Source organism: Streptomyces sp. NPDC001914, assembly GCF_042891215.1.
Lineage (GTDB): Bacteria > Actinomycetota > Actinomycetes > Streptomycetales > Streptomycetaceae > Streptomyces.
This window is the reverse complement of the sequence record NZ_JBIASW010000001.1, coordinates 28,694-142,074: the sequence shown is the minus strand read 5'-3', so window position 1 is coordinate 142,074 and position 113,381 is coordinate 28,694. Positions and strand designations below refer to the sequence as shown.

The 113,381-nt window shown below is 68.5% G+C and carries 103 protein-coding genes and 5 pseudogenes (1 of these 108 cut by a window edge); 40 read left to right on the top strand and 68 right to left on the bottom strand.

The annotated features are described in order from the left end of the window. Positions 1-222, bottom strand: partial view of a hypothetical protein gene (locus tag ACFYYF_RS00700; RefSeq protein ID WP_388769818.1) — the start only. 291 nt of this gene lie to the left of the window's left edge; 222 of the gene's 513 nt are visible here — the first part of the coding sequence; its start codon is at positions 220-222; its stop codon lies off the left edge, out of view. Between the two features lie 170 nt (positions 223-392). Between ACFYYF_RS00700 and ACFYYF_RS00695 the strand changes: the two genes are divergently transcribed. Together ACFYYF_RS00695 and ACFYYF_RS00690 are read left to right on the top strand one after the other, a co-directional pair. Then, the gene (locus ACFYYF_RS00695; RefSeq protein ID WP_388769816.1) at positions 393-896 is read left to right on the top strand and encodes an NUDIX domain-containing protein; all 504 of its coding nucleotides are present in this window, start codon (positions 393-395) and stop codon (positions 894-896) included. A gap of 126 nt (positions 897-1,022) precedes the next feature. Beyond that, a complete protein-coding gene (locus ACFYYF_RS00690; RefSeq protein WP_388769814.1) occupies positions 1,023-1,976 on the top strand; it encodes a DUF3626 domain-containing protein in 954 nt (317 codons plus the stop codon). Between the two features lie 93 nt (positions 1,977-2,069). Here the strand turns inward: ACFYYF_RS00690 and ACFYYF_RS00685 are convergent, their stop codons facing one another. The 4 genes from ACFYYF_RS00685 to ACFYYF_RS00670 all read right to left on the bottom strand — a co-directional run bounded on the left by ACFYYF_RS00685 (position 2,070) and on the right by ACFYYF_RS00670 (position 4,636). Beyond that, positions 2,070-2,504 carry a VOC family protein gene (locus ACFYYF_RS00685; protein ID WP_388769812.1) on the bottom strand — a complete coding sequence of 145 codons (435 nt, stop codon included), beginning with the start codon at positions 2,502-2,504 and terminating at the stop codon, positions 2,070-2,072. Between the two features lie 78 nt (positions 2,505-2,582). Further along, positions 2,583-3,095, bottom strand: coding sequence for a hypothetical protein (locus ACFYYF_RS00680; protein WP_388769810.1), 513 nt, complete (start codon positions 3,093-3,095; stop codon positions 2,583-2,585). After that, the gene (locus ACFYYF_RS00675; protein ID WP_388769808.1) at positions 3,092-4,027 is read right to left on the bottom strand and encodes a class I SAM-dependent methyltransferase; all 936 of its coding nucleotides are present in this window, start codon (positions 4,025-4,027) and stop codon (positions 3,092-3,094) included. Before ACFYYF_RS00675 ends, ACFYYF_RS00680 begins: the two co-directional genes overlap by 4 nt. Positions 4,028-4,204: 177 nt before the next feature. Beyond that, complete coding sequence (locus tag ACFYYF_RS00670) at positions 4,205-4,636, bottom strand: hypothetical protein (RefSeq protein WP_388769806.1); 432 nt, start codon at positions 4,634-4,636, stop codon at positions 4,205-4,207. Positions 4,637-4,976: 340 nt separating this feature from the next. On the opposite strand from ACFYYF_RS00670, the gene ACFYYF_RS00665 reads away from it, so the two are divergent. Next, entirely contained in the window at positions 4,977-5,573 is a 597-nt protein-coding gene (locus ACFYYF_RS00665; protein ID WP_388769804.1) for a GNAT family N-acetyltransferase, read from the top strand. Positions 5,574-5,635: 62 nt separating this feature from the next. Here ACFYYF_RS00665 and ACFYYF_RS00660 read toward each other — a convergent pair whose 3' ends face one another. The 4 genes from ACFYYF_RS00660 to ACFYYF_RS00645 all read right to left on the bottom strand — a co-directional run bounded on the left by ACFYYF_RS00660 (position 5,636) and on the right by ACFYYF_RS00645 (position 9,344). Continuing rightward, positions 5,636-6,202 (bottom strand): O-methyltransferase, encoded by a 567-nt coding sequence (locus ACFYYF_RS00660; RefSeq protein ID WP_388769802.1) that lies wholly within the window; start codon positions 6,200-6,202, stop codon positions 5,636-5,638. 82 nt (positions 6,203-6,284) lie between these two features. Then, on the bottom strand, positions 6,285-6,701 hold the full coding sequence (locus ACFYYF_RS00655; RefSeq protein ID WP_388769800.1) for a hypothetical protein: 417 nt from the start codon (positions 6,699-6,701) through the stop codon (positions 6,285-6,287). A 46-nt stretch (positions 6,702-6,747) separates the two neighbouring features. Next, positions 6,748-8,400, bottom strand: coding sequence for a M48 family metalloprotease (locus tag ACFYYF_RS00650; protein WP_388769798.1), 1,653 nt, complete (start codon positions 8,398-8,400; stop codon positions 6,748-6,750). Positions 8,401-8,678: 278 nt separating this feature from the next. After that, the gene (locus ACFYYF_RS00645) at positions 8,679-9,344 is read right to left on the bottom strand and encodes a TetR/AcrR family transcriptional regulator (RefSeq protein ID WP_388769796.1); all 666 of its coding nucleotides are present in this window, start codon (positions 9,342-9,344) and stop codon (positions 8,679-8,681) included. A gap of 145 nt (positions 9,345-9,489) precedes the next feature. Here ACFYYF_RS00645 and ACFYYF_RS00640 point away from each other — a divergent pair, with 145 nt between their 5' ends. Further along, positions 9,490-10,512: an NAD(P)-dependent alcohol dehydrogenase gene (locus ACFYYF_RS00640; RefSeq protein ID WP_388769794.1), complete on the top strand. Its 1,023-nt coding sequence runs from the start codon at positions 9,490-9,492 to the stop codon at positions 10,510-10,512. Positions 10,513-10,686: 174 nt separating this feature from the next. On the opposite strand, the gene ACFYYF_RS00635 is transcribed toward ACFYYF_RS00640, so the two are convergent. From ACFYYF_RS00635 to ACFYYF_RS00620, 4 genes are all read right to left on the bottom strand, one after another. Further along, positions 10,687-11,328 carry a uridine kinase gene (locus tag ACFYYF_RS00635; protein WP_388769792.1) on the bottom strand — a complete coding sequence of 214 codons (642 nt, stop codon included), beginning with the start codon at positions 11,326-11,328 and terminating at the stop codon, positions 10,687-10,689. Positions 11,329-11,701: 373 nt separating this feature from the next. Next, positions 11,702-12,283 carry a dihydrofolate reductase family protein gene (locus tag ACFYYF_RS00630; protein WP_388769790.1) on the bottom strand — a complete coding sequence of 194 codons (582 nt, stop codon included), beginning with the start codon at positions 12,281-12,283 and terminating at the stop codon, positions 11,702-11,704. A gap of 252 nt (positions 12,284-12,535) precedes the next feature. Next, the gene (locus ACFYYF_RS00625; RefSeq protein WP_361691073.1) at positions 12,536-13,654 is read right to left on the bottom strand and encodes an acyl-CoA desaturase; all 1,119 of its coding nucleotides are present in this window, start codon (positions 13,652-13,654) and stop codon (positions 12,536-12,538) included. A 7-nt stretch (positions 13,655-13,661) separates the two neighbouring features. Then, entirely contained in the window at positions 13,662-14,717 is a 1,056-nt protein-coding gene (locus ACFYYF_RS00620; RefSeq protein ID WP_388769788.1) for a ferredoxin reductase, read from the bottom strand. Between the two features lie 87 nt (positions 14,718-14,804). On the opposite strand from ACFYYF_RS00620, the gene ACFYYF_RS00615 reads away from it, so the two are divergent. Then, positions 14,805-15,944 (top strand): PucR family transcriptional regulator, encoded by a 1,140-nt coding sequence (locus tag ACFYYF_RS00615; protein WP_388769786.1) that lies wholly within the window; start codon positions 14,805-14,807, stop codon positions 15,942-15,944. Positions 15,945-16,128: 184 nt separating this feature from the next. On the opposite strand, the gene ACFYYF_RS00610 is transcribed toward ACFYYF_RS00615, so the two are convergent. Beyond that, entirely contained in the window at positions 16,129-16,521 is a 393-nt protein-coding gene (locus tag ACFYYF_RS00610) for a DUF3883 domain-containing protein (RefSeq protein ID WP_388769784.1), read from the bottom strand. 217 nt (positions 16,522-16,738) lie between these two features. On the opposite strand from ACFYYF_RS00610, the gene ACFYYF_RS00605 reads away from it, so the two are divergent. The 3 genes from ACFYYF_RS00605 to ACFYYF_RS00595 all read left to right on the top strand — a co-directional run bounded on the left by ACFYYF_RS00605 (position 16,739) and on the right by ACFYYF_RS00595 (position 19,739). Beyond that, positions 16,739-17,365, top strand: coding sequence for a hypothetical protein (locus tag ACFYYF_RS00605; RefSeq protein WP_388769782.1), 627 nt, complete (start codon positions 16,739-16,741; stop codon positions 17,363-17,365). 1,104 nt (positions 17,366-18,469) lie between these two features. Beyond that, a complete protein-coding gene (locus ACFYYF_RS00600; RefSeq protein WP_388769780.1) occupies positions 18,470-18,772 on the top strand; it encodes a hypothetical protein in 303 nt (100 codons plus the stop codon). Between the two features lie 139 nt (positions 18,773-18,911). Next, entirely contained in the window at positions 18,912-19,739 is an 828-nt protein-coding gene (locus tag ACFYYF_RS00595; RefSeq protein ID WP_388769778.1) for a tetratricopeptide repeat protein, read from the top strand. 705 nt (positions 19,740-20,444) lie between these two features. Here the strand turns inward: ACFYYF_RS00595 and ACFYYF_RS00590 are convergent. After that, positions 20,445-20,873, bottom strand: coding sequence for a hypothetical protein (locus ACFYYF_RS00590; RefSeq protein WP_388769776.1), 429 nt, complete (start codon positions 20,871-20,873; stop codon positions 20,445-20,447). A gap of 578 nt (positions 20,874-21,451) precedes the next feature. On the opposite strand from ACFYYF_RS00590, the gene ACFYYF_RS00585 reads away from it, so the two are divergent. Then, positions 21,452-22,327, top strand: a complete 876-nt coding sequence (locus tag ACFYYF_RS00585; protein ID WP_388769775.1) for a hypothetical protein — start codon at positions 21,452-21,454, stop codon at positions 22,325-22,327. Positions 22,328-22,925: 598 nt separating this feature from the next. Next, a complete protein-coding gene (locus tag ACFYYF_RS00580; protein WP_388769773.1) occupies positions 22,926-23,843 on the top strand; it encodes an NADP-dependent oxidoreductase in 918 nt (305 codons plus the stop codon). Positions 23,844-23,935: 92 nt separating this feature from the next. Here the strand turns inward: ACFYYF_RS00580 and ACFYYF_RS00575 are convergent, their stop codons facing one another. Next, positions 23,936-25,663, bottom strand: coding sequence for a thiamine pyrophosphate-dependent enzyme (locus ACFYYF_RS00575; protein ID WP_388769771.1), 1,728 nt, complete (start codon positions 25,661-25,663; stop codon positions 23,936-23,938). Positions 25,664-25,708: 45 nt separating this feature from the next. Beyond that, a complete protein-coding gene (locus tag ACFYYF_RS00570) occupies positions 25,709-27,178 on the bottom strand; it encodes an FMN-binding glutamate synthase family protein (RefSeq protein WP_388771496.1) in 1,470 nt (489 codons plus the stop codon). Between the two features lie 312 nt (positions 27,179-27,490). On the opposite strand from ACFYYF_RS00570, the gene ACFYYF_RS00565 reads away from it, so the two are divergent. Further along, on the top strand, positions 27,491-27,925 hold the full coding sequence (locus ACFYYF_RS00565; protein ID WP_388769770.1) for a hypothetical protein: 435 nt from the start codon (positions 27,491-27,493) through the stop codon (positions 27,923-27,925). A gap of 69 nt (positions 27,926-27,994) precedes the next feature. On the opposite strand, the gene ACFYYF_RS00560 is transcribed toward ACFYYF_RS00565, so the two are convergent. From ACFYYF_RS00560 to ACFYYF_RS00545, 4 genes are all read right to left on the bottom strand, one after another. After that, entirely contained in the window at positions 27,995-28,204 is a 210-nt protein-coding gene (locus tag ACFYYF_RS00560; RefSeq protein WP_388769768.1) for a CDGSH iron-sulfur domain-containing protein, read from the bottom strand. 138 nt (positions 28,205-28,342) lie between these two features. Further along, a complete protein-coding gene (locus ACFYYF_RS00555; RefSeq protein ID WP_388769766.1) occupies positions 28,343-29,425 on the bottom strand; it encodes an iron-containing redox enzyme family protein in 1,083 nt (360 codons plus the stop codon). After that, the gene (locus ACFYYF_RS00550) at positions 29,422-30,192 is read right to left on the bottom strand and encodes a HemK2/MTQ2 family protein methyltransferase (RefSeq protein ID WP_388769764.1); all 771 of its coding nucleotides are present in this window, start codon (positions 30,190-30,192) and stop codon (positions 29,422-29,424) included. Before ACFYYF_RS00550 ends, ACFYYF_RS00555 begins: the two co-directional genes overlap by 4 nt. Positions 30,193-30,211: 19 nt before the next feature. Next, positions 30,212-30,535, bottom strand: coding sequence for a plasmid stabilization protein (locus ACFYYF_RS00545; protein ID WP_365491129.1), 324 nt, complete (start codon positions 30,533-30,535; stop codon positions 30,212-30,214). Between the two features lie 87 nt (positions 30,536-30,622). On the opposite strand from ACFYYF_RS00545, the gene ACFYYF_RS00540 reads away from it, so the two are divergent. The 3 genes from ACFYYF_RS00540 (at position 30,623) to ACFYYF_RS00530 (ending at position 32,448) form a co-directional block, all read left to right on the top strand. Further along, positions 30,623-31,309, top strand: coding sequence for a CYTH domain-containing protein (locus ACFYYF_RS00540; protein ID WP_388769762.1), 687 nt, complete (start codon positions 30,623-30,625; stop codon positions 31,307-31,309). Beyond that, positions 31,221-31,742 (top strand): CHAD domain-containing protein, encoded by a 522-nt coding sequence (locus ACFYYF_RS00535; protein ID WP_388771494.1) that lies wholly within the window; start codon positions 31,221-31,223, stop codon positions 31,740-31,742. The genes ACFYYF_RS00540 and ACFYYF_RS00535 overlap by 89 nt, the downstream gene beginning before the upstream one ends. A gap of 352 nt (positions 31,743-32,094) precedes the next feature. Next, positions 32,095-32,448, top strand: coding sequence for a PRC-barrel domain containing protein (locus ACFYYF_RS00530; protein ID WP_365491126.1), 354 nt, complete (start codon positions 32,095-32,097; stop codon positions 32,446-32,448). A gap of 373 nt (positions 32,449-32,821) precedes the next feature. Here the strand turns inward: ACFYYF_RS00530 and ACFYYF_RS00525 are convergent, their stop codons facing one another. After that, on the bottom strand, positions 32,822-33,190 hold the full coding sequence (locus tag ACFYYF_RS00525) for a low affinity iron permease family protein (RefSeq protein ID WP_388769760.1): 369 nt from the start codon (positions 33,188-33,190) through the stop codon (positions 32,822-32,824). Between the two features lie 2 nt (positions 33,191-33,192). Further along, complete coding sequence (locus tag ACFYYF_RS00520; RefSeq protein WP_388769758.1) at positions 33,193-33,372, bottom strand: CsbD family protein; 180 nt, start codon at positions 33,370-33,372, stop codon at positions 33,193-33,195. A gap of 316 nt (positions 33,373-33,688) precedes the next feature. Between ACFYYF_RS00520 and ACFYYF_RS00515 the strand changes: the two genes are divergently transcribed. From ACFYYF_RS00515 to ACFYYF_RS00505, 3 genes are all read left to right on the top strand, one after another. Further along, positions 33,689-33,916 carry a DUF5133 domain-containing protein gene (locus ACFYYF_RS00515; protein ID WP_388769756.1) on the top strand — a complete coding sequence of 76 codons (228 nt, stop codon included), beginning with the start codon at positions 33,689-33,691 and terminating at the stop codon, positions 33,914-33,916. A 179-nt stretch (positions 33,917-34,095) separates the two neighbouring features. After that, complete coding sequence (locus ACFYYF_RS00510; RefSeq protein WP_388769754.1) at positions 34,096-34,776, top strand: GAF and ANTAR domain-containing protein; 681 nt, start codon at positions 34,096-34,098, stop codon at positions 34,774-34,776. 634 nt (positions 34,777-35,410) lie between these two features. Further along, positions 35,411-35,944: a hypothetical protein gene (locus tag ACFYYF_RS00505; protein WP_388769753.1), complete on the top strand. Its 534-nt coding sequence runs from the start codon at positions 35,411-35,413 to the stop codon at positions 35,942-35,944. A 153-nt stretch (positions 35,945-36,097) separates the two neighbouring features. On the opposite strand, the gene ACFYYF_RS00500 is transcribed toward ACFYYF_RS00505, so the two are convergent. From ACFYYF_RS00500 to ACFYYF_RS00465, 8 genes are all read right to left on the bottom strand, one after another. Then, positions 36,098-36,661, bottom strand: coding sequence for a hemerythrin domain-containing protein (locus ACFYYF_RS00500; RefSeq protein WP_388769751.1), 564 nt, complete (start codon positions 36,659-36,661; stop codon positions 36,098-36,100). Between the two features lie 320 nt (positions 36,662-36,981). Further along, the gene (locus tag ACFYYF_RS00495; protein ID WP_388769749.1) at positions 36,982-38,166 is read right to left on the bottom strand and encodes an alcohol dehydrogenase catalytic domain-containing protein; all 1,185 of its coding nucleotides are present in this window, start codon (positions 38,164-38,166) and stop codon (positions 36,982-36,984) included. 39 nt (positions 38,167-38,205) lie between these two features. Then, positions 38,206-39,231 carry an SDR family NAD(P)-dependent oxidoreductase gene (locus ACFYYF_RS00490; protein ID WP_388769747.1) on the bottom strand — a complete coding sequence of 342 codons (1,026 nt, stop codon included), beginning with the start codon at positions 39,229-39,231 and terminating at the stop codon, positions 38,206-38,208. Between the two features lie 100 nt (positions 39,232-39,331). Then, positions 39,332-39,694 carry a DUF6479 family protein gene (locus tag ACFYYF_RS00485; RefSeq protein WP_388769745.1) on the bottom strand — a complete coding sequence of 121 codons (363 nt, stop codon included), beginning with the start codon at positions 39,692-39,694 and terminating at the stop codon, positions 39,332-39,334. A gap of 200 nt (positions 39,695-39,894) precedes the next feature. Then, positions 39,895-40,566, bottom strand: a complete 672-nt coding sequence (locus ACFYYF_RS00480; RefSeq protein WP_388769743.1) for an HAD family hydrolase — start codon at positions 40,564-40,566, stop codon at positions 39,895-39,897. Positions 40,567-40,583: 17 nt separating this feature from the next. Further along, positions 40,584-41,549 (bottom strand): LLM class F420-dependent oxidoreductase, encoded by a 966-nt coding sequence (locus ACFYYF_RS00475; protein WP_388769741.1) that lies wholly within the window; start codon positions 41,547-41,549, stop codon positions 40,584-40,586. Positions 41,550-41,821: 272 nt separating this feature from the next. Beyond that, positions 41,822-42,133 carry a hypothetical protein gene (locus ACFYYF_RS00470; protein WP_388769739.1) on the bottom strand — a complete coding sequence of 104 codons (312 nt, stop codon included), beginning with the start codon at positions 42,131-42,133 and terminating at the stop codon, positions 41,822-41,824. Positions 42,134-42,349: 216 nt separating this feature from the next. Then, the gene (locus ACFYYF_RS00465) at positions 42,350-42,799 is read right to left on the bottom strand and encodes an ATP-binding protein (protein ID WP_388769737.1); all 450 of its coding nucleotides are present in this window, start codon (positions 42,797-42,799) and stop codon (positions 42,350-42,352) included. 168 nt (positions 42,800-42,967) lie between these two features. Here ACFYYF_RS00465 and ACFYYF_RS00460 point away from each other — a divergent pair, with 168 nt between their 5' ends. Further along, positions 42,968-43,333, top strand: coding sequence for an STAS domain-containing protein (locus ACFYYF_RS00460; protein ID WP_388769735.1), 366 nt, complete (start codon positions 42,968-42,970; stop codon positions 43,331-43,333). Positions 43,334-43,432: 99 nt separating this feature from the next. Here the strand turns inward: ACFYYF_RS00460 and ACFYYF_RS00455 are convergent, their stop codons facing one another. Then, positions 43,433-45,142, bottom strand: a complete 1,710-nt coding sequence (locus tag ACFYYF_RS00455; RefSeq protein WP_388769733.1) for a SpoIIE family protein phosphatase — start codon at positions 45,140-45,142, stop codon at positions 43,433-43,435. Positions 45,143-45,798: 656 nt separating this feature from the next. Here ACFYYF_RS00455 and ACFYYF_RS00450 point away from each other — a divergent pair. Then, positions 45,799-47,373: an MFS transporter gene (locus tag ACFYYF_RS00450; RefSeq protein WP_388769731.1), complete on the top strand. Its 1,575-nt coding sequence runs from the start codon at positions 45,799-45,801 to the stop codon at positions 47,371-47,373. A 290-nt stretch (positions 47,374-47,663) separates the two neighbouring features. Here ACFYYF_RS00450 and ACFYYF_RS00445 read toward each other — a convergent pair whose 3' ends face one another. Then, positions 47,664-50,321, bottom strand: a complete 2,658-nt coding sequence (locus tag ACFYYF_RS00445; RefSeq protein ID WP_388769729.1) for a LuxR C-terminal-related transcriptional regulator — start codon at positions 50,319-50,321, stop codon at positions 47,664-47,666. Between the two features lie 524 nt (positions 50,322-50,845). On the opposite strand from ACFYYF_RS00445, the gene ACFYYF_RS00440 reads away from it, so the two are divergent. Then, complete coding sequence (locus tag ACFYYF_RS00440; RefSeq protein WP_388769727.1) at positions 50,846-51,691, top strand: restriction endonuclease; 846 nt, start codon at positions 50,846-50,848, stop codon at positions 51,689-51,691. Between the two features lie 552 nt (positions 51,692-52,243). Here the strand turns inward: ACFYYF_RS00440 and ACFYYF_RS00435 are convergent. The 10 genes and pseudogenes from ACFYYF_RS00435 to ACFYYF_RS00390 all read right to left on the bottom strand — a co-directional run bounded on the left by ACFYYF_RS00435 (position 52,244) and on the right by ACFYYF_RS00390 (position 70,526). Then, positions 52,244-53,305, bottom strand: a complete 1,062-nt coding sequence (locus ACFYYF_RS00435) for a hypothetical protein (protein ID WP_388769726.1) — start codon at positions 53,303-53,305, stop codon at positions 52,244-52,246. Positions 53,306-53,579: 274 nt separating this feature from the next. Continuing rightward, positions 53,580-55,238 (bottom strand): hypothetical protein, encoded by a 1,659-nt coding sequence (locus tag ACFYYF_RS00430; RefSeq protein WP_388769724.1) that lies wholly within the window; start codon positions 55,236-55,238, stop codon positions 53,580-53,582. Positions 55,239-55,313: 75 nt separating this feature from the next. Then, positions 55,314-55,625: pseudogene (locus ACFYYF_RS00425) on the bottom strand (LamG-like jellyroll fold domain-containing protein); the annotation flags it as partial. 586 nt (positions 55,626-56,211) lie between these two features. Beyond that, entirely contained in the window at positions 56,212-57,546 is a 1,335-nt protein-coding gene (locus ACFYYF_RS00420; RefSeq protein WP_388769723.1) for a hypothetical protein, read from the bottom strand. A gap of 122 nt (positions 57,547-57,668) precedes the next feature. Continuing rightward, on the bottom strand, positions 57,669-62,663 hold the full coding sequence (locus tag ACFYYF_RS00415; RefSeq protein ID WP_388769721.1) for a ricin-type beta-trefoil lectin domain protein: 4,995 nt from the start codon (positions 62,661-62,663) through the stop codon (positions 57,669-57,671). A 1,231-nt stretch (positions 62,664-63,894) separates the two neighbouring features. Further along, positions 63,895-64,464 (bottom strand): TetR/AcrR family transcriptional regulator, encoded by a 570-nt coding sequence (locus tag ACFYYF_RS00410; protein ID WP_388769719.1) that lies wholly within the window; start codon positions 64,462-64,464, stop codon positions 63,895-63,897. Next, the gene (locus tag ACFYYF_RS00405) at positions 64,464-65,402 is read right to left on the bottom strand and encodes an oxidoreductase (protein ID WP_388769717.1); all 939 of its coding nucleotides are present in this window, start codon (positions 65,400-65,402) and stop codon (positions 64,464-64,466) included. The genes ACFYYF_RS00410 and ACFYYF_RS00405 overlap by 1 nt, the downstream gene beginning before the upstream one ends. A gap of 291 nt (positions 65,403-65,693) precedes the next feature. Beyond that, on the bottom strand, positions 65,694-66,167 hold the full coding sequence (locus ACFYYF_RS00400) for a TspO/MBR family protein (RefSeq protein WP_388769715.1): 474 nt from the start codon (positions 66,165-66,167) through the stop codon (positions 65,694-65,696). A 435-nt stretch (positions 66,168-66,602) separates the two neighbouring features. Beyond that, a complete protein-coding gene (locus ACFYYF_RS00395; RefSeq protein ID WP_388769713.1) occupies positions 66,603-67,469 on the bottom strand; it encodes a GNAT family N-acetyltransferase in 867 nt (288 codons plus the stop codon). Positions 67,470-67,697: 228 nt separating this feature from the next. Beyond that, on the bottom strand, positions 67,698-70,526 hold the full coding sequence (locus ACFYYF_RS00390) for a sigma-70 family RNA polymerase sigma factor (protein ID WP_388769711.1): 2,829 nt from the start codon (positions 70,524-70,526) through the stop codon (positions 67,698-67,700). A gap of 711 nt (positions 70,527-71,237) precedes the next feature. On the opposite strand from ACFYYF_RS00390, the gene ACFYYF_RS00385 reads away from it, so the two are divergent. Genes ACFYYF_RS00385 through ACFYYF_RS00370 form a run of 4 tightly spaced genes read left to right on the top strand, consistent with a single transcriptional unit; the run spans position 71,238 to position 72,469 of the window. Then, the gene (locus ACFYYF_RS00385; RefSeq protein ID WP_388769709.1) at positions 71,238-71,489 is read left to right on the top strand and encodes a hypothetical protein; all 252 of its coding nucleotides are present in this window, start codon (positions 71,238-71,240) and stop codon (positions 71,487-71,489) included. Beyond that, the gene (locus ACFYYF_RS00380; protein WP_388771491.1) at positions 71,399-71,629 is read left to right on the top strand and encodes a nuclear transport factor 2 family protein; all 231 of its coding nucleotides are present in this window, start codon (positions 71,399-71,401) and stop codon (positions 71,627-71,629) included. Before ACFYYF_RS00385 ends, ACFYYF_RS00380 begins: the two co-directional genes overlap by 91 nt. Next, complete coding sequence (locus ACFYYF_RS00375; RefSeq protein ID WP_388769707.1) at positions 71,629-72,027, top strand: nuclear transport factor 2 family protein; 399 nt, start codon at positions 71,629-71,631, stop codon at positions 72,025-72,027. The genes ACFYYF_RS00380 and ACFYYF_RS00375 overlap by 1 nt, the downstream gene beginning before the upstream one ends. Positions 72,028-72,055: 28 nt before the next feature. Then, a complete protein-coding gene (locus tag ACFYYF_RS00370; RefSeq protein WP_388769705.1) occupies positions 72,056-72,469 on the top strand; it encodes a VOC family protein in 414 nt (137 codons plus the stop codon). A 37-nt stretch (positions 72,470-72,506) separates the two neighbouring features. On the opposite strand, the gene ACFYYF_RS00365 is transcribed toward ACFYYF_RS00370, so the two are convergent. Then, a complete protein-coding gene (locus ACFYYF_RS00365) occupies positions 72,507-72,689 on the bottom strand; it encodes a DUF6480 family protein (protein ID WP_388769703.1) in 183 nt (60 codons plus the stop codon). Between the two features lie 515 nt (positions 72,690-73,204). Between ACFYYF_RS00365 and ACFYYF_RS00360 the strand changes: the two genes are divergently transcribed. The 3 genes from ACFYYF_RS00360 to ACFYYF_RS00350 all read left to right on the top strand — a co-directional run bounded on the left by ACFYYF_RS00360 (position 73,205) and on the right by ACFYYF_RS00350 (position 76,719). Beyond that, positions 73,205-75,163: a hypothetical protein gene (locus ACFYYF_RS00360; protein ID WP_388769701.1), complete on the top strand. Its 1,959-nt coding sequence runs from the start codon at positions 73,205-73,207 to the stop codon at positions 75,161-75,163. A 129-nt stretch (positions 75,164-75,292) separates the two neighbouring features. Further along, on the top strand, positions 75,293-75,688 hold the full coding sequence (locus tag ACFYYF_RS00355) for a peptidoglycan-binding protein (protein WP_388769699.1): 396 nt from the start codon (positions 75,293-75,295) through the stop codon (positions 75,686-75,688). Positions 75,689-76,287: 599 nt separating this feature from the next. Further along, positions 76,288-76,719 carry a hypothetical protein gene (locus tag ACFYYF_RS00350; RefSeq protein ID WP_388769697.1) on the top strand — a complete coding sequence of 144 codons (432 nt, stop codon included), beginning with the start codon at positions 76,288-76,290 and terminating at the stop codon, positions 76,717-76,719. A gap of 177 nt (positions 76,720-76,896) precedes the next feature. Here the strand turns inward: ACFYYF_RS00350 and ACFYYF_RS00345 are convergent, their stop codons facing one another. After that, positions 76,897-77,613, bottom strand: coding sequence for a hypothetical protein (locus ACFYYF_RS00345; RefSeq protein WP_388769695.1), 717 nt, complete (start codon positions 77,611-77,613; stop codon positions 76,897-76,899). Positions 77,614-78,689: 1,076 nt separating this feature from the next. Next, positions 78,690-80,696: a WD40 repeat domain-containing protein gene (locus ACFYYF_RS00340; protein ID WP_388769693.1), complete on the bottom strand. Its 2,007-nt coding sequence runs from the start codon at positions 80,694-80,696 to the stop codon at positions 78,690-78,692. 311 nt (positions 80,697-81,007) lie between these two features. Between ACFYYF_RS00340 and ACFYYF_RS00335 the strand changes: the two genes are divergently transcribed. Continuing rightward, on the top strand, positions 81,008-83,065 hold the full coding sequence (locus ACFYYF_RS00335; RefSeq protein ID WP_388769691.1) for a WD40 repeat domain-containing protein: 2,058 nt from the start codon (positions 81,008-81,010) through the stop codon (positions 83,063-83,065). Then, positions 83,062-85,107 carry a PQQ-binding-like beta-propeller repeat protein gene (locus ACFYYF_RS00330; RefSeq protein WP_388769689.1) on the top strand — a complete coding sequence of 682 codons (2,046 nt, stop codon included), beginning with the start codon at positions 83,062-83,064 and terminating at the stop codon, positions 85,105-85,107. The genes ACFYYF_RS00335 and ACFYYF_RS00330 overlap by 4 nt, the downstream gene beginning before the upstream one ends. A 171-nt stretch (positions 85,108-85,278) precedes the next feature. On the opposite strand, the gene ACFYYF_RS00325 is transcribed toward ACFYYF_RS00330, so the two are convergent. Together ACFYYF_RS00325 and ACFYYF_RS00320 are read right to left on the bottom strand one after the other, a co-directional pair. After that, positions 85,279-86,331 (bottom strand): YbhN family protein, encoded by a 1,053-nt coding sequence (locus ACFYYF_RS00325; RefSeq protein WP_388769687.1) that lies wholly within the window; start codon positions 86,329-86,331, stop codon positions 85,279-85,281. A 340-nt stretch (positions 86,332-86,671) separates the two neighbouring features. Then, positions 86,672-88,159 carry an MFS transporter gene (locus ACFYYF_RS00320; protein ID WP_388769685.1) on the bottom strand — a complete coding sequence of 496 codons (1,488 nt, stop codon included), beginning with the start codon at positions 88,157-88,159 and terminating at the stop codon, positions 86,672-86,674. A gap of 156 nt (positions 88,160-88,315) precedes the next feature. Between ACFYYF_RS00320 and ACFYYF_RS00315 the strand changes: the two genes are divergently transcribed. Then, on the top strand, positions 88,316-88,921 hold the full coding sequence (locus ACFYYF_RS00315; RefSeq protein ID WP_388769683.1) for a TetR family transcriptional regulator: 606 nt from the start codon (positions 88,316-88,318) through the stop codon (positions 88,919-88,921). Between the two features lie 152 nt (positions 88,922-89,073). Here the strand turns inward: ACFYYF_RS00315 and ACFYYF_RS00310 are convergent, their stop codons facing one another. The 6 genes from ACFYYF_RS00310 to ACFYYF_RS00285 form a co-directional block, all read right to left on the bottom strand. Continuing rightward, the gene (locus ACFYYF_RS00310; RefSeq protein WP_388769681.1) at positions 89,074-89,739 is read right to left on the bottom strand and encodes a response regulator; all 666 of its coding nucleotides are present in this window, start codon (positions 89,737-89,739) and stop codon (positions 89,074-89,076) included. Continuing rightward, positions 89,736-90,959, bottom strand: coding sequence for a sensor histidine kinase (locus ACFYYF_RS00305; protein WP_388769679.1), 1,224 nt, complete (start codon positions 90,957-90,959; stop codon positions 89,736-89,738). The genes ACFYYF_RS00310 and ACFYYF_RS00305 overlap by 4 nt, the downstream gene beginning before the upstream one ends. 244 nt (positions 90,960-91,203) lie before the next feature. Further along, positions 91,204-91,839 (bottom strand): cytochrome b/b6 domain-containing protein, encoded by a 636-nt coding sequence (locus ACFYYF_RS00300; RefSeq protein WP_388769677.1) that lies wholly within the window; start codon positions 91,837-91,839, stop codon positions 91,204-91,206. Beyond that, on the bottom strand, positions 91,823-92,566 hold the full coding sequence (locus ACFYYF_RS00295; RefSeq protein WP_388769675.1) for a molybdopterin-dependent oxidoreductase: 744 nt from the start codon (positions 92,564-92,566) through the stop codon (positions 91,823-91,825). The genes ACFYYF_RS00300 and ACFYYF_RS00295 overlap by 17 nt, the downstream gene beginning before the upstream one ends. Further along, a complete protein-coding gene (locus ACFYYF_RS00290) occupies positions 92,563-92,766 on the bottom strand; it encodes a hypothetical protein (protein WP_388769673.1) in 204 nt (67 codons plus the stop codon). The genes ACFYYF_RS00295 and ACFYYF_RS00290 overlap by 4 nt, the downstream gene beginning before the upstream one ends. A 230-nt stretch (positions 92,767-92,996) precedes the next feature. Further along, on the bottom strand, positions 92,997-94,538 hold the full coding sequence (locus ACFYYF_RS00285; protein ID WP_388769671.1) for a hypothetical protein: 1,542 nt from the start codon (positions 94,536-94,538) through the stop codon (positions 92,997-92,999). Between the two features lie 417 nt (positions 94,539-94,955). Here ACFYYF_RS00285 and ACFYYF_RS00280 point away from each other — a divergent pair, with 417 nt between their 5' ends. Beyond that, on the top strand, positions 94,956-95,447 hold the full coding sequence (locus tag ACFYYF_RS00280; RefSeq protein ID WP_388769669.1) for a hypothetical protein: 492 nt from the start codon (positions 94,956-94,958) through the stop codon (positions 95,445-95,447). A gap of 377 nt (positions 95,448-95,824) precedes the next feature. On the opposite strand, the gene ACFYYF_RS00275 is transcribed toward ACFYYF_RS00280, so the two are convergent. Together ACFYYF_RS00275 and ACFYYF_RS00270 are read right to left on the bottom strand one after the other, a co-directional pair. Continuing rightward, the gene (locus ACFYYF_RS00275) at positions 95,825-96,571 is read right to left on the bottom strand and encodes a hypothetical protein (RefSeq protein WP_388769667.1); all 747 of its coding nucleotides are present in this window, start codon (positions 96,569-96,571) and stop codon (positions 95,825-95,827) included. Positions 96,572-96,764: 193 nt separating this feature from the next. Then, on the bottom strand, positions 96,765-97,193 hold the full coding sequence (locus tag ACFYYF_RS00270) for a hypothetical protein (RefSeq protein ID WP_388769665.1): 429 nt from the start codon (positions 97,191-97,193) through the stop codon (positions 96,765-96,767). 1,276 nt (positions 97,194-98,469) lie between these two features. On the opposite strand from ACFYYF_RS00270, the gene ACFYYF_RS00265 reads away from it, so the two are divergent. After that, on the top strand, positions 98,470-98,697 hold the full coding sequence (locus tag ACFYYF_RS00265; RefSeq protein WP_388769663.1) for a hypothetical protein: 228 nt from the start codon (positions 98,470-98,472) through the stop codon (positions 98,695-98,697). A gap of 387 nt (positions 98,698-99,084) precedes the next feature. Here ACFYYF_RS00265 and ACFYYF_RS00260 read toward each other — a convergent pair whose 3' ends face one another. After that, positions 99,085-99,285: a DUF2191 domain-containing protein gene (locus ACFYYF_RS00260; protein ID WP_388769661.1), complete on the bottom strand. Its 201-nt coding sequence runs from the start codon at positions 99,283-99,285 to the stop codon at positions 99,085-99,087. Positions 99,286-99,389: 104 nt separating this feature from the next. On the opposite strand from ACFYYF_RS00260, the pseudogene ACFYYF_RS00255 reads away from it, so the two are divergent. From ACFYYF_RS00255 to ACFYYF_RS00235, 5 genes and pseudogenes are all read left to right on the top strand, one after another. Then, a pseudogene (locus ACFYYF_RS00255) lies at positions 99,390-99,605 on the top strand (IS5/IS1182 family transposase); the annotation flags it as partial. Positions 99,606-100,392: 787 nt separating this feature from the next. Then, positions 100,393-100,692: a hypothetical protein gene (locus ACFYYF_RS00250; protein ID WP_388769659.1), complete on the top strand. Its 300-nt coding sequence runs from the start codon at positions 100,393-100,395 to the stop codon at positions 100,690-100,692. A gap of 211 nt (positions 100,693-100,903) precedes the next feature. Next, complete coding sequence (locus ACFYYF_RS00245; RefSeq protein ID WP_388769657.1) at positions 100,904-101,221, top strand: hypothetical protein; 318 nt, start codon at positions 100,904-100,906, stop codon at positions 101,219-101,221. A gap of 48 nt (positions 101,222-101,269) precedes the next feature. Then, positions 101,270-101,608: a hypothetical protein gene (locus ACFYYF_RS00240; RefSeq protein WP_388769655.1), complete on the top strand. Its 339-nt coding sequence runs from the start codon at positions 101,270-101,272 to the stop codon at positions 101,606-101,608. 463 nt (positions 101,609-102,071) lie between these two features. Beyond that, complete coding sequence (locus ACFYYF_RS00235) at positions 102,072-103,316, top strand: PQQ-binding-like beta-propeller repeat protein (protein ID WP_388769653.1); 1,245 nt, start codon at positions 102,072-102,074, stop codon at positions 103,314-103,316. Positions 103,317-103,472: 156 nt separating this feature from the next. On the opposite strand, the gene ACFYYF_RS00230 is transcribed toward ACFYYF_RS00235, so the two are convergent. Then, positions 103,473-104,060, bottom strand: a complete 588-nt coding sequence (locus ACFYYF_RS00230; RefSeq protein ID WP_388769651.1) for a hypothetical protein — start codon at positions 104,058-104,060, stop codon at positions 103,473-103,475. A gap of 86 nt (positions 104,061-104,146) precedes the next feature. Here ACFYYF_RS00230 and ACFYYF_RS00225 point away from each other — a divergent pair, with 86 nt between their 5' ends. Further along, positions 104,147-104,710, top strand: a complete 564-nt coding sequence (locus tag ACFYYF_RS00225; protein ID WP_388769649.1) for a hypothetical protein — start codon at positions 104,147-104,149, stop codon at positions 104,708-104,710. A 34-nt stretch (positions 104,711-104,744) separates the two neighbouring features. On the opposite strand, the pseudogene ACFYYF_RS00220 reads toward ACFYYF_RS00225, so the two are convergent. The 4 genes and pseudogenes from ACFYYF_RS00220 to ACFYYF_RS00205 all read right to left on the bottom strand — a co-directional run. Next, a pseudogene (locus ACFYYF_RS00220) lies at positions 104,745-105,276 on the bottom strand (transposase); the annotation flags it as partial. Positions 105,277-105,286: 10 nt separating this feature from the next. Next, entirely contained in the window at positions 105,287-105,754 is a 468-nt protein-coding gene (locus ACFYYF_RS00215; RefSeq protein WP_388769647.1) for a hypothetical protein, read from the bottom strand. A 91-nt stretch (positions 105,755-105,845) separates the two neighbouring features. Continuing rightward, a pseudogene (locus ACFYYF_RS00210) lies at positions 105,846-106,001 on the bottom strand (VOC family protein); the annotation flags it as partial. A 296-nt stretch (positions 106,002-106,297) separates the two neighbouring features. Next, positions 106,298-107,665 (bottom strand): FG-GAP and VCBS repeat-containing protein, encoded by a 1,368-nt coding sequence (locus ACFYYF_RS00205; protein WP_388769645.1) that lies wholly within the window; start codon positions 107,663-107,665, stop codon positions 106,298-106,300. A 488-nt stretch (positions 107,666-108,153) separates the two neighbouring features. On the opposite strand from ACFYYF_RS00205, the gene ACFYYF_RS00200 reads away from it, so the two are divergent. Next, positions 108,154-108,387, top strand: coding sequence for a hypothetical protein (locus ACFYYF_RS00200; protein ID WP_388769643.1), 234 nt, complete (start codon positions 108,154-108,156; stop codon positions 108,385-108,387). Positions 108,388-109,135: 748 nt separating this feature from the next. After that, positions 109,136-109,306: a hypothetical protein gene (locus ACFYYF_RS00195; protein WP_388769641.1), complete on the top strand. Its 171-nt coding sequence runs from the start codon at positions 109,136-109,138 to the stop codon at positions 109,304-109,306. 133 nt (positions 109,307-109,439) lie between these two features. On the opposite strand, the gene ACFYYF_RS00190 is transcribed toward ACFYYF_RS00195, so the two are convergent. The 6 genes and pseudogenes from ACFYYF_RS00190 to ACFYYF_RS00165 all read right to left on the bottom strand — a co-directional run. Beyond that, on the bottom strand, positions 109,440-110,141 hold the full coding sequence (locus tag ACFYYF_RS00190; RefSeq protein ID WP_388769639.1) for a hypothetical protein: 702 nt from the start codon (positions 110,139-110,141) through the stop codon (positions 109,440-109,442). A gap of 131 nt (positions 110,142-110,272) precedes the next feature. Beyond that, positions 110,273-110,452 (bottom strand): hypothetical protein, encoded by a 180-nt coding sequence (locus tag ACFYYF_RS00185; RefSeq protein ID WP_388769637.1) that lies wholly within the window; start codon positions 110,450-110,452, stop codon positions 110,273-110,275. A gap of 497 nt (positions 110,453-110,949) precedes the next feature. Then, positions 110,950-111,426: a DUF6924 domain-containing protein gene (locus ACFYYF_RS00180; protein WP_388769635.1), complete on the bottom strand. Its 477-nt coding sequence runs from the start codon at positions 111,424-111,426 to the stop codon at positions 110,950-110,952. A gap of 89 nt (positions 111,427-111,515) precedes the next feature. Further along, the gene (locus ACFYYF_RS00175) at positions 111,516-112,007 is read right to left on the bottom strand and encodes a hypothetical protein (RefSeq protein ID WP_388769633.1); all 492 of its coding nucleotides are present in this window, start codon (positions 112,005-112,007) and stop codon (positions 111,516-111,518) included. A 225-nt stretch (positions 112,008-112,232) separates the two neighbouring features. Further along, the gene (locus ACFYYF_RS00170) at positions 112,233-112,742 is read right to left on the bottom strand and encodes a hypothetical protein (protein WP_388769631.1); all 510 of its coding nucleotides are present in this window, start codon (positions 112,740-112,742) and stop codon (positions 112,233-112,235) included. 86 nt (positions 112,743-112,828) lie between these two features. Next, positions 112,829-112,993, bottom strand: a pseudogene (locus tag ACFYYF_RS00165) (ISL3 family transposase); the annotation flags it as partial. Between the last annotated feature and the right edge of the window lie 388 nt (positions 112,994-113,381).

Sequence of the window (113,381 nt, the reverse complement as noted above, 5' to 3'; positions counted from 1 at the left end):
GGACGTCGACGTTCCCGCGTTGGCCACCGTGTTGTCGTACGTCCGGCAGTCGGCTTCGGTCACGGTCCCGGGCTCGCCCCACAGCGCGGCCTGCAGCTCTCCGGTGAAGTTCGTCAGCACGAGGTAGCCAAGAAGCCCCCCGACCAGACAGGCCAGCGCCAGCCAGGGCGCGGGTCCGACCTGCTTCGGCCGCCCCTCCAGAACGTCCCCGACCTCACTCAATTCGCACCCCCGGATCGCTGACGGACCTTCATGGTGACCGGTACGAAGCACCCTCGGAAGCCCTTGGGCGCATGACGGCCGGCTCAGTCGGTCGGGCGGGTGCTCTCGGAACACCCTCCTTGAGCCGTCGTGAAGCGGTGTTGTCAGTGGGCTCTGCCAGGGTGTGCGTCGTGGACGAACTGGTGGAGCGTGTCGACGATCAGGACCGTGTGCTGGGGGTGGTGGTCAGCCGCCGACAGGCGATCCAGGAGGGTTGGCTGCACCGGGTCGCCGTGACGGTGTGTCGTGATGAGCGCGGGCGGATCCTCGTCCACCGGCGGGCGGAGCGGCTGTCGCGCTTCCCCGGGTTCTACGAGGTCGTGGTCGGTGGCGCCGTGGACGTCGGTGAGTCCTATGAACAGGCTGCCGCACGCGAGCTGGCCGAAGAGCTGGGCACTCGGGTGCTGCCGCGCTTGCTGTTCACGTTCCTCAACCGCAGCGGTCTGAGTCCTCACTGGCTCGGCGTGCACGAAACTGTCGTACCGGGTGCCGTCGTCCCCGATCCCGATGAGGTCGCCTGGCACGACTGGCTGACGGAACCGGAGCTGCGGTCGGCCCTGGGGGAGTGGCGCTTCACCCCCGACAGCCACGAAGCCTTCAGCCGGTATCTCGCGTTCCGGACCGCGCAGTCCTGACCTTGGACGCCTTTGCCTGCCACGAAGAGTGCGTCACTCTCGGCGATCATGCTCTGTGCGGCCCGGACGAGCCGACGACAGACAATTCGCGTGTGCCGGTTGATCAGCTTGGGGAACACTGCGCGGATGAGCTCCGCACCCTCTCCGAGACCGCAGGAACGGGCCCTTCAGTACGTCGCCGAACTCGCGTCGGGCCCTCCGATGGACCCAACACTGCGGGTGACCCTCAACTTCCACCCGGACCGTCTGCTGCACGGCAGACCAATCCTGGACGCCATGGCTGAGGACGGTGTCTACCGCTCGCAGTTCGTCACCGGGACCAGCAACGGGGGACTGACCGCGCATCCCGGCGGCGACCGGTGGCGCTGGGAGAGCCGGATCTTCAACGGGGCATACGACGAAGCACCTGCTCGTGAGCGACCCGTCTACGGAGCAGTGAACTACCGGCGCAGGCCGGCCGGCGCGGCGCCGCGGTTCGGCTCCGCCCACTTCCGGCTGACCGCCGACACGCTGGCACGGACCACGTTCTGCTACCCGGACAGCTCCGCCGACCCCACGGACTTCGGCGTCGCGGACCGCATGGCGCTCATCGAGCTTGCCCTCGCCGACCGCCCAGACGACCTCGACGACCACATCGAGGCGCAGATACACGGGCCGGTCCGGCCGGACTGCCATGCGGAGTCGCTGGTCCTGGACCCCTGCTACCAAGGCACGGCTGTCGAGTCGGCGGCCCTGCGTCTTGGCTGCCCCGTGGAGTGGCACTCCGGTTTCCGGCTCGGAGTCGAGGAACTCCGCCGTCATCCCGGCTACCGCGGCCAGGAGTACGTCGACTTGGGCGTGCGGATCGCGGTCGACGGCGTACTCGATCCTCGCAACGTCGGAGACGCCGTACGCGCTGGCCACCATGACCCCCAGGCGGTCAAGAAGGTGTGGCACTACCTCGCGCGTTTCGGAGCGCTCTGGAAGAACGCCGACGACTCGGCCGGTTCGACACCGCTGGAGCGGGCTGACCTCGACGGCCTTCACCGAGGGCCCGGTGCCGGAGGAACCGCGCCCCTGCCTGCGAGTCGAAGCAGCTGAAGAGCATCGCCCGGGCAGGTCGGGAGGGGGTTCTTCGTCCTGGCTCATGGGGAGCAGAACGAAGACACGTTCGTGGAAGAAGTGGGAGACCCCTCAGTCGATGCAGAACTCGTTGCCCTCGATGTCCCGCATCGGGATCGTCGACTCGTTGATGCCATCGGCGAGCAGCGTCTGCACGTGTACCGCGCCGAGCGCGACCAGCCGATCGCATTCGGCCTGCAGTGCGGCCAGGCGCTCCTCACCCACGAGTCCGGTACCGACCCGCACATCGAGGTGCACCCGGTTCTTGGCGGCCTTCCCCTCCGGGACGCGCTGGAAGTACAGACGCGGGCCGACACCTGAGGGATCTACGCACGCGAACCATGAATCCCGCTGCTCAGGTGGCTGCGAGCGCCTGAAATCGTCCCACGTGCCAAACACCTCCGGTGGCGGCGGTACGACGTACCCCAGCACCTCGCACCAGAAACGAGCGAGACGTTCGGGTTCCGCGCAGTCGAAGGTGACTTGGAACTTCTTGACCGATGACATCGGACCACCGTAGTGGCGCGTGCTGGTCACTGAGATCCCGGGGGTGCTGTGGCAACCGCACCTCGTCACCCAGGTCTTCTACTGCACCCCGTGGTACCAGCGTCGGTGGACCGCAGGTTCGACGCACAGCACGGCGGCGCCCGCGATCGTGCCGACCAGGAGGGACTGGGCTCCGCCACCGTTGATGAGGGCGCCGAGGCAGGCGGTGGCGACGGCGAGCGGGCGCAGCAGGGTCAGCGGGCCGAGGCCGATGACCACCGCGAGGGTGCTGGCCCGGAAGGGCAGGGCGAAGTACGCCGCGAGTGAGACCAGTACGACGGTGGCGTAGAGGGCGAGCGGGAGCAGGTAGCCGAGGCCTCCGGCGGCCAGCGTGTCGAAGGTCGCGGCCCGGTCGGACGCGGTCAACAGGACGATGGCGGCGGTCAGCGCGGGGGCGAGCAGCAGGACGGCCCCGACGGCCAGCCCGCGCAGGGCCGCTCGTGCCGTGGCCCGGTGCTTGCGGATACGGGCGTCACGGCCGGCGTAGGCACGGAATCCGCTGAACGACGCGTCGATCAGGCCGAGTAGTACGAGCAGTATGGCGGCGGTCATGCGCTGACCTCGGCCAGGTGCTCCGGGCCGACCAGCCGGCGCGCGGCCCGCCCCAGGGCCAGGCGGAGCGGCGCCTCCAGGTGCGGGCGTACCCCGATGACCGGCCGCAACGTGGTGCAGAACGGGTTCACCGAACCGCGCGGCTCGTACAGCAGCGGCTGGACGCCGGGTGCGGCGGCGGCGCGCAGCAGTGTCTCGTCGCTGTGCGCGCGCCGCGCGGAGACGACACCGTCGTGGCGGCCGAGGGGGTGACGCATCCGGGCGCGGTGGAACACCCAGGCGCCGACGGGGGCCAGGCGGGTCGCGGCGATGTCGAAGTGGCAGAAGGCAAGCGCCGGTGAAGCGGCCTGGGCCTGGAAGAACTCGGCCAGGGCCGGACCACGGAAGTGGTGCAGCACACCGGTGGAGACGTAGACGGTCGCCGCCTCCGGCATGTCGAAGGCGTTTCCGTGGGCGAAGCGGCAGTCGAGCCCTTCGGCGCGGGCCAGCCGTTCGGCTTCGCCGACCAGCGCGGCGTCGAGGTCGACCCCGACCAGCTCGACGTCCGCTCCGAGGGCGTTGGTGGCCGCCAGCCGGCGGACCAGGTAGCCCAAGCCGCACCCGATGTCGACGAGTCGGTACGGCCCGGGGTGCGCGCCCGTCGACCGGATGGCGGTGAAGAGCGGACCGAGCAGGTGGACCAGGCGTTCACCGACCCGTAGCTCCTCGCTCAGACGCTGGAGTTCGGTGTGCACGCTGATGAGCAGGCGGTCCACGGCATGCGGGTCGAGTACGCCGTCCTGGTCCGCGGGCAGCTGGGCAACGATCCGGGCCGCGCGCTCGTCTCCGCTCTCACGGAGCTGCTGGATCACCTGGGCGCGCCGGACCGGGAGCCGGCGGCCGCTGCGCGGCTCCACCGCCGTGATCAGGTCGGAAATCTCAAGCTGGTGCACGAGGCAGAACCCTACGGCCTCGCTTTCCAAGGCTTGCGGCATCCCCTGCCAAGCCTTACGGCATCGCCCGCCAAGCCCTACGGCATCCCCTGCCAAGGCCGGGCGGCCCGGCTGCCCATCCGCGGCGTGCCCACCGCCTCCCCCCGGCGTTCTGGTCGGCTCCGGTGCTGTCGAGACTCATGCAGCGGCGTCGGCAGCCGGGTGTTCGTTGCCGCAGCCCAGGAGTCTGGCTACGACGGCATGGAAAAGACGGTCTTCCCCCGCGGGGAGCAAGATCTCAAGCTGCCGCCCGTCCGCGTCGCACACCAGCATCGAGCGCTCGGCGACGACCTCGACACCGGTGAGTGGAGACCTGAACAGCAGCTTCGCAACTGTTCCGTCTGAAGTGGAAAGGGAAACGTCGTCGGCTTGAACCGTCAGGCGCGCGCGGTGTCGACCGCCGCCCGAGTTGCGGAACCGTGCGGCACAGCGGATGTGGGCGGTGTCCCCGCGGCTCAGTGCGGCGACCGTCTGCCGGACGCGTACTTTGCGCCACCGCCTCCGTATTCGGCGAAGCAGCGACTCTGCCATGATCGCCAGAATCATGGTGACGAGGAACTTCTCCCACACAGACATCTCCCGAAGCCCAGCATTTTCATGATCGCGTGCTCTGCGCGGTCATGGCGGCCCGCGGTCGGATCTTCATGAGCGGAACCGTACAACCCGCTTGACCGTATGCACAGAGAGGTATGGCTCCAGCGTGCGCCTCCAGGCACCTCGTCCCGTGCAGGGCGTCGACGCCCAGGCTCATGGGCACCAGCGGAGACGGGTTATATTCGGCCATCGCGCGGTGCTGGAACAGCACGTCGGCGGGTTTCTCACTGGGGGCATGATGTGGCAAAAACTGTTCCGCCGGCCCGCGGGACCGTTTCATCCACCTCTGCGCGGTCGGTGCGGTGAGGGCAGACACGTGCTGCGCAGCGAGCGTCTGCTGCTCTACACGCCACTCATCGCCCTGGACGTCTGGGTTCCTGCGGCGGCTCGTTCTGACGCAGAGGCGCAGCGCTGGCTGGGGTTGAGGACTGACGAGGTCGTGCAGGACGCAGAAGTTCGAGAACTGTTTTTGTCCATACGCGCCGATAACGACTTGTCAGGGTTCGCGCCCCGCGATCGCTTCAAGATGATGAGGAAGGTCGAGAAGGGGTCCGGGGACTTCGTCGAGCTGACCGCCGTGCACGTGGCCGACGGCAGATACGCGGGCGCGACGAGCGTGAGCCTGCAGTCCGGTGAGATCGGTGGCTGGCTGGCTCCGGACTTCCGCGGGCAGGGACTGGGAGGCGAGCTGTTCCGCTCGGCCGTCCAGCTCGGTCACCGGCATCTCGGCCTCAAGGTCGTACGAGCGGGTGCGGAGCCGACGAACAAGGCATCTCGAGGAGCACTCACGACAGCGGGCTTCACTCCTGCCTCGGGACCGGCACGGTTCACCCTGGGCGACGGACGTGAGATCGACACGTGCTGGTACGAGCACGGACAGGAAGCAACTGCACGCTGTCGTGGGGCGAGCTGAGTCGCCTGCGCGGCGTACGGGCGTTCCAACACAAGGAACGGCTCCGGTACACGGCTTCCAGGCTAGAGCCGGCGTGCTGCAACAACCGCAGAACTGGACGGTGTTGTGAGTACTTCAGTGGCGTCCAGGGCTGGATGCATGAGGTAGGACAGGCGCAACTCGTCCACCTCGCCGCCGAAGCGAGGCGGCCAATGGGGCGATGGCGTGAAGTCGTCCAGGATGAGCAGGCCACCGGGAGCAAGCAGCTCGACAACGCCCTCGGGATCGTCCCGCTTGCCTCCTCCGTCGCAGAAGAAGACATCGAACGGGGCATGGTGCTCAAGCAACCGCCAGTCCCCGGTGAGCACGCTGACGCGATCGTCGTCCGCGAACAGACGAGCCGCTCGACGGGCCAGCTCCCCGTCATGCTCCACGGTGATCAGACGGGCACCGGCGCCCAGCCCGCTGTGCAGCCAGGCGGTCCCCACGCCCGAGCCGGTGCCACTCTCCGCGATGACCCCGTGAGGCTTCGCGGCAGCGGCCAGCCTGAGCAACCTGCCCACCTCAGGGACGCAACTCCCCCTGAAACCCGCCTCCGAGGCGACACGTTCCGCGGCGACCACGCGAGGCGGAATCTCACGCGCCGTCATGATCGCGAATCCCCCTTCATCGTGAACGTGACGCTATCCGCCCGCAGATGAGTCCGCAGACGGCCGGCTCGCCAGCGCCGCATCAGGCAACGTTCGCCCTGGTGAGGAACCGGGCCAACACAGCCACGCCGATGGGCAACGCGACAAGGTAGCCGACGAGGCTACCGACGTCCGGATCAGCCAGTGAGGGAAAGGCCCAGTTCACTGCCGGAGTCACGACCAGTCTCACCGTTGCCAGCGCAAGGAGAGCGGCGACAACAGCAAGCCGACGCGGCGGGCCTGCCGCGCGGTACACCTCAGTCGCAGGCCCGATCGCGATCAGACCCGTCACGAGGCCGACGAGACTGGGATCGGGCAGCCACCCGAACGGCCACCCCACCAGAGCGATCAACCCGGAGACAGCAAGGCCGCCCAGTTCCAGCGCGAGGGTGGCCACTACCGGGTGTTCCCACGAGGGGCTTGGGACCGAGCCGTTCCCACTTTCCTTTTCATCGGCCACGTCGTCAGAGTAGCCACCGGCATGGCGAACGGTGCCTGCTGCGGCACTAGTTCCCGAGCGACAACCGCGCGGAGGCGCTGTCGCTACCCGCCAGGAGCGATCGCAGCGCGGTGGTGTCGGGTGTGTCGGCCACGGCCGCGTCCAGGGCTTCGTCCAGCCCCTTCTCCCACTGCTCCGGAAGCGCCAGTCCGGGCTGCCCCGACCAGCCCGTGTCGGGAACCGCATGTCCCTCTCGGACGAGATGCAGATGGACCATTCCGGCGAGTCCGTCGAAGATCTTGGGCCGGATGAAGTTCCGGGCCGACGGTCCGGTCAGCCGGGACGCCTGCGGAGGCTTGGGCATCCGGTCGGCTATCTCCATCCACAGCAACCCGCGGTCGAACGCGTCCAGCACCTCGTCGAGGTCCGGCAGGGCGGTTTCGTTCGGCCGAGCGGCCGGGCCGCCCTGGCGGACGAGCGCCTCTCCGTCCTCCACCTGGGCAGGAGTACGTGACACCGTCGGCTCCCCGGAGGAGCGCAGCGCCCTGCCGACGGCGACGCGCAGCGGCTGGGACCAGCCCTCCGCGTCGACGACGGCGCGCGCCATGACCAGGTCTTCCCAGCTCATACGGGGCAACTGGACGACCTCTGCAGGCAGCAGGCGCGCTTCCAGCGCCGCGAACACCAGCTCCGCATCGCGCAGCAGGGTGAGGGCGGACGGACCGTCCGAGCCGTCGGTCCGACCGTCGGGGGCCAACTCCTCTATGCGGGCGATCCGTTCGGCGCCCGGAGGGTGCGAGTCGTACCGGTGCGGCCGTGGAGGACGCGTCCCCGCGGCGAGTACGGCGAGCCGGTCGCCGGGCCGGGCGGCGACGAGCCGACGGAATCCGCCGTACACCTCACCCACCGGAGGGAGGGCGCCCATCGGCGCCCCCATTCCGGCGTACGTCTGCACATAGTGGGCGTGGGCGGCGGCAATCACCGGCAAGGCTCTCAGGGCCGCGACTGTCGCGTCACGGCCGGCGGTTTCGGCGGCCGTCTGGTCGGCGGCGAACTCCTGGTCGCGGGCGACGGACTGCGAGGTGCGCAGGAACATGTGGGCGTAGCCGACGTACAAACCGCCGATCGCCTGGTGGATCGAGGTGCTGCCGTCCTGGAACATCTCGACCGTGTGGAGCACCGCTTGCCGGCCGCGCATGGTGAGAGCGCCGAGCCGGCCGTCGCGATGACCGTAGTGCCCGAACTCGTGGGCGAGGACGGCACGCAGCCGGGGCACGGTCAGACCCGCGAGCAGCGGTAGGCCCAGGACCATGCGGCGCCGTCCGGGCAACAAGCCCAGCAGGCGGCTCTGTTCGGCGACCCCCGCGTTCACCTCGTCCACGAGGTACAGCTCGTCCGGCGGTCGTTCCCCCGCCACGTCGGCGGCGGCCCGGACCTGCGCCCACAGCTCGGGCTGGTCATCGGGGCCGACGGCGACGGCGTGGTCCATCCGTCCGAGGCGCCCGGCGCGCAGGAAGGTGAACATGCCCCTGAGGATCACCAGCGCCAGGAGCACGGTGACGGCGATGATCGCACCCTCGAACCGGGCCGCTCGCGCGGTGAGCATTTGTGTGACCAGGAGCCAGTCCAGTACCGCCATGGCCGCCAGCAGCCCGATTCCCATCAGAAAGAATCCGGCCAACAGCAGAACGGCGCGCAGCGCACGCAGACGGAACGTCATCGGAGTCCCCCCACAGAACTCGGAAGCCCGGACAGGCGGACTTGGTTCGCGGAGCTTACCTGTTGGGAGGCCGTAAGCGCGGTGCACCTATCTGCCTCTTGGACGGGATCTCGCGGAGGTCCGCGGCGAGTCCGAGAAAGGCCAAGCAGGTGCGGTGGTCGTGTCTTATTTAGTGCCCCTCGGCCATGCGTTTGGGGCCTTCGCTGCCGTTCTGCCCTCACCATCCGGTACGACAGCGCACCGGATGGTGCGGCGAGGCCGCCCCCACCCCTGGGTCGTCAGCCCGCCGCTCGCTGGAGGCCGTCGAGGATGAGGTCCAATCCGAATTCGAACTCGTCGCCATAGGCGTACCCAGGACGCATGACGTGAGCGGTCGCGATCTCGGTCAGGTACGGGTACTGGCCGTCGCCGAAGCTGCTCATGATGGAATCCGCCAGTTCCGCGGTCTCCTGCGGGGAGTCGAAGGGCAAGGTCTTCTCCTGCAGGGCGAACCCGTAGATGTAGCTGTCGAGAAGCGAGACGGCGTGGGCGGTCAGAGCGAGGGAGAACCCGCTCTGGCGCAGACAGCCGAGCACGGCATCGTGGTGGCGCAGAGTGGCCGGGCCCGGAGTGGACCGTGACTCCATCAGCCCGATGGCCCAGCGGTGGCGGGACAGTACGTGGCGCATGGAGATGGCCCGCTGCCGCATGGCCTGCCGCCAGTCGTCACCCGGCGTGGGCAGTTCGACCTCGCCGAAGACCAGATCGATCATGCCGTCGAGCAGGTCCTCTTTGTTGGCCACGTGGTTGTACAGGGACATGGCCTCGACACCCACAGCCTCGCCGAGCTTGCGCATGCTGAGCGTCTCCAGGCCGCCGGCGTTGGCGAGTTCGACGGCGGCGTGCAGCACCCGCTGCCGGGTGAGCGTCTCGCGGGTCGGCTGCGGGGTGGTCCGTCGGGTCACGGTCGACGGTCACTTCCTCTCGTGGTCTTCCGGTCGTGGTCTCCCGGCGTTGACCAGCTTACGTCGTAAGTGTTGTACTTATGGTGTAAGTACTTACGCCGTAAGTACGAGGGAGCCGGAAGCGGGAGCACTGACGATGCGGAACATGAGCGAGCCGATCGCGACCACTGGTGGGACCGAGACGATGGCGGCCGTCGTGCAGGAGCGCTACGGCACCGAGCCGGAAGCGGTGCTGCGCCCGGCGCGGCTCACCCGGCCCGGCATCGGGCCGGGCGAGGTGTTGGTGCGGGTGCGCGCCTCCAGCGTCGACCGGGGCACCTGGCACATGATGGCCGGCCTGCCCTACGCGGTGCGGCCCGTGAGCGGGCTCCGCAGGCCCAAGCTCCCCAACCCCGGCCGCAACATCGCCGGTGTCGTCGAGGCGGTGGGCCCCGACGTGACCGGGTTCGCGCCCGGCGACGAGGTCTACGGAACGGCGGTCGCCGCGTTCGCCGAATACGCCGCCACCCGCCCCGACAGGATCGCCCCCAAGCCGGCCGGACTCACCTTCGAGGAGGCGGCGACGGTCCCCGTCAGCGCGCTCACCGCACTCCAGGCGGTCCGCGACAAGGGCAAGGTCCAGGAGGGCCAGCAGGTCCTGATCACGGGTGCCGCCGGCGGCGTGGGCACCTTCGCCGTCCAGCTCGCCCACGCCTTCGGCGCCCGGGTCACGGCCGTCGCGAGCACCCCCAAGCTCGACGCCGTACGAGCGCTGGGCGCCGACCACGTGATCGACTACACCCGCGAGGACTTCCTCGCCGGCCCACGCCGGTACGACGCCGTCATCGACATCGCGGGCAACCGCGGCCTGCGGGATCTGCGCCGGGCCCTCACGCCCCGCGGCCGGCTCGTCATCACCGGAGGCGAGGCGAAAGGCCTCTGGCTCGGCGGCGCCGACCGGCAGGTCCGAGCGCAGATGCTGTCCCCTTTCACCGGCCAGCACCTCGGCACCTTCATTGCCTCCGAGCACGCCGACGGGCTCCGCGACCTGACCGATCTCATCGACGCAGGCACGCTCAGCCCTGTGGTCGACAGTGTGTACCCGCTCGCCGAGACCGCCGCAGCCGTCCGACACCTTCTCGACGGCCGCGCCACGGGCAAGCTGGCGCTCACGCTGCCCACGGAATGACGCCGTAGGCCGGCGCCCGCACCATGCCGTCCACCAGCATTTCTCCAGTTCACCTGTAGCAAGGCGAACTGGAGATCTGTCGTGATTCGCCTGAGAGCCCGCGGGAGCTACGGCTGTGTTGCCGGAAGGGTGATCAAGCGGTGTTCCTCGCCGGGGCTGGTGTCCCGGCGCACGTCACAGTGCGAACGCCGGGATCCCGGGGGTACGGCTCACACCGGACACCCCGCTTGCCCGGGAGGCCACCGCGGGCTCCGGCGTGAGGGCCGCCCCGATCAGCGGCATGACGGCGGCCATCATCTCGGCCTCGCTCGCGGTTCCGTCCACGACCAGATCGGCCGCTGCCCGGGAGGGCGCGACGTGGGCCGTGTGGCGGTCCCTGCCGGTCTGCAGATAGTTGCGCAGGGACAGTCCGGGGTCCTGCCGCTGCACCTCGATCTTCCGGAGGATCTTGCGGGCCAGGCGTATGTCGTCGGGGGTGTCGACGAACACCCGCCACGCGGCCCGCCGGACCACGGACGGCAGCGACAGCGCGAACAGGCCCTCGACCACCACCAACAGCACGCCGGGGCGCAGCAGCGCCGCGTCGATGGCGTGGGTCACCGCTGTCTCGTCGATCGACCCCGGATGATTCCAGTCGAGGACGGCGTGCCCGTCGGCGCTGGCCGTCCACACGCCCATCAAGGGGTCGTGCGCGGGCACGTAGTAGTCGTCCAGATGGACCAGTGCGATGCTCTCGGGACACTGCAGCGACAGGGCTTCGGCAAGGGTGGACTTGCCGGATGCGGTGCCGCCTGCGACCGCCAGTACACCCGTCATACCGGGCGCTCCTCATGTGCTCAAAGGGGATAGATAAGCGGCCGGACAAGCCGGGTGGAGGGAATGTACGGCGCCGTGATCGCCTATGGCAAGCACGGGAACGCAGCCCGGTTCAGCGGAGGCCGGGGCCGCTACTTTGGGTCGACCTGCGCACCGGTTTCGGCGATGTCGCGGACCTTCAGTGTGGCGTCATGGCCACTGGGCGCGGGCGTGACGCCGGCGTGCGGGAGCCGGAATTACGGAAACGGACTCCGAGGGGCTGTTGTCCACGGTCTCTGCGCTGATGTAGGCACTCCGCCCGCAGCCGAGGGGTCCCCGGCGGTCCAAAGGCAGGGGGTGATCAGGTGGCTCGGACGTCTGCGGCTCGGATCGGTCAACGGTGCACTTGATAGCGAAGGTGAAGCACCCGGTTGCCCTGAATCACCACGTCGGGATCCTCCAGCAGGTGTTGCACCTGGACCGAGCCGAAGTAGCGCTTGCCGGACCCGAACACGACGGGTACGACGTCCATGCGCACCTCGTCGATCAGACCCGCGGCAAGCACCTGGCCGCCGACGTCCCCGGCGGCGACCTCGACGATGCGGTCACCCGCGAGTTCCTGTGCCTTGGCCACGGCTGCCTCGACGCCGTCGACGAAGTGGAACGGCGCCGCGGGGTCCCAGCCCTCGGGTTCCGGCCGGTGTGTCACGACGACCACGTGGTCGACACCGCTCGGAGGTGTCCCGTCCCAGCCGTCCGTCATGTCGAAGACGTGGCGGCCGACGACGGTCGCCCCGATCTGGTCCCAGTACGGCCGGATGTAGTCGTAGGACGTCTGTGACACCTTCACCACGCCGCTCTCGTCCAATGGCACGTCACCGCTGGACAACCAGTCGAACAGCGGTCCGGGCTGGTCGTTCCCGTCCGCGATGAAGCCGTCCACCGATACGGAGCTGTACATGACGACCTTGCTCACGGGGCTCTCCTCTGCGTCGAGGCGCCCCAAATTAGCGTGTTGTGAGCTGTCGCTCTTGCAAGGCGTGCGGAGCTCCTGGCGCACAAGGCGTGCTGGGCTCCTGGCGCACGTCGTCCAGGCAGCGCAGGCGGGAACCCGGCTGCCTGGATCTCGTGTCGTACGGTCAGAGGTCACGGTCGCCCGCCGCCGGCAACGGATCTCACGAAACCCGGAGACCGCCGCTGCTACGGACGAAGGAACCGATACCGCGCATCAGGCCGCGACGAGCTCTCGCTCGCGGTCCGGCGTCTTGACCTTGGGCTTCTTGTTCGGCAGCGAGAGCCGGACGACCTTGCGCCACGCGGAGAACACCTGCTTGGGCAGCGGCCCGGTGACGTACTCCAGCTCGTACTTCTCGAACAACGCGCGCACCTTCACCGCGACCTCGGCGTACCGGTTGCTCGGCAGGTCCGGGAACAGGTGGTGCTCGATCTGGTGCGAGAGGTTGCCGGTCATGAAGTGCATGGCCTTGCTGCCGCTGATGTTCGCCGAGCCCATCATCTGGCGCAGGTACCACTGGCCGCGCGTCTCGCCCTTGATCGACCGGCGCTCGAAGACCTGCACACCCTCGGGGAAGTGCCCGCACATGATCACCGAGTGGGACCAGATGTTGCGGACCAGGTTGGCGGTGAACGTGGCGGCGAGCGTGGTGAGGAACGACGGGCCCGACAGCAGCGGGTGGATCACGTAGTCCTTGAGCACCTGCTTGCGGATCTTGCGGCCCACGGCCCTGGCCTGGGCGCGGAACTCCGGGTTGTTGCGGCGCCGCTTGTGCAGGTTCTTGCCGAGCTCCAGGTCGTACGCCGCGATGCCGTACTCGAAGAAGCAGGCGTTGATGAAGTTCCACAGCGGCTGGCCGAGGTGGAACGGGTGCCACTTCTGGTCCTCGTCGACGCGCATGATGCCGTAGCCGAGGTCGTTGTCCTTGCCGATCACGTTGGTGTACGTGTGGTGCAGCTCGTTGTGCGAGTGCTTCCACTGATCGGCCGGAGAGACGTGGTCCCACTCCCAGGTGGTGGAGTGGATCTTCGGGTCCCGCATCCAGTCCCACTGGCCGTGCAGGATGTTGTGGCCGATCTCCATGTTGTCCATGATCTTCGCCACGGACAGACCTGCGGTGCCGAGCAGCCACGCCGGCGGGAAGAACGAGAACAGCAGCACGCCCCTGCTGGCCAGCTCGAGCTTGCGCTGCGCCGAGATGACCTTGCGGATGTAGGCGGCGTCCTTCTCGCCCCGGCTGGCGATCACCTCGTCGCGGATCGCGTCCAGCTCGCGGCCGAGCTCCTCGATCTGCTCCGCGGTCAGGTGGGCGGTGGGGTCGATGGCGGTCAAGGTGCTCCTACCGTTCGATGTCGCAGGGGCCCGCGGCGGCGGACACGCAGGTCTGGATGAGGACGCCCGGCTCGGCCTCGGTGATCTCGCCGGTGCGCAGGTCACGTACGGCGCCCGCCTTGAGCGGCGTGATGCAGCCGAAGCAGATGCCCATGCGGCACCCGGAGGGCATGAGCACACCGGCTTCCTCGCCGACGTCCAGCAACGGCGTGGCGCCGTCCGCGTCGACGGTCTTCCCGGTCGCGCTGAACGTGACCTCGCCGCCGTCGCCGGCGACGACGATGCTGGGGCGGAAGCGTTCGGTGTGCAGGCGCTCCGGTACGCCGTGCTCGCTCCAGCGCTGTTCGGCGGCGTCGAGCAGGCCCGCGGGCCCGCAGGCCCAGGTCTCGCGCTCGGCCCAGTCGGGCACGAGTTCGTCGAGACGGGCGATGTCGAGCATGCCGTCCGTGTCGGTGTGCACCTCGGTGAGCCGCAGCTTCTTGTCCGCGACCAGGTCGTGCAGTTCGTCGCGGAAGATCACGTCCTGCGGCTGTGGCGCGCTGTGGACCATGACGACGTCGTCGAACCCGGTGTCGCGGAGCATGCCCATCACGGGCGTGATGCCGCTGCCGGCCGTCAGGAAGAGCACCTTGGCGGGCTTGGCCTGCGGGAGCACGAAGTCACCGGTCGGCTGGTCGAGCTGGACCAGCGTGCCCGGTGTCGTCCTGCGGACCAGGTGGTTGCTGACCTTGCCGTCCGGGATCGCCTTCACGGTGATCGTGACGCGGCCGTCCCGGCGGTCTGTCGGCGAGGTGAGGGAGTAGGCACGCCACAGGCGCACCCCGTCGACGTCGACCCCTATCCGCACGTACTGACCGGCCGTGTGGCCCCGCCAGCCCCGTCCCGGCCGGATAACGATGGTCGCGGCGTCTGCCGTCTCGCGATGCACTGCCTCGATGCGCCCCCGCAGGTCGGCGCCCGCACGCAGCGGGCTGACCAGGTCGAGGTAGTCCGACGGCAGCAGCGGCGTCGTGACCATCTCCAGCAGTTTCCACGCCCTGGTGCGGACGGCTGTACTCGTCATGGCCCCAGCTTGCTGCGTCCCAGGGCGTAAAGTCCTGACCGCAGGACGTGAATCTGATCGGCGGAATTGTTCGCAGGGAATAACAACGTGAGCCATGTAACACAGAGGGCCAGCGAACTGGCACTGGACGAGACGACGGTCACCGCGCTTCGGGCCGCGCTGAAGACCACCGCCGACGAGGTCGTCCAGGCGATCATCGACGAGGTCCCTTCCTACGCCAACGCCCTTTCGGGCCGTATGGGCGGCACCATCCGCCGCGCCGTCCGCACCGCGCTGGGGCACTACCTGGACCTCGCGAGCGGCAACGCCACAGGCGGCGACGGCGGTGACGCGGCCTACGAGCTGGGCCGCGGCGAGGTGCGCGACGGCCGTTCGATGGACGCCCTGCTCAGCGCCTACCGCGTCGGCGCCCGCGTGGCCTGGCGATGCCTGGCGGCGGGTGCCGTACCCGCAGGTCTGCCCGCAGCCGAGGTCGCCAAGTTCGCCGAGCTGACCTTCGCCTACATCGACGAGCTCTCCGCCGCGAGCGCCGCGGGCCACGCCGACGAACTGGCCGCCCAGGGCAGGGCCCACGAGCGCCACCTGGAACACCTCGCCCGCGACCTCCTCGCCGGCGCGAGCCCGGACGTGCTGCTGGCCTCCGTTCAACGGGCCGGGTGGCAGCCCCCGGTCTCACTGACCGCGGTCCTGCTGCCCGCCGACCAGGCCCGGCCCGCCTACCGCGCGCTCGACCCGAGCACCCTCGTCCTCGACGATCTGCCGGACGCCACCGGTGTGCTGCTCGTCCCCGACGCCGACCGATCGCATCTCCTGCGGCAGCTGACGGACCGCGCCGCCGTGGTCGGCCCGGCCCGGCCATGGACTCGCGCGTCCGCCTCGTACGCACGAGCAGTACGAGCACGCTCCCTCTCCGCCGAAATCCGCGACACCGAGGACCACCTGCCCGAGCTGGTACTGAGCGCCGACGCGGACGCGTTCGCGGACCTGCGGGCCCGGGCCCTCGCACCGTTGCGGGCCCTGCCTGTCGCGACAGCACGACGGCTGGAGGAGACGCTGCGGGCGTGGCTGCTGCACCAGGGCAGGCGGGACGAGGTGGCGGCGGAGTTGTTCGTCCACCCTCAGACGGTCCGCTACCGGATGACGCAGCTCCGAGAGCTGTTCCCGGACCTCGCATCACCGAACAGGGTCCTTGAATTGACCCTGGCGGTCGGCCCTCGGGTCGGCTGACGCGCGTCGTACTCGGCGCGGAACGCATACGAACTGCTTCCGCGGCGAACGAGTGGCCTCTGAGCATCGTGCATCGCGCTCGACACCTGGCGACGAGCTCCGGGCTGCTTCGTCTACGGATCGTGGAGATCGCAGCTTTCGCTGCCGTACTTCACTGCCGTACTTCATTGCCGTACGGCAGCGCTTACAGCAGCTGCTCCGCTTGGTCGTACTCCGCTGCCCGGAAGGTGGGCCAGAAGGTGATCTGGGGCTGGGATCGGTCGATCATCGCCCGCAACACCTTCCCGTGCAGGATGCGCACGCCGACCTCCGCCCCCTCGGGGCCGGCAAGGTTGTCGATCACATAGACGTAGTAGTGCTCGGGGTTCGCCCTGGCCGCCTCCACCTGCCGGTGTTCCAACGGCAGCGCTTCACTGCGCGCCGAGCGGCTGAAGGCCTTCACTTCGATAATGCGAGGCAAACTCTCGACGTCGTACGGCAGCCCCGAGGTGCGAACGTCCTTGGGATCGCGTCCCGCGGCTCGCTCCAAGGCCATCACGTGCGCGATCGCGGCCTGCTCCGTCTCCTTGTTCCCCACAACGCCCCCTACGGTCAGCGGACCCATGGTGCCGTGAAGACCCCCAGCTCGGGAAGCTCAGGTGATGTAGCGGCAGCAGTGGAGCCGACCTGCGCTACAGCGGCGCAGACATGTGCTGTCCGCGGAGTTGAGATTCCTGTTCCCCCGCAGCTCCCCGCACGATCTGGCACGCGACCGGCACGTTCAAGTCACCCCTGGGCCACGTTAGTCTCCGATCATGGCCTTGCGACCTGATGAGTTCTACGACCACGCACGCTCGGCCGCGGACGGCGAGTTTCGGCTGCCGTTGGCGCGGATGACCAGCTGGGAGATAAGCCCGTTCGAACCTGAAGGGCTTCGCGTCGCGCCGCTGCGTCCGCCCGCCCTGCCCGAACCGGAACGGCACGGCGAGGATCCTGAGAACTGCGACCCTTGCCGCGCCCGAGACGAAGGCATCTGGTTCAACGAGCGCTGGCGACTGGCGCGGATCACGGGCGTCGGCGTGCCTTTGGTACTGATGCTGTTCTCCCGGGACCACTACGACATCGCGGATCTGCCCGATGAAATGGCCGCCGAACTCGGGGTGCTCACCACGCACATCGTCCGGCACGTGCAGGCACTGCCGCACGTCTCCCGAGCCCACGTCTACCGGATCGGGGACGGAGCTGCGCACCTGCACATCTGGTTCTTCGCTCGACCCGAGGGCCAGGCCCAGCTGTTCGGGTCATGGATGCCCGTCTGGGACGACCTCCTGCCGGAGTATCCGGCGGACGTAGCCGACGCGGACGCGATGGCTGTCGCCGACGCACTGGTCACCTCGTACGGAGGCCGTCGCCAAGCCGCCGACGAGCAGATGGACGCCTGAGCTTTCCGCGCGATCTCACTGGCCGGTGCACTGATCGCCGGCTTAGCTGACCAGCGACACCGAAGTAGCCCACAGCTAGGACCAGTTCAGATGCTGTGGGCTTCTGTCATCGCGGGTCAGCCTCGGCTGACTTCGCGGCCCGGAGACAGCCCCGAGTGTGCCCTCAAGCTGAGGCTCGCTGGAGCCCTGCCCAGTGTTTCCCGCCCAGCCGGGCACAGGCACCATCTCGTCCGTACCCAGATGCCTTGTCAGCCACCACATCTTGTTGGACTGGTTGAGCGCGTTGGTGACCTTCCTTGTCAGGTCGATCGCAGGGGTGTGGCGAAGTCGGCCAAGGGCCCTTGGCTCTTGAGTGATCGTTCACTGAGGTGCGGCGCTGGCCGTTGTGGTTCGGACTGGTTGGTGTCAGCCGCTGATGTCAGAAGTCGTCCCAGCTTGTCGGCCCTGCGACGCATTTCCCGCTTTCGTCCACGATGTAGATGACGTCACGGGTGCCCACTGCGCCCTCCGCCTTGCCGGGAGCGGGGTCGATGAATGGGCAAACCGACTTCACGCCTCGGACAACCACCTTGTAGGTCACAGGCCACGCACGTTTCTCGGTCCAGCCGAGGTATTCACCGCCGCCGCCCGGCGCTCGGTGGGGATTCCCGCCGAGCGGAGTGCCGTGCTCTGCACACGGTGGACAACCGACTATGCGGGCATCCCAGGCTGACTCGTTGACCAACCGCACCGGTAGTCCCGCATTGTCGGAACTGCTGCACCCTGCAACGGAGATGGCAGTAATCCCTAGCGCGACCAGCAACGAGATCCGCGGTCGCTTCGAGCTCCGGTGGGACGCACTGTTGGGACTGCCTCGTCTCGAAGATTGCATGCTGGACTCTCCCGTGATCATGATCCGGGCTGAATCATCGCAGGTCACGGCAGGTATGGACAATGATCGAAGGCCGTCGTGTGCATCTCTCGATGCGAACTATGGGCACGACGGTCGCTGAGGTCTGATCGGCCGGCCAGACGGTCGCGCGCGACTGCTGGCGGTTGGCTCCGGTCGCGACGGTTGCCGTACCTCGCTGCAGTGCGGCAGAAAGGTTCTGCTTTGATCAGTCCATGATTTCTGTCGGCACTCCGGACGAGACACGCGAGAAAGCAGAGCTCGCGGTCTGGTTCGGCGGGGCCTCCTTGGCGTGCTGGTTCTGCTGTCCGTTCTGGATACTGGTCAGCTTCGTCTCGCTGCCCATGGCACTCGTCGGCCTCGTGCGGGCCTGTGTGGAGTACCACGCATCAAAGTCGGGACGAGCGAACAGGATGCGAGCTGTGGTGGGGGCCGGGTTGTCCCTCCTGGGGGCAGCAGCGGCGATGACCTACATGATCTTTCTGGCCAGCCATCCTGATCTTCCTGTCCAGGACTAGCGGCCGAACAGCCACCGCCTTGGGAGAGATGTTGGGTGGGGCCGACCTCCGCATCTGGTAGGCGAGTGGCACGGCCGAGTGGTCTGCCAGGCGCACCCTGCTGACGAAGGCCGCCCAACTTCACGTAATCTCGCGCCTCGTGGAGTTCCTCGCGCGGCCCTGGTGGGCCTACGGCCGTATGTCTCGCTCGGATGCAGTGGCCCTCAACCGCCTCGGGGACCTGGTCAAGGCAGGGGACTACGAGCAGGCCGAAGCCGGAGCGAGAGCACTGGCGGCCGAGCCACGACGCTTTCGCAGACTCAACCCCCTAACGGTGTGGCATGCCAGGGCTTTGGCCACGACGGCGGCCGTGGCTCACGGGCGTGGAGCGGAGGCGCTGACCGAGCTGGAGGCGTTGATCGGGGAGTTGGAGTCGGCAGTGGGCGTCGATCCGGGACTCCTGCTGGCGGTTCGGGGGAACCGTGTGGTGGTCCTCATTCGCCAGAGGCGCTATGCGGAGGCTGAGGCCGAGGCGAATGCCATTCTGCGAGCCGTGACCCGCATAGCGCATCTCACTGAGGTGTGGAGACTCGAACTGTCCACTTTGGACGACCTGGCAGATGCGATGTGCGGGCAGGGCCGCTACGCGGAGGCCGAGGCCATTGCGCGGGGGAATCTGCCACGTGCGGTCGGAGGCACAGCTGCCGCTTTGCAGTGTCAGCTGGTGCGGAGCCTGACCGGGCAGGGCCGACACGAGGAAGCCTTGACGGAGGCGCGTCGACATAGGCCAATTTGGGTTCGGGAGCAAAGCGGGGTCCTGGACATGGCCATAGCCACAGCCCTACACGGTTTGGGTCGCCGCGGCGAGGCAGAGTCTGCAGCGCGACGGGCGTTGACCGACTGCGAGAGGTTTCTGCATCCGGCCCACCCTCGCATCCACGAGGCACGTGAGCTGGCGGCCCGGATTGCCGGCGAGCATCTGGCCTGATGGTTGCACGGACCCTCAGCTGGAAGCTGAGGCTGGTTCGAGCGCCGACCTGGGTGAACACCTGGGGTGCCTTCTAGTTCAGCTCAGCCGCATTCACCGTGGTTCCCAGCTGTTCCCCGTTCGATCCGGTGCGCTTGTGGTGCGGGCCGCAGCGGCGGTCGTGCTCGCGCGGCGTGTTGTCAGTGCTCATCGCTAGGGTCGCTGACGCGCGGCCAGCTTCCGAGGTGTCCAGCTCTACAGAGCAGCTGCATCCCCGACGTTGTCTGGGGCGGTCCGGGTACAACCCGGACCTAACCGACGGTCGGGCTTCGTCGATGGCCAAGGAGAGACCTGCCAGCGCTGGCCGCGCTCAGCACGCATCTGCTGCGGGAGCAGATGCACGCGTTCCAACTGTGTTGGTGCGGTGGCGGGCCGTGGCCAGTGGTGTCCACGTGCGTTTATGGGCGGTTGGGCGCCGAGACGATTCCGGAGTTCGGTCCTTCCTGAGCGGCCCTGAACGGGGCTGAATGAGAAGGGAAATGAGACGGCGGGCACGAGACGGGGCCAGCCGTCCGTCAGGCTGATCGGAGTCCTGAGGTGTGCTCGGTGGTGTCGAGCTGCCTGTCGAACTCATGGTGAGGCGCAGCGGTCGCCACGTGCCAATCCGTGCAGGTGATCCAAGGCGTCCAGTGCAGACCCGTCCCGCTCGTCACCGCCCGCGGTCTCTCACCAAGAGAACCAACCGGGAGTGGCCGAGTAGACCTGCGGCGTGTAGTCGCAGGTGTTCTCCTTGAAGGGCTCGGCCGCCGTCTTGGATGCCCGCTGCTCGCCGCCGGCATCCACCCTGTCGGCTGCCACCACTAGGGCCAGGGCGGCCAACATGCAAGCGATGAGGAATGGAGGGCGCGAAGGCCTGCTCATCACGATCGCTGTCCCCGCGCCGACCACGGCCGTCAGGAAGACTCCTGCGATCAGTGAGAGAGCGATGAGCGTGATGTGGTTCAGAACTGGTGACTGGTGGCACAGCACGTATTGGCGGCCCGAGCGATAGCCCTGCACCCGTTCGTAGAGCGCGGCCATCCCCAGCGCCGAGCCGAACACGAAGACGTGCCACGGTCGCACATCCATATGCTGATGAGCCTTCATGCTGCTCACGGCTCCTCCAATCGCTACCCCGCCCCAGTCTGTGCCGCACCCTACAGAGCGGTCAGCGCGGCGATTTCGGCCAGGAGCCTCTTACTTCTGAAACGTCAGAAGCCCCGGATCTCTCCAGGGACTCCGGTCTGTGTGCACCAGGTGGGATTCAGACCCGCAGTCTTCTGATTCGTAGCTCTATAGAGACCGGGCACCGCCGGCCAGAGGGGTCACCGCGAGGTTCCTCCGAGGTACTGCCGGTCGCGGTTGGTTGCTGTACGTCGCTGCTGTACGCAGAATCAGTGCTGGGTGTGCACCTGTTGCAGGCCGCCTTGGGGCACGTCAACACCCTGTTGCTGCAGGAGGTGCCGGCGGAGGCGAACTGGGCTGACAAACTCACGGACGCCGACCGGCGGGCGCGGTCCCCGCCCTTCTGGACCCACGTGAAGCCCAACGGAAGGGTTCGAGCTGGACATGGACCGTCACCTGGTCCTCGGCCCGCTCGTGCCGCAGCAGTGCACCCCGCAGGACGACTCCACGCCAACCTGGGACGCGACGGGACCTTGATCTTTTCGGTTCCGTGCCTGTTCAATCGGCAGATGGCTGAGACCGATGTCGATCTTGGGACCGTCACCGCGCCCTCCGGAATGCTCGTGCTGGGGATGGCGGGCTGGATCGACTACTGGACGCAGGTGGGTCGGCCGCTGTCTGATCGGGCTCGGACAGTAATAGCAACCGGCGGCGGCCACCTGTATGGCCCCGAGGACAGCGAGCCGTCCGCTTGGATGTGTGAGGCGATCGCAGTAGCAGCCGCCGCGGACCGGCCCCTGCGGATTCGAGCCCGGACATCGGCCTCACCCTTCGACGGGGAACCGACGATCGCCGTCCTGGAGGTCGACCTCGGCCTGCCGTGGCCCGGTCTTGATGACGGCGAACCCGTGCAGCTCGGCGATCTGCCGGTGGATCGATGTGGCATGGTCCTCGGCGACGCTCAGGCCCTGGACGGCTTCACCGGCCTGGACGGACAGTCCACCGACGGCCTGGCGGACGTCACCTACTGGGGCAAGTACGAAGACACTGTCCATACGCAGTTCGGCGGTGACCGCATCCCACAGCACCCCAGCGGACACGGGCCTCATGGATGGCTCGACCTCCCCCTGGCCGAGGCCGAAGCGGTCGCCGAACGGCTCCGGACCTGGACCCGAGAAGGGCCAGGCCATGGCCTGATGGTCTCCGTCGACGCCCACACCGACTTCCACCGATTCAACCGAGCCGGATGGAGCCACCCCCTGCTGGCGGGTGTCGTCGACGTCGGCGGCTGCCCAGTGCTCGGTCTCGGCTGGGATCCCGGGGACCACTCCATGCGCCACCGCGGAGAGCGAGCCTACGGACAGGTCTACCCCGCCACCCTCGAAGCCCGCGCCGGCAGCGCGGTACTGCGCTGGACTATTCCGCCCTACGCTCCCACCCTGTGAGTCGCGCTCAGCTGATCGCTTCAAAGGGCCGCCTCGATGCCAGTGGATCAGGCCGTTCTGCAGCGGCCGCCTCTTGTGTCCGTAAGTGGAACCCCGACGAACAATGCTGATCTTGACCAATGAGGGGGGTCGACCTGCGCTGACGGCGTCTCCTTCTTGTACGCGAGGACTTGCGTGACCTGACCACCCGGCTTCATGCGTGTCTTCAGCTCCAGCCTCCGTCGGCCACGTCCGCGGCCGAAGCCCTCCAAAATGTGCTCGAGCCCTCCGACAGTGCGACCCTGCGCCGCTGCGTGTGGGCCCCATCGCGGCCTTCTTCGTCATGCTTACCGAGGTGGGCTGCCCGAGGGTGATCAGGCGAGGCACCGCGGTCCGTGCGGCGTTACGGTCGAACTCCGAAGTGGCTCAAGATTTCGCCACAAGAATGGCCCACACTCCTGAGCCACTCTGCTCCTAGAGTCGGAGGCATGGCAGCGGGTGAATAGCGGTCTGGCCAGCGCTTTCCAGAGCCGTCGGCGGCGTCCGATGGGACGCCGAACCGGCCTTCCCGCCCGCAACCTTTCCACCCAAGCGACAAACAGCCGAGGAGGCAATTCCCATGAAAGCGATCGTGGTGAGCGACCAGGCCGCGGGAACGGCCGGGATGACGCTGACGGAGCGGCCTGAGCCGATCGCGTCGATCAACGACGTCATCGTTCAGATCCATGCGTCGGGCTTCGTCCCGACCGAGATGGAGTGGCCATCGACCTGGACCGACCGGGCCGGCCGTGACAAGACGCCGTCGATCCCCGGCCACGAACTGGCCGGAGTGGTCACCGCCCTCGGATACGGCACGACGGGGCTGTCGGTCGGGCAGCGGGTGTTCGGCCTCGCCGACTGGCACCGTGACGGCACCCTGGCGGAGTACGTGGCGATCGAAGCACGCAACCTCGCTCCGCTGCCCGGCGATGTCGACTTCACGGTAGGCGCGTCCCTGCCGATCTCAGGTCTGACCGCGTGGCAGGGGTTGTTCCAGCACGGCCGTCTTCAGTCTGGCCAGACGGTCCTCGCCCACGGCGCGGCCGGGGCAGTCGGGACGATGGTGACCCAGCTTGCACGTGAGGCCGGCGCTTACGTCATCGGCACCGGACGCGCCGCCGACCGTGAGAAGGCACTCGACTTCGGCGCGCACGAGTTCGTCGACCTTGCGAAGGACGCGCTGGAAGACGTCGGCGACGTCGATCTCGTCTTCGATGTCATCGGCGGCGACGTTCAGAAGCGGTCCGCCGCCCTGATCAAGGCTGGAGGAACACTGGTGTCCATCGTCGGCCCGGCCGAGGCGCGACCCGCTGAGGGCCTGGCCGTGGACTTCGTTGTCGAGGCCGATCGAGCTGAGCTGGTTGAGATCGTGCAGCGGGTGCGGGACGGACGGCTGCGTACGAACATCGGTGACGTCGCGACGCTCGACCATGCCGTCGCCGCCCTCAACCCGACCGAACGACGTAACGGGAAGACCATCATCCGCGTTCGTCCATGAGGGCTCGTAGGGCTCGTAGGACTCGGAGACAGCGACCAGGCCAGCCCTCTCCTTGGTGGCCCGCAGCATCGACCCGAGGCCGGCAGCCCCCTTCAGCTCTCGCGGCTGGAGAGCACCTCCTTGACCTTGGCGATGGCGAAGCCCCATCCCTGCGTCACGGTCGGTTTTCCCGGCACGGCGATTTCCTCGGGATTGGTCAGCACGTCCAGCACGACCGGTCCCGGCGTGCCGAACGCCCGGCGTACGCTCTCGTGCAGTTCTGCGGGGTCGGTGACACGAATTCCCGTCAGTCCAAGGGCTGTAGCGACCGCGGCGAAGTCGGGGTTGTCGAGTTGCGTGCCGAACTCGGGCAGCCCCGCTTGCTCCTGCTCCAGCTTGACCATGCCGAGGCGGCGGTTGTCGAAGACGACCAGTTTCACCGGCAGGTTGTACGTCTTGATCGTCATGAGGTCGCCCAGCAGCATGCTGAGCCCGCCGTCGCCGCAGAAGGCGATGATCTGGCGGTCCGGTGCCCAGAGTTGCGCCCCGAGCGCCTGCGGCATGGCGTTGGCCATGGAGCCGAGGTTGTAGGAGCCGATCAGGCGCCGGGTGCCGCTCATGGTCACGAAGCGGGAGAGCCACACGGTGGCCATGCCCGTGTCCGACGTGAAGACGGCGTCGCGGTCCGCGTACGTGTTCACCGCGGCCGCCAGCGCTTCGGGGCGGATCTCGTGGTCGCGGTTGTCCAGCACCGCCCGCAGTTTTCCGGTCCAGTGGTGTTCGTGGCCGGGATCGGCCAGCCGTTGCTGCCCTTCCTGCCAGCGGGCGAAGCGATCACGGCAGTCGTCCAGGTGCGTACGGTCGGGCGCCGCCTTCAACAGCGGAAGCAGAGCGCGCAGGGTGGCTCCGACGTCGCCGGTGAGGCCCGCGTCGAGGGGAATCCGGCGACCCAGGTGTTCCTCGCGGGCGTCGATCTGTACCACGCGGCAGTCCTTCGGGTACCAGTCGCGGTAGGGGAAGTCGGTGCCCAGCATGAGGAGCACGTCACCGGTGTCGAGGGCGTGGGAAGCTGCGGGGTTGCCGATGAGGCCGGTCTGGCCGACCTGGAAGGTGTTGTCCTCCTCGAAGCCTTCCTTGGCCTTGAGGGTGAGCACCATCGGTGCGGCGAGAAGCTCGGCGGTGCGCAGCACTTCGGTGCGGGCCTCCCGCGCCCCGCGGCCGACGAGCAGGGTGATGCGAGAAGCGTCGTTCAGAAGTTCGGCGGCCTTGACGAGCGCGGGGTCGTCGGGCCGGGTGACGGCGCGGTCGAGCGCGAAGCGCGCGGGACGGTCGTCGCTCAGCTCTTGGTCGCCCAGGTCACCGGGCACGGTCAGGACGGCCACGCCGCCCTGGCTGACGGCGGCGCGTACGGCGGATTCGAGCATGCGCGGCATCTGGTCGGCAGAGGTGACGGTGGCACGGAAGACCGCCACATCACGGAACAGCAGGTCGTTGTCGACTTCCTGGAAGTAGTCGCTGCCGATCTCTGCGAGGGGGACCTGACCACAGATCGCGAGCACCGGTGTCCGGCTCTTGGCCGCGTCGTAGAGGCCGTTGAGGAGGTGGACGGAGCCCGGTCCCACGGTTCCCATGCACACCCCGAGCTTTCCGGAGAGCTGGGACTGGGCGCCCGCCGCGAATGCCGCTGCCTCCTCGTGCCGGCAGCCGACCCAGTTGACGTCGTCCGTGGTGCGGATGGCTTCGGTCAGGGGATTCAAGGCATCTCCGACGACTCCGAAGACGTGTCTGACGCCCAGCTCCTTGAGCGCGTCGACGATGACGTGGGCGACAGTACGTGTCACAGGAATACCTTTCGATCGGACGGGTCTCTCGGTGCGAAGCCCGGATCAGCGGGTGAAGCGATCCGGGTCGGCTGCCTGCCAGTCGGTTGCCCAGCTCGTGGGGGCTGATGCGAGCAGTTGTCCGGGCTCGAGCCATTCATGGAGTTCGGCGTAGGAGCGGACCGTGTGCGGGTCCACCCGCTGGAGCAGCATGTGGGGGTGAAGGCCGCGTGGATCGTCGACGCCCATCGCGGCCATGATCTGCAGAGCGCTCTTCACCGTCGCCCGCTGGTAGCGGTCGACGCGCTGGGACTTGTCACCGACGTCGACCGCCCGGCCCCGGCGTTCGTCCTGTGTGGCCACGCCTACGGGGCAGGTGTTGGTGTGGCAGCGCTGCGCCTGAATGCATCCGATCGCGAACATCATGGCGCGGGCGGCATTGGTGTAGTCGGCACCTTGGAGCAGGCGTTTGACCAGGTCGCTGCCGGTTGCGATCTTGCCGCTGGCGCCGATGCGGATCCGGTCGCGCAGGCCCGCGCCGATCAGGGCGTTGTGCACGGTCATCAGCCCTTCGCCGAGGGGCAGCCCGACATGGTCGGCAAACTCCAGAGGTGCCGCACCCGTGCCGCCCTCCGCTCCATCGACGACGATGAAGTCCGGCGTGGTGTCTTCCGCCAGCATGGCCTTGCACACGGCGAGGAACTCGCGCCGCGAGCCGACGCACAGCTTGAACCCGACGGGCTTTCCGCCGGCCAGTTCCCGCATCCGGGCGAGGAAGCGCACCAGTTCGCGCGGGCTGGTGTAGACACGGTGGAAGGGTGGTGAGACGACGGTCTGTCCTTGCGTCACGCCGCGGACCTGCGCGATCTCCGCGTTCACCTTGACACCTGGCAGCACTCCGCCGATGCCGGGCTTGGCACCCTGGCTGATCTTCAGTGACACGCACTTGACGTGCTCGTGCGCCGCCTTCTCGGCGAAAATCTGTTCGTCGAAGCCTCCGTCTTCGGTACGGCAGCCGAAGTAGCCGGTGCCGATCTCCCACACGAGATCCCCGCCGGGCCGCAGGTGGTAGTCGGAGAGACCGCCCTCACCGGTGTCCTGGGCGAAGCCACCGAGGCGGGCACCGGTGTTGAGGGCGAGTACGGCATTCGCCGACAGTGAACCGAAACTCATCGCGGAGACATTGAGCAGGGCCATGTCGTAGGGCCGTGTGCAGTCGGGCCCGCCTATCCGAACCCGGGGCGGTTCGGCGGGGACAGCGCGGGGAGACATGGATGGGGTGAGATATTCGCTGCCTGTCCGGTAGAGATCGAGTTCGGTGCCGAACGGCTCCTCCGCAGCCGTGCCCTTGGCCCGTTCGTAGACGATGCTGCGGGTGTCACGGTCGAAGGGGCGGCCGTCGAAGTTGCGCTCGATGAAATACTGCTGGAGCTCGGGTCGCAGCGACTCAAGAGCGAAGCGCAGATGTCCGAGCAGCGGGTAGTTCCGCAGGATCGAATGCCGCCGTTGAGCGATGTCGTGGACAGCCACCACCATGACCAGGAGCAACGGGACAGCCCCGAGCCAGTACCAGGGCGAGACCAGGACCGAGGCGACAACGGCGCCCACCGTCAGCAAGCCGTGCAGGGTGACCAGAAGGAATGTGAGCACCCGGTCCGTGTGTCCCCGTCTCCGGTCGTCAATCTCCCCTCGCCCGCACTCTGGGATTCTCGATTCCGGGAGCAACCGGCCCGGAACGTCGGGAGTGGGTGCCCGCCGCGGCGACACCGGACTGCGTCACCGCGACGGCCTTCGCTCGATCGGACGCAGGCGGGTGCGGACCTTGCCGATCAGGACACTCATAGACCTATGAGTGATCACGACGAACGGCTCGATGAAACGCACCAGCGCCCCGCTGGTGTCACGGACGCCACCGTGGAAGCCCTGGGGGCGTTGTCGAAGGCGTTGGAGACGACCGAACGGGCTCGCGGTCACCTTTATGACTTCCATCAGCTGACGGGGAGCGCCGACTTCGAATTGGACCGTGCGGTGAAGCTGCTCCGCGATGCCGGTCACACTGCATCCGCCGACCGTGTCGAGCGGGAGATCCTGGGGCGCAACGTCATCCCCGGGCACTGGACGTTCCAGATCATCGAGGCGTACAACGTGACCTACTACGAGCCGTTCAAGAGCGTCGAGGATGAGATCCGAGGTGAGCTGGCCGACGGCGCCGACCACCTGTTCGAGGCCGAACTGAAGGAGAAGCGCCGCACCGGCGGCCATCGGGACCACACGGCTACCTGACACATCTCGATCCGCGCTCTATTGCGCCCGGTCCGGAGCGGGCGACCGGGTCGCCTGCCGATCTGCCCCTCAGCGGTCCCGGCTCTTCTCCGACCCGCGGCTCGTCGACGGTGCGGCCTCTCGGGAGCCCCGCGCATTCGTCACGCGGGAGCGGTGACTGGTGTCGCACCAGGGGTAGTTGCGGCTGCGTCCGCAGGTGCACACGGCTACGACCATGCGCTCGGAGGTGGCGGTCGAGCCGTCGTCGAGGACGACCTCCACCGGCCCGTCGATGAGCATCGGCCCTCCGGAGCGATTCGTTCTCACGCGCCGCGCGGGTGCCACACGGGACGTACCGGGCGGGATGCGGTCCACGGGGGCTCACCTGCTCTCATCGGCTCGGAGGAAATAGGTCGCAAGGACAGGGCAGTTCTCTGCCTACGCGTCAACACGGGCCTCCTGTGCTCGGATCGTTTCCCGTGCTTGGGACGCCTCCGCGGCGAGCGGAGTCGTCAGCGCTGATGTGCCGCGCTGCCAAGCGGCGAGAAGGGTGTGAGCGAGTCGTTCCTCGAGCAGGGTGGTGGCATCCGCTCCGAAGGCGACATCGTCTTCGAGGTATGGCTCGTCCTTCAGCAGGCCCGATATGACCTCGCGGCGGACGAGTTGCTCGTGGACCGCGTCCGCCTCGACGTGTTCGGTGTAGAAGTGCTCGGCGGCTGTACCGGCGTTCAGTCGGCGCATGGCAGCGGCCAGGCGGCGCGAGCCCGGCGAGGAGGTCACCTCGACGCAGCCGAAGTGACCTACCAGCGCTCCGCGCAGAGCGCGGTGCAGGCCGAACAGCGACATGAGGTTGACCGTGGTCAGGGCCTGGGCCGGGGCCGTCTCGAGGTAGCGGTTGTATGTGGTGTCCAGGTCCAGATCCGCCATGAGATCGGCGAAGAGCCGTGAGTGCATCCGCTCGGGACGCCCGCCACCGAATTCGTCGTACTCGATCGCCGTCATGGCCGCTTTGGCCCTGCCCCGCAGGCGCGGGATGACCCAGAGGTGAGGATCCGCTTCCTTGAGGTGGTACAGCGAGCGCACGGCAGCGTACTCCCGCATCTGCCACAGCTCGCCATGGTGTTCGAGGTGGCCGGAGACCGTGCCCGTGTGATCGACCGGCTCGACGAGCAGTTCACCGAAGACCTCCTCGACGGTGCGGCCGGCGGCGGTGTCCGCGTGCAGTGCGGCCAGGAAGGGCTGTTCCATGGCGCTGCGCAGCCTCAGGAGCTCGGGGTCCCATTCGAGGTCCTCCGGAACGTCCTCGAATCCTTGGTAGTGCAGTTCGTAGAGCACGTAGAGAGCCAGGTGGAGGTCATCGCCGTAGGGGTCCGCCCGCGCCGCTGCGGATCGGTCGGGCAACAGGCCGTCCCGATGTTGGCGCAGCGCGGCGATCACCCCCGCGGACAGCTCACCTCGCGCCCCGGGCAAGGGCGCCGTTCGGTGTGCGGAGAGCGCGGGAGAGCTGCGTGTCCTGGTCATGGTGACGACTCTCCTTCCCGGGCGGCTGTGAGGGATCCTGCCGAAGGGCTCCGTTGCTCTGCCCTGATGACGACCAGTTCCTCACTCTGCTGTCCGGCGCGCACCAAGCCTTGCCGGATCAGCCAGGACAGACGGGAACGCACGACCGGACCGTAGGGGATGCGCGCCCGTTCCACGACCTCGCCCCACAGCCCCGTCTCCGCCAGACCCGCCAAGGTGGCATCGACTCCGGACAGGGCGGAGTGGACCATCAGCAGGGCACCGTGGGCTTTCAGGAGAACGGGGGCCGCAGCGCAGATCTGGTCGATGACCGCTCTTCCGTTCCGCCCCGCGTCCCAGGAGCGGGCCGCGCCGTGGCGTGGCAGGCAGGCACGCGGTGCGGGAACGTAGGGCGGATTGCTGATCACGAGGTCGAAGCGCCGGCCGCGTACGGCTTGCGGAGCGGTTCCCCGCCGCACTTCGACCGGTAGACGCAGGTGCCGCGCGTTCACTCGCGTGGTGAGTGCTGCCCGCCAGGAGACGTCCACCGCCGTGACCTGGGCGCCGCTTCCCGCCGCGCACAGTGCCAGTGCCCCACTGCCGGTGCCGATGTCCAGGACGTCCATCCCCGGGGTGACCTCTGCTCGCACGGTTCGCGCGAGCAGAAGGGTGTCCTCCTGCGGGGGATACACACCGGGCAGCCGCCACAGCGGACCGAATCCGTGGCGGGTGTCCAGTGGATCCAGGAGGGCCGCCGTCACGGGGCGTGCTTGGTGCGTTCGTTGCATGGCTGAGCACCGTCGTCGGTCAGTGGCCGAGCTTCTGCTTGAGTTCCGCCTTGTCCATGGACGAGCGGCCGTGGAGGTTGCGGCGCTTGGCCTCCGCGTACAGCTGGTCGTACGTGGGCCCCTGGGAGCCGCTGTGAGAGCGTTGACCGCCACGCTTGGAGGACGACATGTCCTGGGTGGAGGACTTGCTGGCGGTCTTCGACTCGCCGGCCCTGGCACGCTCCTTGTTCACGGTACGCGCCGCGATCTCCTTCGCCCTCTTCTCGCTTTCGCCCCTGTCCTCGACGCTTTCCTTGATGTGCTCGTACTGACGCTCACGCTTGGGACTGGACCCCTGCGGCATGGCGGCCTCCTTCGCTCGAAACGGTGCACCCGCCGTGTCGACGTTCGGGTCAGGCGGCGCGCGGAACACGCGAGTACCCGCTTTGCCATGGTTTATCGACTCTTCTCACTGTCATGGATCTCCGGTCGGCCTTCTGTGGGGCCACTGCCGAGATCGGTGGATGGACGGATGTTTGAGCTGGGCCGTGGCGTCTACGCGTCTGCTATGACCCGATGGAAGCGAGAGGCAGAGCGTACGTACGAGACCCCCGCAGCCCACGACGCGTCGTGGCTGGCCGCGCTCTTGGACGTGGAGGGCATCGCGTCGGTCGCGGAGCGCGGTACCGAGAAGCTGGACGCTGTGTACTACGACACGGACGACCTGCGCCTGGTCGGTACGTCGGCGACGCTGCGGCGAAGGACCGGGGGCGCGGATGCGGGTTGGCGCCTCGAGCTGCCGATGTCCGGGGCCGACCGGGAGGAGGTGTCGGCTCCGCCGTCCAAGGCGGTTCCGAACACTCTGCGTGACCTCGTTGTCTCCCGTGTCCGCGAGGCGGAACTGAGGCCGGTCGTCCGCATCCGGTCCACCCGAAGGGTCCGGCACTTGCTCGATTCAGCGGGGACGGTACGAACTGCTCCCCGGGCGCGTCGACGCCCGGTTGCAGGAGTGGAACGTCACCCGTACCACCGACGCCCGTCGGCGGACCCTGGACGCCCTGCGCTCACCCCGCTACCTGGAGCTGTTGAACTCCTTGACCGCGCCGGCGGAGCAGCCCCCGCTGGCCCGGAAGGCTGAGCGCGGTCCGGAGAAGGTGATGGTCAAGGCCATCCTCAAGGAGTACGAGCGGCTGGCCGACCGGGTGGCACACGCACTGGAACTGAGCCCTGGAACAGAACGAGATGAGGCTCTCCACCAGGCGCGCAAGGCGGCCAAGAAGACGCGGTACGCGACCGAACCGGCGCGTGCCTCGCTGGGGAAGCCCGCGAAGCGGCTCGGCCGGCGCGTCAAGGGCGTACAGAAGGTTCTGGGAGACCATCAGGACAGCGTCGTCGCACGGCAGGCCCTGCGGAACCTTGCGCTGGAGGCCCATGCGGCGCACGAACCCAGTTTCGCCTGGGGCCTGTTGTACGGCCAGGAGCAAGCCGAGGCGGACACGTGCGAACGGAACGTGCCGACTGTGTGGGCCCGAGCGTCGAAACCACGGCTGCGTAAGGCACTTGCCGGTTGAGCCGGGTTCCGTGCGGAGGGCAATGGCCAGGTCGCGGTCAATTCATGCTCCGTAGAACACTCCGAACGGTTGAATCTCCATTGCATCGGCATCGGCATTCAGGCATTTACGGCGCAAAGATATGCGCTGCCAGGAGTAGGGGCTGAGCGTTGCGGGTCGTGTGACCCGTGACGCGATGCGGCGCCGGTCAACAGCGATAGGGGCGTCCATATTCGGCCTTGTCGAGGGATGGTGTCCGCCGTGGGTGTGGGACTCGGACCTCTGGGCACTCGCACTTTTGAAGGTCGAGAAAACGCCGGCCTGCAATGCAAGTTGAAAGCCGGCGCCATCGTCGAAATGTGAAGGGATTTTCATGTCTGAGGATGTGTGGGGTTACCGCGAGACCACCGGCCGTCTGCAGGGCGTCGACCTTACGGGTTACAAGGTCGAGGCCACCGACGGCTCCATCGGCAAGGTCGACAAGCACTCCGACGAGGTCGGTTCTTCCTACATCGTGGTCGACACCGGACCGTGGATCTTCGGCAAGGAAGTACTCCTGCCGGCCGGCACCGTCACCCGCATCGACGCGGACGAGCAGAAGATCTATGTCGGCCGGACGAAGGAGCAAATCAAGAACGCTCCTGAGTTCGACAAGGACAAGCACCTCGGCGACGATGACTACCACCGCCAGGTGGGGGGCTACTACGCCGGGCCGCAGGGATTCTGACACGTCGGTAGCGTGAGGTCTGGGGGCGGCAACTCTGATGGTTGTCGCCCCCGTTTCCGTTTCTTTTGCGGTTTCCTGCAGAGATCTCAGAAAGAGCCCGGAGAGAGTCCGTCCGCGGCGGAGAATACCTTGCTGCCTGTTGGCTTCGGCCTGGTGACTTTGCGCTTCGCGCGAGTCAGGACGCGTGGCGTCCCCCTTCTGGCCGGTGGTGCGGGGTGGCCAGGAGCGCGGGCCGCCGAGGCTGCATCGAGCGTGGGAAAGCCGACGCGTAGATGGTCGCGCAGACCGCCCGAGCGCCGTCGCCTCGTGTGACGGCGCTGGTGAGGAGGAGGACGGAAGGCGGCCTGGGGCCAGAGCTGCCGGCCCCTCGGGCTCACGTCTCGTCCTCCATACGGATCACCCGCTTGAGATCCTCGTGCGCCTCGCCGGGCGCGTGCTCCTGCAGTTCCAGCAGCGCCGCCGCGATGGCGTCCAGTTTGCGCTGGATCGCACGCTCGGACCGCAGTTCGGAGTTCTTCAGCAGGGCGAGAAGCAGCAGAGTCACCGCGGTCATCGTGTCACCGGCGAGCAGGAGCCACTCACTGGCGAGACCGGCGACATGCGCGGCGACGGTGAGCGACACCAGCACGACACAGAACGCGAAGAACAACGGCGAACTCGTGAACCTGGAGCCGGTCTCGGCGAAGCGCTCGAACCTGCCGCGTTCATCGCCACCACGGTCGGCGGGGTGCTGAATGGTCATGATCAGTGCTTGGCCCACCGGCGCACGTGCGCCGTGGCCGTCTCCGTCATCTCCTGGGCCTTGCCGCGCAGTTGTTCACGTCGCCCCGACCTCTGGACCGCTCGGTCGCCCATCGCCTTTCCGAGGGACTCCTTCACCTTGCCCCTGATCTGTTTCGCCTTGGCGTTGTACTTGAACTTCATCGTCGCCGCCTCTCGGGAAGCACTCCGCGCCGCGACACGGCGGGGCCGCGGTCCTCTGTCTCACCGTGTGGCCCTTCGGACGGCACCGCAAACGGGGTTCGTCATCGTCGGCAGTCCTTCAGAGGCGGGAGGCTGGACCGCCCGGGTGATCCCTCCGTCGGCGTGCCGGGCCGGGGAGTGCCGTGGTGGCATCGGTGAGGCTTTCGCCGCGCTTCTCGATCCATACCGCTTTCCAGGAAACACGCGGGAATGGCAGGCGGAACCGGGGGCACCGGTGCAGGGGACTTGGTGACAAGGAAGATCAGGGAGACTTGCGATGCTCATGGCACACCCCGCGGTGTTGGCGCGCTTGATCGAGCAGTACGAGACGCTGCAGATCCTGCATGCTGAAAAGGGCAGCCCCGAGATGCGTCGGCGTATGGACGACCTGGCCTACACACTGTGCGTGTCGACAGGCACCCGTGACATCGACACGGCCCTCATCGCCGCCCGCCACCAGCTGCCTGGCGCGCGCCCGCAGGACGACTCCCTCATCACGCTCTGATCGTTCTTCGGGTTCGGCCCGCCGACCTCATGCGCTCGAGAGCTCCCCACGGCGGCCGATCACCGCCGGGCGCTGTTGCCGGTTCGGTCGATTCCTTCTGCTTTCCGGCGGTCCTTCCCTCAGAACCGGTAAGTGTTCGCCCGGGTGCCGGCAGAGCAGCGGCTTGGAGAGGAGACGGTATGGACTGGCGTGGGTTCGCGCGGCAGATGGCGACGATGGCCCGTGATCTTCTGGCACAGCCGTCGGTCGACGCGACGCTGGAGCGGATCACCGAGTCGGCCACAGAACTGGTGGACGGCTGCGACGCCGCCGGAGTGCTGATTCTGCGCGGGCGGCGCGTCGAGACGTTTGCCCCCACCGCGCAAGTGGTCGTCGACAGTGACCAACTGCAGGAACGTGTCCAGGAAGGCCCGTGCTTCGATGCCGCCCGGGAGAGCGAGAGGGTCTTTCGTATCGCGGATTTCGCCACGCATCAGCGCTGGCCCGCATACGTCCCCCCGGCGCGTGAGCTGGGGCTGGGCAGCATGATGGGCTTCCTCCTCTACACGGAGGACGAGGAACTAGGAGCCCTGAACCTCTACTCCTACCGTCCGAACGCCTTCACCGAGGACAGCGAGACCGTCGGATGGCTGCTGGCATCGCACGCCGCGGTGGCCCTGTCCAGTGCGCGCAACCAGGACCAGATGGAGCAGGCGCTGGCCACACGCCACACCATCGGCGAAGCCATGGGCATCCTCATGGGCCGTCACCACCTCACCGAACACGAGGCCTTCGACGTGTTGCGCCGATACTCGCAGGAGAAGAACGTCAAACTGCGCGAGGTGGCCCGCCAAGTGTGCGGGACGGGCAGCCTGCCCTGACACGCCAGGTGCCGTATGGAGCAGGGCGCGGCCTGTGGGTGCGCGTAGACGGCGCGGACAGTGCGGATCGTCGCAACGGTGAGAGCACGGCGGCGACCGCCGACCGCGCTTGCCGCCGCCCCTCCCTCAGCGCACGCGGTCCGTCGTGCTTCGGCTCACGTGGAGTTCAACCGCGAGACGCATCGGGCGGCTCCGGGGCGTCGTCATCGTCGGCCACGTCGCCCGGTTCCGGCGGGCCGGTCGTCTTGGCGACGTGGGGCGTCGGACTGGTGATCCTCTGAGCCTTCTCGGAACCTGGGCGCGTGCTCGGTTGGGAGCCGCGCGCATGGGACGTTCCAGTCTTGTCGTCTTCATCAGAATTCGTCATGAGGCAGGGGTTCCCACACCAGTCGTCTCGTAACGCCGGTCATTCCTCGTTGTCACCGGTTCCGGGCTTTGCGGATGCTTGCCGAGCGGCTCGTAGACCCCCTGCCCGGTCAGTTGTGCGTGCCGCAACAGGGGTGGCTCCCGGATGACCGGACTGTGTCCGATCCCACCTCGTCGCCGAGGGCTGGGCCACATCGTGCCGCCGTCGGATGGAGCTACCGTTCGGCGAAGGTGACTCGTCTTTTCGGCAGCTCCCGGAGGGCCGGCAGTGCTCGCAGATCTCTCTCCGCTCATCGCGGCCGCCACGCAATGGCTGACGCGGGCCTACCCGGCCTGCGGCGGCCCGCTCGCGTCCGCGCTCTGCGAGGCCCAGGCCCGTCAGGCCGTGACCGTCGCGGCATGGCTGCGGTATCCGACGCCGATGGACGCCGCGCTGGTCGTGATGGCGGGCCCGGGAGGCGCCGGAAAGCTCGACATCGTCGTCGGCTCGGACGTGGCCGGCCCGGACGACAGCACGGCGGACGACGACGCCTGGCGTACGTGGGTGGACGAGGCCGTCGTGAGCTGGGCCGCGTCCCTCCTCGTCGACGCCCGGCTCGCCGATTTGGCCGTTGCCGCGCTCGCCGACGGGGAGCACGTCAAGGTCGCGCCCGTGAAATTCGGGCGTCTGACGTCGCCGGATGACGGCGACAGGCGAGCCGCGGCCCTCCTGCGCCACCCCGACCTGCTCGCACCGGTGGCCGCGCTCCATCACGAGGAGCTCGTCGGCCGCCTGGGCCAGGGGCGGGCACTCGTCGCCTGACGGCCGGGAGAAGGAGTGCCCGGGGTGGGCGCCCCGTTGCCCGGGGGACAGCTCACTGCAGCCCGACCGCCCGCGCGACCGCTTCGTGTTGAGCGGACGGCCGCATCGCCAGGCGTCACGGGTGTGTGGCGCCGGGCTTTTGGGGAAGTGCTCTCAGCCGAGCTTGCCCCGGCCGCTCAGTGCGTCGCGCAGCCGGTCGACCATGCCCACACCCGGCGCGAGCAGCTTGTTGGCGGGCGGGGTGTCGGGCGCCGACGGGTGCGGGCGGGTGGGCGCCACCTTCTTGGCCTGGCGCACCTTGTCGCCGAGATCGTCCAGTGCCTCCGGAGGGCACGCCGCGCGCAGCATCGGGAAGAGGTTCTGCTCCTCGTCGGCCATGTGGGCGCGGATTTCGAGCATCAGGGTCGCCAGGAGCCGGTCGAACTCCGGGTCGTCCGCCTCGTAACTCTCCAGGTCCTTCATGATCTGCTCGGCCTTGGAGTGGTCGTCGATCTCCCGATCGGCCATCGCGTCGCCGTTCGGCACGTGCCGGCGCACGGCCGGGTACAGGTAGGCCTCCTCGGCCACCGAGTGACGTACGAGTTCCATCGTCACCTGGTCCGCGTAGACCTTCCGGTCCTTGTCGCCGGGCGTGCACCGGCCGATGCGCCCGAAGATCTCTTCGACCTCCCGATGGTCGGTCGTCAGCTCGTCGATGACGTTTCCGCCGTGCCCCATGTCCTCCACCTCTCAGACGCGGTGACGGCTCCTGGATGGTCCGTCCGGTGCCTCCGGGTGCCCATCGCTCGCCCGTTGACACGACTTCCGCCCGATCCGAGGCCGGCGGTTCCCGATACTGGACACATCCCGGGACGCTTGTGTTCACACAGTGATGTCCCGGTCCGGGACGGCATGGCCGGCCTGCTCCCACACGCCATGCACACACCCACCCGGTGCTCGTCAGGGGACTGCCGTTCCTGCATCACTCAACTCCAGGTCACGCATGTGGTCAGGTAGGCAGCAACAGGGGAGTCCGGGGCGAGCCGCGGATTGCGGGGTCAGGGGTGAAGAAGTGTCTTGACCATGGCGTCCTCCTTGGCCTGGAACATCGCGTACGCCTTGGGGGCGTCCTCCAGTGGCATGTCGTGGGTCTTGAAGGAGTCCACGCCGAGCGGATCGGCGTCGGTCAGCAGCGGCAGGATGTCCTCGACCCAGCGCCACACGTTCGCCTGGCCCATCCGTAGCTGGATCTGCTTGTCGAACATGGTCAGCAGTGGCATGGGGCTGGCCGCCCCGCCGTACACGCCCGAGACGGAGACCGTGCCCCCGCGCCGTACCAGCTCCATGGCGGCGTGCAGTGCGGTCAGACGGTCGACACCGGCCCGTTCCATGAGCGGCTGGGCGACGCTGTCCGGCAGCAGGGTGGTGACCCACTGGGCGGCCTTGGCGAACGGCGCCCCGTGTGCCTCCATCCCGACGGCGTCGATGACCGCGTCGGTGCCTCGCCCCTCGGTCAGCTCCCGCACGGCCTCGGTCAGGTCGGCGCCCCCTCGCCGGGAGTCGAAGCACGTGACACCGTGCGCCGAGACGCGGGCGAGCCTGTCGGCGACGGGATCGACCCCGATGACCAGCCCGGCGCCGCGGTGCTGCGCGATCCGGGTCGCCATGTCACCGATCGGGCCGAGACCGAGGACGGTCACCGTGCCGCCCTCGGGTATGCCGGCGTACTCGACCGCCTGCCAGGCCGTCGGCAGGACGTCGGACAGATAGACGTAGCGGTCGTCCGGCGGCCCGTCCGGGACCTTGATCGGCAGCCTGTTGCCGAAGGGAACCCGGAGCAGCTCGGCCTGGCCGCCCGGAACCTGGCCGTAGAGCTTGGTGTACCCGAAGAGCGAGGCGCCGGTGCCGTGTTCACGCACCTGTGTGGTCTCGCACTGCGAGTGCAGACCGCGGTCGCACATGTGGCAGTCACGGCACGAGACGTTGAAGGGGATCACGACGCGGTCGCCCGGTTTGAGGGCGTGCACCTCGGACCCCACATACTCGACCACGCCCATGGGCTCATGTCCCAGGATGTCCCCGGCGTCCAGGTAGGGGCCGAACAGTTCGTACAGATGAAGGTCGGATCCGCAGATGCCGCTCGATGTGATCCGTACGATCACGTCGTCGGGCTTCTCCATCCGTGGATCCGGAACGGTCTCCACACGGACGTCCCGCTTGCCGTGCCAGGTCAGTGCGCGCATGAGAACTCCTTCTGCGGCGGGGTTCGACCCCGGCCAGGGTCAGGCGCTGGTCGGTGGGCCCGGGATCTGCTGGTTGTAGCGGCGGGCGGCCCGGTCGTTGAGGCCGCTGCCCAGCCTGCGTACCTTCTCCGTCCAGGTGGACGCGGTCCGGTCGATGCCGTGACCTTGCTTGACGTCGACTCCGGGCGCCTCGGTGTCGCCCTGCGCGGACGGGGGAGCTGGCAGGAGCCGGGCGGCGAGGCCGCTGAGCCGGGTGACCGTGGCCGGCGCCACGCCGTGCGCCACCGACGCGGCACGCGCGGCGGGAGTCAGTACCAGACGGGTCCTGCGCCGCTCCAGCGCCCGCACGATACGCTCCGCCGCACGGTCGGCATCCATCGAGACCACAGGTGTCCCCGAGAGCGCGGAGAACCAGGCGAACTCCCGTGAGGAGCGTCCGCCGAACTCGGCTTGAAGATGCGAGCCGGTGCGCATCAGTCCGGGATGGACGGTCGTGACGCTGAGGCTGTCTCCGGCCGTCTCGGCCCGCAGTCCCTCGCCCAGCGCTCCGACGGCGGCCTTGGCGCACGAGTAGGGCAGCAGATGCGGGACGGCGAGCAGCCCGCCCACCGAGCCGATGAGACACAGCCGGCCTCCTGCGTCGCTCGCGCGCAGGGTGGGGAGCGTTGCCATGGCCGTGTTCACCGTGCCTCCGAACATGGTGTCCATGGCGTCCTCGAAGGCTCCGCTGTCGAGAGAGGCCACCGGGGCCACCTGGATGACACCGGCGTTGGCGACGACGACGTCCAGCCCGCCGTGCCGGGCCTCCGTCCGCCGGACCAGCGACTCCACGGCGTGCCGGTCACGGACGTCACACACCGCGGTGGAGAACTTCTTGCCGGTCCTTTCCTCGGCCCAGTCGGCGCCGCGCCGCAGTTCCTCCTCGTCGCGGGCCGCCATCGTGACCAGGCAGCCGCGCTGGGCCAGCCGCGCGGACAGCAGCAGCCCCAGGCCCCTGGAACCACCCGTGACCAGTGCGGAGAGGCCGGCGAGTTCCGACCTGTGTGGAATCGATGCCACGTTCATCACCTCGCTGGGGGAAGGAGCGCCCGAGTACCCGGATCGGATGCGCGCAGACAGGGTTCCGCGACCGAAGTCGCTCGGCGCTCGAAGCACTCCGGGCGCATCAACCGTCACCTTCCCCGCCCGACGGCGTGCTCGATCCGGATCCCCAGCGCGGCCGCTCCTGACGCTCACTGCGCCTGCTGCCGGCCCCGCCGAGTTGATGCGGGGTGAGGCGTTCGCTCTCGTCCGCGGCGCGGGGCACCTCGTTCGGTTCCCTGATCTCCGAGGTCTCGTGCACGGGCCCCGACTGCGGAAGCTTGGGGTGCTCCTGGGCCTCGGGCGGGCCGGGCTCGCGACGGCGGGCCCGGATCCCGAGTCCGACCGCCCACACCAGGGCTCCCGCGACGACGAGGCCGCCGAGCAGGGCACCGATCGTGCCGGAAGCGGCGTTCGAGAGAGCGACGTTCCAGTTCTCGTGATTCATGGCGGCCGAGTACCCGCACACGTGAAGCGCAGACTCCGGATCGTCCCGTGATCCCGCCGATCCGCTGCCTGCGGGCCCGCAGTGACTCGGCGTGGCGCGACGTGACAGGTGCTCTTCGTCAAGGATGCGGGCCGGAACAGCGCAGCACGGCCGAACGACGCATCACAGGAGTCTGCTTGCCCGTGCCGTGCAGTCCGATGTCATTGCCGGCCGGCGAAGGCGCTGGTGTCGAGGTGCTCGAGGAGGTCCGAGACGTCGCGGTAGACCGCGTCTGCGCCTGCCGCCTCCAGGTCGGTCCGCGGGATACCACCGGACAGCACCGCCACGGACGACACCCCGTCCCGTGCGGCGGCCTCCATGTCCCATACGGTGTCGCCGACGAACACGGCCCGTCCGTTCGGGACGCCGGCGAGGTCTCTGGCCCGCGCGACGGGGTCGGGGGCGGGTTTGCCCGAACGGACGTCGTCCGCGCTGGCCGCTCCGAGGATGACGTCGTCGGCGTCGATGGCGCGGCGCAGCGCGGAGAGCTCCGCGCCGCCCGCCGAGGTCGCCAGGACGATCGCCCAGCCGCGCCCGGCCAGCGTGCGCAGCAGGTCGCCGGCATCCTCCAGCGCGGGCAACCGGTCGAAGAAGGTGGCGTAGAGGGCGTGGTGGGCGTCTTTGAGTTGTTCGTCGTCCTCGGGATCGCGATCCTGGCCGAGCAGATACTCGATGAGGTCGTCGCTGCTGAGGCCCACGGCCCGGTGCACCTCGAGCATGGGTACGCGGTGTCCGGCCTGGCGGAACGCTTCCCACCAGGTGACGACGTGCAGGTGATTGGTGTCGACCAGGGTTCCGTCGACATCGAAGATCGCGGCTCGCTTCGTAGTCATCGCGTGTCCTCGCGTTCTCACAGGTCGCGGAGGGCGGGCAGCAGCTTCCGCTCGGCCCAGTCCATGAAGGGCTCCTGGTGGTCCCCGCCGATCTGGACCAGCGCGACTTCGGTGAACTGTGCGTCGACGAAGGGCTGTACGGCCTCGACCACACTCTCCACGTCGTCGCCGCACGGTATGGAGTCGGCCACGTCCTCGGGACGTACGAACTGCGTGGCACGCGCGAACGAATCGGGTCCGGGGAGTTCGGAGTTGACCGGCCAACCGCCGCCGAACCAGCGGAACTGGTCGTGGGCACGGACGATCGCCGCGGCCCGGTCGGTGTCGTAACAGACGGGAAGCTGGCCGACCTTGGGTTTGCCGGCTCCGCCGTTCCGGTCGAACGCCGAGGTCAGTTCCGGGTCGGGCTCCGTGGCGATCAGGAGGTCGGCGAGGCGACCGGCGATCTCGCACGAGTGGTCGCCCGAGACGGCTACGCCGATGGGCGGTGGGGTGTCCGGCAGGTCGAAGAGCCGGGCGTTCTCCACGTCGAAGTGGACGCCGTGGTGGTTGACGTTGCCTCCGTCGAAGAGGGACCGGATGATCTCCACGGCCTCTTCCAGCATGTCGAGACGGAGGTGCGCCGCCGGCCATCCGCCGCCGACTACATGCTCGTTGAGGTTCTCACCGGAGCCGAGTCCGAGGCGGAAGCGTCCCTGGGACAGGAGTTGCAAAGTGGCGGCCTTCTGGGCGACGACCGCCGGGTGGTAGCGGGTGGTCGGGCAGGTCACGTACGTCATCAGCGGGATCCGTTCGGTGGCCTGCGCGGCCGCCCCGAGCACGCTCCACGCGTACGGGGCGTGTCCCTGGGAGTCCAGCCAGGGGAAGTAGTGGTCGGACGTGACGGAGAAGTCGAATCCGGCTCGCTCCGCGCGGACCACGTGATCGACGAGTTCGCGTGGGCCGGCCTGCTCGGTCATCATCGTGTACCCGATCCGCACCATGGCGCTTTCCTCCTCCGTGTAGACAGATGGCTGAGCGGCCGGTGCGCAGGAGGTGTTGGCCCGGGTACGGCCGCGCCGCCTTCTCCGGCCCGGCGGCCGCTTGGCCCCGAGCCGCAGATCGACCTCCTCTTCCGGTCTCCTGACGTGGTGACCCGCTTCCTTCACGGAGAACGCGTGGTTCAGTGCCTCACGCAGGAGGTCCGCTGAGGGACACGGTGACCAGAGGCCGACCTGCGTTCCGTGTGCCGACGCGCTCGCGACGCGCGGGCGGGTCAGTCGGTCGGCTCGTCGGGCATCGGGTGCTCGGGGCGGGCGCTGCCGGAGTGCGGGGTGCCCTTGCGGCCGGTGCCCGCCTCGTCGGTGTCGGGGACCTCGTTGTCGGGCTTCTGGGAGTCTTCGTCCTCGCCCTCGGCTTCGCGTCGCTCCGCCTCGGGCTGCTGCCTTTCGGTCGGCTGTCCGGGCGCGCCGACGACGTCCAAGGGGTCCTCGTCGGGTGCGGCCTGCTGATCGGGAAGGTCCCTCGGTACGGGCTTCGGCATCGGCCCCTCACCGGTCCCGGGGCCTTGGGGACGGGGCTCGCTCACGGCGTCCTCCCTTCCTTGCGCGGGTGCGGCGTGAAGCGCAAGTACCCCTCTCGTCCGTGATGATGCAGGTGATCGCCGGACCAACCGGCGTCGGGAATTGGGAGGTCTCGGGCTCCTGACCGTATCCGTTCAACCGGATCGGATCGCACCGGCGGTGCCCGGCCACCGCCGGGCCCGACCAAGACCGATGCCGATCATGACCGATGCCGGCCCGGGCTATGCCCCGCCGAGCGCCACGGTCGCGATGACGCGCTTACCGGCCGGTGCCGTCTCGGTCGTCACGTCCCGGGCGAGGGCGGTGACGATCTCCAGGCCGTGCTGCCCGATCCGCCTGGGGTCCGGGGCCCTCACGGCGGGCGGCACCGGGTTGCTGTCCCACAGCTCGATCCGCAGCGCGTCGCCGGTGATCCGCAGACGCAGGACGGCCGGCCCGGGGGCGTACTTGCGGGCGTTGGTGACCAGTTCACTCACGATCAGCTGAGCGATCTCCACCGTCGCGTCCACCACCGCGACGCCGTGCGCGTCACGCACCGTGGTGAGAAAGGACGCCGCGAGGTGCCGGACCTGTGCCAGGGGAGAGCCGTCGACGTCCAGAGCGAGCGAAGCCTCCATCGGTGACGGGCCCTCCACATGTCCGTCACCGATGTCCTCAGGTGAATGCCCCATCCGCGCCCGCTTCCACGTCCTCGCCAGATACCCCGCCCGCCACCGTCTACGCACTGCCCCGGACGTTACCCGTGGCACAGCCACACAGACGCATTGTCCGTAGGATGCGGTTCTTGACGGACCTTCACTTGAAGATGACGACCTGGTACGACAAGGACTCCGAAGGGCGTGGCAGACATTTACCACCCGGCCGGGCAGCCGGCCCGACTGTCGATCACCCGGACCACCGTCGACGGCATCCGCGTCCTGGCCCTGGCCGGCGAACTCGACACCGACACCGCCGCCACGCTGCGCGAGGCACTGCGTCCTGAGGAGGAGGACCTCCCTCTGACGGTGCTCGACTTCGAAGCGGTCACCTTCATGGACTCCAGCGCCATCAACGTCCTGGTGGCCGCCCACCGCGATGCCACTACGGCGGGCGGCTGGATCCGGTTGGCGGCCCTGGCCGAGCCGGCCCGGCGGGTCGTGGAGATCGTCGGTCTCGACACGATCATCGCCTGCCACCCCACCCTCGCCCAGGCCCTCGAACCCTGACCGGCCCCACAGCAACCGGTCGGCGGACCAGATGCGGCGGTTCCAGTACGACTGCCAGATGGGGTCGGTGCCCTGCGGGAACTGAGGGGCCGGGAGCGGTCACCCGCGGGTCATCGGGACCCGCAGGGCGAGGAGCGCGACATCATCGTCGTTGGCGGCCGGCCGGACCCGGCGCAGCAACTGGTCGGTGAAGGAGGCCAGAGGGCGGTGGGCGAGCGCGGCGGCGTGCCGGCGCAGCCGCTGCAGGCCCTCGTCGATGGTGTGGCCGAGTTCTTCGATCAGGCCGTCGGTGTAGAGCACGAGGGTGGAGCCGGGCGGCAGCAGGGCTGTCGCGTCGGGACGGGGGCTTGCTGTGACGCCCAGGAGGAGGCCGTGGCCCTCGGTGAGGTAGTCGGCCAGGCCATCGTGGCTGATCAGCAGCGGCGGCGGATGACCGGCGTTGCTCCAGGACAGGTTCCACCGGCCTTGGTCCGCCTCCTCGAGGCGGGCCAGCACCATGGTGGCCATGGTGACGTCGGTGATGTGCCGGATCGCCTCGTCGAGCCGTTCGACGATCCGGCTGGGGGGCTTGGTCTGCGACCAGGCGTAGGCGCGCAGCATGTTGCGGACCTGCGCCATGCCCGCCGCGGCCTCCAGATCGTGTCCGACCACGTCACCGATGGCCAGGGCGGTCGCGCCGTCGGACAGGGGGAAGGCGTCGTACCAGTCGCCGCCCACCTGCGAGGCGTCGGGCGCGGGCAGGTAGCGGACGGTCATCTCCAGTCCCGGCACGCGCGGCATCTGGGGGAGCAGATGGTTCTGCATGGTCTCGGCGACCTTGCGCTGACGCTGGTAGAGGCGGGCGTTGTCCAGAGCCAGGCCCGCACGGCGGGTGATGTCCTCGATCAGGTGCAGATCCGCCGGGGTGAAGTCCCCCGGATGTCCCGCACGGCCCAGGGTGAGGGCTCCGAGGACCTCGCGGGCGCTGCGGATGGGTGCGATGGCTGCCGAGCGGATGCCGGTGGCGTCGAACAGCCTGCGCTGCTCCACCGCGATACCCGAGTCCGGCTCCCGCCGGTAGGTCTGGGGGCCGGCCAGAGTGGAAGCGGCTCCGCGCAGCGCCCGCGACAGCGGCATCGGCGACCCCTCCGGGATCGGCGGCATCGGGCCCTGGAGTTCCTCGTGGTACACCAGGTTGTCGCCCTCGGCGTGGACGACGGCCTTGCGCCACACCTCGTCGCGCTCGGTGATCAGGTCGATGACGGCCCAGTCCGCCAGCCGTGGCACCACCAGCGACACCAGCCGACGCAGCGCCTCCTCGGCGTCCAGGGTGGAGGCCAGCCGCGTGGTGGTCTCCGCCAGCAGTGCGAGCCGCTCCAACTCCGGCAGCGGCCCGACCACGGCCTCCGCTTCCAGCCCTCGGGCCGGGGCGTGGAAGACCACCAGCGCGCCGCTCGCCTCGTCACCTGTGTCGTAGGGCGTGATCGTCCAGGAGATCTGCAGGACGGAGCCGTCCCCGCGGACGAAGTGGTCCTTCTCGGCCCAGGCGATCCGGCCGGAGTGGAAAGCCCGCCGCATGTGGCACCGGGTCCTCGGCAGGGGCTGACCGTGGGCGTCCCTGTGGAGCAGGTCGTGCGCGTCATGGCCGAGCAGATCGTCGGCTGTCCGGGCCAGCAGGTCCTCGGCGCGGGCGTTGACCGCGATGATGCGTCCCCGCTCGTCGACGACGTACGCTCCAGCCCCGATGGCCTCCAGCGCCTCGGTGAGCGTGGCGGCACGCGCATCCAGGGCGGCTCTCCCGCCAGCCTCCGTGTGCTCCGGCACTGCCATCTCCTCATCCCCCTGCCGATCGGCCGTCCTGCCGGCGCGAAGCGGGTCCGCCGCGCGGCATCCGCTTTCCTGAGTGCCCCGTCCTCGCCGGATCCAGCCCTGCCCTGCCACCCCGCCCTCCGACGCGGGGGTGAAACGAACCGGGGGCACTCTGGGAGGCAGGTTGCCCCAAGGATGTCGCGCACGTCCACATACGGGCAGACCGGAGTGGGCGGACGGCTGCTTCCGCCCATGATGCGGGGGCGAGGTCGCGCGGGGCGCGGCACTGTCCTTCCGGGCCCTGGAGACCGGTGACGGCCTTGCCGTTTGCGCGGCGGTGTCGACCGTGGTCGCGGCGGTGTCGTCGTCCAGCTCGCAAACGCCGTCGACGGCCCGTTGGTCGCCCTGCGCGCCCGTACACGACAAGCCGCTCACGTGCGTAGCCGGACGGCTCGTGCGGGAGCGCGCCCGCTGAGTACCGGTTGCTCATGTTCCGCAGCGCAGTCCTTGTCAGCCTGGAGACAGGCCGAACGAGGAGAGCCTTCTCCGAGCGAACGAGATCCCCCATCGGCCGGACCCGCCCCAGGTTCCGGTCACAGGGTTCCGGAGAACCGGTCTCCGACAAAGAGGCTCAGGCCGCCGCGGCCTACCGGTTTCCATCCAAGGAATGTTTCCTCATGAACGCAGACATCGCGTCCACAGGTCAGGTCCACGGGCGGGGGAGGGTGCGTCACGGTGCGGTACTGGCCGTGACCTCCCTGGCCCTGGCGACGGTCGTCTCCGCCATGGCGTCACTGAACGTCGCACTGCCCGGCATCGCCCGGGAGACCCACGCGAGCCAGACCGAACTCTCCTGGATCATCGACGCCTACAGCCTCGTCTTCGCCTCCCTCCTGCTGCTTGCGGCCACGCTCGGTGACCGCTTCGGGCGGCGCAAGGCCCTCCTCGGCGGACTGGGAGTGTTCGCGGTCGTCTCCGCGGCCGCCACCTTCTCCTCGGACCCGGTCGTGCTGATCGCCCTGCGGGCACTGCTCGGTGTGGCGGCGGCCTTCGTCATGCCCGCGACGCTCTCCACGATCACGACCACCTTCCCCGCCGCGCAACGGGCACGGGCCGTCAGCATCTGGGCGGCGGTCGCCGGCGCCAGCGCCGTACTCGGACTGCTGGCCTCCGGCGCGGTGCTCGAGGTGTGGTCGTGGCGGTCGGTGTTCTGGCTGAACGTCGTCCTGGCCGTCGTGGCCGCCATCGGGACCCACCTGTTCGTCCCGGAGTCGGCGGAACCCGAGAAGCAGCCGGTGGACGCCATCGGGGCGGCCCTGACCGTCGTCGGACTGGGAGTGCTCGTCTACTCGGTCATCCAGGCGCCCGAGCACGGCTGGGGCAGCACCCGCACACTGGGCGGCATCGCCGTCGGAGTCGTGATCCTCGCCGCGTTCGTCCTGTGGGAGCTGAAGCACCCCCACCCCCTGCTGAACCCCCGACTGTTCCGCAACCTGCCCTTCGCGGCCGGAACCCTGTCGATCACGCTGCAGTTCTTCGCCTTCTTCGGGTTCATCTTCGTCGTCATGCAGTACCTGCAGCTCGTACGGGGCGACAGCGCCCTGGTCGCCGCCGTGAGCGTCCTGCCCATGTCCGCAGCCATGATCCCCAGCGCCCGGCTGTCCCCGCGGTTGGCCGCGCGACACGGAGCGCGCCGCCCCTGGACCATCGGTCTGATCGCGGTCGCCACCGGCCTGCTGGTGCTCGCCGAACTCGGAGCCGACAGCTCCTACTGGCTGATCCTGGCCGGGCTCGTCCCGCTCGGCGCCGGCATGGGACTGGCCATGACGCCCGCCACCGCGGCCATCACCGACGCCCTGCCGCCCGCCCTGCAGAACGTGGGCTCCGCCGTGAACGACCTGTCCCGCGAACTCGGCGGCGCCCTGGGGATCGCGGTCCTCGGCAGCGCCCTGAACGCCGGCTACCGCGGCAGCCTCGACGTCGAGGGCCTGCCCGCCCCTGTCGCGGAGGCCGCGCGGTCCTCACTGGCGGCAGCCAACGTCGTAGGCACCGAAACCGCAAACCCCTCCCTGATCGAACAGGCACGTGACGCCTTCTCCTCCGGGCTGCACCTGGCGCTCGTCACAGAGGCGGGAGCAGCGGTCCTGGCCGCCGTCGCCATCACCCTGCTGCTGCGCCACACCCGCCGCACCCCTGCCGCCCCCCTGGCGGCCACGATCGAGAAGGACACCCATCCCGCACCCACTCACTGAACGGGGCCCAGGCCACCCGGGCGCATAAATTGCCCAGGGTGGTGGGGGCGGAGCACAGACTCCCCACCAGGTTTGCCGATCCCCGCGGTCCGGGCGACACGTGTCGCCCGGACCGCGGAGATGCGCGGCGGAGCCCCATGCTTCGAGGTCCGGCTCGTGCCGGTGACCCGGAGTGGTCGCCGCGGCGGAGCCGGATCGATCCACGTCCCGCTCGGCGAGGGGGTGTCGACCGACAAGCGGCATCGGCCCGCAGTGCCGGACACGGTCCGGACGTCGTCGGCGGGGCCGGGCTACGGCTGCCCGGACGCGCTCTCGTAGCGCAGCGCCGCGGCGAGATCGGTACGACTGCGGACTCCGAGTTTCAGATAGATCCGCTGAAGGTGGTTGTCCACCGTACGCACCGAGAGCGTCAGGTGCTGGGAGATGGCTTTGCTCGTCTTCCCGGATGCGGCCAGCAGAGCGATCTCCTGTTCCCGCCCGGTGAGGGGCTCCGCGGCGCCGACGATGCCGGACAGGATGGGAGTACGGGCACCTTCGCACCGGTCCGCCAGACGCGTCGCCCGACTCGTCGCGGCCGTCACCTTGCGGGTATCGCCTTTGCGCCTCCAGGCGTTGGCAGCCTCTGCCGCGGACTCCGCGGCGAGAAGCCCCGCCCCCATGCTGTCGAGCTCCTCCGAACACGCCATGAGGCGCTGCGGATCCTTGTCCGCCAGCGCCGCGACGAATCGTGCGCGCGCAGCGGTGAGCGCCCCGTCGCCCTGGGCGGAGAGTTCGGTCATGCGCTCGCGCACCGCCTTCGCGTCGCCCAGGCGAGCGATGTCCGTGAGGATCAGGGCCTCGGAGACGAGATGTCCGGTGTCCTTCGCGGTGTCCGCGGCCTCGTGCAACAGGTCCCGGGCACGGCTGAGTTCACCGCGTGCCGCGTGCAGCCACGCCACGCCGAGCGACTCCTCGCCGGCCAGACCGCCGCTCGTCCCGACGGCCTCGTAGTCGCTGACGAGCGAGGCGGCCGCGTCCACGTCACCGACGAGTGCCGCGCACGCCATCAGACCCGACAGGTGCAGACGGGTGACCCGGTCCAGCCGGTACGCGCGGGCCGTGGCGACCCCCTCGGCGTACCAGCGGCGAGCGCTCACGGGCCGGCCGGCCAGCCACTCCGCCCGGCCGCTCTCGTAAGCGAGGAACTGGCGGGCCACCGGCGCGTGGGTATCCCGCAGCCCGTCGGCGGCGGCCAGGCACACTTCGCGGGCCTGGCCGATCCTTCCCTGCTCCATGAGCGACAGCGCGAGCGGCGCCACCTGCATGACGGGATGGGGGAGCAGCCTGCCCTCGCCGACCGCCTCGTGGGCGGCTCTGGCCTCCTCGGCCAGGGCCCGGGCCCGTTCGACGCGGCCCACGAAGGTCAGCCCGAGGGTCTTGGCGCTGATGGTGGCCAGCCACACGTCCAGAGCGTCCTCGGGCGGGGTGTCGGGCAGGTCGTCCAGGATCCGCAGCCCGGGAACCGGCGAGCCTCCCACCGTGAGCATGGCTCCCTCCATGAGACGGAGCTGCTGGGCGGCCGCCTGGTCGGACAAGGTGGCGCGGGCCGCGGCGCACACGGCGACAGCCGGCGCCGGATCAGGATCGGACCAGAACAGATTGGTGCACCGGGTCGTCGCCGCGATGATCTTTTCGGAGTCGTCGCGGGCCTGGGCGTCGGCTTCGGCAAGGACGACTTCGGCCTGGTCGAGCCGGCCGGTGTGCATCAGCGCCCGGCCGAGCAGCACACGGCTTTCGCAGGTGTGCTGATCGGCCTTGACCGCGGAGAGCAACTCGATCGCCTGCTCGTTGTCGTTGGAGTTCATGGCGATGGTGGCGGCCCGCAGGAGAAGGCCCGGTTCGGCCGTACCGGTGGCCGCCAGAAGCCATGAGGCGACGTGCAGGGCGTCGTCGCGCCGTCTGAGGCCGTGCGCTTCGACGCGCTCGGCCTGGCGCAGGGCGATGTCGTAGCGCCGCAGCGCAGGGGTGTCGGCGGCGATGACCTCCGCGTACAGGGGGTGCGCCAGGGTGACGCTCACTCTGGCCCCCTGGACGGAGATCTCGACGATGCCGGACCGCTCCAGGTGCTCCAGGTCCACGCGGTCGGCGAGCTGTGTGGCATCGAAGAGGGAGAGCGTGCGACAGCAGGCGAGAGTCTCCAGCAGGGGCCGCGTGGCCGGTGACGAGGAGGCGATTCTGCCGGCGATCAGATCCCTGAGGTGCGGGGTGACGGGGAGGGGTTCCTTCGACGTGTCCCACACTCCGCGGTCGAGTGTGAGGTTCCCCTGGGCGATGGCCCCCAGCACGAGCTCCCTGAGGAACAGAGGGTTGCCGTCGCTGGCGCTGAGCAGCGAGTGAAGGGCGTGGCGGCTGACCGGGCCCTTCAGAACGCGCTGGAGAAGCTCTTCGACCTCGTCGCGAACCATGTGCGCGAGATCGGTGCGCCGGATGTGGTCGCCGCGCTGCAGCAGACCCTCGACGACGTCACTGCGCTGCCCGCCGGTGCGGGCGGTGCCGATCAGGACGATCGTCTCGGAATCGAGAAGCTGGCCGAGCAGGGCGGCGGAGGAGTTGTCGAGCAGATGAAGGTCGTCGACGAGGACGACCGTGGGCCGGGACGCCTCGGCCAGTGTCTGTGCCACGGCGCGGAACCCCTGGACCGGGTCGGTCATGTCGACCCCGGCGGGCAGGATGTGGGCGATCGCTCCCAGAGGTACCTGAGCCGCGGCCCGGCTCGCCACGGCCTTGACCGTACGCCGCTTGTCGGCGGCGGCGAGGGCCAGGAACTCCTCCGTCAGACGGGTCTTTCCCGCCCCCGCGGGCCCGCAGACCAACCAGCCGCGAACGTGGCCCGCCGACAGTTCCCCGCGAAAGGAGTCCAGGTGCGACTGCCGCCCGACGAGCGGCCATCTGCCTTCCCAGCTCTCCATGACATACCGCCTCAAGGCCGACAGAACCTCCATAGTACCCGCGCGACCCCGACCGTGATCATGCCGCAGGGCAGCAAGGTGCATGGTCATCCCCGACTCTGACCCCGACCCCGACCCCGACCCCGTCCGCCGTGCCGGCGCCGGGCCGAGCAGCCCGCCGTGCGGTGTCAGCGGCTCTCCGGGGTCGGTGTGAAGCAGCCGGACCCCGGGACGGTCTTCGTCCGGTGCGTTCCGATGGCCAGCCGTCGGCGTTCGTGGACGTGGACGTGGACGTGGACGTGGACGTGGACGTGGACGTGGACGTGGACGTGGACGAGGTCGTCGACGTGGCTGTCGTCGGTGGTTGTCGACGAGGGCAGGCGCGCTTCAGTGGCAAGGCCACCCCGACATGCCGGACGAGGGTGGCGGGCCCGCACCTGCCCTCGGGCCGGACGAGGCATGCACAACGCAACCTGATAGAACGGCCGCTGCCTGGGAAGACGCGAATTGATCTTCGTTGACGTCCCAGGGGAGGAAACATCACCATGGCCGTTCCCGCACGTGCCCGGCGTACCGCACGCCACTCCCGCCGGTTCGAACTCCGCGCGACGGCCGTCTACTTCGTCCTCCTTGCCCTCATCCTCGCTCTGGTCGGCGCGGCCGCCCGCACCGCGACCGCGGCTGCCGTGCACCGTCCCGCCTGGGCTGTGGCGCTCGTCCTCATGGGCGTCGGCGCCGTCACGGCCGGCTACCGCGGAAAGCGCCGCATATCGGCGGCCAGGATCGCGCGCCGCGCGGCTGAAGCCCTGGACGAGGCCACGCAGACGGCGGTCGAAGCGCTCGAAGCGGCGTCACCGGCCCCCTCCGTCGGCTTGGTCCCCGCCGGGGCCGGCGCCCTCGGCGGCCGCCTCGGCACGGAACCCACCATCCTGCTTCCCGAGACCGAGACCGAGACCGAGACCGAGACCGAGGCACCCGCGGACACGGTGGAGCTCGCCTACGAGGCCCTGGACCCGTACGAGTTCGAAGAGGCGGTGGCCGAACTGTGCCGACGCGACGGCTGTCTTGACGTGGAGGTTGTGGGCGGGGCCGGCGACCTGGGCGCCGACGTCGTGGCGAGGACGCCCGACGGGCGCTCGGTCGTCATCCAGTGCAAGCGGTACTGCGACGGCAACCGGGTCGGCTCACAGGACCTGCAACGCTTCGGCGGCACCTGCTTCACCGTGCATGGCGCCGATGTCGCCGTCGTGGTCACCACCAGCGACTTCACCGCTCCCGCGCTCGACTATGCGGAGCAGTGCGGCATCGTGTGCTTCGACGGTCCGCAACTGGAGCGCTGGCAGGAGGGTAGGGGACCGCTGCCTTGGGAGCCGAAGCCGTCGGCGGGCTGAAGTGTCGTGTGCGGATGCCGACGAGGAGAGGAGGACGAAAATAGGGGCGCTGAATCGTGTGTGACGGGGGTACACGAACCGGCATGGCATCCAAGGCTGATCGCTTCCTGTCCCTTCGGGCCTTGCGGCAGTTGCGCAGGGTCCGTTCCTTCTATGCGGCGGGCGTCGCTCTGTGGGCGTTGTCGGCTCTCTGGACAGGGTGGGAGTCTCCCGGGGGTCGGCAGATGTGGATCTCCGTCCTGTTGTTGACCATCTTCACCGGCCTCCTCCTCACCGCGTCCCTGTGGCTGCAGCGTCTTCGGACAGTGGTTGCGGCCACGGCCAAGTCCGCCCGCCCTGCGGTGTCACTGCGCAAGGCGGCACCAACTCGCCACGCACACGCATGACTTCTCTTTCAAAGTTGGGACGAGTCGCGAAGGAGGCAGGCCCTCGGTCCGGCCTGGCTCGGTTCATGATCTGACGGACGAGTCCAAGGGCGGTAGCGGATCTCTGCTCGGCCTTGAGACCGATCGGCACCAACTGTTCGCCGACGGGCGGGACATACAGGCGTGTTCACTGTATGACTTCGAGATGCGGATGATCGAACGACGTCGGGCAGACATAGATCTGCATGCTGTAGCCCCTGCCGACCTTCACCAACGGCGCATTGGCAGGAGTGCTCAGCCCGATGGGACCTGACGGCTTCTCGAGGTCTTCCAGAGGGGTCCAGCTCTCGTTCTGGCCGCTGCCTTCGCCGGAGTCGATGGTGAACAGGGGTTGGTACCGGGCGTTGCAGGTGTCGCAGTGCTTGGGGCCGGGGTCCCAGAAGTCCAGTGAGCCCCAGCCGCCGATCTTCCAACCGGGAGCCACCGATAGCTCGTACTGGTAGTAGGTGCCGCCGAGGCCGTCGTCCGGGTCCTCGTCCTCCTCTTCTCCCGGTGCCGGTTCCTCGATGTCCTCCTCTTGCTCTTCTCCCCAGGCGTAGAGACGGTCGGCGAGGTCCGCCGGGAGGTCGTACGGTGCCGGGTACTCGGTGACGACCTCGGGGTGCAGGACACAGGGCTCGGGAACGTAGTTGCCGTAGTGCTCGACGTCTGCGGGTTCCGGGGGGTCGGTGAGCAACGTGCCGACGCTCGCTGCGTTTCGCCAGACGAGGCGCGCCGCGGGAAGCGCGTTGTGGTGGTCGAGCGGGCACCACAAGACTTGCAGAAGGTCGGCACCATCGGGTCCCGCGAGTCCCGGGACGTCGCGGAGGTAGAGCTGGGCGACCGGCAGCAGGGCGTTCGGCTCGGTGTGAGCCGGATGCCCTGCCCGGAGCTTGGCGAAATACTCGCGCTCGTCAGGGTTAAGGAGCCACTCGCGAGGGTCGCGAGGGCGAAGCCAGGCCGCGTCGAGCAGTGCCCGCATTTGCCGGATGTCACCGAGAGAGACGGGCGGGTGCGCGTTGTCGTGTTCCTTCGCGCAGGTCGGCCATTCTTCGTCGGCCGGCCACAGGAGTGGTCCGCCGACGGAGCTGTCGTGAACGGTCGGCCGACCCGTGCGCGGGTGCAGTCGGACGGCTTGCCTGGCCAACGGCGCCAGCTCCGGGAATATGGATGCGATGTCAACAGGTCTGGGTGGGGTGGTCCTTGACACTTGTGCTCCTTCAGTAGCCGCCTGTGGTTTCGGGCGGACTGTACAGGCGGGCTGTGACAGTCCAATCGACTGTCGGCCAGGCGGCCTTCGCCGATGTTGACGCCCAATAGGACGACCTGTACGAGGAACTGCGTGCCATCGATCTCTGTGACACCGCACCGGCCCGGCGGCGCACGGCCATCTTCCGCGCACCGTGTCACTCAGTCGGCCGGCCCCGCACTCACGAGGCCGGCCGGACAGAAGGGGCGGCGCGCTCGATCCGTTGTGACGCGTTTCAGCGGACGTCGACGTAGTCGGTGACCTTGGTGCTGGCGAGGTAGTGGCTTCCGGTCTGGCGGCTGACGGCGACGGCCCAGGTGCCGTCCTGTTTGGCGCTCACTCTGCCCAACAGGTGGCCGTTGTGGTCGCTGCCGAGTTCGCAGACGTAGCGGTAGGTAGTGGAGCCGCGCGGTTTGAAGTAGAGGGTGGGTGCGCCGCCGGAGAGCGGTTTCCAGGTGGTGCCCTTCTTGTACTGGAGGGTGCCGGCGAAGCTGATCGGTTGTCCCTTGCGGACGGGGTCGGGGGAGGCGTGGAAGCCGGTGATGCGGGTGGCGTAGCGGTAGAGGTGCACGGGCTTGGTGGTGCTGGTGCCCAGGTCGGGGTTGCCGTTGAAGCGGGCGCGCCAGTAGGCGTCGCTGTCCGGCTTGGTGAGGGTGCGGGTGAACGTCTCGTCGAACAGGGGTTTGTTGTGGTGGATCGGGACGGGAACGGTGGCGGCGTCCTTCCAGCCGCTCTTGCCGTCCTTGGAGTACTGCAGGGTGACGGTGGGCTGGGCGGGCCAGTGGGCGCGGGTGTCTTCGTAGTAGACGTAGCCGTGAGTTCGCAGGGACCCGTCGTCGTCGAGTGATGCGCTCAGCCCGATGTGGGTGGTGTAGGCGACGTGGAGGCTGAAGGGTTCGGTGGCGTACTGCTGGAAGGGCATGTCGCCCGTGCCCGCGATGACTTCGGCGCTCGGGGCGGGGTTCTCCGAGGAGACGCGCAGGGTGTAGTTGCCCTGACTGTCGGTGGTCGTCTGACCTGCCACGTACGTGTGGTCCTGGAGGTTGATAGGGGTGTGCGGCAGCGGCTGCCAGCCCGAGGCGGTCTGGATCTCCGCGTGGCCGGTGACGGTACCCGTCGCACCTTGCTGCAGATTCAGGGCGTGGGTGCTGACCGAGAAACGGATCGGTGCCTGTGCGGTGTGCATGCTTTGGGGGGACACCGGCGGGCGGATCGCTCCGGGGTAGCGGCTGGAGGCCTCGGGTGAGACCCACAGTTGGAAGAATGTCATGGTGGGGACGAAGGTGGCGGTGAAGCGGCCGTCCTCGGCGGTGGTCGCGGTCGTGTGGATGTGTCCGGCGTCGACGTCGACGGTGACGCCGTCGGCGGGAATCGGGACTTCGGGGTTGCGGGGGTCGCGGGCGACGGCGGTGCCGCTGACGGAGACGTTCTGGTGGAGGTAGTCCGGCACATTCGGGGTGGCGGTGACGCCGGTGAGCCTGATGACCGTCTGGTAGTGCAGAGTGTGCGGGGAGAGGGCCCCGGTGACGGTGGCGCCGGAGGCGTCCTGCAGATCGACGGTCACCCGGTAGTCGCCGAGCTCGGCCAGGTGCACCGGCGCCCGCCAGACGCCGGAGCGGGCGTCCTGTCCCGAGTACTGGATGAAGTCCTCGGTCGATCCGGCCTCCGGGGCTCCGTCCGGAGCGTCCAGCGGCGAGAAGTGGGCTGTGATGCGGGTGATCGGGCTGTCGGAATGTGCCGTGACGTAGAGCAGGCCCGGTTCGTACCACCCGTCGGCGTCGGACAGGACCGGACCGTCGGTGGTGCCGTCGGCCTGGGCCGGGGAGATTCCCGTGAACAGAGATGCGGACAGGGCGGTCGCCGTGGCCGCGGCCAGGAAGGTGCTGCGTCTCATGAAGGTTCCCAGGGCAGAGGTGGGTTGCATGGCGGAGCCGGATTCCAGATCCGTGTCGGGCACCGCCCGATAGACGCCTACGTTGCTGATCGCGCCGTTAGTGCATTCGCCGTAGGTCCCGGAGGCGAGCTTGCGGCCCAGCCGCAACGGACCGGCGGCGTTCCATCGGGCGTACGTCCCGTCGGAGGTGCCGGCGAGTTTGCCGTCGACGCAGAGGCCGATCTCCTTGGCGGTGACGTCGTACAGGCCGACGAGGTGGGTCCACCGGCCGATGACCGGCTTGCCGCCGCAGGAGTGGGGTGTCTGAACACCTGGCGGGCTTCCTTCGGCTTGAGGGGCAGCGGGATGGGGAGCCCGGTTGCCGCAGTGATCTGAGAAGTGATCAATTCCGGCACAGAAAAACTACACGCCATCTGTCATGGGCATGCATGTCATCTCCCTGGAAACGGCAAAAGGTGTGGTGCGCCCCTATGCGCCGGGCCCGGCGGCGTTTTCGCCGTCACCCCCGGCGTGGCCGCGCGGTGGCTGGGGCCGCTGCCGGTCGAGGCTCTGCACGGCATCGGCCAAATCGAATTCCGTGAAACGTGGCATAGCGTTCCGTTTCCTCACTTCATCAAGCCCCCGTCCTGGCCCCGAGTACTCCGAGTCACCTCACTTGCCCCCGTTCGGGGTCGGCACGAGGCCGAATGTCTCGGGACACTGACGGAAGTCCCTGACCAGGCGCTATTCGGGTGCCTGAGTGCAAAGGCGAGCACAATCGATGCCGCCGCTCGTGCCCTGGCCTCCTCCAAGAACCGTGCCTCCCAGAACACGGCGAGCACCGCGTAGGTCCGGGTCCCGCCGCCCTCCGCCGAGGAACGCCCCGATGGCGTGTGAATTCGACGGGATCTTCTCCGCCGCGCTCAGCCGTGACGTTGTCAACGGAGTTCGAACGGGGTGGGGGTGCGTCATGTGGGCGCGGGCCGCCCGCCGGTCAGGCGTGTTCCACGGACTGCCACAGCTCCCCGGTGACGTGGTGCTCGCCATAGCCGAACCGTCTGCCGAGTTCCTGGTAGTGACTGTACTGATCCTGGGAGAGCGGCAGGGACGTCACGGCGAGCAACCGCAGCAACAGCCGGAATCCGAGGTCCGCGTCCACGTCGGTGGCGACTTCCCCGATGGCGTGCCGGGCCCTCTCGCCGGGAATCGCTTCCCAGTGCGGGCTGATCTCCACCTCCGTCAGGAGCGGTTTCGCTTCCCGCACCACCCGCAGTACGGCGTCCCGGAGATCAGTCCGGACAGGTGGTGGGGTGTGGCGGTACTCGGGGGCGATGTCTCGCAGGCGCTCTTCGCACACGTCCTCGATCTGCCGGAGCCAGTCCCGCGCGTCGATGCCGAGGAGGTCGATGTTGTAGCCCCGGCCCGAGACGGACAGCCAGAGCACACTGATCGTCTCGGAGGACAGCGAGGAGTCGCGCAGGCGCCGCGCGTCGGCGAGCAGCAGGGCCGCCGCCGAGCCCGGGGTCTGGGCACTGTCGTCGGCGGCCGCGGCCTGCCGGACACGTTCGCGCACGGGGTCCTCCTGCCAGGCTCCTTCGAACCAGGGCGCGAGTGCCGAGAGACCGAAGTCGCCCGAGGCGTCGCGACGCGCGGTGTCGATGGGGGGCCACAGGACGTTGAGGCCGTCGTACACCAGGGGCCCGGGCCAGCCGAGCGCGGTGTCCAACGCCATGAGACGGTCGTACTGCTCCTTGCCGACCGGTACGCCGTATGCCTTCAGCACGCGCAGAAGGAGCCTGAGCCCGAGGTCGCCGTCGCCTTCTCGGACGATCGCCTCCAGGGATTCCGCGACCGTGCCGGGTGACAGGGCGGCGGGGCCGGTCCCGGCGACGGCACGGTCCAGCGAGCCCGCCGATGCGCGGATCTCCGCGGTGACGGCCGCGCGCAGTTCCTCCTCCGTGATGTCCGGCCGGGCGAGCCAGTCTCCGGGGGCCCGCTCACGTCCGCGGCCCGGCCATTGTTCCGCGAGACGGTGCAGCCAGCCCCGGACGCCCGACTCGTACGCAGCGGGATCGAAGCGCCCGTGCGTGGCCGCGAGCCACGCTGTGCGGATGACCTCGTCGGGCAGCGGGGAGTCCAGGAGGCAGTGCGCGTCCACGCCCAGTTCGACCGCGCCCTCGCCCTCGCAGACGGCGGCGACTTCGGACGCGAGGCGCAGTGACCGCGCCTCGTCGGGGGAGCCTGTCTCCGTCGACAGTTTGCCGGCGAGTGCGCTGAGGCCGAAGTCGCCCTCGTAGAACCGGCCGTACTGCTCACGCTGTCTCGCCATGGTGGTGTCCTGCTCCTGGAGAACGTCGTCGGGTGGGCCCGTCCCATTCTGGGCGGGCCCACCCGGGGTGGATGTCGGTCAGCCGTTCATGTCATGTGCCTCGGTGCCCGTCGGGGCGCCTGTCACTTGGGCAACGGATACGACGTGTACACGATGAAGCCTTCGTGCTTCTTCTTGCCCGGCAGTCGCTTGAGGACCACCCGAACCTCGTTGCCCGCAGCCTCCGCGGGGCCGCTCGCCTTGTACACGGTGCCCAGCGAGGAGTACTTGTCCCACTTGCCGGTGATCGGGAACTCGGCCTTGTCGCGCCACTGTCCCCGCTTGTTCAGGAAGTTGTCCAGCGCCTTGAAACTGTCCGCCCTCCGCGTGCCGTTGGGGAAGAAGTACTCGGAGACGACCCGGTCGACGGCTTGCTGCGCGATCTCGGCGTCGGTCCACACCGTGCTGATCGGGGCCAAGCCGTTGCGCTCGTTCACCCGAGCGTCGGCGACAGCCTGCCCGGCAGTCCGGTTGACGTGCTTCGAGAGCGTGTGCGCCCCCGATTCCGGGAAGCGTGTCTCGTCGGCGAGGTTCACGCAGTTGTGGACCAGCAGGTTAGCGGCGTGCCGTCCCTCGGAGCGCACGTAGAACGTGTGCAGTCCGTCGACGGTCAAGTCGTACACCTGGCGCGGTGCCGTATCGGTCAGGTCCCGCAGAGCGGTGACGGCGTGCGTCTCACCGTCGGGTGAGCGTAGCCGGTCGCCCTGGTGCAACTCGTTCACGTGGGTCCAGCCGAGACCGACGACATAGACACGGTGACCAGGGGTGCTGGTGATGCTGCTGCCGCCGGCCAGGACGATCCGCACCAAGTGGTCCGTGTCGTGCGCGAAGGTGGCGCTGATCGCATGAGGACGCTGCGCGCCGCTCTCCGGATCAGCGGCCAGCACCCGGTCGCCGGGCCGCACCGTACTGATCGCCTTGAGACTGCCGTCCGCCATCAGCACCCGTGTCCTGCCGGGGAAGCTGTCGACCCGACAGGAGGCGGCGATGTCCTCGTAGAGGCTGGCCGTCTTCTCGATGCGGTTGAGGGCCGCCGGGTCGAGTTCGTCCAGGGCCCTCAGGGCGTTGAACGCGTCCCGGATGCCGACGCCGGTGACGAGCGAGGCATCCACGGCGCGCAACGCCTTGGCGAGGGGCGCGAGGATCTTGCCGGCGAACAGGCTCGCGACGTCCAGGCCCGCCCAGGCGCATCCGGTCCAGCTGCCGGACTGGAAACCAGAGCTGAATTTCTCGGCGCACTTGATCCAGCTGCCGAAGAGGATGTCGACGGGGTCGACGCCCCTCTGGTACTCCGCCATCGTGATGGTGTGCGTGACCGTCTGCGACTGTTCCTTGGTCTGGGTCTTGCCCAGGTACAGCGTCGCTTCGGAGGGGCATTTGTACTTCTGCGGATCCAGGTCCTCCGCGGTGCACATGTAGAGGTCGAGGAACTGTATGTACCGGATCTTCACGGTGATCGTGCAGTCGCCGTTATAGAAGAGCTTGTCGATGAAGCCGTCGCAGCCGTCGGTCTTCTTGGTGACCTCCGGATCGCCGACCTTCTGAATGTGGTCGACGACGTAGAACATCTTGCCGATCGTTCCGCCGTTCCCGTCGGGGACGGTTCCGGTGTTGATCTGTTTGGCCTTCTCCGCCTTCTCGGCTCTGTCGGCGGCTTCCTGGGCTTCTTCGGCGTATTTGTCGGCGTCCTTCGCCGCCTGTTCGGCCTCGGTGGCGGCGGTGTCGGCGCGGGTGGCTGCCGCGCGGGCGTCCTTGGCATCCTGTTCGGCCTGGGCGGCCGCTGAGCGGGCGGCGGAGGCGTCGAGTTCGGCTGCGTCGGCGCTGTCGCGGGCGTCCTTGGAGTAGCCCTCGGCGTTGCCGGCGGCCTTGTCGGCGGCGTCTGCGTCGGTGGTGGCCTGCGTGTCGTAGTCGATGGTGCGGGCCAGTGAGGCCGCGGCGGAGGAGGCGGCTTTGGCAGCGCCCGCTGCGTAGCCGAGGGCGTCCTTCGAATACGTGCGGGCGTCCGCCGCGTATCCGGCGGCGCCGGCCGCGTGCTGGTAAGCCTCCTTGGAGTCGCCCTTGGCCTGGTCGGCGAGGTTCTTGGCGGCCTGGGCCCCGGCAGCGGCGTTCGTGGCGTGCGCCTCGGCGACCGCCTGCTGCTGGTCGGCGATCGTCTTCGAGCCCTGTCCGGTCAGGACGACCAGGCCGGCGGCGGAGTCGGTGTCGACGTAGGCGGAGCCGAGTTGGATGGCGTCGTTGGCCGGGTCGGCGACCCGTTTGGCGGCTGCGCCGGCGTCGACGGCGGCCTGGGCGGTGACGTAGGCGTAGCCGGCGGCCTTCGCCGAGGCTGCGACTGCTTTGACGGCCTCCGTGTTGGCACCCTTGGCCTGGGTCTTGGCGTCCTTGGCATGCTGTTCGGCTTCATTGGCGAGCTTGACCGCGGCCTTGGCCTCGGCAGCGGCGTCCTTGGAGGCCTTGATGGCGTCGGCGACCGCGCTGGTGGAGGTCTTGACGGCCGCGTCGGCCTTCAGCTTGTCGGCCTGGGCGTCGTCGGCGTCGGAGCGGGCGCGTTTGGCGGCGGCCTCGGCGCGGGTGGCCGCAGCGTCCGCGTCGGCTGCCGCCTTGGTGGCGGCGTCGGCCTCGGAGCGGGCCTTGGTCGCTGCCGTTTCGGCGTCGTCGGCCGCCGTGTCCGCGTCGTTCGCAGCAGCCCGGGCTGCGGTCGCCGCGTCACCGGAATCCAGAGAGTCGGCGTAGGCGTCCTTGGCGTCGGCCTTGGCGCGGGCGGCGTCGGCCTTCTGCTCGGCGTCCCAGGCGTCGTCGCGCATGGACCTGGCGTGGTCCTTCGCCTTGACCGCGTCGTCGCGCCGGTCCCCGGCGGTCTTCTCCGCGGTTTCCGCCTTGTCCTTGGCGTCCTTCGCCTTCGTCGCCTCGGACTCGGCGTTCTTGCGGTGCTCGGAAGCCTCGGCCCGCTTGGCGGCGGCGTTCGCCTTCTCCGCCTTGGCCGTCTTCTCCTCGGCCTCCGCAGCCAGCCGCTTGGCGTGCGCGTCGGCGGCCGCGGCCTTGGCGTCCCCCTCGGCCTTCAGCGCGTCGGTGAGCTTGGCCTGCGCTGTCTCCCTGTCCTTCTTGGCGTTGTCCCGGTGCACCTTGGCCGCGTCGGCGGCGGCCTTCGCCTGAAGCTCGGCCGTCTCGGCGGCCTTCTTACGGAACTCAGCCTTCGACTGGGCGGCCTGTGCCAGCGCCCGCTGCGCGAGGGTCGCACTGTCGCCGGCGGAGGCACGGGTTGCCGCCTCGGCCGTCTCACCCGCCTTCACCAGCGCTGTGAGAGCGGCGGCGGCGCCCTGGGTGACCTGGTCCTTCTGCTGCCCGACCAGCAGACCACGGCCACGCGGTGCCCCGTTGGTGTCAGCGATGCCGTAGGCGGCCTGGACAGCCGTGTCCGAGGTGGCCGAAGCCTTCTGCACGGCGGCCAGCTGGGCCTTCAGGACAGCGAGCTGCTTCTTCGCACCGGTCTGCGCCGCGGCAACACCGGCCTTCGCCTTGTCGAACTGCGCCTTGTCCGGATAGTCCAGCTGTCCGGTGCCGTTGTGGCCGGACGGCTTGATGTCGAACTGCTGCGCGGCGCTGTCGTTGCAGGTGTAGAGCTTGGCGTCGTTGCCGTTGTCGAAGGTGTGCAGGTCCAGGCACTTGCCCGTGCCGACGCTCTTCAGGCTGGTGGCGCCGCGCAGTTCGGATGCCCAGGTCTGCGACGTGGACTCCTTGCACGACGAGATCTGGATCTTCGTCCCATTCGCCGTGTCGTTTCCGGCCACGTCCAGGCACTTGAGCGAGTTGACGTTCTGCAGGTGCAGCTTGTCCTCGCTGCCCAGGAGCACCCATTTCTGCGCTGCCGAGCCGTTGCAGGTGTAGACCTGAACCGGCGTGCCGTTGTCCTTCTTAGCGCCCTGGACGTCGAGGCACTTGTCCTTCGCGGCGTGCACCTCGATGACGGTGGGGCTGTCACCCACCCAGCCCAGACCGCCCGGCATCCAGTAGTCCTGCCACCGGGTGAGATGGTCGGCGCTCCAGGACTGGCCGAGCATGTCGCTCAAAGCCTTCGCGCCCTTGGACAGGGCGTTGACCGCGTCCTTGTTCGCACCCAGGATCTGGTTGCGTTGAGCGGCCTGCGAAGTGACCTCCTGCTGCCACTCGCCGGCCGCCGTGGAGGTGATGTCGCCCAGCACACCGTCCGGGTCGATCGGATCCCGCCAACCACACCCGGCGAAGCGGGACTTCACGTCCTCGACGGCGATGCGGTACTCCGCCGTGCCCGGCTGCGGCGCACTGCGCGGGAAGCCACCGGAAGACAGGAAAAGGCGGGCGTCGTCCGCGCCTGCATTCGCCGCGGGACCCCCGTGCATCCACAGAAAGGCGCTGCGCTCGGCGAGCGCGCGATTCCACTCCGCCTGCGTCGTCCCGGTGGGATCGGGGTCCTTCCCATAGAGGGGGTTGCCCACCTGGTCGACGGCCTTGAGGGTCTTGTCGTCGGCTTTCGGGGTGGCGTCGTCGTAGAAGTCGGAGTCGGTCTTCCAGAAACGGTCGGCGACCCAGGCGGACAGACCGGTCTGGGAGTAGAAGCTCTTGTCGCCGGAGGGCGGCTGGTGGAAGTCGGTTTCGGTGAAACCGCCGGGGGCCGAAAGACCGTCCAGGGGCTTTTGCCAGGCGTCCCGCTGAGCGGAAAGGGCGTCCATCTCCTTGCCCGCCGCGTCACGGTCGTTGTTGTACGCGACGGCGAGCGGTGTCCGTTCCCAGTTCTTGCGGTCGGCCAGGACGTGGAGCTTGTCCGGCGTCTGGTTGAGGCCGTCCTGCGCGGTCGCGGCCATCGACGGGCCGCCGAGACGCAACACGTCGGCCATCAGGCACTGATCCTGGCGCAGTTGCTCGGCGGCGGTGTCGTCGTACCAGGGATAGGAGTCGGCCACCGGCTCGTTGTTCTGCCTGGTCGAGCCGGGCTGGACCGCGAGAGCGGCCAGAACGGCCAGCGCAGCCGCTGAGGTGACGGCGGAGGTGCGCTTCCGCGATCTTCGCGCCGCGGGCAGCCGGAACCATGGTCTGGGGTGCAAGAAGGCATCCCTTTCTGCGTTCACTGGGGGGTACGAGCCCGAGGAACGGTCGAACGAAAGGGGAGCGATGATTCCGATTCTGAGGGGTGCTCAGAAGCACGCTGAACCAACCGCATCGATACATATGCCAAGCCGTGTGACGGCATGGCAAATACAACCCATCCCCGTGAGCGACGATGTTCCCCCGGCCGCCGAATGATGTGCGCGGACACGGAACTGGTCAGGTTCCACATCATGCGCGGCTCCACCTTATGCAGGAGGCACGGACCCGTACAAAGATTCGATGTTTTCGTGGGGTGTTGGCGTGAAACCTCGTGTCGCCCCAACGGTCCGCGCTCGAGGGCCTGACAGCCCGGCGGCGCATGGATTTCCCGCGTGCTTCCTGTGCTCGGGAGGTGGAGGGTGTTCACGGTCGTCAGGCAAAGTATGGCCGGTTTTCGACCCCGCCCGAGTGGCCTACGTGGGGCGCTGACGCCCCCGTCGACTGCGGCTGACGGACTGAAGGCTCGAGCTGGCCCGGCGGGTGGCTCGGCAATGGGCTGAAACCATGCTCCGATGCAAGCGCGTCGCACACAGGCAAGTCGCCCGGAGGTACGGTGCCGGAGTCCAGCCCAGCCCGGGTTCGGGGCGTGCCCGCTCGCCGCGCACGGGGCTCCTTCCACCCCCTGCCCTGCACGGCCTTCGATGACCGATCTCCGCCTGGGCCGGCATGCCGCGCTCTTCCGGGCGTGCGCTACGATTGATCTTGAGCTGGTCGGTGGAAGTCGTACTGGTTGGTGATGCGTCGGTGGTCCAAGGAAGGACGCCCCGCTTCCTGCGGGGAAATGCAGGTGCAAGGCCTGCCCGGCGCTCTGTGAAGACCCTGTCCCGTTCCGCGGGACAGGGTCTTTTTGCCGTCCAGTGGAGACGCTGAGGATGCCGATGCGCCGGGCCCCGCTCGTGGTGAGGAGGTCGACCGCGGCAGTGAAGGTCTCCAAGGGGATCTCACAAATCCCCGGGGACTGTCCTGGTCCGCCGAACCAACGGATGGACAGAGCACTGATGCCCTGCTGGGCAAGGATGCGTGCTCTCTCGTGTTCGATGCGTCCGCTGGAACCGGCCAGGACCAGAACGCCGACGTCACTGCCGCAGGCGGGCGTGACAAGAACACCTTCCCAAGGATGGTTCAGCGTGATCTAGCGCGGAACCCCGGGCGTTCACGCCCGGGAAGAAGCGCTTCTTGACGCTGCTGTCAAGTTGAGTCGGCTTTGCTGATGGCTCGCCAGCAGCCTTCAGCGACGAGGTCGAGCTCGTCCGGGGCGAGTTCGACCCCGCCGGCCGCCAGTCGCACCGCAGGACTCAGGGCGAGTTCGTAGAGGACGTCGAGGGGCAGGGGAACGAGCCATGCGGCCATGTCGGGCCTGGCCACCTGTGCGAGCAGCGGGTCGTTGTCGTTGGTCAACGCGGCCTCGTGAGCCGCGAGCCGGTACGGCGAGTGCTCGACCTGCAGCAGAAACCGTGCGTGGACGGGGTTTGCCGTCAGGTAGTGGTAGCAGGACAGCCACACCGCATGGAAACGCTCCTGCGGTGGGGCAGTGAGGTCAAGGCCCGCTGTGATCGCGACCGCGAGGTCGGCCTTCGTTTCGCAGTACGCGGCCACCACCAGTGCGTCCTTCGACGCGTAGTGGGTGTAAGCAGTTCCGGTGGCTACCCCCGCTTCCTTGGCGACCGCGCTCATCGAGGCGCCGTGGAAACCGTGATCGGCCACCAAGGTGCGCAGTGCGCCCCGTACTGCTGCCGCACGGTCCTTCGGTGCCGCCATCACGTGCGACCCGTGCTGGGAACATCGAGGGCGATGCCGGTCTCTCGCTCGGACACTTCCCAGAGCCTGGCGATGGCCTGGTCCATGCCGAGGCGGCGCAGAACCGGCTTGCGGACGGGCCTGCCGTTGTTCACGAACAAAGGCCCGTAGAACTCCCCGCCCTTGGCCAGCGGATCCGTTCCGGCGCGCAGTTGCGGCAGGGCGCCGTCGTCAGCGGTCATGCCGGTCAACTTGGCCAAGGAGTGGAAGAACCGTTGCGAGGCGCCGCCGCTGGATGATTCGACACTGACCGTCTGGAGGTTCGTGTCGGACAGGCCAGGGTGCGCGATCAGGCTTGCGGTGCCCGCGCCCGCCCTGTGGAGCCGCTGCTGCAGACCCAGACCGAAGTGGAAGTTGGCGAGCTTCGCCTGGCCGTAGGCGCGCCATGGTCCGTAGCGTCCCCGCAGGTGCGGATTGGTCGCGTCGACGGGACGGCCCATGTGATGCGCTGTGCTGGTCACCGTCACTACGCGGGATCCGGGGGTGCGTAGGAGTGCCGGCAGCAGCAGTGCGGTGAGCGTCCAGTGCCCCAGGTGGTCGACGGCGAGCTGCATTTCGAACCCGTCGACGGTCCTCGACTCGTTGATCGCCATGACGCCGGCGTTGTTGAACAGCAGGTCGACGCGTGGGTGAGCGGCCAGGATCTTGGCCGAAGCCTCTCGTACCGACTGCTGAGAGGAGAGATCCAGGGCGACCAGTTCCAGAGAGGCGTCCGGCACGGTTGTGCGGATCTCTTCGATTGCTCGGGCAGCCTTGTCTTGGTTGCGTACGGCCATCACCACGTGCGCGCCCTTGGCCGCGAGCTCTCGGGCCGTCACGAGGCCGAGCCCCCCGTTGGCGCCCGTGACGACGGCGGTCCGCCCTTTTTGGTCGGGGATGTTCCGACTGGTCCAGGCCATCTCAACCTCCGAATGAATGTTCATTCATTATGGTGAGGCGGTCACGAATCCGCAAGACGGGCTTGGCTGCGCGGCGGCGGCACCGGCCGGAGTGGTGTCTCGAGGACCGTAGTAGTACCTCGAGGAGGGGAAGCGCGGCCGGCGCGCACCCGTCGGCTGCACGTCCGACGTAGGCCACGCGATGGTGCGCCCCCAGGCCGGCGTGGCCGAAGATCGGCACCCCTCGTGTCGAGCTGCGTGGGACGCTGCTTGGCCGTCGAGGGAGGAACTGCCGTCGGCCGCCGGGAGGTCTTACTTGCGACGTGCGGGATTGAGTCGCGCGATGGAGGCGTTGAGCGCGGTGGCGAAGAGGCACCAGCCCGCATAGGGGGCAAGCGCGCGAGCTGCCGAGGGATCGATCCGGCTGGTGCGGTGGACAAGTTCCGCGTTGCTCAAGTTCAGCAGGACTGTGCCGCACACCCCGGCCTTTGGGCTGCGCAGGCCGAAGAACAGCCAGTTCCATCCCGTGTTGAGGGTGAGATTGACGGCCAGGCTGGTGGTCAGACGGCTGCGACTGGGACCATCGGGAGAAGCGTTCAGGGCGCGCCCCGCAGCGAAGGCGATCGTCGCGTAGAGCGGTGTCCAAACAGCACCGAAGGCCCAGGGCGGTGGTTGCCAGGATGGTTTGCGCAGGGACTGGTACCAGGCGCTGTCGGCGTCGACCGCACGCGCCCCCAGTGCGGCCGTGACGGCTACGGCGGCAGCGGCGCCACAGTAGGAGCGCACGGCCCGAGGGGATCGTCGTTCGCTCCGGAGTTCGCTTAGGAGCCTCATACGTAGCAAGGTTCCCCCGCATGCGCGTTTTACGAGCTGATGCGCCACAAGACCGGCAAATGCGACCAGCTGACCCACCGGTCCCGCTCCCGGTCCTGGTCCCGCTCCCGGTTCTGGTCCCGCTCCCGGTCCTGGTCCCGGTCCCGGCCCTGGTACTGGCGACACCTGGAGACGATCATGTGGACTTCACCTGGCGAGACTCTTCGGTTTGCTGCGGCGGGCGTACCTGGCCGCGTGTGGTGAGCCGGTCCGGGCCGCACGGGTGCTGGATGGCCTGACCGAAACCGATCGGTTCGCAGCTTGAGGCGCTCGGGGAACGACCGACGCCCCCGAGACGGACCCAGTGCTACGCGAACAACCAGGCCGCCGACTCACCGTCCCCCGGCCTCAGGCCTTCCGGATCCGGTCCCGCACCTCCGGTCGCACCTCGAACCCGGCCGCCTTGTACGTGGCGACGCCGGCGACGTTGGAACTCGGCGTGCACACACGTACGCTCGACGAGCCCATCTGCCTCAGCGTGGCCGCCCCGGCCACGGTGATCGCCCGCCCGTAGCCGCGACCACGGTGCTCCTCGTGGACGCCCATCGGCTCGACCAGCCCCGGCTTCCCCGGGCCCGCCGACCACACCGTCACGACCGCCGCCACGCCGCCCTGGTCGTCGTAGGCGCCCAGACAGCAGGCGTCGCCGTAGAACGGCCCTGCCGACATCGCGTGCCAGTACTCGCGGGTGGGCCGCGAGGTGTTGAACGCCGACCGCAGAACGTCGGCGAAGTCCTGCGCCTGCTCCGGGCCGATCGACTGGATCCGCACGCCGGGGTCCTCCACCGGCTCGGTGAGGTCGCGGAAGAGCGGCGTCCAGGACTCGCCGACGCCCCAGCCCTCCTCGCTCAGCAGGTCGTGGAGCAGCAGGCCCAGCGGCGCCTCGATGGACACCCCTCCTTCCGGGAGCACGCCGCGCCCAGGCAGAGAGAAGTCCTCGACGAGCCGCCGCGCCAAGTCCTCATCCTGGAAAGCGTCCGGAGCGACCGTCATGCGCACCAGCGTCGGCGAATCGAGCATGCCGACCGCGAGAATCCGCCCGCCCCGGCTCCAGGTCCGGACCGCTGCGGCCGTCTCGGCCGTTCCGAACCGGTAGTTCCAGCCGATGTCCCCGGAATGCAACTGCATCGGCGCTTCGTCGTACTGCCACTCCCGCAGCGCGGCCATGGCCTCTCGTACTCCGTCGACAGTCGGCGTCCCCAGCACAATCGTCATAGCCGGGATGAGACGCTCCACCTCGAACTTCCGCAACCGATTTACGGGTTGGCCGTTGCCCTTGCAGCGGTTGGCCCGTGAGTCCTACTTCCCGCATCAGCCCAGCAGCTTCGGTGCCCCCTTCCGGACCGCGGCGCCGGTCCGACGCAGGTCCGCGCCGACCTCACTTCTCTCGCCGCGATGAGAGTCCGGGCCGTCGCCCGTAGCGATGGGGACGGTCTGGCCGTGTCACGATCGCCTGCGTCGGGCGTAAACGAGCAGACCGGCCCCGGCGATCAGGGCGCCGGCGGCGATGCAGAGCGGAAGCACCGGGTCGGCTCCGCCCGTCTGCGCCAGTGGTTCGCTCCCTCCGTGGGCAGTGAGGTCGGAGTTGGCGTCTCCGGTCGCGCCCGCACTCGTAGAAGGGTCGGCTTTCGTGTCACCGGACGGTGTGCCGGCATGCGCGCCCGGGCTCTCTTGCCCCGACGCCGATGACTCGCCGTCACCTGTGGCGGACCCCGCGGCGGCTCCGAAGCCGTACGCGCCTCGGTCCGGTGTGCCGCCCTTGCGGTGCGCCCCGGTGAAGTCGGTGGTCACGGCCGGGAACGGGGTGGCGTCGCCGATGGCGGGTGAGCCTTTGGTGAGGCGGAAGTCTGCGTCCGGGCCGTTGCCAGGGGCGGTGAACTTCGGGTCGGCGATGATGTCGTGTGGGCCCTTGGTCTCGGGTGCCTTGCCGCCGAAGTAGACGTTGTAGTCGTACGTGACGTTCACGTTGCGGGACTTGCTGTTGGTGGCCTGGCCCGGGTGGCCGTAGGCGATGTTGTTGAGGACGCGTACGTCGGTGCTGTCGTGGGCGAAGATGTTGGCGTAGGGCGTTTCGATGCGGGTGCTGCGGCCGTTGAGGTAGGCCGTGTTGTGGACGATGTCGACGTGCCGGCTCTTGTAGGCGTGAATCCCTGAACCGCCGTTGTCGTAACTGATGTTGTTGGCGACCAGAACGCGTCCGTTGTAGGCCGGTCTCCCGCGCTCGGGGTCGCCCTTCGTCGTGTCGACGATGATGCCGTTGCCGTCGGAATAGCAGCGGCAGCCTTCCCACTTGACCTTGGTCTCGTTGTCGTGGACGCGGTTGCCGGTGATGCGGATCCCGTACGTCCTGGGGTCACTGCCGCCTGTGTCGTGGGGGGTGAGGATGGAGATGCCGCTGGTGCCGTAGACGGTGAACCAGGCATTGGAGTGGACGTGGTTGCCGATGATGTCGACGTGGTCGGCCTCGATCGCCGAGATCCCGCCGCCCGGGCAGTCGTGCACCAGGTTGCCGATGATGTCGACGTGGTGGGGGAACGCGCCGGACTCCCGATTCTTCTCCACGGATATGCAGTTGGTGTTGTACGTGGGGTCGGTCTTGCTCGACGAGCGTTCGGCGTCGGCCAGGGACAGCGCGGCGTTGTTGCCCTTGACCTCCAGGTTCTTGATGACGATGTGGGACGCGCCGTAGACGCTGATGCCGTTCCAGGCCGTCTTCGGGTTCAGGACCGGCCGGTGCCCGGGATACGCGGTGAAGGTGATGGGGGCTCCCGGACGCCCCGAGCGTTTGACGGTCAGCACGTTGGAGCCCTTGCGGGGCTCGGTGTACGTGCCGTTCATGACGGCGACGACATCGCCAGGGCCGGCCAGGTCCGCGGCCTTCTGAAGGGTGCGGAACGGGGATCCGGCCGACGTGCCCGGGTTGGAATCGCTGCCGCTGGAGCTCACGAAGTAGGTCGGGGCGGGGGCTTTCGCCGGCAGGGACGAGCGGGAGACGCGCGCGGCGACGGGGGAAGGAGCGGAGGCGCGGTCCTCCGCGCCGGCGGCCGGCCGGGAGCCGCGCGGTGACGCGTTCATGGGAACGGTGGGGGCGGGCGTCCTCGTCGACGGACTCACCTGGGAGGCCGTGTTCCGCGTGCCGGAGGAGTATCCCGAGGGGACCACGAAGAGGCCCGTCACGACGAGCGCGGCCACCCCGGCGGCCACGGTCGCACCCGTCGCCTTGGCGGAGAGTCCACCGAGCACACCGTGGTCACCACGCGAGCGGCCGGGCATGCGACGGCCGTGCCCGCGGGGCGCCGACCGGGGAGCGGTGTGCCGGACGGTGGCGGCCGGGTGGGGGCCCCCGGCACCGACGACATCGGCCCCGGTCCCGTCGTCAGCGCCCGGACCCGGTCCGTCGAGGGTGTCGGCCGGACTCCCCGCCTCGCCGAAGGCCGGCCGACCCGTCGGCCCGGTCCACCCCGTGGCCCCGGCCGCTCCAAGGTCTCCCGTGCGGCCCGGTACGAGCAGGGGCAAGCCCGCGAGCAGCCGCTCAGGCGGGACCAGCCTGCCCGCGGGATGACCGCATGGCTCGCAGGAGCGCAGGTGCCGGGCTATCCGCTTGCGCAGCAGGGGGCTGGGAGTCGGGTCGCCCGGGCCGGTGAGCTCGGTCAGCTCCGCGCAGCGCGGGGTGCAGGACAGTGCTCGGACGACCGTCCGTGCCACGTCCAGCTGGGATTTCATCCGCTGGACCTGGACGGCCAGATGGGCTGTGGGAAGGTTCGTGGCCGCTGCGACGTCCTTCCGGGACAGCCGTCCGCACGCCTCCAGCCACCACAGCGACAGAAGATCCCGGTGCGACGTGTCGAGCCATGCGGTGGCCGCGGCGACCTGCCGCTGCTCGGCGGAGAGCGATTGCCGCAGCAGGAAGAGGGTTGCGAAGTCGGGTTCCGGCGAGTGCCGTTCCTCGGCGTGTTCCAGGGTCGTCAGCCGACCGGACCGCGCCCGGCGTCGGGCGTCGGTGAGCTGGCGGACCGCGATGGCCACCAGCCACGAGCGGAACTTCGCCGTGTCCCGGAGGTCGGGCAGCGCGCGGATCACCGCGACCATGGTGTCCTGCACGATGTCGTCGACGTCGAGATCACTCTCCGCCGCTCGCCCGACCACGTTGTAGACCAGCGGCAGGGCGCCTGCGGTGAGCCGTTCGACAGCTCTGGAGTCCCCGTCGCGAGCTGCCTCGACCGTGCTGCGGTCCGGAAACGTGTCGGTCCTGTCGGAACCGTCATGTCGCATGCGATACATCCTCGGACAAGAGCAGGTGTCACTGCTCTGGCGGGCGGTTGTCGCAGCAGGAGACGAGCGGACGCCCCGGGTATAACACTTTTCGCACCGGGGCCGGGGCCGGGGTCGCCCACTCGCTGTCCGGCGTGCAGAGCCCGACGCCCTCACCTCCGGTGCCGGGCGAGCCTCTTGCCAATCGGCGTCCGATGCCTGACGGCAGAAGGCGGAAACAGGCTAGACGTGTGGCGGATCGGGCTGGGCGCCGACTATGTAGTTCCCGAATTCTGACACGCACTTTCCGGTAACCTACTCACGCTAAGGAAAGTATCCAGCAAGGAACCGGAATTACCGCGCGCGGCACCGTGACCGGGCATCGAGACTGCGGATGACGGAATCACGAACAGTGAGGGAATGTGCACCGCCAGAGGCTCATTCGACTACTTTCCTTTACGTAAGTAGGCGAGGCTGATGGCCGTCCTGGTGCGGCGAGTTGAAACCATGGCAGGCATGTCTTATCGTTGCCTTGCCTCAGGAAATCACCCCCACGTGGCGGCGGATCCTGTGGGTACTTCCTTGAGGGAGTCAAGAGAGAGTAGTAAAAGCGTCGGCCCCCTGCCCAGGCGGTCATCACGGCGCGAGGGCACCTTAGAAGATTCAGGGGTCCCGGCTGCTTTCATCGCATGAGAATCATCCGGGGCCCAGTCTCCCGGAATGGTGAATTTCATGTCCGATCTTGAGCGGAGCAAGCACATCGTCGTCGACTACTACCAGACGGCGTTTCAGGGCGATCCCGAAAAGGCAGTCGCCGACCACTTCGGTCCCGTCTACATTCAGCACAACCCAGACGCCCAGGACGGCCCCGAAGCCTTCATCGGCTTCGTCCACTGGCTGCGCGGCGAGTACCCGAACCTGCGCGACTCGACATCAAGCGGGTCATCGCCGAGGAAGACCACGTGGTCACGCACGCCCACCTGAACCTCGAGCCCGGAAACCCGGACAACCCCGGTCGCGCCCTGGCGGACTTCTTCCGGCTGGAGAACGGCAAGGTCGTAGAACACTGGGACGTCATCCAGGAAGTCCCCAAGCAGTCCGCCAACGGCAACGGCATGTTCTGATGCCGTCCGCCGGTGACTTCCGCAGTCCCGCGGAGGCGGTACGCGCGCAGTACATCGCGTCCGCGACGGGAGACCTCGACTTGTGGAGGTCGGTTGTCGCAGAAGACGTCGAGTGGACTGAGTCGGCCGGTTTCCCGCTCGCGGGCACGTACAGAACCCCCGGCGGGATCATCGACGGCGTCTTCACGCCCCTTGCCCAGGAGTGGGACGACTGGACCACGCACGACGACACGTACGTCACCGACGGCGAACGCGTCGTGGTCCTGGCCCGCTACACCGCCCGAAACAAGACCACGGGCAAGACGATGGAGGCGCGCGTCGCGCACTCCTTCGTCGTCCGCAGCGGCCGAATCGTACGGATGGAACAGATCGTCGACTCCGCCTCGGTACCTGGGTAACGCGTCTGGTGAGGACGATGGAGGAGTCATGGGGACCCCCACACCCGAGCAGCTCTACGCCTATCTCAGCTATGACGATGCGACTTCCGCCTTGGACTGGCTGCAAGCAGTCGGCTTTCAGGTCGTTACCCGCCAAGAGGGGGCTGGGGGGACGGTGACGCATGCCGAGGTGCGCCTGGGCAACGTCGTCTTGATGATCGCTAGCGCTGATGCCGCATATACCGTGCCCACCTTGCGTGGCCAGAGCACCGGAAGCGGAATCTACTTGTGGATGCCGGCGTCGGCAGATGTGGACAGCTGGCACGAACGCGCTCTCTGTGCAGGAGGAAGCAGCGTGATTTCTCCAGAAGACACCGATTGGGGCAGCCGTAGGGCTCGGGTTCTCGACCCCGAGGGCCACGAGTGGAGCGCCGGAACTTATCGACCAGGCAGTACATGGTGACTTCGCGGCGCGATGGCTCGTTGAGTGAGGGACGGCCTCACATGGTGATCACACGCACCAAGAAAAAGCCCGCTACGAGAACACAGCCGATCACGATCACGATCAGCAATGCGCGTGGGTGTTCCCAGATTCCGCCGTCGGGTCGTTCCTCGTGCGCCTCAGCCGTGGAACCCTCCACGGGAGGGGTTTCGCCCGGGGGATGGAGTGGAGGTTCGCTCACTGCCGCACCGCCCTACGTGACTCGATTCCGATCGGGAAAGCCGTTCCATGGAATTTCGTGAACTGAAGGTCATTTGGATGCACCTCAATGCCCCTCAAGCACTGCTGAGCTTCAAGGCGTGGTGTCGGCGGAGGCTGACGGCAGGTGATCCCTGCGGCATGCCGACCGTATGAGGCAGGTTCGAGGGAGTGGACTCATCGAGGAGCGGCGGGCCTACGGTGAGAAGTGACCTGGACGCCGTTACGGGTCAAGACCAAGCGCCTGTAATCCGGCTGACGAAGCGGGGCAGGTCCGCCCGGTGAGGGGTATGCCCAGGTCACCGTGTGGCGGCTCACGACTGCGAGCGTCGACCTGCTCGTACACGGTCGCGACGGCAGGCTCAGTAACCGTGACTCGCGCCGACCGGCGGGCGAACGGCCCCGAGAATGCTGGACGCGCCCGGCCGGTGACCGGCTCGACGTTCACTCGTTTGACGGATCGGAGTCCACGACCCCTCCCGGAAAGCATCCCGCATCATGCACCTTCGCTCGTTCCGGCCCGCCGCCGTCAGGCCCCGGGCGCGGGAGGCCGAGTCCGTCCTCGTAGAGCAGTACGGGGACCTGGTCCGCCTGGCACATCTCGTCCTTCCAGCATCGCTCGGCCGACATCGGCGGGTGCTCGCGGCGCATTCTCTGGTACAGCGGGCTCTGCCCCGCGTACGGGCAACGCCCGGCCTGCCCACGGTCCCCCGACCGCGCGGGGAGGCGAGCGGCAGGCAGACGGTCCAGCGGTCACTCCTCGTGGAGGTGCTGCGGGCCGCGCTGGCACACGGCCGGCGTCCGCGCCCGTGGCCCGCACGGTTCGCTCCGTCCGGGGCACTCGTGCCCCGGATGCCCTTCGTCGTAGGGCTCCGGATGTTCCCGCGGTCGGGCGGGTTGGACGAGCCCGACCTGGCCCGACGCCTTTCGGACATGTCCGCCGCCGCCCGTGCCGCCTGCCTGCTGCGCGCGGTTCACGGCCTGTCCGACGACACCGTCCACCACCTGCTCGAATCGGCGGGCGTGGCGGACCCGGCCGCCGCCCTGAGTACCGCCCGGCTGCTCGAGGCGGTCCCCGGCGGCGCTGTCGCCGCGCTGCTGTCCTCGCAGGAGTTCGACGCCTGCGCTCTCCAGGTCGGCCCCACCGATCTGCTGCGCCGCAGCCGACGGAGCAGGCTGGGCCTGGGAGTCGCCGCGATGGGCTTGGCGGCGGCCACGCTGGTGGTGACCGTCGCCGGTGACACGACTCCCGGTCCGTCCGCGCCCACCGCCGAGGCGGCGGCTGCGCCGACGAACGTAGTGCGCACCGCGGCGGGGGTGTGGGACAACACGTCCCGGGTCGACTTCACCGCGTGGCCGGCCCGCGGTTCGAGGGTGAACGACAAGAAGCTGCTGGGCCGGGCCCTGTCCACCTGGGCGCGTCCGCCGGCCGGGAGCCGGGTCCGGCTCGCTCCCGCCACGTCCGCTGCCGCGCCGACGAACGCACCACTCCTGCTGTACGCGGGAGATGGCGCCGACCGCACGGTGGTGCTGCTCTACGACGGCACGCGCCTGGCCCGGTACAGCGAGTCCCTTTCCTCGGCCGAGAACACGGAACTGAGCGTCGCCCGCACCGACGACGCGGACGTCACGACCGCGGCAGCCGTCGCCCTCGACTCGGACAAAAGCTCCACGCGCTATCTGTTGGCCCCTTGGATCGCCGAGGCGGGAACCCGCGATCTGCTGCGCCCCGACGTCCTCGCCCGGCCGTTGCGCATGTCTAAGGACGGTGTCACGGAACCGGTCCCGACGATGCCCGCGGGCGGGGGCTGCGACAGCCGCCCGGTGCTGCAACTACGGTCCTCGGAGCGCATCGCCGAGCACCACTCATTCCTGCTAGCCGGATTGGGCGACCTGTCCCCGGTCCACCTCACCTACACCCCCCTGCCGGGACGAGGGCGTCCGCCCCACCAGCCCCGGGAGGCCACCGGCACGGCAGCTCTGGTGGCCTGGGCTCACCAGGCCTGCGCGCTCGGATCACTCGGCAACACCGGTGTGCGTGCCGTCAACGCGTGGGACTTCGCCGAGCAGCACCTGCCCGACGGCGGCGGTCAGGCCGTATGGACCTGCGCCCGCGCCGACACCTGGCGCGGCCCCGGCGACGTCACGGTGGCCCTGCGGACGAGCAGGGACGCGCCGGACGCGCCGGCCCTGACCGTGGCCCACGCGCGGTCGACCGCGACCTGTAGCCGCTTCGGTCAGCACATCGTCGCCACCACGGGCTGGCGGTCACCGAGCGGCCACTGGTACGTGCTGGCAGCAGGCAGCCGGGCCGTGACGGGCCTGTCGGTGAGCGGAAGCGTGTCAGCCTCGGAGGAAGGGCGGACGCTCGCGCTGCCCGCGCCCCGCCGGCCGCACGTGAAGGTGGTGGCCCGACTCGCCACCGGAGGACAGCTGGACGCTGTCAGCTCTCCCTGAACGCGTGGACGGGCGCGGTCCGTCCTGTCGCGGGGCGCCCGTTCCGTGCCACCCCGGAGGGGCGGAACTCGGGTTATATGATCATGCTTTGAATTCACTTCAACTCAACTGCTGTGCACGGGGGTTCACATGTCCATACGTCGTCCGTCCCGCCCGCTGAAGGTCACCGCTGCCTTGGCCCTCGCCACGGCCGCGCTGCTGATGGCCACTCCGCCGGCCGACGCGACCGAGTACAACTTCGACACCTGCATCGCCCAGGTGGGCAGCCGCATCGCCCCGAACGGCAACGAGATCCCGGCCCGGAACTTCGCCCGCGGCGACTCGGGGGTCTGCGTCAAGGCCATCCAGGTGGTGCTTGTCAGGTACGTCGTCACCGAGTCGGAGAAGTCCGGTTTCGTCGACGGCGTGTTCGGCGCCCGGACCGACTACTACGTGCGCCTCTTCCAGGAGCGGTACCGCCTCGATGCCGACGGGATCGTGGGTCCGCGCACGTGGGGTGTGCTGGCGGCCACCTACACCGGCTGACCAGTAACTGAACCGCCTGTTCCGCCTGTTGCGCGTCGCACGGGGCGCATGCCGATCGCGGCGGACGTCCGTTGATCAGCCGGGCCGTCGCCACCCTGAGTGCCGCACTCGGAACCGTGTATCCCGGCGCACCGGACACTGCTTCCGTATGGGCGGCGGCTAGGCGGTCCGTGAGACCGAGGGGCGCACCCGCACCTCGGCGGAGGATCCCGCGTTCGCGGTGCTCGACGAGATGGCGCTGCCGTGGCTCGTGCAGCGGCGCTTCACGATCGGATGTTGAAGAGCCGTGATACCCAAACGCCCCGGCTCGCCACAGCGGCGAGCCGGGGCGTCCGTCAGGAGGACGCCATGGTTGGGTCCAGGGTGGGGGAGTCGAGCGAGCGGGACTCCACTGCCGGGGAGTGTGGCCCGATTCTCCGGCGACCTCAGCCCTCCGGGCCTTGGCCGAGCAGGACCAAAGCAGTGCGTCGGTGGCGGCCATGGCCGCCACCGAGGCGATGTGGGCGAGGGTGGACAACGAGGTCGGACACGGGCCCAGTTGCAGTGCCTCGGCCACTAGGCCGTGCATCGGAAGTGAATCGTGCGCATAGGGTGTCGACATGTCGCTGAGCCGCATATCCCTCTCGTCCGGCCGATTGATCGAGCTCACCGAGCTGCGGATGTCTTCGACCTATGGGGGGATGTTGGAGGGCTACCCGTGTAAGCCCATCAACGATATGAAGGTCCGGAGCCTTCAGCGGCAGGCCGAACGCTCGTTTCCTTCCACGCCGGTCCATCTCGTTCCACCCTCCCGCGATTACCCGGAACAGACCGCCGGCGCCTTCGGCCCCGTCGAGATCCTGTCTTCCGTGGCCTGCATCGGCGCCTTCCGCTCGACAGCGATCGCTCCTGAGCTCGACCCGGTGCTGCACCGTTCTGCTCTCACTGTGGTCTGGTTTCAGACCGTCTTGACTGTCCCGTCGGGTGAGGACGCCGAACCTGAACTTCGCGGCCTTCGTTGGGAGGAGCTGGCCCAGGACTACGAGCTCTAGCGACGGGTGCCGGTCACAGTCGGTCCGGGGGCGTTGCGTTTCCTGCTACTCGCGTGTACCCGCGGTTCACCGTTGCTGCCCGCTGGAACGGGCATGAGGGGTCACGACGCCTTCTGATCCGTAGTTCGGCGGGACTGCCGTCGATGGCGCTTGGTGCGTCGCGGGTGCCCCCTGGGGTCAGAATGGCGGGTCGTCGGAGCAGCCGTCCGCCCAGAGGTGATCCATCGATTCGGGTCCCGAGATCCGTGGGTTGGGCAGGGGGCCGGGTTCTACACCCCAGATCACGAGGCACCGCTTGGCGAGGTATCGGTAACCCCGGTACTCGCTGGTGCTCAGAGTGCTGCGTACCAGCGGCACGAGCTCCGGGATGTGTACGGCCAGCTCGGGCGCGGCGAGCGTCATCGCGGCTGCGTGCACCGCAGTTTCCCGGATCAGAAGGTCCGGATCGGCAAGGAACGGCTGCGCTGCCTCGTAGATGAGCGGGAGGATGGCACGCACCGCGGCGACATCGTCAGGTTCTCCCGGGCCGTCTTCGTCGTAGGTCGCGTCATAGGCGAGGTCGCCCAGCCATTGCAGGAGTGCCGCGCGCATGGGCCAGCGGCGCTCCTCGTGGAAGTAGATCCCCGAGGTCGTCGTTCGGGGGTGGCCAAGGATGGCGATGACAAAGCGAACGGCCGGGGCGGTGGCGCCGTAGATGGTGTTCTGGTGGGTCACGGCCTGACCGAGGTTGTGTACGGCGGTTCGCTGAACGTCCTCGTCGTCGTCCAGTAGCCCCGCCAGGATGACGGGGGTCGCCGGGGCGGTGTTGGGGCAGCAGTGTTCGACGCTGTCCCAGTCCGTTGCCAGAAGGAGCGCCCAGGGGTCGTTTGCCCCACTGCCGTCATTGATCGTCACGGGTCCAGTGTGGCCTGCGGGCCAATTGTGGCCAAGGCCCGGTCGGTGCCCCTGTTGTGGAGACGAGGGGAGCCTTCGGCCTGTGGTCGACAACGCCGGAGGCTGGCTCCGAGACTTTCGGCAGGAGCTGCTATGGGGCGAGTATTCACGGCCCGCAAGCTCCCGGCGGGTCGGGCAGTCAAGGCGAGGAAGAGGGCGGCTACGGGGGTGAAACGCCCCGGACACGCTGGAACATTCGGTTTGCCTGTGGCCAATCAGCGGTCGGTCGGTTGTGGCAACGGCAGAGGTTCGTTGATGGAGAGTCCAGTCAGCCGCGGAGCCTCTTACGTGCCCAAAGAAGCCCGATCACCCCGCCGACAACGACCAGGTACACGGTCAGTGGCCGGTCGTTCAGGATGAGTCCGGGCATGGCGATGACGCCCACGATCAGAAGCCATCCGCATCCCGCCATCCCGATGTCCGCTGAATCAGGACGGCGCCTTTCGTTGTCCACCTGTTCCCCATTCGCTGGCTGGTACCTGATCAGCACACTACGCGCAATGGATGGTGGCCCCTCCGGAGAAGGCGTTGTGGTCTCCCCAGCAACCATGGCTGTTGCGCAGCGTGGCGTTGCCTATGTTGTTGCGGTACTTCCAACCGCTCGTCGTAAGCCTGGAATGCTCGAAGCGCAAGCAATCGAGATCGACTGGGTCGTCGCGGGAAGGGCTGGCAAGACGGTGTGGACAACGGCGGGTCGGGTTTCCTGTCTTGCGCGGTCCCCAGGGGTCTCTGTGCATGCTCGACTCATCCAACAGACTGCAACAAAGGACGTACCGGCGGCTTTTCTCGTCGAGTTCGTAACGGGGTCACGAGCGCGCTCCGTTCGGGGACTGCCGACGAGTCGGGCCGGACCGGCGTCGGGGCCGCGGGGCATGTTGGGGCGGATCACATCCGCGCGGATCGGATCGCGCAGGAACCCCGCCGCGTAGCCGCGACCGGGCTTCATTCTTTCGGGACGGGCCCGGACCAGGTGTCGAGTCGCCTCGCAGTCGCTGAAAGAATGATGCGGTTCAGGGCAGTTGAGGTAAATCGATCTCTCAGCGGTGATGAGTCAGGACCGCTATGTCCGCGCCGAAACCGACCACCAGTCGCCCGTCGGGCGCCACCGTCAGTGCCCGTACGCGGGAGGGAAACCCGTACGCACCGATCTGACGCCCCGTGCTTGCGTCCCACGTCCACACGGTTCGGCCGCCGCCGGCGGCGGCGACAGGGCGACCATTCAGCATGCCGGTCGCCCCCACACGCACCTCACTGGTATGTCCGGTCATCGGCGGTGCCAGCAGTTCGCCTGTGGCCAGGTCCCAAAGATGGACTGCTTCTGCCCTGTGGCTGGTGACGATGACGATGCGACCTGAGAGCTTCTCCAAGGCGAGTGCGCCTCGTTGCCGCGGCTGCACCCCGATCCATCGACTCGCCGGCAGGTCCCAGACGCGCCCTTCCCCGGTCACACCGACGAAGCGGTCATCGAGTGCCGCGAAGAACTCGATGGAGGGGCTGGTGTATTCACCGGTCGACTGTCCGTGCAGCTCTTCCCGGGTGGTCAGGTCCCACATCCGCACTGTTTTGCGCCAGTCGCCTCGCGTGAGGAGTGTGGGCCGTCCGTCGACCGTCCCCGCCGTCAGCAGGTCCACGCCGGTGGTATGCCTGGTCAGAGGTTCATCGAGCTGTCCCTCGCCTTCGAGGTCCCAGATACGCACTCTCGCGTCCGAGCCTCCAGTGACGATGACGAGGCCGCCGTCCACGACGGCCGTGGCGACCCCCGTCACGGAGCCGGCATGACCAGTCAGCCGGCTCCCCGTCTCCCGTTCGCCATCGAGGTCCCAGACGCGGACCGATCTGTCGTCGCCACCGGTGACCGCGAGTTGGCGCCTGTTCACCACCGCCGTCGCCACTCCCCGCACCCTCGCCTCGTGTCCCGTAAGAGGGGGCTGTAGCTGCCGGAGGGTGGGCAGTTCCCACACCTCGACCGGGCCGTCGGCGGATGCGGCGAGGGCTGAGGGGCGGTCGTGGAGCATGGTCACGGCCGCGTTTTCCACGAACCTAGTCCCGACGGGCTTGCCGACCTGCTCGCGCGTGGCCAGGTCCCAGACGTGCGCCTCATAGGCGTTGGCGCTGACAGCCATCGAACACTGGGACGCCGGATCCGTCACCAGGAAGTGCGCCCTGGCGTTGAGGTCCAGACTGGCACAGTGCCCTGCTTCCCCGTCCCAGTCCTCGTCGACGTCACCGCCGCCCTCCATCCTCCGGTCGGCCGCACAGTCCGCGAACACGGGAAGCTCGTCGTAGCGGTCGCCCCGGGCGCCGAACTCCCGTCCCGTGACCAGGTCCCACACGCGGACGGTTTCCTCCCCTGTGATCAGGTCCGTCGCCCCAAGTGCTCTGGAGTGGCTGGTGACAGCGACGGGACGGCCGTCCACCACCGCCGTCGCCAGAGCGGACACAAGGCCGGTGTGTATGGTCAACTGCTCACAGCGCTGGGAAAGGGTGGCCAGATCCCACACTCTCACTACGTCGTCGACGCAGGCGCCGACCACGACCGGCCGACCCTCGACCATTCCCGTGGCCACCGATTTCGCCCAGGAGTCGTCGTCGGCGGAACAGGTTCGGACCGCTTCTCCCGTCACCAGATCCCATACCCGGACGGTGTGGTCGTGGCCGACGGTGACAGCGACGGGACGCCCGTCCAGCACTGCGGTCGCCAGCCCACCCACGGCGCCGGGGTGAGCGGACACGGCCTTGCCCAGCCGGCTGCCCGTGGCCAGCTCCCAGGCGTGCAGCGTGCCGTCCTCGCATCCCGCGACGGCGAGACCGTGGCCCTCGACGACCACGGTTGCCAACGCGCTCAGCTTGGCGGGCACGAGGAACGCGTACCGCAGTCGGGAGTCCAAGTCGCTGCCGGTTGCCCATTGCACGACCCACGGGTCATCCATCTCCCGACGGACTGCGACCCGGGCGATTTCTCTCGCCAGCTCCCGGTTCCCGTACCGGGCGGCGTCCAGCGCCAGTAGTTGCCGCCGCACCCTCGCACCGGCGTCACGGTGCACATGTCCCGACGCCCGGTACACGGCAGCCGCCAGCACCTCCTCGTGCCCGGCAGCGCCGTCCAGGCCCGCGAGGATCAGCTCCGGGTCCCCGTGCACCAGCCATCCAGGATCGGTCAACCGGCCTCCCACGGGGCCGACTTCACGGTCCGGACCGCTGTTTCGGAGTTCGTCAGACATGACCGGCATGGTAGCCACGCCGCCTCGGGGTTCGGCTCAGCCCAAGGGGGCGTCGACCGGAGGACGAGCTGAGGGAGAGGCGGTCGGACACCGAGCCGCCTCCTGATGTCAGTGGCGCCTGCGAGACTCGTTCCATGATTCCGAAGCTGCCCTTGGACCACCCTCGTTGGCGTGGACTTGACGGTGTGAAGGTCGAGGAGGTGCGGGTACTCCTGGAGCAGCTGGCCTCCGCGGCTGCAACCGGGGGCGGCGACGCGTGGCGCCGGACCTGGACGGACCTGTTCGCCGGTCTGATGGATGATGGAGTCGTCGCCGACGGTGCCTACGCGGCCCTGCCGCACCTCGTCGAGGCGGCAGCGGCCCTGCCTCCGGGGCAGACCGTGGACTTCTGGGTGGACCTAGGATTCATGGTGACCGCCGACTACCGACCCCCCGTCCCGGCCGACCTCGAGGCGGCTTTCCAAGCCGCGATGCTGCTGGCCGAGCGGGCGGCGACCCGGAGCTTCCTCGCCGCCGGCACTCCCGAGAGGGTCTGTGCCCTACTCGCCCTCGCCTGCGTGGCCCTGGCTGGCCATCACATCGGCGGGGCGCTGTGGCAGTTGCCGGACCACCGTGAAAGCGGGCTCCTGTTGTCGTGTCCCGCTTGCGAAAGCGACACGGAGATCACCGACTTCTCCGTGGACCCTGCGCGTCCGCCCCTCGAGGCTTCCCCGCTGCCCGCCCCCACTAGTGTCCGGCAAGAAGAGCATCCCTGGGGCGAGGTAGCGGCGGCCTTGCGGGAGGATGCGATGGGAGAGGGCTGGGAACCCTTCCTACGGGTGGCGCGCGACGTCGCGTCGAGAGGGGTGCCCGCAGAAACCCCAGGACATGCCGTCCTGTGCCTCGTCGCCGGAATGGTCGCGGTCAGAGGCACCCCGAAGGGGACCGCAGGAGAGCCGGCCCGCCGACTGATTTCGCTCACCGGGCACTTCCGCTGTTGGGACTGCGAGCGGACGTGGGCGATCGCGGACGGTCTCGCGGAGCCCCCGGACGGTGCGCTCTCCCAGCCCCGTCCGGATCTCGCGCGGACGGACTCCGACTTGGCGGTCGCCGGGGTGGAATCTGCGGCGGCCGGGGGAACCAGCCGAGCTGCGACCCGGTTCCGACAGGAAGGGAACCAGGTGGTCGCGGTCGACGGCACCCCCTGGGGCCGCGTAACGGCGTTCACCGATTCCGTGCCCGGTTCGTCCGGGGGCGTCGACGCCCTGGCGGTGGTGTCCCGGCCCGGCCGACCGACCTTGGTGGCCGGCGGCGGGGACAAGGGTGTGGTGTGCCTGTGGGACGTGACCGACGGCCGACTCGTCCACGACCCGCTGCCGGGACATCGTGACGCCGTCCGCTCCATGACTTCCCTGCCCCTGCCGGGCGGGCGGGTCCTGCTGGCGAGCGGAGGTGACAGCGGGACGATCGCGGTGTGGAATCCCCTCACGGGGCAGCCGCTTCGAGAACCAGTCGGTGACTGGCCCGGCGGAGTGACCGCGATGTGCGCCGCCGTCGTCCCCGGCGGCCGCACCCTGCTCGTCACCGCCACCCCCCGCGGCGCCGTCCGGATGTGGGATCCGGACAGCGGTGAGTGCGTCGGGCACCTCAACCCGTACGGCAGTCCGATCCGATCGGTCGCCGCCGTCCCGATCTCCGCCGACCACGCGTTGATCGCGGCCTCGGACACCGCCGGCCGCGTTCACATGTGGGATCCAGCCGTCGAGGACCCCTGGGACAACGGCGCTGCCGTGCAACTGAGCGCACGCGCGCTGGCCGATGCCGGCCACCGGGTGACGGCCGTTGAGGCCGTCACGACACTTGACCGATCCCTGCTGGCGACGGCGGACGACCTCGGCGTCGTCATGCTGTGGGATCCGGCCACCGGTGCCCCGGTCGGCGATGGTCTGCCCAGTTCCACAGGCACCGCCGGCCCGCCGCTCATTGCCGTCGGCCGCCCGCACGACGGTCGCACGGTTCTGGTCTCCGGCACCCGTCACGGTCAACGGCTGCGGGTGTGGGAGCCGGAGACCGGCGCGGTGCAGCACATCGCCTTGGACGTGTCGTTCACCAGTCTGGCCACTGCGGGCACAACCCTGATCCTCGGCCATGAGCACGGAGTCCTCAGCCTTCCGCTCACCAGACCGGACGGTGCCGGGGAGGGGAAGCCATGACTGATGTCGAGGTGAGTGAGGTGAGTGACAGGACGCTGTGGAGAGTGCCGGGCGGGGGCGTGCTGTACCGCACGCCTGCGTTGGCCGACGGCACCGTCTATGTCCTCGACGACCTCTTCGGTCTGGCGGCGATCGACGCGGACACCGGGCAGCGGCGCTGGACACTGAGCGTCGACGCCGGGATCGGAACATCGCCGGTGGCCGACGACGGCGTCGTGTACTTCGCCGACACCGTCGGCTGTCTGACGGCGGCGGACGCCGCGACCGGCGAGGTGCGGTGGAAGTGGAGAGCACGCCGGTCCAAGATGTCGAACCCGACGGTCGCCGACCACGTCGTGTACTCCGTCGCGCACGACGGCACCATGTGGGCGGTGGACGGGCTCACCGGCCAACCGCTCTGGAATGCCAAGGTGGCGGACCATCACACGCCCAACGATCCCTCGCCGGCAGTGGCCCAGGGGTTCCTGTACGCGGCCGTTGGAGGGCGCCTCCTTGCGCTGGACGCCGCGACCGGAAGCAGGCGTTGGAACGTGCGTCCCTTCGGAGGCGTTTCACGGACGCCGACGGTGACTGGCGGCGTCGTATACGTGGGGAACGATGAAGGCCTGGTCGCGATGGACGCGGAGACGGGCGCGGAATGCTGGCGGTCGTCTCCCGGAGCCGCGTGGGCGAGCCCCGCGGTGGACGAGGGCATCGCGGTCGTCGGTGTCGAGGGCTGGTATCTGATCGCGGTGGACACCGGGACCGGTCAGGAGAGGTGGCGGGTGAAGACCCGCGGTGAGATCCACGCGACGCCTGCGATCGCCGACGGCACGGTGTACGCGGGCAGTCATGACGGGCGTCTGTGGGCGGTGGACGCTGCCACGGGCGGGGCACGCTGGAAGGTCAGGACCACCGAGCCCGTGCACTCCACTCCGTTGGTCGGCGGTGGCACGGTGTACATCGACAGCCTCGATGAGCATCTCTACGCAGTACGGGCCCATCGGCAGGGTGAGGCACCCGTCAAGGGCCACCGCGCCGCATCGGCCCGTCCGGCGCCGACGACTATCCCTGGGGAATCCAGCTCTGTTCGGATCTCCGGCACAGTGCGCTGGCGGGTGCAGATCCCGAGCTCCGGGCTCCTCACCGCGGCGGTCGCCGACGGCGTCGTGTACCAGCCCGGCAACCGTGACCTGTTGGCGTTGGACGCCGCCACCGGCGAAGAACGGTGGCGAGTGACAGCCGCCTTCCCTTTCCACTCGTCACCGGTGGTCGTCGACGCCACCCTGTACATCCGTAACGGCAAACACCTGTGGGCCGTGGAAGCGGTCACCGGCCACGTGCGGTGGAAGCGAGCCACCGACTACGCGGGAGGCGCCCGGCCGACGGTGGCCGACGGGACCGTGTACCTGACCGTCGGCGACAAGATCTGGGCCGTGGACGCGGCCACCGGCCGCAGGCGGTGGAAGCAGCGGCTCAGGCCGCGCTACCCGCGCTCCTACGAAACGTTCACGTCCGCCGCCGTGGCCGACGGCCGCCTCTACATCTCTCACCCCCGTGACTCCCTCTGGGCCATGGACGCCGCCACGGGAAGCAGACTCTGGCAGGTGAAGACCGACGCCTCGCCGCACACCACACCGGTGGTGGCCGACGGCACCGTCTATTCCGGCTGCCACCACGGCCTTGTCGCCCTGGACGCCGTCAGCGGCGAACAGCGGTGGAAGCGGTCCTTCGGCGACCCGACGTGGTCCACGCCCGCGGTCGTCGACGGGACCGTGTACATGGGCAGCAACGGCTGGTACGTGCGGGCCATGGACGCTGCCACCGGAGCAGAACGCTGGAAGCAGGAGACCGGAGCCGCCGGGGAGTCGTCGGCCACGGTGGCGGACGGGACCGTGTACATCGGCAGCGAGGACAAGTCGCTCTGGGCGCTGGACGCGGTCACGGGCGAGGAGCGCTGGCGCCTGCGGACCGGTGGGGAGGTGTCAGCGACGCCCGTGGTTGCGGATGGGACCGTGTACTTCGCAAGCGAGGACGATTTCCTGTACGCGATCCACACCTGAAGCCCTGTCCCGGATCGCAACCCACATTCCGCCCCACGCTTCGCCCCATGCCGGGTCGTGGTGGTCGGCGGGCACACTGGAGTAACCCTTCTGACGCGGGCGTTGGCCTGCCGGGGCAGACCTCGGGGCAGGGCCTGCAAGGGTGCTTTGCGGAAGCCCGATTCACGGCCGTCAGCCCGCTGATCCGTGCCGCTGTTCGAGCCTCGTCCGCCGGAGTACGAGTCCCAAGGTGATCCATCCGGCGCCTATGACGAAGCCGAGGTTGATGAGCCGGTAGAGGACGACCGCGGCGATCGCGGTCGGAGTGTCGAGTCCGCCGGTCATCAGGCCGAGGACGAGCGCGTTGTCGATGATGCCGAGGCCGCCGGGGACGATGGTCACGGTGCCCGCGGCCATACCCGCGCAGAAGGCGAGCAGGAGCTGGGCCGGGGTGACCGCCTGGTCGGTGACGGAGCGGAGGCACAGCCACAGGCAGACGGCGTCGAGCAGCCAGTTGAGCAAGGCGTACGTGACGGCGGCGGTGGCGTGCCCCGGGGTGAGGCGCGCGGCTCTCAGCTGGTCGAGGAAGGCGCGGATCTGTTCGAGCCCGTGGTCGCCGGGCCTTCGGCGCAGACGGTTTGCTCGGGTCAGTGCCGTACGGACCAGCGACAGCAGTCTTTCGGGGTGGCGGGTGATGTGGCGGACGCCGATGGTGATGAGCAGGATTGCGGCGGTCAGTCCTGCCAGGGTCGGCCATGCGGGGGTGCCGTGGTCGGCGAGTGCTCCGAGGGCGGTGACCATGGCCAGGGCGGCGGTGGAGAGGATGCCGGACAAGGCGATGCACCAGGAGGCGACGGCCGGGGTGGCTCCGAAGCGGCGCATCTGCTGGTAGTTGAGCTGGGTGGAGAAGAAGGCGCCGCCGGGCAGTGTCTCGTTGAGGGAATGAGCAGCGTAGGTCAGGGCGAGTTCGCGGCGCAGGGGAACGTAGAGACCGGCGGAGAGCAGAAGGCGGCGCTGCATCCGGGCGTAGGCGCCCATGGCCGCCACGGCTGCGGCCAGCGCGGCAAGGAGCCAGCCGAAGTGTGGGGCGCGCAAGTGGGTCAATGCCGAGGTGAGTGCCGTCCGGCCAAGGGCGAGTTCGACGGCGAGCAGGCCGAGGGCGGCGGCTATGAGGCAGCGCCGCAGCCACGGGTGGCCGTGGCGTCCTTCCGGCCGGCTCAGACTGCTGTCGAAAGTCATGGTCATCTCTGGTGGTGGTTGATGGCGGCGTCAGCGAGCGCCCCGGCGGGCCTTCGGGGAGGTGGCGGTGTCCGCCGGGCGAAGCGCACGAGACGTGGCCCGGCGGCGGTCTCGGGAGTTCGCCCGCGGGGATCCACTGCCCGGTGCGCGGCAGTTCGCGTACTCACCCTCCGGGCGCCCCTGGCCGCCAGCTGATCGGTGGTCCATGAGCCTGGGCTGCGGTGTGGAACCGGCCGCGTTCTGGAGACGACCGTCGCCGTGATCGTCTCGATCACGGCGGCGGCCTGTGCCTACCAGGGTCATGGCCGGCCGTCACCCGTCGGTGTCGGAGCGTTGACGAAGGCGCTCAGACGACCGCGGGGGTCTCCGCGTGCTTCTGGAGGTCGCCGGTAGCTGCGTCGTGCCGGCGGAAGAGCAGGCCGGTGACGATCGCACCGAAGGCGAAGATGCCGGCCGACCACCAGAAGGCGGTGGTGAAGCTGTGCAGTTGGGCCTCGGCGAGCAGGTTCTTGCTCGGTGCGTGGTCGGCCACGTAGGCGGTCGCGGCACTGGTGGCCAGGGTGTTGAGGAGGGCGGTGCCGATGGAACCGCCGACCTGCTGCATGGTGTTGACGGTGGCGGAGGCGGCACCGGCGTCGCGCGCGTCGACCCCGGCGGTGGCCGCGCCGAACGCGATCGGCATCACGTGCCCCAGGCCCAGGCCGATGACGATCAGGGGCGGCAGAATGTGGGCGGCGTAGGAGGAGTGAGCGCCGATGCCGGTGAGCCAGACCAGTCCGGCCGAGGCGAGCAGCATGCCCGCCGGGACGACGGCACGCGGGCCGAAGCGCGGACCGGTCACGTTGGTGGAGACCTGCGCGGAGACGACGAGCGCGGCGATCATCGGCAGGAAGGCCAGCCCGGTGCGCACCGGGCTGTATCCCAGGGTGACCTGGAGGTAGTAAGTGAGGAACAGGAAGATGCCGAACATGCCGATGGCGGAGACCAGCATGGCCGAGTAGGCGGCGGCCCGGTTGCGGTCGTTCAGGATCCGCAGGGGCAGCAGCGGGTTGGCGGCGCGGTTCTGCCAGAGGGTGAACGCGGTGACCAGGAGAACGCCGATGATCAGGAAACCCCAGGTCATGGGGGAGTCCCAGTCGTGGCTCTCGGCGTTGGACAGGCCGTAGACGATGCAGAACAGTCCGGCGGAGATCAGGACGGTGCCGAGCAGATCGAGCTTGGGCTTGTCGCGTCGTCGGCCGTCGTGGAGCAGGAACGTGCCACCGAGCAGGGCGAGCGCCGCGAAGAGCAGGTTCACGTACAGGGTCCAGCGCCAGTTCAGGTGCTCGGTGAGCAGGCCGCCGAGCAGCAGTCCGATGGCGCCGCCGGTGCCGGCGATGGCGCCGAAGATGCCCAGGGCCTTGGCGCGTTCCTTGCCGTTGGTGAAGGTGATGTTCAGCAGGGTGAGAGCGGCCGGGGCCAGAACTGCTCCGAAGATGCCTTGCAGGGCGCGGCCAAGGACCAGGAGGTCGAAGCTCTGGGCGGCGCCGGCCAGGGCGGAGGCCAGAGCGAAGCCGGCGGCACCGATCATGAAGACGCGCTTGTGGCCGAAGAGGTCGGAAAGACGCCCCCCGATCAGGAGCAGGCTGCCGAACGCCAGCGAGTAGGCGGTGACGACCCACTGGCGGTCGGAGTCGGAGAAGCCGAGGTCGAGCTGGGCGGAGGGAAGGGCGATGTTCACGATGGTGGCGTCGAGCACGACCATCAGCTGGGCGACCCCGATGACGGCGAGTACCCACCAGCGGCGGGGATCGGCGGCCGTGGCCGGAGGCGATTGCGACGGAACGACGGGCATGAGGCACAGACTCCGGTGTGAGGAGTGAAATGAGGACGCCCGGTGGCAGGATCGACCCCAGGCAGCGGTTCGCTAAACTGAATCCATCAGGTGCTGGATTAGTTCGAATCCTGCACTTGATGGATTGCCGTGTCAAACACTCCAGGAGGCTTCGCCATGACCGCACGCCCTCGCCTTGGGCGCCGCCCCGGGGAGTCCGTCACGCGTGAGGCGATCCTGGAGGTGGCGCGGCGCAAGTTCGCCGACCTCGGCTACGACCGCACGACCATGCGCGGCGTCGCAGCCGACGCCGACGTGGACGCTTCCGTGGTCTCGCACTACTTCGGTTCGAAACAGGGCTTGTTCACCGCGGCGGCGGCTCTGCCCTTCGAGCCGGAGGCGGTTCTGGCCGAATTGCTGGACGGCCCGCGCGAGACCATCGGCCACCGACTGGCCACTCTCGCGCTGCGCATCGTCGAGACCACCGACGGCCGTCTGAAGATCACGGGGTTGATCCGGGCGGCGGCCTCGGACGAGAACGCCGCCCGCCTGCTCCGCGACCGGATCACCGGAGAACTGCTCCTGCCTCTCGCCCAGGAGCTGGACTCGCCGGATGCGCAACTGCGGGCGGCCCTGGCGTCATCGCAGATGGTCGGGCTGATCATGGCCCGTCACATCACCGGGCTTCAGGTGCTGGCCGACACCGACGCCGCCGTCCTGGCCGACGCGATCGCGCCCACGCTGCAGCGCTACCTCACCGGGCCCCTGACCGGCGCACAGTAGGGCATCGCTGTGGGGTGCGAACCTGGGGGGCACGCGAGCGGGTCCCCGGCGGCTCCGCGAGGACGGTGTGCTGACGGAGCAGCGCGCGGGCATGGATCGCCTCCGTCTTCAGCTCCCGACTTGTTGCCTGCCGCCTGCCGCCTGCCGCCTGCTCACTGCGACGGGTGGACCAGGCCTCCCTCGTAGGCGGCGATGACCAGGTGAGCCCTGTCCCTGGCTCCCAGTTTCACCATGGACCGGTTCACATGTGTCTTCGCCGTGAGGACGGAGATGCCGAGACGATCGGCGATCTCGTCGTTCGACAGCCCCATGGCCGCCAGCGTCACCACCTCGCGCTCGCGCGCGGTCAGGCTCTCCAGCATCGACGCAGCATGCCGCGCGGGGCGACGGCGGGCGGTGAAGCGTTGGATCAGCGACCGTGTCGCCGTGGGTGACAGCAGCGCGTCGCCGGCGGCGATCGTCCTGATCGCGTCGATCAGTTCCTGCGGGTTGATGCCCTTGCCGATGAATCCGCTGGCTCCCGCTTGCAAGGCGTCCGCCACGTGCTCGTCGGTCTCGAACGTCGTCAGGATGAGTACCTTTACCCCGGCCAGCGCCTTGTCACCGGTGATGATCCGTGTCGCCTCGATCCCGTCGAGGCCGGGCATACGGATGTCCATTACGACCACGTCGGTCGGCCGGGCCCGGACTTGGTCCACGGCGTCCGAACCGTCGGACGCCTCACCGATGACCTCGATGCCCGGCGTGGCCTCCAGCAGGATGCGGAAGGTACCTCTGAGCAGCGCCTGGTCATCGACCAGGAGTACGCGGATGCTCATCCTCCCTCCTGAGGGCTCGACGACGGAAGGCCGTCGGAACCGATGGGCAGCAGCGCGTGAACGCGGTAGCCGCCCGACGTCCGGAGGCCGGCGCGGAGGGTTCCACCCACCGCGTGCACGCGTTCGGTGAGGCTGATCAATCCCAGGCCCGTGCCGGATCCGTGACCCGGTCCGGAGCCCCCGTCGTCGGTGACGGAGACCTCCAGGTGGGTCCGGAGGTCCGCGACGACCACCGTCACACGCGCATCGGCCACGTGTTTCCGCGCATTGGTCATCGCCTCCTGGACCACCCTGTAGGCGGTCAGGTCCGTCAGCGGCGGAAGAGAGGCGGGCGGCCCGTCGCAGCAGGCTTCCACGCGAAGACCGGCATGGCGGAACGAGTCCAGCATGGCCGGAAGGTCACGCAGTCCGGGCGCAGGGGTGAGGGGCTGCTCGGAGTCGTCGGCCTGACGCAGCAGGCCGACGGTGGCGCGCAGTTCGTCCAGCGCCGCTCTGCTGGTGTCCCGGATCTGCCCGAGGGCCAGATAGGCGGCCTCGGCATCCTGACGGACCAGATGATGGGCCACGCCTGCCTGCGCGTTGACCAGAGTGAGGTGGTGCGTCACCACGTCGTGCAGTTCCCGGGCGAGGCGCATGCGCTCGGCGACGACCTGCCGACGCGCCTCCTCTTCCCTGGTCGCCTCGGCGTGCTCGGCGCGCTCCTGATAAGAGACCAGCAGTTCGCGTCGACTCCGTACGGCGTCCCCGACAGCGGTGGGCAGTTGGGTCCATGCCAGAAGCGCGAGGTTCGACTCCACGGCCGACAGCTCCGGGCGTACGACGAACGCGGCGGCGGTCATCACGACCCCCACCCCCACGCCGGTGCGCACCGCGGTTCGACGGTCCGTCCGGGCCGCGAGGAGGAAGAGCGCCGCGACCGCCGGTGCCGGAGGCGGCGACGCATCGGGTACGACGGCGAGAAGCACCACGCTGGTGGTGGCCGTTGCCCACGTCGTCGCTCGTGGCCATCGGTGGGCACACAACACCAGCAGACTGCAGAGAGCGGATATCGCCCCGGCCGTACGAAGATCGGTCTGGCCCTGGTGCGACACCAGCATCATGATCGGACCGGTGATGAGCACGCAGCAGACGGCGGCCACGGCGTCCACGGCGAACGACCGCCGTGCCGGACGGTCGGCAAGGCTCCTCACCGCCGCCCGGAAGCCTGCGACTGTCGCCATATCCCTTCCCCCATATATCCCTTCCCCCATGTGTTGTCGCGCGTCACGCCCCGGCGAACGCCGGTGCGACCACTGTGCGATCCGGACATCTCCGTCACCGCGCTTCGCGGCAGCGATGTCGGGATGGAAGCCTTCGGCGGTCTTCGTCTCGGACTGATTCGCCACCTGCCGCCCTTCGGAACGAGCCTCGGATGTCACGGCTGCGGCGGCTACAGGATGACACCCACCCTGACAAGGGGGTGCCTCAGGGCTCCCGGGCTGCCGCCGGCGCCCGGTTCTCCTCCTCCCACAGCGGGTGGTGGTGACGCGCCCAGTCCCGTGGGACCTGCCCGGTGCGCAGCCCACGGCGCGACTGCGCGTCGCGGACGGCCATCCGTATGTGGCCGAGGACCAGAGCCGCGATGAGCAGGGCCAGCCAGTCGTGGACGAAGGTCGCTCCCGTACGCCACACGATGGGCGCGAGGCGAGGGAACCACAACAGCAGTCCTGTGCCCATCATGACGAGCAGAGCCCCGGCCAGCACGTTCGCGTACAACTTCTGCCCGGCGTTGAACTTTCCGGCTGTACGCGGCCGCCCGTGAAAGGCGGCACGCACCCAGCCGCGGTCGTGCGGGCCGAACCGGTTCAGGCGGCTCAGATCGGCACGGAACGCGCGGGAGACCAGGCCGGCCAGAAGAGGTACGGGCATGGCGATGCCCGCCCACTCGTGCACGGTCACCAGCAGCTCGCGCCGCCCGACGAGTTCGGCGAGCACCGGCAGGTAGAGGAAGGCGGCGGTGACGAGGGCGGTTCCCACCAGAGCGGCTGTGCCCCGGTGTATCCAACGTTCGGCGGTGGTGAAGCGCTGGATCAGGTCCGGCTGTTCAACTGGTCGGGTCATCATCGCGTCCGTTCGACTTGCCGACCCAGCCGTCCACCGCGTAGCCCCGACGCTCCCAGTAGCCCGCCTGGACGCGCTCGGTGACGGTGATGCCGGACAGCCACTTGGCCGACTTGTAGAAGTACATCGGGGCGGCGTACAGGCGTACAGGCCCGCCATGGGCAGCGCTCAGCGGCTCGTCCCGCATCTCGTAGGACACCAGCATGTCGTGGCGTCGCGCCTGCTCCAGGGTGAGGCTTTCGGTGTAGACCCCGTCGAAGCAGGTGAAGCTCACCGCTGCCGCGTTGGACTGCACTCCGGCGACGTCGAGGAGAAGAGACAGCCGTACCCCGGTGAAAGCCGTGTGGGGGACGCGCCAGCCGGTGACGCACTGCACGTCCCGCACCAGGCGGGTGCTCGGCATGGCCGTCAGTTCGTCCAGTCGGTACGAGGCGGGGTGGTCCACCAGACCGTCCACGGTCAGCCGGTAGTCCTCGGCGGAGAGGTGCGGGACCTTGTCGGCGACGGAGTAGAAGCGGAAGCCGCCGCCACCGGGCAGCAGTGAGACAAGGCCCGTGGGGTCCTTACTGGCTATCCCGGCGAGGGTGTCGTCAAGCCTGCGTTGTACGGGCGCGCCCTCAGCCACGCCCAGGGCGCCGAGCCCCAGCGCGCCGAGGATGATCCGTCGTCCGACGGGCCTGTCCTCGCCGTGCCCCCGGCCGGAGCCGCCGGCACTGTTCGCGCTCACCGTCGGTCTGCCCGCAGCTTCCTGATACCGCCGACCAGGAGCGTCACACCCACGACGGCCACGACCAGGCCGATGCCCAGCCACTGCGATTCGCCGGACATCGCTTCACTGTTGTCGACGACGCCGGAGCCCTGCAGTGACCACACCACTCCTATGAAGAGCAAAAATGTTCCGACGACGGGCCGTACCCACTTCTTCATCTGCTGCTCCCTGGATTCCGCACGCGTCACCTGCGACGCGTCATGTCGAACGGCACCAGTCTCCCTGCGCACTGCTCCCCGGCAGTCATCCGCAGGAACGGAGTGGGGCTACCACTGTTGCGGTGGACACCACGGCCGCGTACCACGGCTGTGGTACGCGGGAATGAGTGCGCCCTTGCGGGATACGGAACGACACCTTGCCTCCGGGCGAAGGCGTTCGAGTGGGGTGTCTAGCGCCGCCCGGCCGGTCGTACGTGGCTCTCGGCGAGGGTGCGCAGTTCGACGCGGGTGAGTGCGGGGTCGGCCGCGGTGTCGATGGCGCGGCCTCTGGGGAGATAGCGGACGCCGTCTATCTCGCAGATCAGCGGGCCCACGCCGGTGTCGTGGATCAGGGCGTCGCCGACCGGAGCGGGGCCGCCGATGCTGCGGCGGCCACTGCCGCGGGATCGTGAGATCCACTGGATGAGCACCGGTGCCGCCACATCTCCGCCTTCCCGGCGGAACAGCACCAGCGCCAGCTCGCCGGGACCCTGGCGCAGCCGGACGTAGCGCATGGGTTGCCATGCGTCGTCCCCGGCCGCGGAACGGGCGGCACGCAGTACCGGGCCGCAGAGGGCGGACCGATCGGTGATGAACCAGCCGATCCGGGCGAGGCAGGCGATGGCGACCGTACCGAGTACGAGGAACCGCCAGTGCCCCAGGTCAAAATAGTCATCGAGGACAGCGGCGCAGGAGAGCAGCAGCAAGAACCAGGCGTTGGTGCCGAGGAGGGTGATCAGCACCCAGACGCGCGGCGAGACCGACGTGCGGCCGACGCCGCGGCGCGGCGGAGTCACCCGAGGACCCGGAGCATGGCGATCGTTGTGCCGGGCCGCGGCAGCGAGGCTCGCATGGTTCAGACCGTCATCGAGGCTGGGCCAGGTCTCTTCGTTCTCCAGGTCTTCCTTGTCGTTCGGGGCCGCTTGTGGGGTGCTCGCAGGGCCGGCTCGGAGCACCGTCCGAACGCGCCGGGCGCAGGCCAGTGGGCTGACGATCAGTGCACCAGCCGCGCCCAGCAGACCGGGGACGCCTCCGAAGACCGCGACCACGATCAGCGAGGTCAGTGGATCCAGGGCCTCACCCAGGAAGGGCCAGGGCAGGGCGATGATCGGGATGTGGTCGCCTGGACGGACGTCCGCCGTGTCGCAGTCCACGGTCGTCATGTGCGAACCACCGTCCCAGCTGACGATGCAACCGTCCTCGTCCCGGGTCGTACGGACGACCTCTGCGGAGGTGTGTTCCCCGAGCAGGGCGAAGTCCGCGGCGCACAGGCCCACGAACAGGGAGACCACGAGCGCCAGCACCGACCAGAACGGCGCGGTCGGCAGTCGTGGCCGACGGGCGAGCCCGAGGGTCGGTTGGGTCTGCCCGCCCAGCCAGGCACCGATCGTCCGCGCGTCGTGTGTGGCCAGGCCCAGCCGCAACACCTGACCGGAGGGTGTCCGGTAGCGCAGGCCGACCTTCTCGAAGGGAGGTTGGGCGAGGTTGGCGACCGTCGCGTCCACGACCTCGCCGCCGCGCGGCAGGACAGTGGCGTTCCCGGAGCGGTCGAGGAAGACGGGCCCGTCGAGGCGCGGGTCGGCCAACATGCGGCCCTTGCGGCCGTCGAGTCGACAGCGGAAGTGCACGGCCCGCCCCGCCGCCAGGCCGCGCCGCCTCCTCGCGGCCGCCCACCGGGTCAGCCTGGCCATGATCAAGGGGAGAACCACGAGGGCGACAAAGCTGCCGATCATCGATTCCGTCGTCTCTTCAGCTGTGAGTGATCGGAGAAGCGTACGAGTGCTGCCCGACGATCCGGCCCCGGGGGTGCCCCCTGGGTCCTACGCCCATCGCGTTCGTAGGACGAAGTGTCCGGCATTGCAGGCGCACGCCGACGAAGACTCCTCCAACTCCCTTATTCTGACGGCCACTTCACCAAGTTGCACCTCTCGGAACGGGAAAGGCCCTGTGTTCGCCAAGGGCACCGGCCGCCGTGGTGCCGCCACGCTCGCCACGGTCTTCAGCCGCGCCCAGTCGCGCCCAGTCGGGCCCAGTCCGCCCGGACGCGCCGCCGCGCGGTGGTCGTACGCTGTCTGGTTGCCCCTGATCCGCGTCGGTGCTCACCGCGAATGCAGCCAGCAGCCGACGGAGCGACGGGAAGGAATCGCCACATGACCGACCAGCCCTTCGACGACGAACCCCCCGAGCACCTTCGTTATCGCCGCTACCTGCAGGATCTGGAAGAAGTATCGGAGGCGGACGAGGTCGCGCTGGTGGTCACCGTCCTGAACGATCCGGACAAGTCGATGGGGGAGGCCGCGGTCAACCGCCACCTCGAGCGTCGGGCCGCCCGCCTGCTGACCGACCCGGCGTTCACGGCGTGGGCTCAGACCTTGACGACGGTGATCGGGGACCGCCCTTTCCTCGCGCGCCGAATGCGCGAGTGGACCCTGCTCCGGGCAATCGCGCTGGACGAACCATGGACCGCGGAAGAGCTCACGACCGGTTCCGACTGGTTCCAGCGCACGGCCGCGATCGAACTCGCCGCCACCTCACGCGAGGCCCTCGCCCTGCTCGCCGAACGGGGACGAACCCATCGCGTTCGGAACGCGGCGAGCCGCCGACTGCAATCCGCGTCAACACCGGCGAGACCGGCACCGTGATGCCTCGCCCGGTTCGGACGTGGTGGCTGGGGTCGTCCCCCGGGCGCTTCTGCGGAATGGGAGCGGTAGGTGCCGCTGCTCTCTTCCCCCGGAGCAAGTAGCTGCGGTAGAGGCGTGACGGCGCGCTGCGAATCCTGGAGATGAGGCCTGATGCGGCAGGTACTGGATTACGCCATGACCTGAGCTCGGGGAGCTTGGGTTCTCGGCGGGAGGCTGCTTGGCCGACCTGCGGCGGAGCGGGCGCGGAGCCTGGCTGATCGGTGGCTTGGTGCCCGTCGTTCCCCGCCCGTTCTGGCACGGATATGGCACGCGCGACCTTGGGGCGGCGTGTCTCTCACCTGGTGCCATGGTCCGCAGGTGCGTCGCGCGCGTATCGGTCAGAAGGGAGGTTCGAGATCGCCGCGGCCATCGCTGTGCGGCCCCCGATCCTCGGCCTCCTCCGAAAGAGGCTCCGGGCCGGGCGGATGGTGACCCCATGCTTTGAGGGCCCTCCACGCCGCGCGACGGTTGGGGTCGTTGCTGCTGGTGTCCAGGATGCTGCGCGCCTGCACGGCGAGGTGAGCACGGTGCCCGGCGAGTGCGGGATGCTCGGCGAGGAGGAGCGCGGCGACGACGGCGGCTTCCCGCACATCCTCGTGGCTGTCATACAGGAAGGGTGCGACGGCCCTGTAGAGCATCGGGCGTAGGTCCCGGAAGGCTGCCACGGTCGTGCTGCGGGTGAGGAAGCCGGGGTAGTACTCCTCGTTGCGGGCGACGATCTCGTCGGAGGCGTCGTGAAGCGTGGAAGCCAGCCAGCCCAACAATGTCGCGCGGATGGGGGTGTCGCGATAGGGGCGTCGTGTCATGGCTGCCGGGTGGGTGAGGATACCGGCGACGTACATGACGGCCGGGACGGTGGCTTCGTAGATGGTGTTCTGGTGGCCGACGAGCTCGCCCAGCTCCCACAAGGTGGTGACCTGGACCTTGGGATCGGGCTCCAAGAGTTGCGTCAGAACCTTGGGAAGCTCCTCACCGGACCCGAAAGCCGTCTGGAGCGAACCCCAGTCGGTCTCTGCCAGGACAACCTGGTAGGGCGGCAAGTCAGGCTCGCGGGGCGCCCCGGTATGAGAACGAAGGTGGGTCACGGGCCAAACCTAGACCGATGTCAGCCGTGGATGTCAGACCGCTCTGCCATCCTGCGCCAGTGACCAAGACGTGGACCGCCTTCTGGGCGCTGATAGCCAGCCTGAACGGCCACCCACACCGGCGAGTTGCCCGCGCCAATTCTCCAGCCCCCAACCCTCACGAAGGGCCTGAGGCACATCTTCCCGCTCTACGTCACCTGATGGAGTCCAGGTAGCCGGCGATCAGAATCCACATGCCGACACCCGCGACGCAGGGGATGACGATCAGAGCTCTCGCAATCATTCCCATCGGGAGCATGTCGTCCGGCTTGCTGCCGCGGGTCTCCCGATCAAGCACGAGCTGCGCCAGATGCCGTCGTCCCCAGCCGAGCCCCAACGGCAGGGAGAGAGCGAAGCACGTGTATGCGACCAGCAACTCCGCAGTCGAACAGCCGAGTCCGAGACCGATCAGGGGTATGCCCACGACGAAGATGAGGGGACGCGCCGCCCAACTGATCTTCGCCCGCGGCGTGGGCATGACCGGAACGAAAATCGCCAGGAAGTACGCCGTGGCTCCCAGGGCGGTCAACCACCACACCCATGGGTCGACAGAGACGGTCAACCAGTGAGTGAAGTGGTTCATGCCAACTGTCCTGCCCTTGGTGACGCCGTGCATCTTGACGGCGAATCACGCCATCATCCTGGCCGAGCGTGACCGTACCCGACAACCGCGTTGGGAGCGAGGTTGGGGGACTCCGGGCGTGACCTGGGGACCCCGGCCCTTGGGCAGAGTGGGGCCGTGCGCTCCCTGGCGACCCTCGGTTCGCCATGAGTCCCCGTCCGTTCCGGCACGGAAGTGGCACACCCTGCGACCCCTCGATGCGAACTCTCGGCGGCGAAGGTCATCGACGGTTCTGGGCCTGCTCAATCAGCCGTGTCCGGCCTTTGAGGTACAGCCCCGGTCACTGAGGTTGCTGTACTTCCGTGCTGTACAGCTTCGGCCTCCTGGCAGGAGTCGGCGAGGTCGTTGCGGCTGGGCTGGGTCTGGCCCAGGACTTGCCCGTACTGGGCTTGGGTCTATTACGGCCCCCCTCTATTCCCTGTGGTTCCCCCGCATAGACGACGCAGCTGTCTGTACGGCCCGGAACCTAACGAGGGAGACTGCGGGCATGGGGGATTTACTCAGCAATGGCTCGGACCGACCGCCCTGGAGACCGCCGCGTCGGCTGATCGCTGCGGCCGCCGCCGTGGCCCTGTCCGCGGGGCTCGTGGTGGGCATCGTGGCCGTGAGCGGGCCCGACGAGCAGGACCCGGCAGCACCCGTGAGCACGTCGTCGACGTCGCCGTCCGGCCGTGCCTTTCCTGATGGCCCGGACTCGGCTGTCAGGGCGGGGCAGACTCCTGGCATGGTGATCACAGGCTTACCCCTGTCTCAGGGTGCCACGCTGATCAGGCGTGATCGCAGTGCGGACGCAGGCCCGTTGACGGTGGTCGTACGACGTTCGAACGGTTCTCTGGGGCTGCACGGCGCGGTGGTCACGTTCCCCGTACCTGCGCCGACAGGGGGGCGCCCGGTCCTGGTCGGTAGTGTCTCTGGAAGGAGCCTTGAGCGAGAGATCACTTGGCCAATCGGACGCTCATACGCACGAGTTCGAGGGGACTTGCCGCAAGCCGAGCTGATCGCTGTCGCCGCCGCCACCAGCGTCGCCTCGGGCCGCCCCGAGGTCGACTCACCGCCCGGACTTTCAGTAACGGCAACGGGCACCTCACGCCCGGCCTACATACACGAGGCCCGATACAGCTCAGCCGAGACGGGGGAGGCAGACGAGCTCCCAGGCGGTCTGACCTTCACCGGCGTCGCCCGATGCGGTGGCTTCGAAGACCAGTTGTACGCCGCCCGTGTTCAGACGGCAGGGACCGTGAATGGCAAGCCCGCGATCATCACGTCTGCGTTCGGTGGCAACGGCGCGCTGGCTTGGGAGCCGGTGCCCGGTGTCGTGGCGTACATCGGCTACAGCGGGGCCCAACTCGACAGAGGTGCCGTAGCCGCCATGCGCCGTCTGGCCGCGCGGACACGTCTGCTGAGTCCTGAGCAGTGGCAGGCCACCAGCCCTACAACGAGCGACCAGATCAACAACTTCGGCTGATGCGACTGAGATCTCAAGCCGTGGAGCCCGACCCGCCTCACCCCAGCACAACGTGTATCGCTCAGCAGCCCAACGCCTCTGGCCGTGAGGCCAAGGCACTGCTCTATCCGAAGGCCGGCCACGGAATCGGAGGCCTCCCCTACCTGCTTCTTGGGGTCGACGGTGGTGGCACGCGTGCGGCGAACGAACAGTCCATGGACAGCAGTTGGCCTCAGCTACTCCAACTGCTCGAACGATGATGCCGAGGACGGACCTGATGGGATAGTTGCGACCGCACTGGCGTCCGGACGGTCCGGAGACAAGTCCGGGGCCGCCGTACTTCCCGTTGCCTGGACCTCCTCGATCGGAACTATGGGCACAACGGTCATTGAGGTTTCCCGGCAGGGCTCAGCCTTGCGGCTCCTGCGGCTTGACGTCGAGCTCGCGCAGACTTTGGTCCTTGAGTTCGGTGCGGGCCTCCGTACGGTGGCCACGGGCGATGTAGTCCCGCACGACCGCCTCGATCGCGTCCTGGGGCCATCCGATCCCTGCCAGGACCATCCCTTCCACTACAAGTTCGGCGTCGAGACTGATATTGACCTTGGCCACCGTGCCCCCTCATCGCGTCGCATCCGCACCTTAGCTGCTCACCGTTCCGTCGCTTGCGCTCAAGATGCGATCTCAGTGGTGGCCCCGAGTGGGATGCTCTTGCTGTGGCTGGTGTGATCACGGCTTCGGAGCCGTTGTGGACAGCCCCGTTCACCGGGCTGAGCCCGCATCAGTTCGGCAAGCTGATCACCGCGCTGCGGCGTGAAGGCGCGGACCCCGTCCGCAAGGGCCGGCCATGAAGCCTGCCAATGGAGCACAGGGTTCTACTGGCCGCCGCATACTGGCGCACGAACCGCACCCTGCGGCAGCTCGCCCCGGTCGCTTCTGGGGAAGGAGAGCGGTAGGGGCAGCGGCTCTCCTGAGGGATCGGCGGAGGGCGTGTCTGCCGTGTATGCGCAGTAAGTCGCTGGCTTCGAAGTTTCCCGCAGGGCGGTCTCCGCCGATTCGAGTGTCCGCCGAAGACGAGCTGCCTCGGCTCGCGTCTCCTCGGTCCAGTCGTGGACGGGACCGTTCGCTCGGACATGGTCAGCCATCGACACGCGAGCCGCGTTGGCAGCGGATTGCGGGGCCACAAGGGAGTTGGGAACCTGTGTGTCGTCCAGCTCCACATGTTAGGCACGGCCAGGGGGAGTGCCGTAGGGCAGTGGCAGGCTCAGGGCGTTGTTGCGCGAGTGGCATGGCCTCGGAAACGGCAAAGGGCAGCCTGGGAGGAAACACCGTCCTGAACTTGGCCCTTTCGTGTCATGCCGTCGCCCAGAGCAAGCCACGTCGGCGGAAGTGCGGCGGTGAGTCCTTGGGCGAGGACCTCTTCGTCCCAAACTCTCGGCTGGGTGGTCATGGGAAAGATCGGGCGGGTATCTGCGTTGCATGGACTCAGGTACAGCGGCAGTGTTCGGTGCGGCCATCGGAACGCTGGGTGGGGCCGGGGGTGGTTGGCTCACACTTGTTGGTCAAGCTCGACAGCAGGAGCGCCAGCAACGAATAGACCAGCAGCACCGGCTGGAGGAAGTGCGCCGGGAGGCATACAGTGCTTGCCTCAGTGCGTCAAAGCAGGTGTCGGCCCGATGGTGGAGGGTTGCGGTCCGGCTCCGCACAAGCGGCACCACGATGGATCAGTGGGAGGCAGAAGCCGTGGAGGCGCATGCGGCATGGGCGCCGTTCAGCTCGGCGGTGGCCGCCGTTGCACTCGTGGGTCCTGGCTCTGTGTCAGATGCAGCTGAAGACTTGCGACGCGCCATGTACGCGCTGGACCAGGCGGCAGTCGCCTGGCACGAAGCGGCTTGCGTCGCAGGTCGCGGCAACCTTGCCGAGTTCGACGAGAAATACATGGAAGCCGTGGCAGCCAAACGAGAGCCCGGAAGGGTCTTCCAGCAGGCAGCCCGAAAGGCGCTCAACGCCGAAGCGTGAGCCGGACGGCGGCCCCTACTTCGGTACCCGAGGTCGGCGCCTTCGGCTCGGGAAGCTGAGGTGATCAGCGGTGTGTTGAGGGGCTGACCCGAGGTGGAAGGGGTGTCGACGACTGGTGGCCGCTTCCCAACTTCCCCGGTGTTGCGGTACTTCACTGCTGCACAGCTGGACCCCGCTTCCGAACGAGTTGCCGCCTGGAGAGAATCGGGGCATGGGTAAGCCAGACTTGAACGACCGGCTCCGCCCGCTGTGGGAGGAGCACCGGCACGCGTCGTTCCCCGGCCGTTTCCGCGGTGTGAACATCGCGGGCGTGGAGCTGGTCCTGCTTGATTCCAGCGCTGCGGCTCTGATCATGGGAGAGCTGAGCGGCGGGCTGGATGATGACGAAGTTGCGATCCTCTGGGCGTGTATCACGGACCTCGACAAGATCTTGCCCCTGATCGATGACGAGTACTGCAGGGACTACTACGCACGACTACGGGTGCTGGCCGGGCTCGTCGCGCCGAGGTACATTCCCAGCGCAATCTGAGGTCTCCACCAGCTGTCCAGGCCGAGGTGCCCTGCTGACCGGAGGTTGATGGTGTACCACGACCGATCGATCGGCCTGGCAGGCATCGCCGTCAACGCACTGCGGGGCCCGCATGTGACCCTGGATGGGTTGGCTCTCGTAGGTCAGGTGCCATCACATGTGGAGGCTCCGTTCATCGGCTACCTCGAGACCCACAAGATGGAACTGCGGTATTCCCAGATCGAGGATCCGTGCTCGGAGCAGCTTGGTCTGGTGCTTCGGACGCAGCGGGCTGGTGACCTCGTGCTGAGCCGCCCGGTGATGGTGGCCGAGGCGTGGGCCGAGCGTTGTGGGGACACCACCGAGGGCTTCATCCCTCACCAGGAGTGGAAGACCTTCGAGTGGTGAACGCCGGCATGCCCTAGCGGCTGGTCAAGCCGGAAGAACCGTGCACGGCGAGGCGTACGACCATACGCCCAGGCGGCCCGTCGGACCGAACATGCTCGAGGGTTGCGTTCTCATTTCCCGTCGCCGGAGTCGGAGTGGAGTCGGAGAAACGAGGCACCTCTACGGGCCCGAAATCAGAGAGTCGAGCTGAATGTATGAAAGGCGTATCTCGTCTCGTATGTCGATCACGCGTCAGCGTGGGCGGCAGGCTTTCGACGGTGCCCGACTTGCTCTGCTCCTGATGGGGAGTGAAGATCCCTGAGCTGCCCCTGTCACAGTGACGGGCGCAGGGCCCTTGGGGGGCACGATCGTGGTACAGCGGATGAATTTGCTGGGAGAACCAGGGGTGGGACTGCCGGGGATACCCGGCAGGACCGAGAGGAGTCGCACGGGCTGGCTCTGGGACCGCCCGTGGAAAATCTATGTGCTCTTGGTGGTATTCCTGCTCCTCAAAGCGGGCGTGGCACTGGACAGTTGGTACATGAAACGGGACGTGTTCACCGGCGCCCACGGCCCCTTTCCCGCCGTGTTCGCCGCCGAGGCCCCGGTCGCGCCTGAACACCTCCTGAGCCTCCCGGGGGGTACGCAGGTGCTGGTACACGGTTTGTCCCTGCGGTGGACGGACGACTACACGGACAAATACAACGGAATGGCGGCCGTCAACGTGCGGACCGGCAAGGAGTACTGGCACTACGAGCGCCACGATGTGGACGAATCTCTTGTGTCGCAGTTCGGGGCGTCGGAACGCACGGTGGTGGCCCGCTTCACCGACGGGAAACTCGTCGCCCTCGATCTGCGTACCGGCAGACTGCTGTGGCACGCGGAGATTCGGGCCGGCGACCGCGGTCGGAACGTGAAGATCGCCGGAGGTCAGGTCCTCACCGAGGATGCCGGTGCCGTGCGCGCTTTCGACGAGCGTGGCGGCCGGGACCTGTGGACGGCGAAGACGCCCCAGTGGTGTCACGAGGTATTCCTCAGGTCAATCCACACACTCCCGGACCATCTGAGCGCCGTCCAGGTGCTGTGCAACGGCTCGGGACGCTACGGCGCGGACGACATCGGCCTGCTGATGGGTGTCGACAACCGCACGGGCACGGTCCTTTGGCAGCAACGCACCGTCGACCCGGATCTGACGAGCTGGGGCGGAGGGCACACATTGGTCGCTCCGGACCCGGCCCGCCGGAAGCCCGTTCAGCTGCTCGACATGAACCGTCAGGGGATCACTTCGCGCACTGACCTCCCGCTGGACAAGTGGGACGTGGTCGCCGTGGGCAACGGCACCGTGCTGTCCGGCACGAACCCGAAGAACGGTGCAAGCAAACACGACACTCTCCTGAGCGCCTTCGACGCCGTGGACGGACATCCGACGTGGCAGTTGCGGGCGCCGGGCGACCACGAGTTCGGGATCCCCAAGATTGCCGACGGCAGGGTGTACGTCGTACGCCAGCCGTATCTCACGTCGGCGGACGCCGGCAGTCAGTTCCTCGCCGACCTGCTCGTCCTCGACGCGGACACAGGACGCCTGCTCCACACCCTGCGACTGCCGACCATGACGGCGGACGACGAGACCCCCGACTACGAGAAACTCGTCATCGGCGACGTATCCGACGGCGCGGTGGGCATCGGCTGGCGCGACGATGGAGGAGAGCTTCTGATCGCCACCGACTGACGGACCCCGCCTCCGGAGCGAAGTTTGGTGCGGATCGATCGCTTACGGACGCGCTGAACCTCGCCCCCTGTGCCTACGCGTACTCCTCGGCCCATGACCGTGCGACATCGCGGAATCCCCGACAGAGCGGATTTTCGCGAACGCCCACGACACCTGTCAGATGTGGGAAGTGATGCCGGTGACAGGGTCGTGGGAGATCAGCGTCAGCATCTCCGGGTCATACCGGACGGTCTCGCCTGTCAGCAGAGCCCGTCGTTGACTGGCCGTCGCGACCTCGACCAGGAACCGCAGCACGGCGGCCACCCCGACCCCGTCGAGGATGTCGTCGGGCCAGACGGAGAACTCGATCTCCTCCTCGTCGCAGGGCAGGGAGAAGAGCCACACGCTGCCGAAGCGGGCCCGGAAGACGAAACTCGTCCCGCGGCCCTCCGGATCGTCCGCCCAGGCGCGGAAGAGATCGGCGAAGGCGGGACGCACGGGATCGAGCTGGGGGTAGGGGTGCTCCACTTCGGTCTCGTCGGCTACCGCACGCAACCGTTCGAGGACCGCGATCCACACGGCACGGGTCGTGTCGAGGACGCGAATGTCTCTCAGGCTGCCGTCGATATGGAAGACATCGCACATCCACGGCTCGGGCAGGCACCGCGCGCGGGTACCGTGCTCACCGGCGTGGAGGTCCTCGTGCGTCAACCCGACCCGCTCCTCCGTGTTCGTCTCTCCTCTGGCACCAATGCCAGAGGTCACCACTGTATGGAAGGGGCTACCGGGTCGGACCGTCCATTAGGTGATCTCTGGCATGCTGGCGCGACGCCCATGAAAGGTGACAGTGCGTGGGAAGTCTCTTGAAAGGCGTCTCCGGCGTCCGGTGGGGGGAACTGCGCGACGCCCGAGGGCTCCCCGCCGGGGGCATCCCGCCGCTGCTTTCCCGGATCGCGTACGGAGATGAGGGTACTGCCCGCCTCGCGGTCGACGAACTGGGTTACAGAGTCTGCGTGTTGGGGTTCGTAGTCGGTGAGGCGACCCCTTCGACGGTCCCCTTCCTTCTGGAGCTCGTCGGGGCCCCGTACGTGCCCTGTAAGGCGGAGCTGTTGGATCTGCTGGAGGGCATCTATCGGACGGATAACTGGCACTCTTCGGCCGCGGCGGCCGGCAGGCTGAAGCGCACCGGCTTCCGGGAGCAGCCTGTATGGGAATCAGCCTCCAGGGAAGCCGTGCACGCAGGCCGACTGGTCATCGAGGGCCTCGCCTCGTCCATGTGTCCGGAAGACGCTGAACCAGCACGCAAACTGCTGCTGGCGAGGACGAGGTGCCGCCGTTCCCGGACCTTTGAGGAAGGACGCCCGCTCGGGGACCGGCAGCCGCATTGGCGGGGAGAGCCCAGGGACGGCACTTAAAGATCATCTCGGGGCAAGCCCTACTGATCGTTTCAAATGCCGCCCGGCGGCGCCGGAAACGGGTGATGCTGCAGGCAAGTTCGAGGAGTCCCTGGTGGAGGTCGGCAATTCGCTCGCAGCGGATGCAGAGTCGCGTTGACTGGTGTGCAGTCGGGCGAACGCCGCTCGACCACCCAGCGAACCTTGCCCAGTCCGGAACCGTGGGTGGCGCCGCGTCGCCCGATCAACGGCTTGATGCCGTGCTGCCACAGCGAGCGGCGGTACTTGTCGAAGTCGTAGCCGCAGTCTGCGTACAGGTGCCAGGGTTTGTGGCGAGGGCGTCCCGCGGGCCGCGAGTCGATGGGATCGCGTCGAGCAGAGGCTTGAGCTGGGGGACATCGCCCCGGTTGCCGCTGGTGAGCGCGACAGCGAGCGTGGCTCCGTGGCGGTCGACGAACAGAGGGTGCTTGGAGCCGGGACGGCACGGTCGACGGGCCCGCGGGAGCCGACGTTGCGCGGCCGGGCCGGATGTGCGAGCCATTCACGGCGCAGTCGTCCAGGTCCAGTGAGTCCGCGCGGTGCAGCTGAAGCGTTGGATCAGACCTCTCGCCGGTTAGCCGGCCAGGGGATTTCTTGGAGAACGTCCTCAGGAGTCGGCACCGCGTCCGGGAAGTGCCGGCGGATCTCCCGAACTACCGAGGCATCCGCGGTGCAGAGGTCCCAACTCGTGCTGTCGAACTCCCGCAGCACCACCTGCAGCTCATTGCCGGCGTACCCCGCGAAGTCCGCGTCAACAAACTGGAGGTCCGGCGCGACCAGGGTCAGCAGTTCCAGGGTGCCTATACCCGCACCGGAGGAAGCCTTCTCGATCTCGGCAAACCGGGGGACCAGCCGAGCGTCGTCGATCCGCACCTTCCAAGTGAGGCCGAGCCCGAAGCTCCCCAGGCGCACCAGGAGTTCCGCGAGCGTGACGTAGTGCCGACCGGAGGCGCCGTTCTGCCCAGGAAGGCGGTCACGCCAGGCCGCGAACGTGATCGACTGAAATGGGCCAGGGGGTCGCACCATCGATGCGGGCTCCGTTCGCTCGCGAGGCTCAGTGTGTTTCACAGCATGATCTTCCCCAACCGCAAACTGCAGGTCATTTTGAAACCGTCAGCTAGCCAACGAGCGTCGCCTTCAGGCGTACCACGCAGAACTCGTTCCCCTCGGGAACCGTCAGTATGGTCCACGATTCCTTGCCGCTCTGCCCCACGTCCGCCTTGCGGGCCCCGAGCGCGAGGAGCCGCGCGATCTCCGCCTCCCAATCCTCGGCCTCGGTGGCATTGCATTGCGATGCAGCACCAAAGGGGTGACTGCGGCCCCAACCGTCCCCTTTGGTCCTACTCACCTCTGCGCTCGATAACGACGTTCGGGCTCAGGCGAGTCTCCGTTGGTCCGGACATCGCGACCGGATCTCCTCACTAGGGAGAGCGATCGTGGCTTCTGGTGCCTGTCTCCCCACCCCTGGGCGCCCGGCAAGCACAACTGCCGTACGCACTGGCCGACGGTGCTCCCGCGCTCCGCGCGGGCGACGGGATGCAGAGACAGGCTCCTGTTCGGCTGGGGGAGTTATTGCAGGAAACCGTCAATGGGCGCCGCGTTGTATTCCGTCGCGCCCGTCGTGGTGATGCCGCTGGCCGAGCCGGGCAGCCGCAGATCGCCGGTGGCGCTCACATAGAGGTCGGCCTTTCCGTCACCGTTCGTGTCGCGCAGCCGTACGAGGCCACCGAACTGGTCGTCGGCCGTCAACGCACCGGGCACGCCGGGGGTGTTGCGGGCGAACCACTGCGAACCGGTACCGGACAGGCCGCTCGCCCGCCCCTTGAAGACGTGCACGCCGCCCGCGTAGTCCTTGCCGTCGATCTCCTCGCCCCGCACGCCGACCGCGAGATCGGCGTAGCCGTCGCCGTTGACGTCGCCCGCCGAGATGGATGAGCCGAACTCGTCGTAGTTCTCCGGAGTTCCGGCGACGCCACTGGTCGATTGGGTGAAGCGGGCGTTTCGGGACGGGCCGGCGGAGGAGCCGTACCAGACGCTGACGCGGCCCTTGTGCTGGGAGTAGAGGGATGTGCCGACGGCGATGTCGCCGTAGCCGTCCTTGTTGAAGTCGGCGATGACACCGTCGCCGCCGCGCTCGGAGCTGCCGCCGTTGCCGGACTCGGACTCCAGGCGGAGGCTGTTGGCCGGGGTGAGCGAGCTCGTGCCGCCCTTGATGAACCAGACGTCGGACGCGATGTAGTCGAGGGTGACCACGTCACCGATGATCGCCAGGTCGGTCTTCGTGTCGCCGTTGACCTTGCCGGAGATCAGGGCCGTGGCGTTGAAGGACGACGTCTTGTCGAGCTTGGTCACGGTGCCGGTGGTGCCGGAGCGCTTGAACGGGCCGCGGTAGACGTAGGTCATGGAGCCGTTGATGACGGCCAGGTCCTGCTTGCCGTCTCCGTTGAAGTCGCCGGCCGCCAGATCCTTGCCCATGTAGTTGTTGCGGCCCGGGTTCTTGTTCGGGAGAGTCGTGCCCGTGGACAGGCCGGAAGCGGAGCCCCAGAGAATCGTCACGTTGCCCTGGTCGGTGCCGTGGGAGCCGTTTTCGCCGGTCGCTGCCACTGCGAGGTCGCCGTATCCGTCGCCGTCGAAGTCCGCGGCGGTCCGCACCTCGCCGAACATGTCGTCGGCCTCGTCGGAGCCGGGCACGCCGGCACTCGACTGGGTGATGCGCTGCTGCGTGGAGCCGGGCCCGGTGGCGGTCCCGAAGACCACGGTGACGCCGCCGCCCCCGTGGGCACTGAAGCTCGCGTACGCGTAGTCGCGGTAACCGTCGCCGTTGAAGTCGTCACCGTGCTTCGCGGGCGCGGCGCTCGCTGCCGCCGCGGGCAGGGCAAGGGGGATGAATCCCGATACCAGGAAAGTGGCGAGCGTGGTCGCTGTGCGGTTGGGCATGGGCGTTGGGGGTTCCTTGTAAGTCGCGGAAGCGGTGGATCACTCGGCGATCTGGGCGCCGAAGCTGGATGCGTGGCTGGGGGTACGCAGGAGTGTCACGTCGTTCACCGAAAGTTGCCTCGGGTGACGCGTGGGGTCCGTGAACAGAGACGAACGATGGGGGCGAACGGTTGTACGTTGATGCAGAGGGATTCGCCGCCGGTTCGGCGACGACATCGACTCCGTGCCGTCCTTCAACGACGCCCACGGCACCTCCCGCACCCCGCTCCGCATGGTCGATCAGGCTGCCAGCCTCGCCGACGCTCGCGGCTTGCAACCCCGGTTCCGGACCGGCTGTCCCGCACCCGAATCCGCGAGGTCGGGTGCGGGACAGGCCGGCCGGGGAACGTCTGACTGGCACGCAGCGGGGTGTGCCCCTATGTGTTTGGTCAACGTCGAATGCCAGTAGGTTCGTGTGGTCGAGGGCGGGCCGAACTGTAGGGGTGTGCATGGGTGATAGCCAGGTCACGATCGAGCTCACGAGTGACGAGGCACTGGTGCTGTCGCACTGGCTGGAGAAGCTCCAGATGACGGACCTGAGCCAGGTTGTGGACGAACCGGCGGTCTGGGCACCGATCCATAGGATCGCCGGAACGCTGGACAAGGCGCTTCCTGAACTGTTCGCGTCCGACTATGACCAGCGGCTTGAGGCGGCTCGTCAGCGGCTTCGGCCGGAGGACTGATCGGGGCTGAACTCTTCACCGGGCCGAAGCGGGTTGGAGTTTGTAGCAGCGTTGGTGTCTGCCGTTGATGTCAGCCCGTGGCGGTCTTGGCCTGATGAGCTGGGGCTGTGTCAGAGGTTCCCTGGAAGCTATGATCCGCTGCCGACCTGCCGCTTCCGACGTGTCCAGGCGGGTCTTTCGAGGGGATGACGTGATCAGGCGAGTACGCGAGGTTGCCGGGATGGTCCTGGTGGCAGCCGTTGTTGTTTCCGGGTGCGGTGGCGCAGAGTCCGGGGGAGCGAAGTCCTCCTCGGAGCCTACGTCGACGGCAAGCCCTGACAGCAAGGCCGGCACACCCAGTGCTCAGGCCCTCGGAGGCGAGGCTGAACCTCCACTCGATGGCCACTGGCTTTACCCTGCCTGGGATAACCGCGAAGGCGCCGTCATCCTCCATATCGACGGCCAACAAGTCGAACTGAACGGCAGACATCACTGTCTGGGCAAAGCGTCCAAAGAGGCTGGACAGCATGTCATCAGACTTAAGTGCGATGACGGCAATACTGACCGGACTGTAGGGCGGGTGTATGGGCTGTCACGGAAGTCCATGACCGTCGATTGGGAAGGGTTCGGAGCAGACGCCTTCTATCGGCAGAAGGTTGCGGCAGCGGGCAAGGCGCGCACGGACGCGTAGGGCCACCAGCCTGTGCTCGAAGACGGTGAGAGGCTGGCTCCGAGACTGTGGGCGGGAGCTGCCACCGGGCGAGTGATCATGGTCCCGCAAGGCGTCGACGGCGACACGGTCAGGTTCGGCGCCTGGTTCGCCAAGGCCCGCACCTCACACCGCGACGGCCGGCTCCCCGAGGCTCACTCCCGCCTGGCCGCCATGCTCTTCGACGGCGACGGGACGACCGTGGGCGCAGTCCCGGCCGTACCAGCGTAGGCGCATGCCCACCGCGCCTGAGCCCGGCGCGACACCGCAGCTCAGGCCTCGTTCTAGGAGACGCACCGACAAGGCGGTCACTGCCCAGTTCGCTCTCCTTTGGGGAGGCCGTTGTCACCGCGGCTTGAGACGGTCAGCGGGGCGTGAGGCAGGCCTCGAGGGCGGCTCGCTGTTGCGACGGCAGATGGTCGCCGAGGGGGACTTTGCGGGGGCTGTGATCGCCCTCGCAGAGCCAGCTCTGTTCGTCGTCGTCGAACCACCAGTCCTCGGCGCCCCACATGGGGTGTCCCCGGAGCAGTTGTCTGGCCAACGCCTCGCTGGCCTCGGGCGCGCCCTGGGCGACCAGAGCCTCGACCACTGCCGTCACGGCCTCCCCCGCAATCGCCGTGTCGCCGAGAACCGGCAGCAGTAGGAGGAGGCGGGCGTGAGGGTCGGTGACGCCTGCCGCACCCGGTGGTGCGTCCAGCAGCGCGGCGAGCTCGGGCCAGCACAGCCCCGGGCCGATGCGGTCCTGATCGTCGCTGGACAGCACGAGATCCTGGCGCCAGTCGGGATGGGTGAGGAAGTAGTCCCTGGTCGTGAACTCCTCGCCGCTGTTGAAGTGCACGAGGATCGCGAAGCCGCCTGCCAGCGGCACCGTGAACATGGGCCACGCCGACGGGTCGTGGAGTGTGTCCAGCATGACGTCCCCGTCGCCCGCGTCCGACGCGAAGGCTTCCGGCGTGAACCCCTCAATCAGGTCCGCCAAGTACGCAGGCCAGAAGCCCGGCTCATCCAGGAGCGGATGTCCGTCCACGACGGGCGACGAGGAGTACCAGTGCCGTGCCATCACCATGACGGGATTCTCTCCAAGCCCGGCCAGAACTGTTCCAAGACCCCGCCCCTCACAGATGACCGGCTTGACGGCATGTCGAGGTGTCTCAGCCGCAGTCCGCTGGCCGCGTCGTCCTGCACACTGCTCGGAACCTACTGGCGTTCGGTGCGGGCAGGTTCGGGGAACATCGAGAACTTTGTGAGTGGTGCGCCCTTCAGGCAGGGAGTGTTCGCGAGCACGTTCGTCTCGCCGGAGCCCTTCACGTAGGAGACGAAGACGGTGAATTCCCCGAATGTGCCCGGGGATGTGTAGCGCCTTCTGTTGTCATGCATGCGCCATCCGCCCATGGTCCAGCCCTGTCTCTGGAGGTCGGCTCGGACTTCCGGGCCGACGTCCGCAGACCTCACCCCTTGGAGGAGCGACATGGTGACCGTGTGTCTCGCGGTGCCCGGATCCTGGCAGTCAGGAGCGGTCGCCACTGCGGGATGTACGGCGCCGATCGGGGGCGGTCCTGACCTCCGTGCGGCCGTGGTCACCTTGAGCAGCAGCTCGTGGAGTCGCTCATCGGCTTGGTCGAGTGTGGTGGCCGTAGTCAATGACTGCGTGGTGGGCGGAGTCGCTGACTGGGAGGTGGCCGAAGTCGACGGCTGTGCGGTGGAGGTGGGGGAGGCCTGTGAGTCCGAGCAGGCTGTGACCAGGGCAAGAGTCCCCAGAGCGGCGCATATGGATACTCGACGTCGACGCACTGTTTCCCCTAGATGATCGCAAAGAGAGCTGATGGTATCTCCAGAGGTCCGGCCGGGCCGTGGGGGCTTCCTGTGAACTCTGTTCAGAAGGACCGGTAGATCCGCTCGGGATCATCGTGAGCCGATCCGGCGTACTCCTCGAAGCCCAAGTTGCCGATGTCCAGGTTGGCGTGGACGTCGTGGACCCCTGCGGGGACGGTGCGGAACTCGCGGCCGAACTCGGTCAACTGCTCGTAGTCCTCGTCGTCCGGACAGTCCTCACGCGTCAGCGTGGTGACCGCCAGCAGCGGGTGGCTCTCGGCCTGCATGGTTGCCTGGTCGGCGAGGAAGACAACGGCCAGGTTCTCGTCGCCGCGGATCGCATGCAGCACCTCGTCGACGGTCGCTCCTGCCCAGGCCGGGTCATCTATGAAGTGGACGTGCGCCTCGTACGGTCTGTCCCCCCACGGCTCCATCAGCGCCGCCGTCACGACCTGCCACGCCTGGTCGTCGTGGTAGTCGGTCCTTACGACCAGGACGTCGAACTCGTCACGGCCGGTGACGGTGGGCAACGCTTTCATGGATCCTTCTTTTGTGACGGTTGGTGAGCCGTGACCGGCTGTCGACGGCAAGGCGCCTGGCCTCCCGGCGCAGCCGGCCGCTCGGTCTGTCAGGTGTCGTACTCGCCGTTCCACGGAGCCGAGAAGCCCAACCGATCCGGATAGAGCTCAGCCCAGTCGTGCTCGCCGTCCCCGTCCTCGGCATGGCACTCCGTGATGAGGCCGAAGACCACACCATCAAAGGTGAGCCGGAACGGACGGATCGCGATGTCGCAGTACTCACGTTCTGCGAGACCGGCGAGGACGTCGGCCAGACGGGCTCGCGCGCGGCCAACCACGGAACGCTCGTCATGCGGCCGCTTCATCTGCTCTGCCCACGTACCGGCGCACCAGATGTCGGACTCCTGATGGTGCCCGTCGCCGTCGAACCTGTGCAGCACGACGAAGAGCCGCTTCTGCTCCTCCCAGCCGTCCCCCCTCACGAACCCGTCCGGGAACGCGTAGGTGACCGAGGCCAGAAACTGACCGCCGCTGAACCGCCCGATGGTGCTCGTTCGGTAGCCCGGCTCATGGGCGATAGGGATCATCTCAGGGACAGCCATGCCTGCACCCTAAACACCAGGTGAGCCCCGCCTCTCACTGGGGCCGGGTGGCTTCGTTCATGTTCAGCAGCAGCGTTTGTCGATGAGTTTCCGCAGCAGTTGGACGTCAGCCGGATCGTGGATGTTCACGAGAAGTGGCTCTGGCTCAGGTTCTGTGGTGCGGCCACGTTGAGTGAGCGGACCACCTCGTGGTTGACGATCCCGACGGCGAGAATGAACCCCGGGTTATTCTCCCGCCTCGGCTACAGACCTCTTGCTGAGGAACTGCTTTGCTGCCTCAATCGCCTCTCCGTTGAGTTCCTCGACGGAGACTCCCCAGCTCTCCTCCCAGCCGTCTAGGTTGTGCGCGCAGTACACAAGGGGTTTCAGCTCTTCGGGGTAGCCGAGGTCATAGGCGATGTCTGCCCAGATGAGGTGAGTGCCGGCGGCGGGATCCAGGGATCCGTCGGCGATCTGACCGGCGATCCAGTAGGCCATCGCCCACTTTGCGGCCCGGGGGTCTGCGGGCGGGTGGAAGAGCAGTCCCAACTCCTCCAGCACTTGGTTGAAGAGCTCTGGCGCTTCGGACTCTTCGCTCCGGAGGAGTCCAGCCAGCATGGCCAGGGACGGGCTCTCGACCCCAGCTATCAGCGCGTCCAGACATGCCTGAATGAGCCGGTCCGACCCGACATGCCTGCCAAATGCCCGCTTACGCGCGATGTGTCTGAGCTGATCGAGCGTGTCGTCGCTGGTCATCAAGGTCTTCTCCGTCGACATCCGGGATGGGAAGGCTTGCACATCCGCTGGCGCCGCTGCCATCGAGTTCCCCCGTCGTCGGTGATCAGGACACAGAGGACGCGCTTCCGTAGGAGGGCGAAGCCTGCCCGGCAGAACATCTGGCGCTCGAGCATCTTGATCCGGTTGACGTGCCCTTCCACGACACCTGAGCTCCAGGGCAGTGTCAGTCCGGCGATGACGGCGTGGCGGTCGCGGTCGATGCCGGCGGCACCCCCCTCGACCAGCTCGACAAAACAGTCACCGCATGGACCAGACCGCTCACCGGGCGATCCCTCGAGAGCCTTGTCATGACCAAGCGAGGCCGGGATCGTCGGCACCGCGATCGACTACGGGCTGCGCCTGGCGTTCACCGCGGCCGTGCCCGTCGATCCTGCCACCCGTGCCCGGGATCGGCCTCACCGCTGCCTACGACTCCGACGCGAGCCCTCGGATGCGGCGCGTCGGCGACTAACTCGTCGCTCGCTTGGAGGAGACGGTGCTCGACCTGCGCGCCTTGATGGCCGCGCCTGGCGTTCACCGCGGCCGTGCCCGTCGATCCTGCCACCCGTGCCCGGGATCGGCCTCACCGCTGCCTACGACTCCGACGCGAGCCCTCGG

Coding starts and splice junctions, on each gene's coding strand:
- ACFYYF_RS00690 (WP_388769814.1), top strand. CDS start 1,023: ATGAGCTCCGCACCCTCTCCGAGACCGCAGGAACGGGCCCTTCAGTAC.
- ACFYYF_RS00685 (WP_388769812.1), bottom strand. CDS start 2,504: ATGTCATCGGTCAAGAAGTTCCAAGTCACCTTCGACTGCGCGGAACCC.
- ACFYYF_RS00680 (WP_388769810.1), bottom strand. CDS start 3,095: ATGACCGCCGCCATACTGCTCGTACTACTCGGCCTGATCGACGCGTCG.
- ACFYYF_RS00660 (WP_388769802.1), bottom strand. CDS start 6,202: ATGACGGCGCGTGAGATTCCGCCTCGCGTGGTCGCCGCGGAACGTGTC.
- ACFYYF_RS00650 (WP_388769798.1), bottom strand. CDS start 8,400: ATGACGTTCCGTCTGCGTGCGCTGCGCGCCGTTCTGCTGTTGGCCGGA.
- ACFYYF_RS00640 (WP_388769794.1), top strand. CDS start 9,490: ATGAGCGAGCCGATCGCGACCACTGGTGGGACCGAGACGATGGCGGCC.
- ACFYYF_RS00635 (WP_388769792.1), bottom strand. CDS start 11,328: ATGACGGGTGTACTGGCGGTCGCAGGCGGCACCGCATCCGGCAAGTCC.
- ACFYYF_RS00620 (WP_388769788.1), bottom strand. CDS start 14,717: ATGACGAGTACAGCCGTCCGCACCAGGGCGTGGAAACTGCTGGAGATG.
- ACFYYF_RS00605 (WP_388769782.1), top strand. CDS start 16,739: ATGGCCTTGCGACCTGATGAGTTCTACGACCACGCACGCTCGGCCGCG.
- ACFYYF_RS00600 (WP_388769780.1), top strand. CDS start 18,470: ATGATTTCTGTCGGCACTCCGGACGAGACACGCGAGAAAGCAGAGCTC.
- ACFYYF_RS00585 (WP_388769775.1), top strand. CDS start 21,452: ATGGCTGAGACCGATGTCGATCTTGGGACCGTCACCGCGCCCTCCGGA.
- ACFYYF_RS00580 (WP_388769773.1), top strand. CDS start 22,926: ATGAAAGCGATCGTGGTGAGCGACCAGGCCGCGGGAACGGCCGGGATG.
- ACFYYF_RS00570 (WP_388771496.1), bottom strand. CDS start 27,178: ATGGTGGTGGCTGTCCACGACATCGCTCAACGGCGGCATTCGATCCTG.
- ACFYYF_RS00565 (WP_388769770.1), top strand. CDS start 27,491: ATGAGTGATCACGACGAACGGCTCGATGAAACGCACCAGCGCCCCGCT.
- ACFYYF_RS00560 (WP_388769768.1), bottom strand. CDS start 28,204: ATGCTCATCGACGGGCCGGTGGAGGTCGTCCTCGACGACGGCTCGACC.
- ACFYYF_RS00555 (WP_388769766.1), bottom strand. CDS start 29,425: ATGACCAGGACACGCAGCTCTCCCGCGCTCTCCGCACACCGAACGGCG.
- ACFYYF_RS00550 (WP_388769764.1), bottom strand. CDS start 30,192: ATGCAACGAACGCACCAAGCACGCCCCGTGACGGCGGCCCTCCTGGAT.
- ACFYYF_RS00545 (WP_365491129.1), bottom strand. CDS start 30,535: ATGCCGCAGGGGTCCAGTCCCAAGCGTGAGCGTCAGTACGAGCACATC.
- ACFYYF_RS00540 (WP_388769762.1), top strand. CDS start 30,623: ATGGTTTATCGACTCTTCTCACTGTCATGGATCTCCGGTCGGCCTTCT.
- ACFYYF_RS00530 (WP_365491126.1), top strand. CDS start 32,095: ATGTCTGAGGATGTGTGGGGTTACCGCGAGACCACCGGCCGTCTGCAG.
- ACFYYF_RS00525 (WP_388769760.1), bottom strand. CDS start 33,190: ATGACCATTCAGCACCCCGCCGACCGTGGTGGCGATGAACGCGGCAGG.
- ACFYYF_RS00520 (WP_388769758.1), bottom strand. CDS start 33,372: ATGAAGTTCAAGTACAACGCCAAGGCGAAACAGATCAGGGGCAAGGTG.
- ACFYYF_RS00515 (WP_388769756.1), top strand. CDS start 33,689: ATGCTCATGGCACACCCCGCGGTGTTGGCGCGCTTGATCGAGCAGTAC.
- ACFYYF_RS00510 (WP_388769754.1), top strand. CDS start 34,096: ATGGACTGGCGTGGGTTCGCGCGGCAGATGGCGACGATGGCCCGTGAT.
- ACFYYF_RS00500 (WP_388769751.1), bottom strand. CDS start 36,661: ATGGGGCACGGCGGAAACGTCATCGACGAGCTGACGACCGACCATCGG.
- ACFYYF_RS00495 (WP_388769749.1), bottom strand. CDS start 38,166: ATGCGCGCACTGACCTGGCACGGCAAGCGGGACGTCCGTGTGGAGACC.
- ACFYYF_RS00490 (WP_388769747.1), bottom strand. CDS start 39,231: ATGAACGTGGCATCGATTCCACACAGGTCGGAACTCGCCGGCCTCTCC.
- ACFYYF_RS00485 (WP_388769745.1), bottom strand. CDS start 39,694: ATGAATCACGAGAACTGGAACGTCGCTCTCTCGAACGCCGCTTCCGGC.
- ACFYYF_RS00480 (WP_388769743.1), bottom strand. CDS start 40,566: ATGACTACGAAGCGAGCCGCGATCTTCGATGTCGACGGAACCCTGGTC.
- ACFYYF_RS00475 (WP_388769741.1), bottom strand. CDS start 41,549: ATGGTGCGGATCGGGTACACGATGATGACCGAGCAGGCCGGCCCACGC.
- ACFYYF_RS00465 (WP_388769737.1), bottom strand. CDS start 42,799: ATGGGGCATTCACCTGAGGACATCGGTGACGGACATGTGGAGGGCCCG.
- ACFYYF_RS00455 (WP_388769733.1), bottom strand. CDS start 45,142: ATGGCAGTGCCGGAGCACACGGAGGCTGGCGGGAGAGCCGCCCTGGAT.
- ACFYYF_RS00450 (WP_388769731.1), top strand. CDS start 45,799: ATGAACGCAGACATCGCGTCCACAGGTCAGGTCCACGGGCGGGGGAGG.
- ACFYYF_RS00445 (WP_388769729.1), bottom strand. CDS start 50,321: ATGGAGAGCTGGGAAGGCAGATGGCCGCTCGTCGGGCGGCAGTCGCAC.
- ACFYYF_RS00440 (WP_388769727.1), top strand. CDS start 50,846: ATGGCCGTTCCCGCACGTGCCCGGCGTACCGCACGCCACTCCCGCCGG.
- ACFYYF_RS00430 (WP_388769724.1), bottom strand. CDS start 55,238: ATGAGACGCAGCACCTTCCTGGCCGCGGCCACGGCGACCGCCCTGTCC.
- ACFYYF_RS00420 (WP_388769723.1), bottom strand. CDS start 57,546: ATGGCGAGACAGCGTGAGCAGTACGGCCGGTTCTACGAGGGCGACTTC.
- ACFYYF_RS00410 (WP_388769719.1), bottom strand. CDS start 64,464: ATGGCGGCACCGAAGGACCGTGCGGCAGCAGTACGGGGCGCACTGCGC.
- ACFYYF_RS00405 (WP_388769717.1), bottom strand. CDS start 65,402: ATGGCCTGGACCAGTCGGAACATCCCCGACCAAAAAGGGCGGACCGCC.
- ACFYYF_RS00395 (WP_388769713.1), bottom strand. CDS start 67,469: ATGACGATTGTGCTGGGGACGCCGACTGTCGACGGAGTACGAGAGGCC.
- ACFYYF_RS00390 (WP_388769711.1), bottom strand. CDS start 70,526: ATGCGACATGACGGTTCCGACAGGACCGACACGTTTCCGGACCGCAGC.
- ACFYYF_RS00385 (WP_388769709.1), top strand. CDS start 71,238: ATGTCCGATCTTGAGCGGAGCAAGCACATCGTCGTCGACTACTACCAG.
- ACFYYF_RS00375 (WP_388769707.1), top strand. CDS start 71,629: ATGCCGTCCGCCGGTGACTTCCGCAGTCCCGCGGAGGCGGTACGCGCG.
- ACFYYF_RS00370 (WP_388769705.1), top strand. CDS start 72,056: ATGGGGACCCCCACACCCGAGCAGCTCTACGCCTATCTCAGCTATGAC.
- ACFYYF_RS00360 (WP_388769701.1), top strand. CDS start 73,205: ATGCACCTTCGCTCGTTCCGGCCCGCCGCCGTCAGGCCCCGGGCGCGG.
- ACFYYF_RS00355 (WP_388769699.1), top strand. CDS start 75,293: ATGTCCATACGTCGTCCGTCCCGCCCGCTGAAGGTCACCGCTGCCTTG.
- ACFYYF_RS00350 (WP_388769697.1), top strand. CDS start 76,288: ATGTCGCTGAGCCGCATATCCCTCTCGTCCGGCCGATTGATCGAGCTC.
- ACFYYF_RS00335 (WP_388769691.1), top strand. CDS start 81,008: ATGATTCCGAAGCTGCCCTTGGACCACCCTCGTTGGCGTGGACTTGAC.
- ACFYYF_RS00330 (WP_388769689.1), top strand. CDS start 83,062: ATGACTGATGTCGAGGTGAGTGAGGTGAGTGACAGGACGCTGTGGAGA.
- ACFYYF_RS00325 (WP_388769687.1), bottom strand. CDS start 86,331: ATGACCATGACTTTCGACAGCAGTCTGAGCCGGCCGGAAGGACGCCAC.
- ACFYYF_RS00320 (WP_388769685.1), bottom strand. CDS start 88,159: ATGCCCGTCGTTCCGTCGCAATCGCCTCCGGCCACGGCCGCCGATCCC.
- ACFYYF_RS00315 (WP_388769683.1), top strand. CDS start 88,316: ATGACCGCACGCCCTCGCCTTGGGCGCCGCCCCGGGGAGTCCGTCACG.
- ACFYYF_RS00310 (WP_388769681.1), bottom strand. CDS start 89,739: ATGAGCATCCGCGTACTCCTGGTCGATGACCAGGCGCTGCTCAGAGGT.
- ACFYYF_RS00305 (WP_388769679.1), bottom strand. CDS start 90,959: ATGGCGACAGTCGCAGGCTTCCGGGCGGCGGTGAGGAGCCTTGCCGAC.
- ACFYYF_RS00300 (WP_388769677.1), bottom strand. CDS start 91,839: ATGACCCGACCAGTTGAACAGCCGGACCTGATCCAGCGCTTCACCACC.
- ACFYYF_RS00290 (WP_388769673.1), bottom strand. CDS start 92,766: ATGAAGAAGTGGGTACGGCCCGTCGTCGGAACATTTTTGCTCTTCATA.
- ACFYYF_RS00285 (WP_388769671.1), bottom strand. CDS start 94,538: ATGATCGGCAGCTTTGTCGCCCTCGTGGTTCTCCCCTTGATCATGGCC.
- ACFYYF_RS00280 (WP_388769669.1), top strand. CDS start 94,956: ATGACCGACCAGCCCTTCGACGACGAACCCCCCGAGCACCTTCGTTAT.
- ACFYYF_RS00270 (WP_388769665.1), bottom strand. CDS start 97,193: ATGAACCACTTCACTCACTGGTTGACCGTCTCTGTCGACCCATGGGTG.
- ACFYYF_RS00250 (WP_388769659.1), top strand. CDS start 100,393: ATGGATCAGTGGGAGGCAGAAGCCGTGGAGGCGCATGCGGCATGGGCG.
- ACFYYF_RS00245 (WP_388769657.1), top strand. CDS start 100,904: ATGGGTAAGCCAGACTTGAACGACCGGCTCCGCCCGCTGTGGGAGGAG.
- ACFYYF_RS00240 (WP_388769655.1), top strand. CDS start 101,270: ATGGTGTACCACGACCGATCGATCGGCCTGGCAGGCATCGCCGTCAAC.
- ACFYYF_RS00215 (WP_388769647.1), bottom strand. CDS start 105,754: ATGGTGCGACCCCCTGGCCCATTTCAGTCGATCACGTTCGCGGCCTGG.
- ACFYYF_RS00205 (WP_388769645.1), bottom strand. CDS start 107,665: ATGCCCAACCGCACAGCGACCACGCTCGCCACTTTCCTGGTATCGGGA.
- ACFYYF_RS00200 (WP_388769643.1), top strand. CDS start 108,154: ATGGGTGATAGCCAGGTCACGATCGAGCTCACGAGTGACGAGGCACTG.
- ACFYYF_RS00195 (WP_388769641.1), top strand. CDS start 109,136: ATGGTCCCGCAAGGCGTCGACGGCGACACGGTCAGGTTCGGCGCCTGG.
- ACFYYF_RS00190 (WP_388769639.1), bottom strand. CDS start 110,141: ATGGTGATGGCACGGCACTGGTACTCCTCGTCGCCCGTCGTGGACGGA.
- ACFYYF_RS00185 (WP_388769637.1), bottom strand. CDS start 110,452: ATGCATGACAACAGAAGGCGCTACACATCCCCGGGCACATTCGGGGAA.
- ACFYYF_RS00180 (WP_388769635.1), bottom strand. CDS start 111,426: ATGAAAGCGTTGCCCACCGTCACCGGCCGTGACGAGTTCGACGTCCTG.
- ACFYYF_RS00175 (WP_388769633.1), bottom strand. CDS start 112,007: ATGGCTGTCCCTGAGATGATCCCTATCGCCCATGAGCCGGGCTACCGA.
- ACFYYF_RS00170 (WP_388769631.1), bottom strand. CDS start 112,742: ATGACCAGCGACGACACGCTCGATCAGCTCAGACACATCGCGCGTAAG.